This window comes from Hymenobacter crusticola (assembly GCF_002154225.1).
GTDB lineage: Bacteria > Bacteroidota > Bacteroidia > Cytophagales > Hymenobacteraceae > Hymenobacter > Hymenobacter crusticola.
This window is the reverse complement of sequence record NZ_MTSE01000012.1, coordinates 1-115,343: the sequence shown is the minus strand read 5'-3', so window position 1 is coordinate 115,343 and position 115,343 is coordinate 1. Positions and strand designations below refer to the sequence as shown.

Genomic DNA, 115,343 nt, shown 5'->3' with positions numbered 1-115,343 from the left:
TACGAAAACGTGTGGGAGCTGAGCGTGAACCCCGGGCAGGACACCCTCAACCGCACCGAAAAGGTGAGCCAGATAATGCGCCGCTTGCAGAGCACGCCCGGCGTGGTAGCCGTCACGAGCACCAGCTCCAACACGCCTTTCTCGTTCAGTACCATGAACACCACCCAATACACTTATAAGGGGAAAGGTGGTCCGCTGACCGAGCGCTACGATGCCGACGACGACATGGTGAAAGTACTGCGCCCAAAGGTGGTGGCTGGCCGCTGGTTCGACCGCCGCGACGCCGCCGCTACCCGCCCGCCCGTGGTGGTGAACCAGAAATTTGTTGAAAAGCTCTTCGGGCAAGAGTCGCCAGTGGGCAAGGTGCTCGTTACGAGCGACGGCAAAGAGGAATGGCAGATAGTCGGCGTGGTAGAGACCTTCCGTTCGGGCAGCGACTTTGCCAGCAACGACCCCGCCATATTCGACCGCCGCATCTTACAGGATTCGGCCGTGCTCGGTGCTTACGAAATGCCCGTGCTGCTGGTGCGGGTGCAACCCGGCAGCGGTGCCGTGCTGGAGCAGCAAGTGGTGAAGGACATCAAGGACATCTCGAAGGGCTGGATAGCGAAAGTGAACACTCTGCAAGAAAACCGCCACGACAAACTCAAAATCATGCTGACGCCGCTAATAGCCCTCGGAGTGGTGGCGCTATTCCTGATCATCAACGTGGCGCTCGGGCTATTTGGCGTGCTCTGGTACAACATCAACCAGCGCAAGGCCGAAATCGGTTTGCGGCGGGCCATGGGGGCTACTGGGTCGGGTATCAGCGCGCAGTTCTTGGGCGAAATGCTGGTCGTGACGACCCTTGGGGTGCTTGGTGGAGTGCTACTAGCCGCGCAGTTTCCGCTGCTGGGCGCATTCGGCGTCGAAACGCCGGTGTATATAATGGCCATCGTCCTGGCCGCCCTCCTGATTTATACCCTGACGGCGATATGCGCCTTCCAACCTAGCCGTATTGCAGCCGGTATTCAGCCCGCCGTGTCGCTGCGCGAAGAATAAGTGCTCCGCCGGGCAAGTTCTTTCAAAAACGAGCCCGCAGAAGTACCTACTGTGGCACTTTCCTTTGCCGCTGCAAATTCCGTCCTTCGCATACCTTCCTTTCCGCCATGATCCTCATTATCGACGATGATATTGCCGTGCGTACCTCGCTGGGCCTGTTACTGAAGCAAGCTGGCTACGCCACCAAGGCAGTAGCCACGCCCGAAGAAGCGTTGCTTCTTGTGCGCGAAGTAGCGCCGCAACTCGTGCTCATGGATATGAATTACTCGCTCGATACTTCAGGCCAAGATGGTTTGCGGCTGCTCGGGCAGGTGAAGGAAATTTCCCCCAAGGTGCCGGTCATTCTCATCACAGGTTGGGGTTCAATCAGCTTGGCTGTGGAGGGCATGAAGGCTGGGGCGGCCGAGTTCGTGACCAAGCCGTGGAACAACGAAGCTCTGCTCCAAACCATCCGCACCAGCCTGAGCCTGGCCGAAGCTAGCGCCCAAGCGCCCGCAGCGGATGAAGCTAGCCTAGGTCGGCGCCAACTCGATAAGCAGTTCAATTTCAAGAACATCGTGGGGCAGGATGCGCAACTGCTGCACGTGTTGCGCAATGTGGGCCAGGTAGCCGCCACCGATGCCTCGGTGCTCATCGAAGGCGAGTCGGGGACGGGCAAGGAGCTGATTGCGGAGGCCATTCACCAAAACTCGCAGCGCCGCCAGAAGCCTTTTGTGAAGGTAAACCTAGGGGGTATTTCGGCGTCATTGTTTGAGAGTGAAATGTTTGGGCACCGCCGCGGGGCCTTCACCGACGCCAAAGCCGACCGCCAGGGGCGCTTTGAAATGGCCAACGGCGGCACCATCTTCCTCGATGAAATCGGGGAGCTCGACCTCGGTAGTCAGGTGAAGCTGCTGCGCGTGCTGCAAGACCGCACCTACGAAGTGCTCGGCGACTCGCGTAGCCGCTCCCTCGACATCCGCGTGATTTGCGCCACCAACCGCGACCTAGCCCAGGAAGTGCGCGAAGGCCGTTTTCGGGAAGATTTATTTTACCGCATCAACCTCATTACGGTGCGCCTGCCTGGCCTGCGCGAGCGGCCCGACGATATTCCGCTGCTCGCCCAGCACTTCATCAACAACCTGCGCACCACCTACAACCGGCCCGCCCTGAAAGTAAATACCCGCGCCTTGCACTGGTTGCGCGAGCAACAGCTGCCGGGCAACATCCGGGAGCTGAAGAACTTAGTGGAGCGCGCCGTGCTCGTGAGCGGCAAAGATGAGCTAGGCCCCGAAGACTTTCAGGCTCAAGCCCAACGTAGCGTCGCCAAAGCCCCCGAGCCCGGCGAACTGCCCGCCGTCGGCCTCATGACCCTCGACGAGATGGAAGCCCAGATGATCCGCAAAACCGTGGATTTTTATTCGGGCAACCTCTCGCGCGTGGCCAAAGCGCTAGGGTTGAGCCGCGGGGCGCTGTACCGGCGTTTGGAGAAATTTAACATTCCGTACGATGCTGCGCAGTAGCGACGCAAGCTTTTACGTCTCCTGGTTGCTGAGGTTAGGTGCAGACCGAGCCATTCAATTGACCGCCGCAAAATATTGCGTCGCTACACCGTTCTTTACGGCATGACCCTCCGCACCAAGTATATTCTGTTCGTCGTACTCATTCACGCGGCTATTGCGGGGCTAGCTTTTCAGTTTCGGGAGTCCAATATGTGGCTGTTTATGGCCACGGAGGTGTTATTGCTAGGCACGGCGTATGTCAGCGTGCAGCTGTACCGGGGGTTTGTGCGGCCACTGAACCTGATTGCCGCTGGCACCGAAGCCATCCGCGACCGAGATTTTACCATGAAGTTTCTTCCGGTCGGCCAGACCGAGATGGACCAACTCATTGATACTTATAACACCATGATCGACGAGCTGCGGCATGAGCGCGTAACTCAGCAAGAAAAGAGCTTCCTGCTCGAACGCCTCATTGCCGCTTCGCCCGCCGGCATTTTGCTACTCAGCTTCGATGGCAATATTGAGGGCTTGAACCCGGCAGCAGAACAATGTCTGCGCCTAGCTCCGGTCGAACTAGTTGGAAAGAAGCCCGCCGAACTGCCCGGAGAGTGGGGGCGGGCCTTGGGAGCATTGCAGCCGGGGCAACCGCAGCTGGTGCAGCTGTCGGGGTTACAGACCTACCGGGCTAGCTCGTCGCACTTTCTGGATCGGGGCTTCACGCGCTACTTCATCTTGCTCGAAGAACTGACCCAGGAGTTGATTCGGCAGGAAAAGCAGGCGTATGAGAAGCTGATCCGGATGATGTCGCACGAAATCAACAACTCCATCGGCGCCGTCAACTCCATTCTGCAATCGTTCCACTACTACGCCCCGCAGCTCAGCACCGACGACCAACCCGATTTCACGGAGGCCCTGGATGTATCCATCAACCGCAACACGCACCTAGCTAACTTCATTGCCGGCTTCGCCAACCTGGTGCGCCTGCCTGCGCCCACGCCGCGCCCCACCGATGTGCACGAGCTGCTAAAATCCACTTGCCGGCTCTTGCAAGTGCAAAGTGAAAAGCGCAACATCAAGTGGCACTGGGACCTAGCTTCTGGACCGCTGTTCGTGAACCTAGATGCCCAGCAGATGGAGCAAGCCCTGCTCAATATTTGCAAGAACGCTCTCGAAGCCATTGGCCACGACGGCAACCTTTGGGTGAGCACCACGGCCCAGCCCGCAGGCATCGTTATCGAAAACGACGGGCCCGGTATTCCGCCCGAAGTAGCGCCGCGCCTGTTCACGCCTTTTTTCAGCACCAAGCGCGACGGTCAAGGCATTGGCCTGACGCTGATTCGGGATATTCTCCTGCAACACAATTTCCACTTCAGCCTAGAAACGAAACCAACTGGCCGGACGCAGTTTCGGATAGAACTGTAGGCACGCGCCACGGCGCGTTCGTTGTTGCCCGACTCACGCCTGCCGGTCCGACGCCCTAGGCGTCCGACCGGTTGTTGCTAGAACGATAATCGCCCGCCTAGCTTTTGTAGCTGACTGCAGCCGACAACCCGTCGGACCAGCAGGTGTGAGCCGAGCAATGATGCGGGTCCAATGCTTAAGACGTCTGACCAGGTGCAGCCTAGGCTTACGTCCAGCGGCTCAGGAACTGGTTAAAGGGCTCCTTGTATTGGTCGCCGACGGAGATGGTGGCGGAGCCAATCTGCACAGTGTTGCGCGTCACGGCCCGGATCTTATCCAGCGCCACGATAAAAGAGCGGTGAATACGCATGAAGTAGCGAGCGGGGAGCTTGTCTTCCAGCGCTTTCAGGCTCGTGAGCGACAGCAAGGGCTTCGAGCCGTCGGCCAGGTGCACCTTCACGTAGTCCTTTAGGCCTTCGATGTACAGAATCTCTCGGAAGGCAACGCGCACCAGTTGGTACTCTACTTTCAAGAACAAGTACTCTTCCTCGGGCTCTGGCGCGGCCGGCGCGGGCAGGGCAGGGGCGGCGCTAGGCAATTGCAGCACTTCGGCGTACGACTGCGCCTTGGTGGCGGCGCGCAAAAACTCCTCGTAGTTGAAGGGCTTCACCAAATAATCTAGGGCATCAACCTTGTAGCCATCGAGGGCAAACTGGTGAAAGGCCGTAGTGAAAATAATGCGCGGACCTAGGCCCGGCTTGCCTTTATCGAGCACCCGCGCCAGCTCGATGCCCGTGAGGTCAGGCATTTGGATGTCTAGGAAAATCAGGTCGACGGCTTGCTCTTGCAGCCCGCGCAGGGCTTCCACGGCGCTGCTGTAGCGGCCCACCAAGTGCAAAAAGGGCGTTTGCTCAATAAAAGCGCAAACCATCCCTAGGGCTAGCGGCTCATCGTCGACGGCAATACAATTTAAGGTCATAGAAAAGTAATGGAGTAGTAGAGTAGCTGAGTAGGGCGAAAGGCAATAGCTGAAGCTTTGGCTTGGTACTACTGCACCTGCAAGGTGAGAACCACTTGATACTCATGGTCGCTGGTCGACTCGGTGGTGGTTAGATGGTAGCGCTCAGGATAGAGCAGGTCGAGGCGGCGGCGGGTGTTGGTGAGGCCAATACCGCTGCCCATGTCGAAGCTGAGGGCTTTTTTGGGGAAAAGCGTGTTGCGTACTTCCAACGCTAGCTCGGTACCGCACTGCTGCACGCTCACGTGAATCTGGCTAGGTTGGGTGGCACTCACGCCGTGCTTGAAGGCATTTTCTACGAAGGGCAGCAGCAGCATGGGCGCTACGGGCACGTCGCGCAGGGGCTCGGGCTTGTTGAACGTGACGGTGACTTTATCCGTCAGTCGTAGCTGCATTAGGGCCATGTAATCCTGCAAAAACGCAATTTCCTGACTTAGTAACGTGGTGCTAGCTTGGGTTTCGTAGAGCACGTAGCGCATCATGCGCGACAGGGTATGCAGGGCCTGGCGGGCCAGTTCCACGTTGATGGCCGTGAGGGCGTAGATGTTATTAAGCGTGTTGAAGAAGAAGTGCGGATTGATCTGCGCCTTCAAAAACGATAGCTCAGTTGTGGTGCGCTGCTGCTCTAGCTCTTGGCGTAGCTGGGCATCGTGCTGCCATTTCTGCACGACCGTGGTGCTGGTGCTGATGCCGAGCACCAGCAAGGTGATGAGCAAGGTGCCTAGGTCGACAACGCGGGGCGGACGGGGCGGGCCGTTTGGGCGCGTCAGCTTCTGAAACAGCTCCGGCAAGCGCAACCAGTGCTCTAGCTGGTAGCTGAAAAAGCAAACCGCCGCCGTGGCGAGCAGTCCTACGAGAATAAACCAAAGGGTACGCTCGCGAAACAACAACCTAGGTACCCACACCAGCGAGTTCAGGTAAAACAAGCCAATCCAGATAAAAAATAAGCTCGCTTGCTTCACCCAGAATTGGGGCGGCAAGGGGTGCCAGCGGGGCTGCAAAAGAACCAACGCCAACCCCAGCACAATCCAGACCAGCACGTGAGTCAGCGGCGAAACATAGCGCCGCATGGACGAAAAAGCCATTTTGAGGGAAGAAACAGATACGGCACGCAGAATGAGTAAGTAAACTTACGTGCTGCCGCGCATAAGCAACGAGCCGACCGGCCACAAGCCCGATTCCACCGACCAGCGGGAGCATTTTATGGTTAGGCTAAAATCAAGCACGTCAAAAAGCTACGGGAACACGTAAGCAAAATCGTAGGACTCAGGCAGGTACTCCCACCAGCCCGAGCCGACAGTGGCTACAACGGTGGAAAGGCGGCCTCCATCGGCATTCCCGACCGCGCGGTCTACTTCAGCTTAGCGGCCTGCATCCGCGCCGTTGTTTTGCCGTACGTAGCGCATAAATAAATACGCTTCCGCAAGCCTCTGGCTGCAACGGTTACCTGCACTACGCCGTCGTATGGCTCGCAACTTCCAGCACGCATTCATAATTCCCCTTCACGTTAAGCCCACCGTTTTGGCTGGTTAAGTAACCTATGAAAAAGATTTTATCTGTTTTAACATTAGCTAGCTACTCTGCCCTGGCACAAGGGCCGGCGGGCGGGGCCAGTGGCACGCCGCCACAGCCCGCTCAGGCGGTGCTGTCGGGTACGTCGACGGCGGCTGGTAGCGGCAAAATCACGGGTACCGTGGTGGACGCTGCGACCAAGAAGCCGGTGCCGTTTGCTACCGTAGCCCTAATCAATACGGCCACGGGCAAACCCGTCGATGGCGCTTCCTGCGACGATAATGGCAAGTTCAACATCAGTCAAGTAGCCGCTGGCACCTACCAGCTCCAGGTAAGCTTTTTGGGCTACAAAACCGTAGAGCGTGGCCCGGTGGTCGTGACGGAGCGGGGGGGCACGCTGAACCAGGGCACCATCGAGCTAGGTGCTACTACGCAGCAGCTCGGCGAGGTAGTGGTGCAGGGTCAGAAGCAGCTGATTGAAGAGAAAGTAGACCGCCTGATTTACAACGCCGACCAAGACGTGACGGCCAAGGGCGGCGACGCAACCGACATCATGCGGAAAGTGCCACTGCTGGCTGTGGACCTCGATGGCAACGTGACGCTGCGCGGCTCCTCCAACGTGACGGTGCTCATTAATAATAAGCCCAGCACCATCGTGGCTAGCTCGGTGGCTGATGCCCTCAAGCAGATTCCGGCCGACCTGATCCAGACGGTGGAAGTAATTACCTCGCCCTCGGCCAAGTACGATGCCGAAGGCTCCGCGGGTATTATCAACATCGTGACCAAGAAGAACACCCTAGCCGGCAAAACCCTGAACGTGGACGTGGGTGCCGGCAACCGGGGCGCGAGCCTGAACCTGAACGGTAACTACCGCAAGGGCAAAATGGGCTTCAACCTAGGGGGCTTCGGCCGGAGCCAATACAATGTGCGCGGCTCGTTCAGTAACGACCAAACCACGGCAGGCACCACCAACACCAACAGCCTGAACACAATTCAGACGGCGGACACGCGCAACCGAGGCCTGTTTGGCAACTATCAGCTCGGCTGGGACTACGACATCACGGAGAAGTCGTCGTTGACGGCCAACATCCGCTACGGGGTGCGCAACAACATCACGAATCAGGATAACCTGATTACCAAAACGTTTTTGCTGCCTACGAACACGTACCAGAGCGGAAACATCCGCGACGTGCAAACGAAGGACCTCTCGGGCACGGTCGATGCGAACCTGACCTATACCTACACCTACGCGCCACAAAAAGAACTCAGCATTCTGGGCTTGTACAGCCGCAACAACCGCACGAACAACTTCGTGGCCGACCTGCTGACCAACGACATTCTGAGTGGGCAGCGCAACAACAACGAGAGCTACAACCAAGAATCCACGATTCAGATCGACTATTCGACGCCGCTGCAGAAAAATCAGTTGCTGGAATTCGGGGGCAAGGGCATCTTCCGGCAGGTAAATAGCGACTACAATTACTACCAGACCCAGCGCGCCACCGGCATTGAGCAGGTAGATGCTAGCCGCCTCAGCAACTCGCTGAACTACGACCAAAACATCACGGCTGGTTACCTGACTTACACCTACACCAGCAAGACCAAGTACACGCTGAAGGCTGGTGCGCGCTACGAGTACACCTTTATCGACGCCCGCTTCAGCAACAACTCCGAAGGGTCGCTCGGTACCATTCCAAACTATGGCAAGCTGATTCCGAGCGTCAACCTGTCGAAAAGCTTCGAGAAGGGGCAGACCCTCAAGCTTGCGTATAACCGTCGCCTCCAGCGGCCGGGCATTCAGTTCCTCAACCCCAACACCAACTTCGCTAACCCCACCAACATTACGACGGGTAACCCGTACCTAGCACCCGAACTCACCGACAACGTGGAGCTAGGTTTCAGCACCCAGTTGAAGGCGTTCTATATCAACGCCTCGGTGTTTGGGCGGCGCACCAACAACTCCATTACCAGCGTGCGCGACACGTTCAGCGTCCGCTCGAACGACCCCGTGAACCCCGTGTTGCAGCAAGGCATCCGGACAAGCTACCAGAACATCGGCCGCGAGGATAACTACGGGATTAACCTGTTCACCAACGCTACCTTCTTCTCGAAGTGGCAGATTGGGGGCGGCATCGACCTCTACTACGCCGACCTGACCAACAACGTGGCCAACTCCATCTACCGGGCTTCTAACTCGGGTTGGGTAATTTCGGGCCGTTTGAACAGCAGCCTGACGCTCCCGAACGACTGGACCATTCAGGCGTTTGGTGGGGCCCGGGGCCGCCAGGTGCAGCTGCAAGGCTACCAGGGTACGTTTGCATTCTACAACCTAGGTATCCGCAAGCAATTCAACGAGAAGCGCGGTAGCATCGGCCTCTCAGGTGAGAACTTTGCGAACTTCCCCTTCGTGGTGCGCTCCGAGCTCACGTCGCCCATCCTGAGTCAGAAGACGAAAACCAGCTTCTACAACGCGGGCGTGCGCATCAACTTCAGCTACCGCATCGGTAAGATCGGGGTAGATCAGCAGCAACCCCGCCGCCGCCGCCGCTCCATCGAGAACGATGACGTGAAGGGCGACGGCGACAACGGCGGCAGCGAAGGCGGTGGCCAGCAAGCCACGCCAGCGCCTGCCGCACCACAAGGCGGTGCCCGACCAGGCGGCCGACCAGGTGGCCGACCCTAGCCCTTACCACGCCCAAAACGAAAGAAGCCACCTAGCTAGGTGGCTTCTTTCGTTTTCTGTGTAGTCTAACCGCAGCAGTGGTCAGTAAGCTAGGTAGCGACTATTTCTTCGCTAAGTACTTGGTGAGCGGGCACTTCTTGAGCTCGCGCAAGCCTTCCACTACGGCGGTGGCGTTCATTCTAGCGCCGGCCTCGATGGTGTGGGTATGGTCGGTGGTGTTGAAGTACGTGGCTTTCACTTTCTCCTCGCCTTCCTTGTCGTACTTGTCGGCAATGATCTTGTTAAGGTCAATGAAGAAAGCGCCGCCTTGCTTGGCCGCTTCGCCGGCCCACTGGCCGTAGTCGGTGCTAGCGCGGTTCACCTTGCCCGCGGTCCAGCCGTTGCGCGGAATGGGCGAGCAGACCACCGTCGTAGCCCCTTTGCCCTTGGCTTCGCTGATGAATTTGCGCATGTACCAGCCGTAGGAGTGCACCACTTCCTGCTTCTTGGTGATTGGGTTGTACACGTCCTGGCTTTCCTCGCCCACACCTTTGATGGTGCCGCGTGCCCGCGCCGTGTCGGCTAGGGGGCCGTTGTCATTGTGGCCAAATTGCATGATGACGAAGTCGCCGGGCTTAATTTTGGTCAGCACCTTTTCCCAGTGGCCTTGAGTTTGGAAAGTACGGCTGCTGGTTCCTCCGAGGGCATCATTCTCGACATGAATACGCGTCGTGTCGAAGTAGGCGCCGATGTAGTTGCCCCAGCCCCAGAGGCCGCCGTCGCCCTTGCCTTTGCCGTTCTTCACGGTGGAGTCGCCGATTAGGTAAAGGGTCGGTTTGGGAGTAGCCTTAGGAAGTGTGAAGGAGCAGATCAACAGCGTGAGCAACAGCATGCTCACCGCCGTGCCGATCAGGGCAACTAGCTTGGCAGTAGCACTCAGCCGGGGCGTAGTGCCACCTAGCTGTTCATAAGAGGCTAGGGGGAAGGTGGTTTTCTCGGGCATATATTAGTCGGTAGGCTAGCGTTTCGCCAAGTATTTATTGAGCGCAATTTTCTTGTTGGCCTTGATGCCATCCACCACTGAGGCGGCATTGACTTGGGCACCGGCTTCGTTGGTGTGGGTGTGGTCGCCGGGGAAGAACTTCTTCACCTCGTCCGGACCTAGCTTGTCGTACTTGTCGGCCGTGATGCCATTGAGGTCGATGAAGGCCACGCCTTCCTGCTGAGCTACTTCCGCGGCCCACTTGCCGTAGTCGTTGCTGGCGCGCTGCACTTTGCCGTCCTTCCACTCGTTGCGCGGAATCATGGACGCAATGATGGGCGTGGCGCCTTTGGCTTTGGTTTCGCGCACAAACTTGCGCAGGTAGTAGCCGTAGGTATGCACCGTTTCCGGGTGGCCATCGGGCCAGGTGAGTTGCTTGGTTTCCTCACCGGTGCCTTTCAGCACGCCGCGCCGACCAGCCTTAGTCGTATCGGGCGCGCTGCCTTCGTTGTGGCCAAACTGCATGATGACGAAGTCGCCAGGCTTGAGCATAGAATCCACTTTGGTCCAGCGCTTCTCCGAAATAAACGTGCGGGTGCTGCGCCCGGCCATGGCCCGGTTCACGACGGCCAAACGGGTAGTATCGAAGAAACTAGCTATTTTACTACCCCAGCCCATCTGCGGCGCATTGGTGTTGCGCACCGTCGAGTCGCCGATGAGGTAGAGCGTCGGGCGCTTTGGCTTCTGGAAAGCGGCCAGCAAACCCAAGAGCACAAGCAGCGTCACCACTGGGAGGGAAGATCCAAGACGACGCCGGAAAGAAGGTTTTTGCATGGGAGGGGAGGGGAAAGGGCTGGGCACCGCGCTTGCAACGATCGGCAAAACTGCGCCCGTACACGAAAATGAAAGAAGGAAGTATTGTAGCGGAAGGTAGCAGCAAAACGAGGGCTATTGCCTCCTGTAGTCTCCTGCTGAGCGGAAGCTAGTCTCCAGTTGAGCACCAAGAGGCCAAAAGCTAGGCTAGCTCTAGCTCCTAAGGGAATCAAACACAAACACCCCGAGTCAGCGGTTGACTCGGGGTGTTTTACTGTCTGGGTTGTTTGCTTTACTCCTTGATAATCTGGCGAGTTGCTGTACGCTGGCCGTTGGTGGCGCGCAGCAAGTATGTGCCCGAAGCTAGGGTGCTGATATCAATGGTACTGCGCTGGCCGGGCGTGATTTTCAACCCGGTGCGTATGGGGCGACCCATCAAGTCGTAGAGGGTGGCTTCGGCAGCTAAGTCGGCTTCGAGATGGAGCTCGTTGCGGGTTGGGTTGGGGTAAGCGGCAAAGCCGGCGAGTTCTAGCGTTTTAGGTGCCGTGGCCAGTACGCGCTGCCCTTGGGTAAACCACACGCCCCATTTCGCCTCGCTGATGAGCACCGCCGGATTGCCGCTGGGTTCGATCTTGCTGGTTTGCAGGCTCGTTACGGCCACTACCGTGTCGCCATCCATAGTAAGAGCCGTGAAGAGCATCTTATCGTCGTTTTTGCTGAACGACGGCGTACCGGCCACTTCGCTTTCCTCATAAATGGGCTTGATGTCGTTAGTTTCCAGGTTGGCGGCCATCACGTAGAAGGGGTAGGCGCCGCCGTTTTCATCGAGCAGGTCGAAGGCCATGATGTTGCGCGAGTTCTTGGCTAGCACGGGGTTGCCGATGCTGATGCCGTCGGGCAGGTTTTGCACCAGTTTCTCAATGCGGCCGTCGCCCCAGGTGTTCTGAGCATTGTTCCACACCCGCAGGAAGCCAATATCCCAGTAGCTGAGCGCAGTGCCCTGCGCGTTGCGGATGGCGTTGAAGGAGTCGTAGATCAAGTATTCGCCCGAATAGTCCCATTCTAGCGCGTCGGCGTACATGACGCCCGTGGCGCGGCCGCCGGCAGTAGTTGGCAAGTACAGCTTGTAGCGTGCCATCTGGTTGGTTTTCAGATTGAAGACGTAAATCGACGTGTCTTTAGCCATCGTTACGGCAGCTAGCTTCGAGCCGTCTTTTGAAATCACGGCGTTGCTCCAGATGGGCTGATTCTGCACGATTGATTCGGTGGGCGAGTTGCTGAGTTGAAGCGCCCGGATGCGGTGGGTCGCATCCACGAACACGGCCACATTGCCTTGGTCGGTGATGCTCGGTTTTGAAATAGCTTCCGTATTGGAGAGCCGGCTAAAATTAGAGGCTTCTGTGTTGGAAATGAACCACGTACCCTGGGTGCTGGCGTCGGTATCGTAGGAGAGTATGTAATCCTGGCCGGGGTTGATGGGTAGATTGTGGCCAGGCGTTGGTTGGGAAGTGCCGTTCAAGATGCCAACAGCATCGAAGGCGGCGCGGGCGGCGTTTACTTCGGTAGAGCTAGCTCCGTAAAGGTCGGTAGCAGCCTGAATGACCCCTAGGCGCAAGTCGAGAAACTGCGAAGAACGCGTGAGGTAAGTGGTGAGGGTGCGGTACCATACCTGCTCGGCGTGTTCCTTTCCGATGGCGGTGGCAAACTTATAGAAGGCCCAGTTCGGAATGCCGCTGTTGATGTGTACGCCGCCATTGTCTTGCGAGCCGGTGTATAGCTCGCTCATAGTGCGCGGCTGGAAACCCCGGTCGTTGAGGCTGCCACCGCCGTTGTGCGGGTCTGATAACGAGCGCAAAGTCCCGCTCGGAAAGGAGCTGCGCTTCACCACGTCTTCGCCAATATTCCAATCGTCGCGGTCCATCATGGCGCCAAACACGTCGGCGAAGCTCTCGTTGAGGGCGCCGCTTTGGCCTTTGTATTCGAGGTTAGCGGTTTTTTCTACCACGCCGTGGGTCATTTCGTGCCCCGCCACATCAAGGCCGCCGGCGAGGGGTGAGAAACCTACGTTGCCTTCGCCGTAGGAAATAAAGCGCCCGTTCCAGTACGCATTGTCGAGGCCGGTGCCATCATCGTCGGCCACGCGCACCATCGAAATCATCGTGCCGCCCTGGCCATCCAAAGAGTTGCGACTATGCGTGTTGCGGTAATAGCTGTAGGCAATGCCCGCGTTGTAGTGCGCCGAAATAGCCGATTTCTGACCAGCTGCCCAAGTATTATTGGCGCTGTTGACGTGGGTAATGACGGCCTTATCGCCGTAGGTATTGTTGGCGTCGATGGTGAGCAGGCCCCCCACCGGCTCGTCGGGCAGCTTCGATTGCCCTAGGTTGAACATCGCCTGCGAGCCATCTAGCAGGTAAAACTTGCTGCTGTACTCGTAGGTGTGCAGGCTTTGCGTTTTGCCGTTGAGATCAACGCCCGTGGCCGTGCGGGGGCCGTCGGTCGTGCACGACGACTCATATTGTTGCAGCACGGCGCCGGTGCGGGCATCCACAAACGACTCCCAGCGCTGCACGAGCGACGGCCGCGTGGTAACGTGCCAGGCCAGCACTGGCGCGCTGCCCGGCGTCGCGTGGAAGATCACCAACTCCGAGCTAGGTCCCGCGTAATGCAGCAGGCGTTTGGCGTCGGCCGAGAGCGTTTGCACTTTGGTTTTGGTGCGCAACTGGGTTTCGGCTTGGGAGGCAGCAGTAGCGGCGGGCAGCGCTGGCGTTGTGTTGGTGAGCTGACTCGGCGAGCGGAAGTATCGTCCGCTGAGCAAGTTGGCTTGCCCTTGCGCATCCAGGTGGACCACGATTTCGGAGCCGTATACGGGCAAGCCTTTCCACGTTTGGGTTAAGCGTACGTGGGTCTGACCTAGGTTGTCGCGCGAGGCTTCTACCACCCGAAACTCCTGCGCGGGCTGTTGTACCCCCAGCTCCTGCCGCACTTCTTGCAAGAAGGTGAAGCTAGCGGCTTCGGGCGTAGTGGGCTTAGCGGCGCGGCTGCTGGTCTTTGTGTTAGCTTTCAGCATCACCGGCAAGCCCGAATCCTGGGCGCGGGTAGCTTGCACAACACGCGAGGAAGTACCCGTGGCTACGGGGCGCGCTAGTGTCTGGAGGTGCGGCGTGACAGGAAGGGCCTGCGGAGTGCGCGCCGCCGCTGCGCTACCATCAATCACGATTTGCGCGTGGGGGCGTTCTACCGGCGCCGCGTCGCGCTTAGCCGATTTAAACGCTTTGGTTGGAGTTTGCGCTTGGGCAGCGCCGAGTGTGCACGTAGCGGCCACAACAGCCACAAGTTGCCAGGGGCGTAAAGAGGGTTTCACCAGAAAGGAATAGTAAAAAGCGTGGATAAAGGAGCGCCAGGAGTCGTTTGAAAACGACCCAATAGAGCAAGATTCAGAAAGGAAGAGTGGAGGCAGTTAGCGAGCCGGGATGCTGTTGCTAAAGCTAGTGGAAGCGACGATGAGCAACTAGTAGGAAGGCTATACAGCGTAGGGGCAAGTTGCCTACAGCTGGGCCTAGGTGCTTCGCTTCAATGAGTACTAGGTGCCAGAGGAATGCGTAATGCGCTGTTGGTTAGAAGTTAGCATAGCTGGTAAGGGTAGGGAGAAGGTCGGGTTTTCGCTTGCGGCACTAGGCTCGGGGCAGCTAAGCGGCATGCTTGTAGACAAGAGGCCAGAGGGGCTGCGCTACGGTACAAAAGTAGTAGCTAGCTCCCGCACCCCGCAATCACATAATCGGGTGAGGCTGAGCCGGAAAACCCTGGATGGGAGGGTGCGCACAATTGCACTATGGAGCGTAGGCAACTGATCCGCTGCCCCGTTATTACTCGCAGCCATTACCTGCTAAAAAGGCGCAATGCTGCTCGTTTCTGGCCGCTGAGGCCTACGGCTGTAGCTAGGCGGCCTAGAACTTAGGGATACGCTGTTGGAAAGTTAGCGCAAGCAGAAAGCACGAGCAGTCTGGCTACCGAACCTAGGCTAGCCAGTCGTTTTAGAAGTTGCCCGTGGCGCCGCCTCCGCCTGAGTTGCCGCCCCCAAACTGGAAGCCAGGTGCCGGGGGTGGCGCCACCGAGGCTGTCTGGGCAACGATCAACGATTCTAAATTTAGCAGGGGCGGGGTTTCTTCGTCGGCGGCAGCGGTGAGGCCGTGGCGTGGGGTGCGCAAATAGCGAATAGCGCCCGCAGATAGCGTAACGAGCACCACGCCGGCTAGGGTAGCGGCTACTTCGGGCGGCAGCAAAGACCGGTAATAGCGCAGTGTGTAGCAGGAAAACCCAACGGCCAACAGTCCCACCCACAGCCAAATCCGGTCGGGGCGCCGCAAGCCTACCACAAGGTACACCAGCGGAATAACGGCCGTGAGAATATAGAACAGCGGCGCAAAGGGGATCTGGACGGAAGTGAATAAGCCCGCCAGCGTCGCATTGCCTTCGCGCACCACGAGGTAATTGCCACCTAGGTAGAAGGTGGTCAAGGTCGAGGCCTTCAGCCAGCCAAAGCACCGCTTGTAATACAGATAATCGGTGCGGCGCGCGAGCTTGCGCAAGAGAGTATACGCCACGAACGCCGCGCCCATTAGGGCAAACGGGAGCAATAGCCGCCCAATGCTGAATTGCAGCAGTACGTTGGCAATCAGTAGCAAGTAGGTGAAGTAGGCCACCACAGCCACGAGCCAGTCGGCGTAGCGGATGGTGGCGACCAGCAGCACGGCCAGCATCGGCAGGAGCAGGAGCAGCAGAAAGGGGTTTGCCAGGGAAAAGCTGGAGCCAAAAGCATTCGGAAAAGCACTGTCTAGCAGATACCCTAGCAAAAGAGTTACCCAACCTAGCCCCATGTAAAGCAAAGCGTTATCTGACCCCGAATGGTACAAACGGGCGCTTTTGATACTGCCCTCCAGTACCAAAAAGGACGCAGTGGCACCTATCAAGCTCATAAGCTGAATGCCTACGCTGATTTTTAAGTGTTGCTCTAGCACGCTAAAAAACCAAAGGGCCGCAATACCAGTTGCCATCGAGCCTGCGATGACAGTAAAAATGAATTGGCCAATACGCAGAAGCATATGCGGCCGATGGTAGTCAAGAGGATAATCAGCCTCAATGACTTCGCGCTGTTTTGGGGTCAGTAAACCTAGCTTGCTCCACCGAGCAGTAGCGGCGTGCATGGCCTCGGCATAGGCCCAGGCTGGGTTGTAAGCTTTGCCGATCATGATGGGCGCAGAAACTTCTTGATGTTGACAAAGAAGGCCACGATGCCTACCGTGGTCGACATGATGTAGACCATAAAGACGAACTCGCTGAGTGCGCTGCCAAATGAGCTGTTGGTATGTAACCGGTCTATCAACTCAAAAACTAGGTACGTAACAACAGTATAGCCATAAAGCACACCTAGCAGCAAAAACACATAAGAGTAGGTGCGGCGGGCATACCAGATTAGAAAAGCGCTCAGCAGCAGAATAACAACGACAGCCACCGGCGCCGGTAGCCACGCTGGTGCGCTGGAGTAAGAAAATAGCGCCGCCGTAGCCGCAATAAGCGCCAAGTTGCTGCCCAACGACAGGTACGTAAAGGCAAAGTGGCGCTTTCGATTCTGAAACTCAGACCACAGGCCGGCCGCCACGAGCAGCAACCCTAGCTCCACGGCCGCTCCGGTGAGGCGCGGGTCGGCCGTGTAGTGTTGGGTGATAGCCGCCACCGGCGCCACGGCCACGCCCATCCACGAAGCCAGCGCCGTAATGGCCATCGACAGCACGCCGCGGTGGTCGAAGCGGTAAGCAAGCCCGAAGAACAGCACGGCGGGCAGCGCCAGCGCCAAGCCGTAGCGAGTGCCGAAGAACTGGTATTGGGCTTGAAGGTAGCCTTCCAACGTCAGGAACAGCAGGCAGCCTAGCAGCAACGCGTAGTCGGGGAGCAGGCCGGCTGGCTGAGGGTGGCCCCACGTAAACGGTGTCCGTTGTTGCACTGCATAGGCAAAACAAGCCGTCATCAGGAGGCTGATGCCCGCCACGATAACACTGTGACTAAGGTCATCGAGGTGCTGGTAGAGCAACACGCCCAGCCCGCCGCTCAGCAGCACGATACCTAGGTAGAGCAGCGTCCGCAGCTCGTAGTGCAAGGAAAACGGGCGCGCGCGTTCGTAGTCGCCGATGGCATTGGCCTGAGCAGGTGGCAGTAAGCCACGCGCCTGTAAGTCGGCAAGAAGCTGGTCGGATAGCATCGGGAACAGGCGGAAGGTGAACAGGAAAGGTACTAGCAAGGAGCTAGCCAGACGAGTTACGCCTCTCTCGCTACCACGAACAACGCCCCGGCGCTCCTCACGAAACATCGTTCGTTAAGGGGCACCGGGGCGTTTTGGTAAGACCTAGCTTTGGGCGCTTAGCGCAGCTCAGCGGCGTAGTCGGAGGCGGGTAGGCTAGAGGCCGATTTGCCGAAGCTCGCTAGCAACTCGTAGGAGCGGAGCCGGGCCGCGGGCTCGTAGATGTGGGCTACGGCTAGCAGCTCGTTGATCTGGGTAGTGTCCACGAATTGCTGCACCTGCTGTTGCACGCGAGCGGGCCCCCCGATGAAGGAGTAAGCCATCATTTGCCCAACTGCTGCCTGCTCCATGTCGCTCCATACTCCCCGCATACTGTCGATGGGCGGCTGCATGGGTTTGCTGGTGCCCCGGATGATGCCGAGGGCAAGCTGATAGAATGAGGTAGCCAACCGGTCGGCTTCGGCATCGGTGTCGGCCGCGATAACATTGACGCAGGCTGCGGCGTATGGCTCGGCGAGGTATTGCGAGGGCCGGAAGTTGGCGCGATACAAGGTCAGGGCTGCTTGCAACTGGGCCGGGGCGAAGTGGCTGGCAAAGGCAAAAGGCAACCCGAGGTAGCCAGCTAGCTGAGCGCTGTAGGTGCTGGAGCCGAGCAGCCACACCGGAACATCGAGCCCTTCGCCCGGAATAGCACGCACCCGGTTCGTGCTATTTTCGGCGGACAAATACTGAAGTAGCTCCTGTACGTTCTGAGGAAAATCGTCTACGGAGCCCCGCAAGTCGCGCCGCAGGGCGTGGGCGGTGAGCTGGTCGGTGCCGGGCGCGCGACCCAGCCCTAGGTCGATGCGACCGGGGTAGAGCGTAGCCAGGGTGCCAAACTGCTCGGCTATCACCAGCGGTGCGTGGTTGGGCAGCATTACGCCCCCCGAGCCCACCCGAATGGTAGACGTACCGCCCGCAATGTGGCCAATCAGCACCGACGTAGCCGAGCTGGCAATGCTGGCCATGTTGTGGTGCTCGGCTAGCCAGAAGCGTTTGTAGCCCCAGCGCTCGGCGTGTTGGGCTAGGTCTAGGCTGTTGTGAAATGTATCGGCGGCGGTATAACCGCTGCGAATGGCTGCCAAATCCAGAATGGAGATGGATAGCTCGGCGAGATTCTTAGGCATGGTAGACAGTACTGTGGTACTAGTGCTGTAAACCAGCGACCAAGCCGGGTTGTTCTTGCTAATGCCCTGAACAGTCTAGTTTTCAACCCAGATTTCGCGCGCCGTTCGAAATGAAAGAGCGTACTACCCTAGGCCGGCACGCTCGTCTCCATCACTTCGGCTAGCTCCAGCTCTATCTCTTCGAGTGGAGGCAGCGGTGCAAACCGCGACTCGTGGAAATTAGCTTCTGGGAAGCCCGGCGCGACATGTGAGTTGTCGATTTCTGCCAGTGTGATGCCGTAGCCACGGTGCGTATCGTAGATGCCGCGCACGGTGTAGATGGGTCCACGCTTCGGCGTTTGGATGTTTGGGTTCTGGACGAGCAGAAGGGTAAAGTCATCGTTAGTGCAGATTACCTGCTGCCCGATGTGGAATAATGGCGGATTCATTCCACAAAAATAGCTAGCCGGAGGCTTAATCGGCACGTGCTATCCTTGGCTCGAACCCTAGCCACAAATAGGACTACGCACTGCCGATAGTATACGGTTGAGTAACAGCAAGATCGGGGCGACATCGTTTTGGGGTGCACCCTAGGTTATACCAAAAAGATCTGTTCATTCGTATTAGTACGATAAAAAGCTGACCTAAATCAGCGGCGGAGATGACCCAAGACACGTTGGCCCAGGGTGAAATCTCCGTATTTCGATCAGCGGTACACCTAGCCTATTTGTCCTATGAAAACTGTCTTTGTAGTACTCATCGACGTTGTGGCAGACGCCCCGCGAATAGCTGCTTTCGCGGCCCAGCTAGCCAAGCCAGCCGGCGCTGAGCTGGTGCTGCTCCATGTGCACGCCATTCCTCTCTTAGAGCCCACGTATGGCATGCTGATGAGCCCGGCAGAGTACCTAAGCCAGGTGCCAGACCTGACCGAAACCCTCACCCAGCTCGCTCAGCAACTGCCCGTGCCAACTACCGTGGAAAGTTACCAAGGTGCTCTCGCAGAGGCTCTGCACCAGATTCGGGGGCGCTATCAGCCGCGGCTGTTTGTGGTGGGCGTGCAGGAAGAACACGCCTGGCTAGATCGGCTCATGCAAAACCAAACGCTGCCAGTGCTGCGCGCGACGCGTTTGCCGCTGCTGCTGGTCCCTGCGACTGCAACGCCATTGCCCGCCATGCCGCTCAAAGTGTTGCTGGCGGCTGATACAGAGCCCATTCACCTGACGGAAGCGGCTAAAGCCTTGCGTCCTGTGCTAACGAGTTGGAAGGCTACTTTCACCGTGGCGCACGTGAGCGAGCCGGAGGCCGGTATCGACTGCGATATGTCGCAGGCGCTGAAGGTGGTGCGCACCAGCGGGTTGGTGCCCCTCGAAGCCGATCATGGCTACCACGTGCAAGATCCGTCTTGCGCCGCGGGCATCCTGCGGGCCGCTGCTGCCGCCCAAGCTGATGTGCTGCTGCTCATTGCCCGGCCGCGCAGCTTCTTGAGTGCTCTTTTCCACCACAGCGTTACGGCGGAAGTGACGCGGCACAGTACAATTCCGGTGTTGCTGCTACCAGTTGAGGAAGAACCTGCTACGCTACCAGGTACTTCACTCCACCTAGAAAACGAGGCTGGCTAGCTAAAAACACCACAGGCGGCGCTAATGCGCTAGCTTGCCCGCTGCTGGCTAGGTGCCAAAAAAGCCGCTCCGTACACCTAAGGTCGGAGCGGCGTAACGGCCTCGTGGGTAAAAGCTAGGTTAGGCAGGCTGGCATTCGCGGCACACACCTGCTAGCAGATAATCGCGGGTTATGGCTTCAAACTTTGCGGGGAGCGTCACGACCGGAATGGACACCTGGTTTAGGCAGTACACGTGCTGGCAGTTGGTGCACTTGAAGTGAACGTGATTATCAAAGTGGGCGTGCTGGGAGCACTCAATGGAGCACGCCGCGTACTTGGATACGTCCGAGTTTTCGGGAACCCGGTGAATCAGCCCTTTCTCCTCAAACGACTTCAGGGTGCGGTACAGCGTGATACGGTCGACGCCCGGCCCGAGCTCCTGTTCAATATCGTGGCTCGATAAAGCGAAGGGTGTGCGCGAAAGAAGCTCTAGCACAGCGCGGCGCATTGCCGTGTTGCGGAGGCTATGCTGGGCAAGAAGTTGCACGTAACGGTCGGGGGCAGTAGACATAGACAGAGAACTAAGCGAAGAACAACTCGCTACAAAGCGTAAATATACGTTGGGGCCAGCGTCTCATCAACGACAATACTAAACCCATACGTATGCAACATAGTTGTACCAAAATGCAGTTCCCCAGTAGCCTTGTTAGCTTCAGGATAGAAAGCTTGCTGTAATATAGCTGGTTTCAATAGCTCTTAGCGATTCGTCTCATCCTGATATATAAAGAAGTAAACGTGCTAGCTAGATCACAGGATGCTCTGTATTTGAAACATTGATGCATTTACGTAAGTTTACTGTCATGCTGTATTAGCTTTACTACAGCTACCGCCTCCTCGAAGGGCACAGCAATATGCTGGTAGCGCCCACAAGGATACGGCACCAGCGTTTTGCTTTTACATGATTGAATTAGCCGCAAGGCGCACCGCATATTGACATCTTCTCCTAGTTTGGTTTTGGAGAATCCGGGGAAGGCATCCGCTATTAGCAGGTGCTTTCTTCGTTTTCTGGGCAAAGCCGGCAGAAAGGAACCTAGGTCTGTTAGCCCGCACAATCTAGCTAGGGGGAGCCTTTAACGTACTAGGGCTTGGCACCTATGCAAATAGGGAGGCTGCCTAAAAAAGAAAACCGCGTTCCTGAGGCAGAAACGCGGTTTTGTAGCAACGCGACTAATTACATCATCGCTCACAAAGGGATAGTGTTTTCATAGCTAGGAAACGGCAGTAGCAACAATAACGCAAAGTCGTTCTTTCACGGGGAAGGTTGCATTTGTACGTCCTTCATCTGCGCACGAGGAAAAACCAGCTTGCAAGAAGCTGAGGACTAGCTCGCTTTTCGGCTTACGGCCCCGTACGCACTAGCTTAGGCAGCAGCAGGTTACGATTGCGCCATCATTTTCTTTTCCAACTCGGCATGGTTGGCCGCAAACTGCTCGCGCTGGGCGGCGGTGCGCTCGGTGCCGAGGCTAGCAAACTGCTTCTGAATTTCGGCGGCCGGTGAATCGGTGCCGTAAATGGGGCTACCGGGCTGCTGCCGCCACGACTCGTGCAGGCTACCGCCATCCACGGCATCGAAGCCTAACTCATCCACCAATTGCATCACCTTCTGCTTACTCGCGGCGTTGTCGCCGGATACAGGCAGCCCGATGCGGCCGGGTGCACCGGCAGGCTTGCCGGCACTTCCGAGGCTCGTAAACGAGATATTGTTGAAGACTTTAACGACAGGCCGGCCTAGGTGCTGCTGCACCCATTCACTTTCGGTTAGGTCGCCGTCGAACTCCGCCATGTGGCCGTCGCGCAGCAGAGGGTAGTAATTGCTCGTGTCAATTACCACCACATCGTCGCTCACGCCTTCAAACAAGTCGTTGGGCAACTCGGGGATGTTTTTCAGGGGGATGGTTACAATAACGATTTCCCCACTACGGGCGGCTTCGTGGGCCGTAACGGGCGTAGCGCCAGTTTTTTCGGCCACGGCTTGCAGCGTTTCGGGGCCGCGGGAGTTGGCAATGACAACCGTATGACCTAGGGCAGTGAGCCGACCGGCGAGCGTACTGCCAATGTAGCCAGCACCAATTATTCCAATGTTCATCGTGTAAGCAAGTAAGAATTGCTACGTGGCCGCTACGTGCAGCCGCACACAAGAAGACCGCCCGACAAGCAAAATGTTTGCGTCGGTGCCCTAGCGGGCTTGCTCTTACATCTCAGCTTCTTGCAGGAGCGTGTTCCGAATAGGCCGAGCATTTTTCAGCGTCAGCGCAGGTACGCTAATGCGTAGAGGACTGGGCACGAGCTAGCCACCCGCAGCCCCCGGCGCAAGCGTAGTTGACATTTGTCAACGCGCTTTTTTGACAAACATCAAAGGAGCCTGACGAGCAGGGTAAGACCTTTGTATGGTCCACTGAGGCTAAGTAAGTGAGTGCAGTGCTGCCCACGCATCCGCCGCTACCTAGGCCACACTGGGCTCTATCTTGTCACGCGTAGCGCATTTCGCTACCTCATTTACGCAACTCTCTTTTTTCTCTTTTAAGTATGAATACTTCACAAAAATTAGCGGGCAAAGTAGCCCTCGTTACGGGTGGTACTGCGGGCATTGGCCTAGGTGCGGCTTTGCGTTTTGTAGCCGAAGGCGCCTACGTCTTCATCACCGGTCGTCGGCAAGCGGAGCTAGATGCAGCCGTGCAGCAGTTGGGCGCTAACGCCCGCGGCATCCGCAGCGACGTAACCAGCCAGGCTGACCTCGATCAGCTCTTCGCCACCATCCAGGCGGAAAAAGGCCACCTCGATGTGTTGTTCACCAATGCGGGCGGCGGCGAGTTTGCCCCGCTGGGCGGCATCACGGAAGCGCACTTCGACAACACCTTTGACCTGAACGTGAAAGCGACGCTCTTTACGGTGCAGAAGGCACTACCCGTGCTGCGCGACGGCGCCTCCGTTATCCTGATGTCGTCCACGGCAGGCTCGCAAGGGGGCGCCAACTTCAGCGTGTACAGTGCCTCCAAAGCCGCCGTACGCTCGTTTGCTCGCACCTGGACGGCCGACCTGAAAGACCGTAAAATCCGGGTCAACGCCATCAGCCCGGGGCCCATTGATACGCCCGGCTTAAGTGGCTTGGCAGCCGATGAAGCCCAGGCCGAGCAAATCAAGAACTACTTAGCGAGCACCGTGCCGCTGGGCCGCCTAGGTTCACCCGATGAAGTAGGCAAAGCTCTGGTATTCTTAGCCTCCGATGACAGCAGCTTTGTTGCAGGCACCGAGTTATTTGTGGATGGCGGCGCCGCGCAGGTGTAGTAGGTGAAGCGCAAAACAGGTCTATGTACAGAAGCCGGCTCACACGAGCCGGCTTCTTTGCGTAAAAAGAAGGCGCGAAGTCATGCGAGGTCGTGACTATGTGAGTTCGCTAAGTTGGGTTCGATTTCTTCCACCAAAGTTTGTTGTCCACTTCACTTCTCTTTATGGAATAAGCCGATAAGCAGAAGCTAGGTCGCGACTAAAAAGCGCCGGTTCGCCGTACACCGCTGGTGGGCAGACAAGGAAGCAGCGCAATTAGCAACGGCGCAGAAAGCTAGGTATCGTGCGTGTGGTTTGATAATCTCCCGCAGGCTGGGTGGTATGTGGCCACGGTGAAGCAACAACGGCCACGCAGTGGATATTTTTCTACCTCTTATCCACCTAGAAAAGCAGATCAACAGCTAAGAGTGAGGCGCCCTGGTTTGTCACGGCTGACATGAGTAACAAACTCAACGTGATTCCGTGCGCCCGAAAGTACACCCGCAAAAACTTCAGCGCGAGGCGCATGTGTTCTTCCACTGCCTTTACCGATACGTTTAATTCCTGGGCAATAGTCGCGTAGGAGAGGCCTTGCTGCCGACTCATGAGAAAGACTTGCCGGCGTTTGGGCGGAAGTTGCTCTAAGGCAACTTTATACAGATGCTCTAGCTCTTCGTATTCTAGCTCTGTGTTTTGCGGCTCGAGTTCCGTGAGCGTGTCTTCCGTGCATTCTTGGTAGATCCAATAATGCTGCCGCCGCAGCTGATTCAGAATGGTGCGGTACGCCGACGTATATAAATAGCCCTTGGCCGCGGTTAAATCGTTGCCTAGCTCCCGGCGCTGTTCCCAAAATTTCAGAAAGCACTCCTGCACGACTTCTTCAGCTTCCGCTTGTGATTTCAACTGGCTCATGGCCAACCGAAGCAAGCCGGCGGCATGTTGCTTGAAAAGCGTCTTGAAAAATAGGTATTCCTCACCCGAGCGAGCGGAAAAAGCCTCTTCCGAAAAATCCCTTGTAATTTCCAAGATGGTGCAGGTAATGGGAAAACAATGTTTCGTTAAACCTACAGAAATACAGGAATAATAACTAAGCGCCTAATAATTAATCTTTTGATAGGCTTACTAGCAGGAGGAAGCACATGCACGCTGCCACTATAGCAGCTAGCTACCACAAACACAGGTAAGTACAGCGGAAGCAGAAACGGTGTGGAGACGCGTATTCGCGTCTCGTCGTCCGCGCCGGTGCAACGATGTCTTTGTTCAACGGCGACACATAATACGTGTCGCTACCTAGCTAATGCTTTGCTTATAGATCTACTATGAGCGTTATGCTTTCCGCTTATACGACAGAACAGTTGCTAATATTTTTTATTTTATATAAAGTACTGAATGTTAGATAATTATAATATTGTAAAAGCCCGAGTGAAAAATAATTACAACAAAATGGAAGGGTCGACCTAGGGTAGCGTCCAGGTGAAGTGTTGTATGGAGTAGGGAGCTTATTCCACTACCTATGCTTATTCCGGTCGATTTCGAGGCTTATTTACGGTACTCACGGGGGAAATCTTCGCCGGAGGAAGCACGGGCGGTACGTCAATGGCTTGCGCAACCAGCCAACGGCTTGCTCGCTCAGCATTGGATGAGCAAGTTTGTGGAAATGCTGGAGCAGGAAGAGGTCTCAGCCAGTGAGCTGCCCTCTACCGAGCGGCTGGAGAGCAGGCTGTTTCACCAGCTAGGTTTCGAACCGGAACAGCCTAGGTCTCTTGAGCTACCGGAGCCAGAAAGTACGGCGCGGCCCTTGTGGCGTCGGTGGGCCGCCGCGGCTGCCGTGCTCGTACTGGCCGCCGGCGGGGGCTGGCTGTGGCAGCACCAGCAGGGGCAAGCTTCAGGGGCGGCCGAAAAGTATTATGCCACCGCGTATGGCGAAACCAGCACGGTGTATTTGCCCGATGGGTCGGAGGTGAAGCTGAACAGCCATTCGACGCTGCGCTATGCTGATAACCTGCTCGACGGCAAAGCCCGTGAAGTATGGCTCGACGGCGAGGGCTACTTCTCCATCAAGCACTTGCCCGACAGCCGGCGGTTTATTGTGCACACCACGGCGGGTCTGAACGTGGAGGTGCTGGGTACCAAATTCACCGTGTTTCGGCGGCACGCGCAAGCTAGGGTAGTGTTACTTTCAGGCAAGGTGCGGGTGGCCTTTGCCGATAGCAGCAAGCGCAAACCCGTCATTCTGAAACCCGGCGAGCTGCTGGAAACGCGCGATGCCCAACCGCAGAAAGTAGTGCACAAGCCCGTGCACGTGGATACGTACGCGGCGTGGAAAGACGATAAGCTCGTCTTTGATGAAACCCCTGTCGCTGAGGTAGCTACCCGGCTCAGCGATACCTACGGCGTGAAGGTCATTGTGGCAACGCCGGCCCTTAACCAACGCACCGTCACGGGTACGTTTCCCGCTGGGGAGTTGAACACGGTCCTGCAGGTCTTGGAGAAAAGCTTCAAGCTAACGGTGGAGCGCCAACAGAATCAGATAGTCCTTTCCGAATAGATTCTTCAAAATTCCCAACCCCTTTATGAAACCAACTCCTACTCACGCCGCAGGCGGAAGGAGGACGCGCGCCGCTTCGCTGACGGTTTGTGCCCTCTGTTTATGCGCCGCAAACTCTTCTGCTTTAGCACAATACGCTTCCAGTCAGCAGGTGTCGACCAGCGCAGCGCAGCCGGCTTTGGTGCCCCTGAAGAAGGTGCTTGCCCAATGGGAAAAACAGCACGGCAGCACCATCGGCTACGCCAGCGACTTGGTGCGCGACAAGCGCGTATCGCTCCAGGTGGCCCAAGGCAGCTTGGAGGAAAACCTAGCTACGGTCTTGTCGCAGGTGAACCTGCGGTTCGAGAAGCTGAGCGCAAACCGTTATGTGGTAGTACCAGCCTCCACTGTTTCTCGTGCCGCTAACGCAAACGATTCCGGTACTCAGGATATTGCGGTTTCGGGGAAGGTGGTGGATGCGAAAGGGGAAGGCCTGCCCGGCGTTACGGTGGTGGTGAAGGGCTCCACGATTGGTACGGGCACGGGGCCGGATGGCGGCTTTTCGCTCAACGTGCCTGCTAATAGCACGTTGGTTTTCAGCTTTGTGGGCTTCATGCGCAAGGAAGTAACCGTGGCGGCGGCCACCAGCAACCTGACCGTAAACATGGTAGAAGATACCAAGTCGTTGGACGAGGTAGTAGTAGTAGGTTACGGCACCCAGAAGAAAAGCGACCTGACCGGGTCGGTAAGCTCCATTTCTTCCGAGGACTTCAACGTAGGCCCGCAGCTCAGCCCGCAGCAACTGATTCAGGGCAAATTGGCGGGCGTGAACATTTCCCAGAACAGCGGCAAGCCGGGCGCTTCCAACACGATCCGCATCAGAGGGGGTACTTCGCTCACGGGCTCCAATGACCCGCTGTATGTGATTGATGGGGTGCCGATTTCTACCTCCAGCGGCGTTAGCCAGGCCAACATCCGCGGCAACGGCACCGACGTGTTCGACCAGGAGCCCACCAACCCCCTGATGACGCTGAACCCGAACGACATTGAGTCGGTGACAGTGCTGAAGGATGCCTCGGCCACGGCCATCTACGGCTCGCGGGGCGCGAACGGCGTGATTGTGATTACCACCAAAAAAGGCAAGGCCGGCAAAGCCCAGGTGACCTACAACGTGATGGGCGGCGTATCCAAAGTGGCCAACACGCTGGATGTACTCTCCGCCGACCAATACCGGGCGGTAGTGACCGACCTAGGCTTGCCCCTGGATGATAAAGGCGCCAACACCAACTGGCAAGATCAAATCTACCGGACGGCCAAAACCCAGGACCACAGCCTGTCCCTGACGGGTGGCAACGACAAAACGTTATACCGTGCGTCTTTGGGGTACGGCGACCAGCAAGGCATCATGATTGGCTCTAAGCTCACCAGGGCCAATGCCTCCATCAATATCAACCACGCCGCGCTGCAAGACAAGCTGAAGTTTGACCTGATCGTCAACTACGGCCAAACCAAGTCGAATGCGGCGCCAGTGTCGAATACGGTGGGCAGCGAGGCGGGTACCAGCATGAACTACGAAGCGCTGGTGTTCAACCCTACTTATCCGGTATACGACCCCAACGGTGCCTATTACCACGTGGGGCCTTTCCGGATCAACCCCGTGTCTTTCGGGAGTGACGTAACCGACCAACGAACCGCGCGGCGCCTGCTCGGTAACCTTTCCACCACCTACAAAATTCTGGACCCGCTGAGCCTCAACGTGAGCCTAGGGTACACCCGCCAGGAAATCGACCGCAACTCTTTCATTCAGAAATCGAACCCGCTGGGCGAGGGCTTCGGCGGCTACGCCAGCACCCAAAAGCTAGCCGACTACAGCAAGTTGCTGGAAACGGTGCTGCGGTTCAACAAGACTTTTGGCCGTCACTCCTTCGATGCCATTGCGGGCTATTCCTACCAGTATTTCCTGGGTGAAGGCAACCGCACTACGGCCTCTGGGTTCTTGTCGGACTCCTTTAAATGGTATAGCCTACAAGCCGCTAGCACGGTAGGCGGCATCAGCAGCTTCCAGGAAAGCAACACGCTGATTTCCATGTACAGTCGGGTGAACTACGATTTCGACGGGCGGTTCCTGGCTACGGCCACTGTTCGGCGCGACGGGTCCAGCCGATTTGGGTCGGGCAATAAGTGGGGCTGGTTTCCGTCCGGCTCCGTGGCCTGGCGCATTTCGCAGGAGAAGTTCTTCCCCGCCAACCCCGTGTCGGACTTGAAAGCGCGGGTAAGCTACGGCGTGACTGGCAACCAGGAAATTGGCAACCTGAACTCGCTCACGACCCTAGGCGCCAGCACCCGCGGCTACTTGGTGGGCGGCCAGCGCATCACCATTGTGTTGCCCCAGCAATACGCCAACCCTAGCTTGAAGTGGGAGCAAACTGCCCAGGTGGACGTCGGGTTGGACTTTGGCTTGTTCAAAAACCGCATCCACGGCACCTTCGACTACTACCACAAGAAAACCACCGACTTGCTGTTGCGCATTGCCGTGCCCTCGCCCTCCGTGGTGACCACCCAGCTGGCCAACGTGGGAAGCGTGGAGAATAAAGGCATTGAGCTAGAGCTAGGTGCCAACATCATCAGCAAAGGTGACTTCGACTGGAATGCCGACGTGAACTTCAGCCGGAACCGGAACAAGGTGCTTAGCCTCTCCAACGACCTCTACAAAGGTGACAACATCCAGATAGCGCCGCTGCAAGGAGCCGGGCTAGCCGGAATCTACGCGCAGCTCATTACGCCCGGTCAGCCCCTGGGTACTTTCTACGGCCGGAAATTCATCGGGGTGGAGAATGGGGTCGAGCAGTTTGAGCCAGGCAACCAGGTTATTGGCAGCGCCCAGCCAAAGTTCACTTACGGCTTTAGCAACTCCTTCCAGTACAAAGCTTTTAGCCTATCCTTCAACGTCAGGGGTACGGTGGGCAACGATGTGTTCAACCTGACTGCCAACAACATGGCGTATGAAAATAACCTGCCGGGCCGCAATATTCTGGCCGTGGCGCTGAAAGACGGGGTGGGCCGGGAACAGCCCAAGCAGTATTCGTCGCGCTGGATCGAGGACGGCTCGTTCGCCCGCCTCGACAACATCACCTTCGGCTACACCATCAACGTGAAGAACACGCCGCTGTCCAACGCCCGCATCTTCGTGACTGGTCAGAACTTGTTCTTGATTACGGGCTACTCGGGCCTCGACCCTGAAGTGAACGCCGAAGTTTCCGGCACCGGGGTGGCGCCGCTGGGCATCGACTACCTCGCTTATCCGCGGGCAAAAACCGTGAGCCTAGGTGCCAGCGTGTCGTTCTAATTGAGTTGAACCCCCCTTTTGAGCTAAGCAGATGAAAAATAGTATCGCAAAAATATTGGTAGGGGCCGCCGTCGTGCTGGCGGGTTGTACCGACCTCGATGAAGAACAATTCGGCAGCTTGTCGCCGGCTGGCTACTACAAAACAGAAACGGAGGCCTTATCGTCGGTGGTGGGCGTGTACCAGCAGCTGTCGTACGTAGTCGACATCGGCGACCCGTTCCGGATTTCGGAATTTGGGACTGATGAGTTTCTGGTGCCGGGCCGGGCCAGCGGCGGCTGGTTCGACCAAAACAACATCGACATCATGTTGCACCAGGTGAAACCCACGAATGCAACGACGGGCCGCGCCTGGGGCTTTATTTTCCAGGAAATAGGCACGGCCAACGCCGTGATTGAAAGCCTGGAAAGCTCCCCCAACAAGGCGAACTTTCCGGGGGTAATTGCCGAGGCGAGGGCGCTGCGGGCCTATGGCTACTTCTACGCCATGGACCTTTGGGGCAACGTGCCCATTTTCACGCAGGCCCGAGTAGACCCCAAAAACCTGCCCACCAATAACACCCGGGCCGAGGTATTTGCCTTCGTAGAAAAGGAGATGCTCGCGGCTGTGAACGATCTGCCATCCGTCAAAAACGTATCCGCCTCCTATTACCCTAGGCTCACCAAAGAAGCGGTGTACGCGGCCCTCGCCACGCTGTATTTAAATGCCGGCGTGTACACCGGTACGCCCAAGTGGACGGAAACCATTGCCATGACCGACAAGGTAATCAGCTCGGGGGCTTACTTCTTAGAGGCTAACACGGTAGACAACTTCAAAGCCACCAACGAGGTGAATTCCAAGGAAATCATCTTCGCTTTTTCGGTGAATCCGACTCGGAACGCGGGGGCTAATCAGTTTATGCTCTACGCGCAGCCGGCCCTCGACAAGCAGCGCTACAACCTGCCCTTCACGCCGGCCAACGGCTACAGCACCTACCAGGAAGCTCTCGATCGGTACGAAACCGCCGACCGCCGCCGTAGCCTGTTACAGTTCGGCCCGCAAACCTACGCCAACGGCCAACCGCTGGTAGATAGCCGGGGCGTGCAGCTGAATCTGGTGCCGGTGAAGGACTACATCAGCGCCCAAGACAACGAGGGCTACCGGGTGCTGAAATACGTACCCGAGGGCGTGAGCTGGTCGGGCTTCAACGCCGACAACGACCTCGTGCTGCTGCGCTACTCCGACATTCTGCTCATGAAAGCCGAGGCACTGTTCCGCAACGGCAACGTGGGAGCGGCCTTGCCCTTAGTAAACCAAATAAGAACCCGCAGCAACGCCTCCACGCTCACCAGTCTTACTCTGAAAAACATTGAGGATGAGCGGGCTAGGGAGTTTATCTGGGAAGGCCACCGGCGGCGGGATATGATCCGGTTCGGGACGTATTTCACCGGCACCTGGACCTTCAAAACCACCCAAACCCCTACGTGGCGGGGCATCTACCCGATTCCGGCCGAGCAGCTTACCGCCAACCCGAACCTGAAGCAAAACCCCAACTACTAGCAGTGCCGCAAACGGCGAAGAATAAGGAGCGGCAGTGCGCCCTGTTCTTCGCCGTTTGCTTTTTTAAAGCATTTCACTGCTAAGAATGAAGTATTTACCTGACGTATCGGAACAACGATGAAAAGCACGTTCAGCTACAGCTGGCTTTTGTGCCTGCTTGTTTTTGCCTCATTTTCGCTGGTTAAGCCCCCAAACAAGATCAAGGTATACCTCATCGGGGATTCGACGGTGGCGCACTATGAACCAAGCAGATATCCCATGCAAGGATGGGGAATGCCTTTCTCCTACTTTTTCGACTCCACGGTAACCGTAATGAACAAAGCCAGAGGAGGCAGAAGCACCAGAACCTTCTTGTCGGAAGGGCTTTGGCAACCCATTTCTGATAGCCTCAAAGCCGGCGACTACGTTTTCATGCAGTTTGGGCACAATGATGAGGCAAAGGAGCCGCAATATGCTGCCCGCTACACGCCGGTGCCCGACTACCGAAAAAACCTGCTCAAGTTCATAACGGAGACTAAAAGCAAAAAAGCAATTCCGATTTTAATCACTCCCGTGACCAGGATGAAGTTCGACGCGACCGGGAAAGCGCTGGAAACGCACGAAGAATACTCCCAGGCCGTGAAGGAAATTGCCCGGCAAACCAGCACCCCGGTTATTGACTTAGATCGGCTGAGTCTGGAAGTGGTTCAGAAGAGGGGGCCGGAGTACGCCAAGGATTTGTTCAATCAGCTAGAGCCCGGCGAACATCCCAACTACCCCGAGGGCATAAAAGACAACACCCACTTCAGTGAGTTCGGTGCCAGAAAAATGGCCCTGCTTGTTTTGGCCGAAGTGAAGTCCCAAAAGCTTGAACTTGCCACGAGGATCAAACAGCAGCGCCCAAAGTGAAATCATGCTTTGAGCGGGAAGCGAGAAAAGGCTGTAAACAAGTAGAAGTAGATGAGCAAGAATACTTTTTGGACCCTTTGTTTTAGTGCTGCGTTCTATTTCTTAGCCCTCGAATCCTTCGCGCAGAAAGCACCTAGGCTCGACTCGCTTGCCGCCCGAATTGACTTTTCCTACGTTGGGTACCAGGGGCGTAATGCGGTGCCGCCCAAAGTGGCGGCAGTAGTGCGCGTAAAGCCCAGCGGGAAAGACGATACCCAACTGCTCCAAGCTGCCATCGACTATGTAGGCGCCCTCCCGCTACAAAAGGGCGGATTCAGAGGAGCAATTCAGCTAGGGCAAGGGCGCTACCTGGTGGCGGGGCAGCTAAAACTGGCTAAAGCCGGCGTAGTGCTGAGAGGGGCAAACCAGGCGAAGACCGTCATCGTCGCAACTGGCAATAGCCGCCGGGCTTTGATTAGGATAGGGCAAGAGGATGCTGCCGCGGTACTGCCTGAGGTTCGGCAAGTGCGGAACACGGTGCGTACTGGCGGGCGGATGCTGACCCTAGACCAGACAACCGGCTTGCAGGCAGGCGACCAGATCCTCATCGTGCGACCTAGCACCGCCGCCTGGATTGCCGACCTAGGTATGAACAAAGCCGAAGGCATGTTTGCGGCCGTGCGGGGCCTGCGGTGGCCCACCGGCTCACGCGACCTTACCTGGCGCCGCCACATCACGGCCGTAAATCCGCAGACCAACCAGCTTACCCTCGATGCTCCCCTTACCACCGCCCTCGAACCCCAGTATGGTGGCGGCACCGTCCAAAAGGTGAACTCCCAAAACCTAGCCCACAGCATCGGACTGGAAGGCTTTGCCATCGAAAGCAGCTACGATAAAGCCAAGCTGCTAGACGAGGAACATGCTTGGATTGGCATTCAGATAGACCACGTCCAGGACGTTTGGGTGCGCGACATCACGGCCCGGCACTTTGTAAGCTCCGCGGTGAGAGTAGGGCCGCAGGCCCGCCAGGTAAGCGTTCTGCGCTGCCGAAGTGAGCAACCCGTTTCCGAAATTGGAGGCTACCGCCGAATGAGTTTTCTAGTGGAAGGACAGCAGGTGTTGGTAGGCAACTGCACCGCCGACTCCGGGCTCAATGATTTTGCCATTGGCTTCTGTGCCGCCGGGCCCAACGTGTTTCTGAACTGCAAAGCCACCAACGCCCTCGGGGCTAGCGGCTCTTTCGAAAGCTGGGCCTCCGGGGTGCTGTACGAAAACGTAGTAGTAGACAAAGCCGGCCTGCAACTAACCTACGACATGGACCGCACCCAGGCGGGCGGCTGGACGGCGGCCAACTCCCTTCTCTGGAACTGCAAAGCGAGGGTCCTGGAAGCGCAAGGTCCCGCGCACTACCAAAACCAGGTGGTGACGGCTCCCTACTCCTTGTACCAAACGCAGCTAGCAAGCCGATTAGGAAAAAACCGATTAGCAGCGGAAAAAGCTACGGCTTTATACAAGCTGCCAGCCGGCGCCATCCGGGAGTTCACTTTTCAGAATAGTGGCACCGCATCCGCCGCCGCTAGCCCGGCCGTGCATCCGCTTGAGCTGGTGAATGGACGGTTTGTGATAGACGGCAAAGCGGTGTGGAGTGGCACGACCGGCGACCAATTCTGGCGGGGGCAGACTTTTCCGGGCGGGGAGTTGAATTCCGGGGTCAGTCTGACGCGTTACGTGCCCGGCAAGGAAGGCCCCGGCTTGACGGAGATTTTGCCGGACCTCGCTAAAACCCTGCGCCAACAGGACAACCGCTTCTACCAAAGTCTCACCGGCCTGTGGTACGACCGTCGCCGCGACGACCACGCCGTGCTGGCCCGTCCCGACGGAAACGTGTGGGCTCCCTTCTACGAGATGCCCTGGGCCCGCAGCGGACAAGGCAAGGCCTGGGACGGACTCAGCAAATTCGACCTCACCACCTACAACCCTTGGTTTTTCGGCCGCGTCAAGGAGTTCGCCCGCTTGTGCGACGAAAATGGGCTGGTGCTATACTACAGTCTCTACGACACCCACAACCTGCTAGAGTACGTGACGCATTGGGTAGACTACCCCTGGCGGCCGACCAACAACATCAACCAAACCAAGCTGCCCGAGCCGCTGCCGGCCAAGCCGTGGGCGCGGCTGCACCTCGGCAACGAGTTCTATGACCCTAGCAATGCCTCGTTGCGCGACCTGCACCGCGCGTATATAGTTCATACGCTGGATGAGCTAGGAGGCAGCCAGAACATCATCTTCAACCTAGGTTTTCAGTTCTCCGGCCCGCTGGCGTTCCAGCAGTTTTTCTTGCAGACCATCAGCGAATGGGAAAGTAAAAACAACCGTAAGGTGCGGGTGGTCCTGAACACCACCAAGGACATTACCGATGCCATCCTAGCCGATGCCGACCTCGCCAAACAGGTCGATGTGATTGACACCCGCTACTGGCAATACCGCCCCGACGGGCTCTTTTCCAACGGGGATGCCCTGTGGGCGCCGCCGGGCGGGCAAAACAGCTCGTTCCGGGAAATGGTAAGCGAGGCCTTTCTGCAAGCCAGCGACTATCCTTTGCCCACCACGCAAGAGCTGACGTACCGCCAGGTGCGCGAGTACACTGACCGATTTCCCAACAAAGCCGTGGTGTCCATTGCCAACGATATCAGCCCCATTTCGAGCTTTATGGCTGGCGGCGCGCAGGTTATCATGGGTAGCGCCAAGGACAGGGGCAACGGGCATCTTACTTTCGCCTCCTTCGTGCAGCAACACCTAGCACCTAGGTTGATGCACCTGAAGCCGGACAATTCTTTCCTAAAAGACAGCGCCCAGACTTGGTGCCTCACGGAAGCAAGCCATTCAACGGTGCTGCTCTATTCGCTTTCCGGCCCCGAAATAGTCTTTTCTCAGCCCGTTTCAAACGCCACGTACACCGGCATCTGGTACGACCCGCTCACGGAAAGCTTACTGCTGGCTGGCCCGATCAGAAAGCTACAAACGGGGTATGCTATCCAAAAACCGACCCCACGGAATTGGCTACTACTCCTAACCGCCACCCCCGAGTAGGTAACCGGCCCGCCTAGCGTGTGGGCGGCGTCAACCTCATTGATTTTATTGTTTTCGTTGTTTATGTACTCTCCCCGTTTCTTGTTCCGGCTAGCTGGGTTGCTACTGCTCGGCCAGGCGCTGCTGGCAGGCGTTGCGCTGGCGCAGCAGCTTCCGGCCCCGCGCGACACCTCCTTTACGGTGCATAGCGCCTTTCGCTACATCCAGAAAACTTATCCTGAGGCTCGCATTGCCCGGCCCGCTATGCCGGCCACCATCCGGGCGCAAACCAACGTTACGTACTGCACCCTAGGCGTGCGCAACTTGCAGCTGGATATTTTCTACCCCAAGGCCAAAACCAAGAAAGGCTATCCGGCGGTACTGTTCATTCACGGGGGCGGCTGGCGCTCCGGCGACCGGTCGCAGCACGTGCCCATGGCCCAGCAGCTCGCCGCCAAAGGCTACGTGACTGTCACGGCCGAGTACCGCCTTTCTACCGAGGCTCTGTACCCAGCGGCTGTTCACGATTTGAAAGCGGCCATCCGCTGGCTGCGCGCTAATGCCAAGCAGTACCCCATCGACACTACTAAAATTGCGGTTTGGGGCTTTTCGGCTGGCGGGCAGCTCGCGGCGCTCGTCGGGACCACCAATGGCGATAAGCAATTCGAGGGAGACGCTTGTAACACCAGCCATTCCAGCAGCGTGCAGGCCATCGTGGATGTGGATGGGGTGCTGGCCTTTATTCACCCCGAGTCGCGCGAGGGCGACGATAGCAAAAGCCTCTCGGCGGGCACCCAGTGGTTTGGGGCTTCCACCGCGACAAAGCCGGAGCTGTGGCAGCAAGCTTCCAGTCTCAACCACGTAACCGCCCACACGCCGCCTATTCTGTTCATCAACAGCTCTGTTGATTGGATGCACGCCGGCCGGGAAGACATGCTCAAAAAGCTAGATACCTTTCGGATCTACCACGAGGTACACACGCTCCCCAATACGCCGCATACTTTTCCCCTGTTTACGCCGTGGTTTGCAACAACGCTAGACTACACCACGGCCTTTTTAAGCAAGGTTTTCAAGCGGTAGTCTTTAAGAAAATGGCTGAGTTAAGTAAACGAGAGTCGTTAGAACGATGTAGAGACGCGACACTTCGCGTCTTGTCGTTGCTGATGTTGTTTACTTAGGTTGTTCAAGCCCAAATCGTTCAACGCCGAGACGCGAAGTGTCGCGTCTCTACACGGTTCTGACGGCCTTTCTTACTAACTCAAACAACTTCTTAGAAGTCGACCTATCAGTCAATTTATGTCTTCAGTTTCACGCTTACAACGCTGGTTCCGGCTCATGCTTTCTTGCACGGTGTTGGCGCTGCTACCTAGCTTGGCCTGCGCTCAGGCATCGGCTGGGCAGCCCAAAAAGCTAGCCCACCCAACCACGGCCGCGTTAGCCAGCAAGAAAGGCAAAATCGCCATTCCTGGTGCGCAGCTGTACTACGAGGAAACCGGGCGCGGTGCCCCGGTAGTGCTACTGCACGGGCATTCTTTCGACCGGCGCATGTGGGACCCGCAAGTGGTGGAGCTGGCGCGGCACTACCGGGTGATTCGCTACGACATGCGCGGCTACGGGCTGTCGTCGGTGCCCGTGGAAGGCCAGCAGTTCCTGCACGCCGACGACCTGTACCAGTTGCTCCAAGCCCTGCATATTTCCAAAGCCCACTTGGTGGGTGTCTCGCTCGGCGGCTTTGTGGCGGTCGACTTCATGGCCCTGCACCCCGAAAACGTGCTGTCGGTGGTGTCGTGCAGCGGCAGTATTTACCCTAGGCCGGGCCCCGAGGAACCTATTACGGAAGCCGAAATTGCGCGCCGCCGCACCGAAATCGCACAGCTGCAAGCGCGCGGTACCGCCGCTTTCAAAAGCCAGTGGCTGAAGTCGTTGCTGAAATCAAGCGGGCCGGATTCGGTTCGGTCGGCGCCGTTGCTGCGCCAAATGGTGCAGGACTGGTCGATGTGGCAGCCGCTGCACGTGGAGCCTAGGGTGTTGCTCGGCCACTCGCTCGTGCCCCGGCTCCAGGCCCACCCAGTGCAGGTGCCGCTGCTGCTGCTGGCTGGTGCACGTGAATCAGCCGCCCGTCAGCAGGATAATGAAACCCTGAAGAAGCTCGTGCCCGGCGCGCAAGTGGCCGTAGTGCCCAACGCCGGCCACGTCGCCAACCTCGACAATCCGGCCGCCTTTACGCAGGCTGTTTTGCAGTTTCTGGCTACTCTGTAAAAGAGTATTCACCAAGATGCCTTGTTCCCGTTGCTAGCCACAGCGTACAAGTTGACGACGGAATCAGGTCTAGGTCGCCGACATCACCTAGCGGCCTTGTTCGCTTGTTTTGTTCGGCAAGACCAGGGTTGAACGTAACTGATATGAAGTACTAAATAGGCAGGAGAAAGAAGCCGGCTTTTAACTAAAGTGCTGACTTGCGATAGCACCTAGCTTTAGTACGCCCGGTCCGCCTGTCGGAACTTGCGTGGCGATACGCCCATGAGCTTGGTAAACAATCGAGAGAAGTAATAGACATCCTCAAAGCCCAACTCACGGGCAATTTCATTGACGCGCAGGTGGTTCTGCGTCAGCCGCTGGCAGGCTTCCTGCACTTTCAGGAAGTTGAAAAACAGGATGGGCGAACGGCCGGTATGTTTCCGGAATAAGGCCGAATAATGCGATATCGACAAGCCGGCTTGCGTAGCTAGCTCCTGCACGGTAAGGCTTTGGCCAAGGTGCTCGCGCATAAAGTGGATGGACTGGCCAATGCTGTCGGTCGTGAGTGGTGACACGAGTGGGTTGCCGGCAGGCAGTAGCGTCAGCAGAAAGTGCAACAGTCGGGCGCTGGCCTGCACGATGCCCGCCAGGGAAGGAACCAGCGTGAGATACCCAAAAATGGCCTCAAACAACTCAATCCGTTCCTCCGAAGGGACGATGGTAACGGGGGGCTGTAGTTCTTGTTCTTGCAGATGCGCATGCAGCACCCCGGCGTGCGCTCCGGTGAAGTGCAGCCAGTAAATTGTCCAGGGTGTGGCTTCATCGGCCCCGTACTTGTGCGGCACCTGCGCGGGTAAAATGATCCATTGATTCGCCCGCAGGGGCTGTTTGGTTTCTTGCCGGAGCTGGTACCAACCGGTGCCCTGCACGCAGTAGAGCAGAATATATTGGGCGCTGCCTAGGCGCCGGGAGCGTTTGTGCGCCCGCGCAACGGGATAAAAGCCGATATCCGTGACGTACAAGTTTTGACACAGCGGGTGGCTAGCCGCTTCATCGAGGAGCGGTACGGGCAAGCTATAGGCACGCTGCCCTTGGAATCCTTCTTTCATCGCAATAAAAATAGCGAATCAACCGCGCAGTTGAATAGTCCATCTTTTCGGTGAAAAAGCCATTGTTGCCACGTCGAAGGAATCGAATATTTGCTCATACCTACCCACCGCCTACTAGTGCTTCCCGCCTGCCCACTCCCCAAGTTCCTGGTCTTTCTGCTTCTGCTTCTGTGGTCGGGCGTGCCCGCTGCTCGTGCGCAGAAGCTTGCTCTGTCGGTAGATGCCGCCAGCTCTTCGTCACCGCCCGAAAGCGGCTACCTGCGCCTAGGCACCCGCACCGCGCCTAATGGCCATACCCTAGACGTGAATAGTCAGTACCTGTTGCGCGATGAGCAGCCTTGGCTACCGGTGATGGGCGAGTTTCACTTTGCCCGTTTCCCCCGCGCCCGTTGGGAAGAGCAGCTACTAAAAATGAAAGCTGGAGGCGTACAGATTGTGGCAACCTACGTGTTCTGGATTTTCCACGAGGAGGAGCAAGGTGCGTTCGACTTCCGCGGCGACCGGGACCTGCGCGCTTTCGTCGAGCTCTGTGCCAAGCACGGCTTGTACGTGGTGGTCCGTATCGGGCCGTGGAACCATGCGGAGCTGCGCAACGGCGGCTTTCCCGACTGGCTGGTGCAGCAGCTGCCAGCCAGTGCCTTGCGCAGCAACGATCCGGCGTACCTAGCTGCCGTGCGCACCTACTGGCAGCAACTGCGCCAGCAAACGCGAGGATTGCTTTGGAAGGAAGGTGGCCCCATCATCGGCGTTCAGCTTGAAAACGAGTACAACCGCAACAAGGCCGGACAAGGCGCGGTCCATATTGTCGAGCTGAAAAAGCTAGCGTTAGCGCAAGGCTTTGACGTGCCCCTGTACACCGTTACGGGTTGGCAAGGTGCCCGTTATCCCGAGCAGGAGGTGCTGCCCGTGTTCGGCGGCTACCCCGACGAGCCCTGGGGGCGCGGGCCAACCAAAATGCCGCCGGTGGAGGTGTACAACTTTCGCTTTCGCAGCCGGGAAGGCGGCAACCTAGGTATTCAGGGCGGGGAAACAGCCGTGCGCAACACCCCCGAGCAGCTGGCGCATTATCCGTTCCTGGGAGCCGAGTTTGGCGGCGGCGTGCCCGTAATGTACCGGCGCCGGCCGCTACTTACTCCCCACGATGTGGCCGCCATGCTGCCCGTGCAGTTGGGCTCAGGCGTAAATCTGTATGGCTACTACATGTTCCACGGTGGCCGCAACCCGCAAGGTAAGCGCACCTGGCTGCAAGAGTCCACTCGCACAAACAGCTACAACGATTTGCCGCGCATTGGCTACGACTTTCAAGCGCCCTTGGGCGAAACTGGCGCGGAAAGCCCATTATTTGCCCGCCTGAAGCTGGTGCACTACTTCCTCAATGATTTTGGCAGCCTGCTAGCTCCCATGACCCCGCATGCGCCAACCGTGCAGCCTCCTAGCGCCAGTGACTTACGCACGCCGCGCTGGGCTGTGCGCACGCAGGGGCGAAGCGGCTTTCTATTCTTCAACAACTATGTGCGCAACTATGCCATGCCCGTGCAAGAGGGCGTGCAGTTCACGGTGCAGTTGCCGGGCGAAGTGCTCACCTTCCCCCAACAGCCGGTTACGGTGCCCGCGGGCAGCTACTTTATCTGGCCCTTCAACCTCGACCTAGGTGGGGCCCGCCTCAAATACGCCACGGCGCAGCTATTTACGCGGCTGACGGTCAATCAAGAGCCGTACTACGTCTTCTTTGCGCAGCCTGGTATTCCGGCCGAAATGGTCTTTGATGCTGCTACGGTGCAATCTGTTGTGACTCCAAGCGGTGCCGTAGCAGCCAACAACGGGCAGTTTCGTGTGACTGGGGTGGTACCTAGCACGGGGCTCACGCTTACGGTGCAACCACGCACTGGGCCCGCGGTGCGCGTACTGGTGCTGAGTGAGCAACAAGCCCTTCAAACCTGGAAAGCCTCTCTACACGGCACGGAGCACTTGGTGCTGACGCCGCAGGAAATCTACTTCGACCACGACCAGATTCAGTTGCAAAGCGAAGGCAAGCCGGAATTTCAATTTGGTATTTTCCCGGCCCTGCCTCACGCACCGAAAGCCATCGGCGGCGCCCTGAAGCCGGGCACGCCCGATGGCGTATTTTTCACCTACTCGGCGGCGGTGCCGACCCGAACGATCAAGGTAGAAACACACCTGCTGAAGCCTGCCGGAACGGTGCCGCCCATCCGCTTCGGCGGACCTAGCAAAGGCGCCATGGAGCCCAGCGACACAACCTATCAGCAGGCCGCGCAGTGGCGCCTCGCGCTGACGGGTGCCAAGCTGACGGGTTTGGATGACATCATCCTACGGGTCACGTACGCCGGCGACGCTATTCGCCTGAGCGCCGGCGACAAGCTGCTGACCGATGATTTCTACAACGGAGCTCCTTGGCGGATCAGCTACCGCAACCTCGTAGCGGATGGTTTGCGCAAGCCGTTGCAGCTAAGTATTCTGCCCCTGCGCCAAGATGCGCCCATTTACCTAGAGGAGGGGCGTCGGCCCTCGTTCCCGGCCACGGGGCAGGTGAGCGAACTGCGGCAAGTAGAAGCTACGGCGCGCTATCGTCTTGCCGTAGACACCACCCACTAAACTCGCTGGCTTATGCGTCTGCTGTTCCGATTTAGCTTCTTGTTCTGGCTCAGCTTGCTTGCCGAGCCGCTGTGGGCCACCGATGTGCTGCCGCTGGCCGGCGAGTGGCGCTGCCAACTCGACCCGCAGGACGCGGGCATCACTGCGCGCTGGTTTGCCACCCGTTTGGCTGAAACTGTGCGCCTGCCGGGCTCGCTGGCCGAGAATGGCAAGGGAGACCCCATCTCGCTGCAAACCCACTGGACGGCGACCATTTACGATAGCTCCTGGTTTTTCAACCCGCGTTTCGCCAAGTACCGCCAGCCCGATAACTTTAAAATTCCTTTCTGGCTCACACCCGCCGCGTACTACGTGGGACCAGCGTGGTACCAAAAGGTTATTGATCTACCGGCGCAGTGGCGTGGGCGGCGCTTCGTGCTGTTTCTGGAGCGGGCTCACTATGCTACCCGCGTGTGGGTTGATGACACCGAAGTTGGGCAGCAAGTGTCGCTGGTAGCGCCGCACACCTACGAGCTTACCACCGCCTTAGCTGCGCCTGGCCCGCACACACTCACGGTGCGGGTTGACAACCGCCTAGCTACCTTGAATGTGGGGCCTGACTCGCACAGCGTCTCCGACCATATTCAGGGCAACTGGAACGGGCTGATTGGCCGATTGGAGCTGCAAGCTGGGCCGCCTGTGTTTTTGCAAAGCGTGCAGGTGTACCCCGACGTGCAGCGGCGGGTGGCTAGGGTTAGGCTGCGGGTGAAGAATACCACGGCTAAGTCCGTGAAGGGTACCGTGCAGGTAGGCGCGCAGGCCTATAACACGACCAGTGCCCACCAGGTCGCGCCCGCACTGGCGGCATTCGTTGCCAAGCCTGGCGAAACAACCGTTGAGCTTACGCTAGCCATGGGCGACGCCGTGCAGCTGTGGGATGAGTTTCACCCGGCGCTCTACCGGCTCACAGCGGCACTCCGGCCAAAGAACGGCTCAGGCGATGAGCAACAGGTTTCTTTTGGCATGCGCGACATCAAGGCGGTCGGCAACCGGCTGGTGGTCAATGGCCGGCCGGTGTTTCTGCGCGGCGACTTGCATAACGGCGAGTTTCCGCTCACGGGCTATCCTGCCATGGACGTGCCCGCGTGGAAGCGGGTGCTGGCCGTGCTCAAGGACTACGGCTTCAACCACCTTCGCTTTCACTCGTGGTGCCCGCCCGAGGCGGCGTTTGTGGCGGCAGACGAAATGGGCTTTTACTTACAGCCCGAAGGACCTAGCTGGCCCAACCACGGCACCTCACTCGGCGACGGCAAACCCATCGACCAGTTTATCTACGACGAGACAACCCGCATGGCCGAGGCCTATGGTAATCATGCCTCCTACTGCATGTTGTCGGCGGGCAATGAGCCCGCGGGCCGCAACCAAGCCAAGTACCTAGCCGATTTTGTAAAGCATTGGCAGGGACAAGACCCGCGCCGCCTGTACACTGGCGCTTCGGTGGCCATGAGTTGGCCACTGGTGCCCGAAAACGAGTACATGATTAAGTCGGGTGCGCGCGGGCTGCCCTGGAAGAAAGAGCGCCCCAACAGCACGTTTGACTACCGCGCGGCCATTGAGCCATTTAAGGTGCCCTACGTTACGCACGAGATGGGGCAGTGGTGCGTATTTCCGGACTTCAAGGAAATCGACCAGTATACTGGCGTGTACAAAGCCCGCAACCTAGAGCTGTTTCGCGAAGACCTAGCTGACCATGGCATGGCCGACCAAGCAGAAACCTTCCTGATGGCCTCAGGCAAACTGCAGCTGCTGTGCTACAAAAACGAAATCGAGGCTACCCTGCGCACGCCCAATCTGGCTGGGTTTCAGCTGCTAGGCGTGCAGGACTTTCCCGGGCAGGGCACGGCGCTCGTGGGCGTACTAAATCCGTTTTTTCGGGAGAAAGCCTACGTGACGGCTCAGCAGTACCGCCGCTTCTGCCAGCCTACGGTGCCGCTAGCTCGCTTGCCAAAGTTCGTTTTTACCAGCGACGAAACCTTCGAGGCCACCGCCGAGCTCTACCACTACGGCCCCCAAGCCTTGCCACCCACGGCACTCACGTGGACCATCAAAGATGCTAGCGGCGCCTTGGTAGGGCAGGGGAGCTTTGCCGCGACGGCCATACCCACGGGTACCAACACCCCCCTAGGTTCCATTCGCGTGCCGTTAGACCGCGTTAGCAAAGCCACGCAGTTGACGCTGCAAATTGCTGTGCCCGGCACGACGGTAGCTAACGATTGGAACTTTTGGGTGTACCCGGCGCAGTTGCCTAGCCTGCCGACAAAGGATGTTTACTACTGCACACACCTAGATGCCCACGCCCGGCAAGTGCTGGCCAAAGGCGGCCGCGTGCTGCTGAATGCGGCCGGCCAAGTGATAAAAGGCAAGGAGGTCGTGATGAATTTTACGCCCGTCTTCTGGAATACTTCCTGGTTTAAGATGCAGCCGCCCCATGTGACGGGCTTCGTGGTGAACCCCGTGCATCCTGCCTTGGCCGACTTTCCCACGGAGGCGCACAGCGACTTGCAATGGTGGGAAATTGTGAACCAGGCGCAGGTGATGCACCTAGAGGACTTTCCGGCCGGTTTCCGGCCGATTGTGCAGCCCATCGACACGTGGTTTCTCAACCGCCGCTTGGCCCTGGTGTTCGAGGCACGCGTGGGGGCGGGGCGCCTGCTCGTCACCAGCGCCAATCTTTCTCCCACCGACGATGCCCGCCGTCCTGCCGCCCGGCAGCTGTACTATAGCCTGATGCGTTACGCGCAGTCGGCGCAGTTTCAGCCAGGGGCGAGTGTCGCTTTAAATGTGGTGCAAGACCTATTCGAGACTCCTTCCCGCGAGCAATTTCGCACCTACACTAAGAGCACTCCCGACGAGCTGAAGCCGCTACGCAAATAGATGCTAGCATGCCCGCGCCACTTCCCACCTGCTAATTCTAGTTCCCATGGCCGTTTCCTTTAGCTCCGCAGCGGCACCTACTCCGGTCGGAGCAGGCGCTGCGTTCAACACCACCTACATCGTGGGCATTGCGTTTATCTCGGCGCTGGGCGGTTACTTGTTTGGCTTCGACTTCGCCGTGATTTCCGGGGCCTTACCGTTTCTGCGTCCCGCGTTTGGGCTAACTGCTTGGTGGGAGGGCTTTCTGACTGGCTCATTGGCCTTGGGCTGCATGGCAGGGTGCCTGGTGGCGGGCCGACTCGCCGACCGGTATGGGCGCCGCCCCGGCCTGATGCTGGCAGCGGCCTTGTTCGCGGGCTCGTCATTAGGCATGGCCTTCGCCCCAGGGCTAGGTCTGTTTGTGGGGATGCGCTTTGTGGCCGGTATCGGGGTGGGAATGGCGTCGATGCTCAGCCCGCTGTACATCGCCGAAGTGTCGCCGGCCGACGTGCGGGGGCGCAACGTGGCCATCAATCAGCTCACGATTGTGCTAGGTATTCTGGTGACGAATCTGGTCAATTACGCCCTGGCGGATAATGGCCCAGAGGCCTGGCGCTGGATGTTCGGGCTAGGAGCCGTACCGGCGGGGCTGTTTTTGCTCGGGGTGCTCTGGTTGCCGGAAAGCCCACGCTGGCTGGCAACCGTCGGGCAGCTAGAACGCGCCCGCGCGGTGCTCGGCAAGCTCGGCAACGCGCCCTTTGTGGAGGCTACGCTGCACGATCTGGCCGCTTCCCGGCACACAGGCCCCGCCTCAACGCTGCGCGAGGTCTTTGCCCGCCGCGTGCGCCCGGCCGTCGTAGTAGGTGTGGGGCTAGCTGTCTTTCAGCAGCTGTGCGGCATCAATGTGGTGTTCAACTACACCTCCACCATCTTCGCTTCCGTCGGCGCCGACTTGAATCGGCAGCTGCTTGAAACCGTGGGTATTGGCCTGGTGAATCTGCTGTTTACGCTGGTAGCCATGGCGCTAGTAGACCGGCTCGGTCGGCGGCCGCTCATGCTGTTTGGCTCGCTGGGTTTGGCCGTACTCTACCTCGTGCTGGCGGCGCTGTTGCAGCGCCACGCCGCGCCAGGACTGGTGTCGGTGTTTGTGCTGCTGGCCATCGGCACTTATGGCTTGTCACTGGCGCCGGTCACGTGGGTGCTCATCTCCGAAATCTTCCCCAACCAGATTCGCGGTGTGGCTGCTTCAGTAGCTACAGTGGCCTTGTGGGGCGCCTATTTCGTGCTGGTATTCACCTTTCCTATCCTGGCGGAAGCCATTGGTACCTACGGGCCTTTTTACCTGTACGCGGGCATTTGCCTGGTCGGCTTCTTCTTCGTACGGGCCCGTGTAAAAGAAACCAAAGGGCAGACGCTGGAACAACTAGAGCAGCAGTATACGCAGGCCTAGGTAGTACCTCTGGTTGCAGAACCAGCCGTGGGTCCATTGCCAATGCTGCCATCGTTGACGCACGCGCCAAGGCCGAACGATAGCTTCAGCTTTTTCCTTAACAGCCTGCTCTTCTTTATTATTTGACTTACAACGCACGCATTATGGACCACTCACTCGCATCCACCGTCAAGGTGTGGCAGGAAACGGTTACGATTCCAACCTACGGTATTGGAAAGCCCGACAAGAACCCCATGTTCTTCGAGAAGCGCGTGTACCAGGGCAGCAGCGGCGTGGTGTATCCGCACCCCGTGGTCGACAAGATCTACGACGAGAAGACCGATCAGCAGTACATCGGTTTGTTCTTGGAAAACAAGTACTTGAAAATCATGATTTTGCCGGAGCTAGGTGGGCGCGTGCAAATGGCCTACGACAAGCTGAAGCAGCGGCATTTTATTTACTACAATCAAGTTATTAAGCCTGCCCTGGTGGGCCTAACGGGCCCTTGGATTTCGGGGGGCATCGAGTTCAACTGGCCCCAGCACCACCGGCCTAGCACCTTCGAGCCGGTGGACTTTCGATTGGAAGAACACGCCGATGGTAGCAAAACGGTGTGGATCAACGAGCTAGAGCGCATGTTTCGCACCAAGGGCCTGACCGGCTTCACCTTATACCCCGACCGCGCCTACCTAGAAGTTAAGGCCCAGTTGTATAACCGCACGCCGCTGCCCCAGACGTTTCTGTGGTGGGCCAACCCTGCGGTGCGCGTCAACGACGACTACCAGTCGGTCTTTCCGCCCGACGTGAATGCCGTATTCGACCATGGCAAGCGTGACGTGTCGACCTTCCCCATTGCTACGGGCACCTACTACAAGGTCGATTATTCGCCTGGCACCGACATCTCGCGCTACAAGAACATTCCGGTGCCCACGTCCTACATGGCCATCAACTCCGAGTACGACTTTGTGGGGGGGTATGAGCACGATACGCAGGCCGGGCTGCTGCACGTGGCCGACCACCACGTGTCGCCGGGCAAGAAGCAGTGGACTTGGGGCCACAGCGACTTTGGCCGGGCCTGGGACCGAAACCTGACCGACGAGGACGGGCCCTACATCGAATTGATGACGGGTATGTTCACGGATAATCAGCCCGATTTTAGTTGGCTGATGCCCTACGAGGAGAAGTCGTTTACGCAGTACTTCCTGCCTTACCAGGCGCTAGGTATCGTAAAAAACGCTAGCAAGGACGTGCTGGCGGGTGTAGAAATTACTGGTAACGAAGCACTTGTGAAAGCGTACGTCACGTCTGCGCAGCCGGCCCGCCAGATCAGGCTGGCGGTAGGCGGCGAAACGGTGCTCCAGGAAACCCGCGACCTAGCTCCTGAGCAAGTATACGAGCAGCGCGTAGCCGTGGCCGCTGGTACGCTAGAAGCGCAGTTGCTGCTCACCATCTGCGATGCCGACGGCCTGGAGCTGCTACGCTACGAGCCTGCCACGAACAAGCAAAACGAGATGCCCCAACCCGCCAAACCCGCTTTTGAGCCGCAGGATGTGGAGAACAACGAGCAGCTCTTCCTGACGGCCCAGCACTTGGAGCAATACCGCCATGCCACCTACAGCCCCGTGCCGTACTACGAGGAAGCTCTGCGCCGCGACCCGCAGGATGCGCGCAGCAACAATGCCCTCGGTGCCTGGTACTTGCGTCGCGGCCAATTTGCCCGGAGTGAGCCGTATTTCCGCCGCGCCATCGACACCCTCACGCAGCGCAACCCCAATCCGTACGACAGCGAGCCGTACTACAACCTAGGTCTGAGCCTGAAGTATTTGGGCCGGCCCGCGGAAGCCTACAACGCCTTCTTCAAAGCCACTTGGAGCAGCGCCTGGCAAGACAGTGCCTACTTCTCCGTGGCTCAACTCGACGTAAGCCGGGGCCACTATGCGTTGGCGCTCAAGCATATCAGTTGGTCGCTGGACCGCAACGCCCGCAACAGCAAGGCCTACGTAGTGAAAGCCGCGGCCCAGCGCTTACTCAGCCGCCCGGAAGAGGCGCTAGCGACCTGCGCCGAAGCCCTCCGTCGCGACGGGTTTAACCTAGGGGTTCTGTTTGAGCAAGTATTGGCGTATCGGGCTATGCACCAACTAGAATTAGGTGCGCAAAGCCTAGCGCAGCTGCAAGCCCTGGCTCGCGGCGAAGCGAATACCTACATCGAATACGCCCTGGATTATGGCGCCATGAGCCGGTACGCCGAAGGCATTGAGCTGCTGACCTTGGCCGCGCAAGGCGCCGCGCCGGATCCGCTGGTACACTACCACTGGGCGTATCTCTGCCAGCAAGCCGGCGACTCGGTGCAGGCTGTAGCGCACGCCCACCAGGGTGCCCTTACGCCCGCCGCGCTGTACTTTCCTAACCGCTTGGAGGACATGGCCGCGCTTGAGTTTGTGGCGAGCCTGAACCCCGCCGACGCGCACGCGCCTTACTTGCTAGGTAACCTCTGGTACGATAAGCGCCAGTATGACGAGGCCATCGCGCAGTGGGAGCTAGCCGCCGAGCGCGACCCGGCTTTCCCGACCGTGTTCCGCAACCTAGGTATTGCCTACTTCAACAAGCGTGCGGAGCACGAGCGGGCCTTGGCCTGCTTCGAAAAAGCCTTTGCCCTTAACCCAACCGATGCTCGCGTGCTGTTGGAGCTGGACCAGCTCTACAAGCGTCTGAACCGGGAACCTGCCGAGCGGTTGGCCTTCTTAGAGGCGCACTTGCCCCTGGTGGAGTTCCGCGACGATCTGTATTTGGAGCGTGTCGCCCTCTACAACCAGCTGGAGCAGCCAGCCAGGGCTTATGAGCTGCTGATGGCCCGGCAATTTCACCCATGGGAGGGTGGCGAAGGCAAAGTGTCAGGCCAATACTTGCTTAGTTTGGTTGAGCTGGCCAAAGCCGATCTGCAGGCAGGGCGAGCTGCGAATGCAGTGGCTCGCCTAGAGCAAGCGCACGCCCCGAGCTACCCTCATACCCTAGGTGAAGGCAAGCTTTATGGGGCACAGGAAAATGATATTTTCTACTGGTTGGGCTGGGCTTACCAGCAACTCAACCAACCTGAGCAGGCGCAGCAGGCTTGGCAGCGGGCTAGCGCAGGCAACAGTGAGCCCGCTGCGGCCATGTTCTACAACGACCAGCAGCCCGATAAGATCTTGTACCAGGGCCTAGCATGGGGGAAGCTTGGCCATACAGCACAGGCGCAGCACATCTTCCGCAATCTGCTTCACTACGGCGAGCAACACCTCAACGATGCTGTGAAGCTCGACTACTTCGCCGTTTCCCTGCCCGACCTGCTCATCTTCGAGGACGATCTGAGCCAGCGCAATGCACGGCACTGCCGCTACCTTATTGGCTTAGGCCACCTAGGGTTGGGGCAATGGGCCGAGGCCATCCGCAGCTTTACGGCGGTGTTGCAGGCCGATACCATGCACGCTGGCGCCCACATCCATTGTAAGCTGGCGGAAGCCTCTGCTACGCTGATGCCGTCAACTAATGCAGCTAGTTGAGCAACGCTTACAAGGGCCATTAAAACAGCACTTACTGTTTCATCCAACAAAGGCCGTTCTGCGCCCGCCAGGGATTGTGGCGTTGTAGATAAGGTTGAGGCCATGTCGCTGCTACTAGTATGTTCTACCGGTGCACTACACACACGGCGGTAGTGGCTACCTAGGGGTGGCGCGGGCGATTTTGTGCGCCTCGTTTTTGCGGTGCAGCAGGCCCGCAGCCACAGCCGTTTTCGCAACCGCGACGATGCAGAAGCAGGTGCGCGCTGCTGGGCCACCAGGCCACCAGGACGGAAGCAAGCAGCCAGCTGAATGTAGCTGCTGTGCTTTGTAGCCGGTGCACGAGGGGTAAAAGGTACTAAATGCTAAGCTTTTGAAAATGAGTTGTTAAGCTTTGTGCTCATGTTTCTGCAAATCCTCGCAGCGTGGACTTACTCAACATTTGTTGTAAGAATGTGGTGAAATCTGTGCTAGCAGCTTTTCGCGAACAGGTACCTTTAGGAGGTAGCTATAGAGGGCTTTTTGAGGCGCAAGCCCACTTGCAACTAGACAAATTTTGTCTTCCAAAATTGCCTAGTTTATAGGCAAACCAGCTGCTTCCTTTCCAACGGGGTACGTGCCTTACTGGCTACCCAAGAGCTTCGTAGTTACCCGCGCTACCTTGAGCTAGGGAGGCGTTATTCTAGTGCTCAGCAGAAGAAATTGCTTCCATAAAATTCTATTACAAAGACATGAAAATAAAAATCAGCTTTCTGATTCTATCATTATTTATATCGACAGTTTATATAAGTGGCGCACAAAATCCAATTATTCAAACTAAGTACACTGCGGACCCAGCACCATTAGTTTATAAAGACACCGTATTTCTTTATACCAGTCATGATGAAGACGATGCAGAAGGCTTCAAAATGTATAACTGGATGCTGTATACCTCCACGGATATGGTAAATTGGACAGACCACGGGGCTGTCGCTTCTACAAAGAGTTTTAGTTGGTCTCCGCAAAATGGAGCATGGGCTCCGCAGTGTATAGAACGCAATGGTAAGTTCTATTTGTATTGCCCTATCCACGTGAAGGGAATTGGGGTTTTGGTGTCGGATAGCCCGTACGGCCCGTTCACCGACCCATTAGGGAAGCCCTTGATTAAGAACAGTATCGAAGATATTGACCCTACAGTATACATCGACGACGATGGACAAGCCTATTTGTATTGGAGAAACCCCAATATTTATTACGTCAAATTAAATAAGGATATGATTTCTTATTCCGGAGAGATTATGAAATCACCTACTAAACCTGATAATTATCAAGAAGGGCCGTGGTTTTATAAGCGGAATAATAAATATTATTTGGCATACGCTTCAACCTGCTGTCCGGAGGGAATAGGATATGCCATGAGCAATAACCCAACGGGACCCTGGAATTATACCGGAACGATCATGGACCGGGACCCTAGGTCCAACGGAAATCATCCGGGTATTATCGACTACAAAGGAAATTCCTACGTGTTTGGTTTTAATTATGCTATTTCCAAAGCCAAATCGGCTAAGCATACGGAGCGGCGTTCTGTTTGCCTGGCGAAGCTGACGTACAATAGTGATGGTACCATCCAGAAGCTTCCGTTTTGGTCAGAAGCCGGCGTAGACCGCCTAGCGGTAGTAAACCCGTACAAGCGTACCGAGGCCGAAACAATTGCCTGGAGCCAGGGCCTGAAAACCAGTAAAGGCGTGAATGGCATGTACGTAACGGACATAGATAGCGGCGATTATATCAAAGTCAAGGGAGTTGATTTTGAAAAGGGAGCGAAGGAATTTATGGCTTCTGTGGCCAGCACGGCACTCACTCCCGTAATCGAGCTACACCTAGATAGCCCTACGGGTACTTTGCTAGGTTCATTGAAAGGCAAGCGTACCGGAGGGCTTGAAAATTGGGTGGTTCAGTCCTGCAAAGTCAGCAAACAAGGTGGAGTGCACGATGTATACTTTGTCTTCAAAGGCACAGAGAGCAACACGTTTAGATTTGACTGGTGGCAGTTTAATCAATAAGGAGTTACGGTAGTTCAACTAAGTCAGGGTCGTTGGCTAACACAGCTTGCCTTTTACGAGCGGTCGGTGCTGCGTCGTGTACTATTGCATGAGCCTGAGCAGGGGCAGAGTTGTCTATCGGCAGGCCGAGTGAAAGGGTGCAGCTGCGCTGCCCCTGTGCTAGCGCGTGGTTCCTGCAGACGGCTAGACGGCCCGAACGGCGTAGGCTAGGGCCTAGGTGAACACCTGAAAGAAGGCAATTTCGCGCCGAACAGAAAGAAGGTATACCTAGGGAGTAATGGTGCTCTTTCGCTAGTAAAACGGACTTTATTGCTTTGTAAAAAGCTGTGCTGATTTGCGTTGAGCCATCCTACGTCAGGCCGCCCCTAGGGTGAGGAATGTGCGGCACATAAGGGCTACTTGCGAAGCGCAACCTTAGCCCCAACACGACCTTGAGTCGTGGGTGCTCGCCACAGAATTACGCATGGTGCGGGTGGCTGTCACCGAAAGTATTTTTGGCAAAGTCGCGACGCAGCGCGAGGAACACCAAACGGCAACGATGGTGGCCGAAGTAGGCGTCTCCTGTCAGGCTGTGCCGGCCGACGCTAACGCGGGTGGTCAACGAAAGGGCAAGCTGGCCAGCCTGCTATGGGAAGCTAGTACATCCCCTTGCCCTCAGCTACTTAACTAGATCAATTTCCACAGGTGTGCCTTCTTGACGCTAAGCAGGATCGTAAACAGGCTATTTCTAGTGGACCATCTGACTTCACGCGTACCCTTTAGGAAGACACGGCGGCACCTAGGTACAGACAACTTGTAGTAGCTACTGTGGCGGTTGAAACTACTCCGCCAGCGTGGTGTAAGGGGAGAGGTGGTAAGGGCGATCTGCAGGAGGCAAGCTTAATGTGGTACCTTAGGTCATCCATATTGTTTGCTTCCTATGTCTCCTTCCTCCGTCGGCTTTCCGGCCGACCTCGTCGCTAGCCACGAGCTGCTGCACTCCCTGCTCGCGGTTTCGCTGACGGGGATTATTCTGTTTCGCCCGGTGTACGCGGCCGGAGAAAGCGGTGAACTCGTGGACCTCGCTTATGTGCAGCTCAACCCCGCGGCGCAGCGCATGCTCCGCTTGCCCGCTCAACCCGTCGAGACGTTTCGCACCTTGTATCCTAACTCGTTGGATACGGGCATCTTTGCTTTCTATCGCGATACGTTTCTGTCGGACCAGCCTGGGCAATATGAAGTAAACTACTCTTACGACGGGCTCGACAACTTCTTTCTGCTCTCGGCCCAGCGCAGCGGCGAGCTGTTGCTGGTAAGTTTCTCCGACACGGCCGAGCAACAATCTGTGGCGGCGGAGGCTTTGCGCAGGAGTCAAGCCCGCGAGCAAGCCGCCCGTGCCGAGGCCGAAGCGCAGCGCGCAGAGCTGCAGCGTATTTTCGCCCAAGCGCCTATCGCCCTCGCTCGCTTGCGCGGCCCCGCGTTCGTGGTAGAGTTGGCCAATACTCGCATGGGGCAGATTTGGGGTCGCCCCCTCGACCAGATTATAGGGCGCCCGCACTTCGAGGCCTTACCCGACTTAGTAGGTCAGGGCTTTGAAGCCGTGTTTGCGGGCGTGCTGCAAACGGGAGAGCCGTATTATTTCCGGGAGCTGCTCGTCCACATCGAGCAGGCCCACCAGCCTTATCAGGGCTACTTCAACATCAGCTACCAGCCTGCCTACGATGAGCTAGGTCACATTACGGGCCTCATCGCCTCGGCAATTGAAGTAACCGACCAGGTGCGCGCGCGCCAGCAGGTGCAGGCACTCAACGAGGAACTCGCGGCCATCAACGAAGAATTGTATGTCAGCAACGAGGAATACCTAACGGCCAACGCCACGCTCGGCGAGACGCAGCAGCAACTGCGGCAACTCAACCAAGAACTAGAAGAGCGTGTGGCCGAGCGCACGCAGGCCGCCCTTGCTCTGCAAGCCGACATGCTAGCTGCCGCTCAGCGTCAAGTAGCTGAGCGCGAGGCTTTTTATGAAGTGTTTGAGCAAGCCCCCGCCGCCGTGGCGCTGCTCCGTTCCCCGGGGCACCGCTTCGAGTATGTCAACCCCGCCTACCAACAGCTCTTCGCAGGCCGTCCCTTGGTGGGCCTAGACTATGTTACGGCCTTACCCGAGGCGGTGGCGCAAGGCTTTGACAAGTTGCTCGACCAGGTGTACCAGACTGGCGAAACGTTTTTCGGTGACGAGCTGCCGTTTACGCCGACGCCGGCCGTGGGTCAGCTACCGCGTACGATCTATTTCAACTTCACCTTCCAAGCCTACCGCGAGGCCGGCCAAATAGCGGGCATCTCTATTTTTGCCTTCGACGTCACGGAGCAGGTGCTGGCCCGGCAGGAGCGCGAAGCGCAGCAGCGGTTGCTCACAAACGTGTTTGAGCAGGCGCCCATCGGCATCGCCATCCAGTCCGGACCTGACTTCGTGTATGAGTTTCACAACGCCAGCTACCAGTGGATGGTACCTGACCGGCAGTTGGTCGGACGGCGCTTTTTTGACGTGTTTCCCGAAATGGCCGCTACCAACGTGGAAACCCTGCTCCGCCACGTGTACAAAACGGGCGAAACGCAGCAGGAGCAAGAGCTGCTCGTCCCCGTGGCCCGCGCCGACGGCAGTGCCGAGCTGGAGGACCGCTACTTTACCATCGTCTACCAGGCCCGGCGCGACGAGCAGGGCGGTATCAACGGCATTCTGGCGTTTGTGATGGAAGTAACCGAACAGGTACAGGCCCGCCAGCAGGTACAAACCCTAAACGAGGAGCTAGCCGCCATCAACGAAGAACTCACGGCTACCAACGAAGATCTGAACGAGAGCAACACCCAACTCACGCGCACCAACGTGGACCTGGACACGTTCGTGTACACGGCCTCCCACGACCTAAAAGCTCCCATCACCAACATCGAAAGCATTGGCCTAGCTCTGCGCGACACGCTGCCCGCGGCGGTGCAGCAAGACGCGCTAGTAACCCACTTGCTCGGTTTATTTGACACCACGGTGGCCCGCTTCCGTTTCACCATCGGCCAGCTCACCGACATTTCGCGCCTGCAACTAGCCCACGCGGGGCCCGCCGAGCCGGTAGTTCTCGCGGCGGTGGTGGAGAACATTCGCCTCGACCTAGCCCCGGTGCTTGCCGAGGCAGGCACCCAGCTGACGGTCGAGGTAGCCCCCGACCTGGTGGTTTCTTTCTCGCCGGCCAATCTGCGCAGCATCGTCTATAATTTGCTCAGCAACGCCGTGAAATACCGCGCCCTGGACCGTCCCTCTGTGGTGCAGGTGCGGGCGGAGCCAGGGCCCACGGCAGTAGTGTTCACAGTGCAAGATAATGGCCTGGGCATGAGCGTGCTGCAACAGCGCCAGCTCTTCGGCCTGTTTCAGCGCCTGCATACCCACGTGGAGGGCACCGGCGTCGGCCTGTACATCACCAAGCGGCTGCTGGAGAATGGCGGCGGCACCATCGCCGTGGCCAGCCAGCCGAACGTAGGTACCACCTTCACCGTTACCTTTCCTATCTAAGTACTTATCCCCGCTATATGTCTGCCTTAGCAAGTGTGTTGCTGGTCGATGACGACCCCACCACCAATTTTCTCAACAAGCTCTTGCTTCAGCGCATGGGGGTGACCGAGCAGGTACTTATAGCCGAAAATGGCGAGCAGGCCCTGCGTACGCTCGCCCAAACCTGTCATAACACTGATTCGACCTGCCCCCGGCTCATTTTGCTGGATATGAATATGCCCGTGCTCAACGGGCTGGCTTTCCTGGAAGCATACGTGCAAATGCCGCTGGCCCAGCAGTCGGCCATTGTCATTGTGATGCTCACTACCTCCCTGCACCCCATCGACTTGGCCCGGGCGCAGGAGCTACCCATTGCCGGCTTTCTCAACAAGCCCCTGACCAAGGAAAAGGTGACGGATTTGCTGACGCAGCACTTTGCGCGCTAGCCTGTGCTGCTACTCGGCAACAACGGGCGCCCCAAGACCTAGCTTAACAAGCTAGGTCTTGGAAACCTGACCATTACTAGGCCTGCCAAACGCCTAAAGGTGGTCCGAGTTGGGCGTTGGCTAGTCTCTTTCTCACGGGCTTTGTTTTCCTTCCTTATGTCTGCTACCGACCCTAGCGCCTCCCTTGCTCAGCAACTACGCGCGCTGGAAACCGTCCCCGATTCGTACATTGTGGTCTCGCCCGAGCTAGTGATTCTCACGGCTAGCAACGCCTACTTAGCCGACACGCTGAAACGACGCGACGAGTTGGTGGGGCGCTATTTGTTCGACGCTTTTCCTGACAACCCGGCCGCTCCTCAAGCCCATGCCGTGCGCAACTGGCGCACCTCCCTGGAGCACGTTATCGCCACGGGCCAGCCCCACCAGATGGCGCTGCAACACTACGATGTACTCGACCCCGAACGACCAGGGCACTTTGTGGAACGCCACTGGTTGCCGCGCAATACGCCCGTGTTTGATGCCCAGGGCCAGTTGCAGTATATTATTCACAGCTCCGTCAACGTCACGCAGGAGGTGCAGGCGCAGCGGGCCCTGCAACAGTCACAGGGCCGGGAGCAGGAGGCATTGCTCGTAGCCGAGCAGGAACGGCTGCGGCTCAGTCAGCTCGTGTTGCAAGCACCGGCGGCCATGTGCTTGCTGCAGGGGCCCACGCTTGTGTATGAACTCGTTAACCCCAGTTACCAGCAGCTGTTCCCGGATCGGGCGCTGCTTGGTAAGCCGTTGCTAGAAGCAGTACCCGAGTTTCAGGGCAGTGTCGTGTGGGAGCGTCTGCAACAGGTGTACCGCACCGGCAAAACCCACCAGGATCAGGAAATGCCTGTGACTTTGACGCGTATGGCAGATAGCGAGCCGGCACAACGGTACTTCAATCATACGTTTCAGGCGCGCTACAATGCGCAGCAGCAAGTAGACGGCGTGTTCGTGTTTGCCTTTGATGTAAGCGAGCAAGTGCTGGCGCGCCAGCAGGTGCAGGCGCTGAACCAGCAACTCACGCGTGTGAATGCCGACCTCGACAGCTTCGTTTATATGGCCACCCACGACCTGAAGGCGCCCATCAACAACTTGGAAGGGCTCGTGCAAGCGCTAGGGGAAACACTAGCCGACCAGCCCGATACGGCTGCCCGGCCGCTGCTCGGAATGATGGAGGAGGCCGTGACGCGCTTTCAGCGGACCCTAGGGCAACTCAGCGAGGTGCTGCGACTTCACCAGGCTCCGAACCCCGCCAATTCTATAGAGTTGGCCGCTATGGTAGCGGACGTGCGCCAAGATTTGCTGCCCGCCTTGCAGCAAACCGGGGGGCAATTAGCAGTGGATGTCGCCGCCTGCCCCATCGTAGCTATTCCGGCCAAGAGCCTGCGCTCGGTGCTCTACAACCTGATCAGTAATGCCCTGAAATACCACCATCCCGAGCGGCAACCGCTCGTGTGCCTGAGCTGCCAGGACCAGGAAGGGTGGTGGTGCTTGTGTGTACAAGACAATGGCCTAGGCTTGACATCCGACCAGCAGGTCGCCTTGTTTACTTTGTTTCGGCGGTTTCACAATCATGTCGAAGGCTCGGGCCTAGGGCTCTATACCGTCAAGAAAATTGTGGAAAACCTAGGTGGCCGGGTCGAGGTGCAAAGTGAGCTGGGCGTTGGATCCACGTTTCAGGTGTATATACCGAAGCGTGCGCATTGAGCGGCAGCTTGGCCGTGCGCCCGCCGCAACCGTTTCGCCTGGGATAATCACCGTTGAAGCAACCGGGCGGCGCGGCTTGTCTATTACTCTGGTATAATCGGGAGAGCCGGGCGCCTTTTCAGAAGCGCAGAGGCCTCTTGGTAGGTATGAGCAAAGAAGTAAGACACGCTGTTCTAAAGCTAGCTCAAGAAGGTGCACGCGTGCCCGCTGATGAAAGCGGGGCTAGGGCTTGCCCGGCCATTGGTAGCTCAACGAAGCTTGGCACGTCACGTTTCCTAAGGAGCCGGTATAACGATACGGCTGGTTGTTACGCTTCATATTGCCCCAGTTGTTTGTTACGCGCACGTGGCCGGCCCAACCGGCTGGCAGTTTCAGCCCTAGGCCCACCAGCGAGGCAAGTTGAAGCCGCTGGTAGCTGTCCGGCGCAGACTGCGTGAACGCGCGAACCGCGGTAGGGGAGCGGTCGAAGACAGAACGCGTATCTAGGGTTCCTTTTTCGTGTGCTTGCAGCAAGGCGCCCACCTGAGAGCCCAAGTCCAAGTACACCTTCCCTAGGTAGGCTCGCAGCGCCAGCGGCACGCTCACGTACGTGAGCCGAGCCTGATAAGCGACTTGATAGCCTTCCTCAAAATCCTGGATATTCAAGCTAGCTCGCTGTTGGCTGAACTGCACTTCGGGCACTAGCGAAAGGCGCTCACTTATTTTTCGTTCGTAGAAAGCGCCCACCTGGTAGCCGACTTTGCCCCCAGAGTTGAAGGTTTGCGGGTGGCGGCGGGTGGCGGTAGTGAACTGGGTATAGGTGAGGCCTGCCGTTACCCCCACTTGCGCCTGTACGCTCCCGGCTAGGCAAAGGCTACCACCTATGATAAGTAGTGTTGTTTTCATAACCAGAGCGGGTTGAGAAAAGGATTCAGGCTGCTGTAAGGTATTGATTTTTAATTGCTATCCTGTGCTTTAAAACCTAGGCCTATAAACTTTTTCCTGGGGCTCAGACAAGCTAAAAGGTAAGTGCGTTTCTTGCTTTTATTTAACGAGAAGCCTTATCAAAAAGCAACCAACAAAGGGCCCATGCACGACTCGCTGCTGATGACCATCCGCCACTTCATTTCCGTGACCCCAGCTGAGGAAGACCTGATCCGGCAGTTGTTCGTGCCCGAAGCCTTGCCTAAGGGCGGCTTCTTCCTGCGGCCTGGGGAGGTGAGCCGTAAAGTAGCTTTCATACTACAAGGGGTATTTCACAACTTTCAGAACCGCGACGGGCAGGACCTAACCTATTACTTTGGCCGCGAGCAGGAATTCATCGGCGACTACGAGAGCTTCTTGCCGGCCCAGCCGGCCACGCACGGCATCCAGGCTCTAGAAGAGGCTCGCCTGCTGACCATCACCCACGATCATCTGCAGCAGTTTTACCGGGAGGTGGGCCAAGGTGAGCGGTTTGGTCGCCTCATGGCCGAGGCCCTGTTTGTGGACGTGCTGCGCCAGCTCACCTCCTTCTATGAGGAAAGCCCCGAGCAGCGCTACGCCCGCTTTGTGCGCACCTACCCCGACCTACAACAGCGTACTCCGCAGTATTATATTGCCTCCTACGTAGGCGTGAAGCCGCAGTCGCTGAGCCGGATTCGGGGCCGTGCGGTTTCGTAGCACGCGGCGCATTTATGCACTTGGGTGAATGACTCAGAGGCGGGCCCGGCTGCACCTTTGTGTCGTACCAATCATCTCATAAGTTATGCGTCGCACCCTCTCTCGCAGCCTGAGTTTGCTTATTGGCCTAGGCATGATCTTCATCGGCCTGCGCTTCCTGCTAGCCCCGCGCCTGGGGGCCGAAGGCTTCGGTATATTCTTGCCGCCCACAGACACGCAGTATGCCTTTCACTACGCCAAAGGCATCCGGGACGTATTTTCGGGGCTGCTGCTGGCGCTGTTCGCCGGGCTAGGTTACGACCGGCCCCTGGCCTGGGTGCTGTTGCTGGGCGCCCTGATTCCCAGCGTGGACCTAGCCATTGTGCGGGCCCAGCCCACCGCCTCGCTAGCCCTGGAACTGCCGCACCTGATTGCTATTGGCTTGCTGTTGCCCTTGGCGGCCTCCTTATTCACCACGGCCCACCCGGCTTCCCCGGTAGGCGTTCAGCGCCCGGAACAGCTCACCCGGCAACGGTCATGAGCCCGGCTTGGTCTTTTGGGCTGGTCGCCCTGGCCCTGCTCAGCGGCGGCGTTGTGTATGGCGTCGACGTCTTCTTTGCCCTCATCGCTCGCCCGGCCCTGCGGCGGGTCGACGACGCCAGTCTGACGCAGGTGCTAGGCCACCTGCACGCCGTAGCTGATGCCCGGATGCCCCTCTTTGGAGCGACGGCTCTGCTCAGTACGGGGGTACTCTGTTGGGTTGCTGGTGGGTGGGCGACGCTGGCTGGCTGCCTCGCTCTGCTGGCGCTGGCCGGGTTGCTGACGCAGCTGGCGGCGTATGTACTCGTGGCTCAGCCCGTCAACAAGCGCCAAACGGCCGCGGCGCGTCAAAAGCAGACGCCCGCCGATGTCCGTGCCCTGCAAGACCGCTGGGACAGCGTGATTGGCTTGCGGGCTGGGGCGCTCACGGTCGCCATGGCCGCTCTGCTTGGGGTCGCCTGGCAGCTCTTTCAGTAGTCCCGTGGCTGTGCGGTGTAGCAAGGCAGGCTAGGGCCGCGGAGCAAAATCCTGCTCAATTTGCTTTGCTTTAAGCGGCGTAAGAAGAGGCCTTTTCCTAGTTACTTGGTTGGGCTCTTACTGCCTAGCTTATTCTGTAATGCTTCTAGTGCCGCTGCTAAGTAAACCAAAGGGGCATTCCAGTTAATAGCGATTTCGTTGGATGCGTAGGAGCACACGCTATCGGAGTAGGCTAGGGCAGGTAGTGCCGACGGGTAAGCACACTTATCCTGACGGCCTGGGTTAGGGCCACCTACTAGCAAACCTGGTACCGGCTCCACTACGCCGTCGCCTTCTGAGGGGCGGTGGTGCGGGTGCTGCGGCGACTTGGTGCCGCTACCCGTAAGAAAGCAGTAGCCCGTTGCATTGCGTCCTAGCAGATAGTCGAGGTTGGAAAGCGCTGCTTGCAAATACGTTGGGTCGCTGGTGAGGTGGTAGGCCTGGATGAGCGCAATGCCTTGGTTGGCCGCCGTAGCATTGCCACCCCAGCTATAGTCGGCGGCAGCTTTGCCCATCACGGTTTGGTACGCTTGGGCTTTATAGTTCTGTTGCAGCGCATCGGCGGCGGCGCGCAGCCGCGCTTCCAGCTTCGGCATATCCTGGCGGGCGGCCGGTGTCAAGCTAGCTTTGTGGCGAACCAGTGAGTAATAAGCCAGTGTCCGCACTTGATTCCAAGTGGGTAGCGGCACGTGCGCATCCGGAAACAAGGGCACGGCCGAATAGTAGCGGTCTTCTTTCGTGGTGATATACAATTCCGCTGCCGCCCAGATAAACTCATCCTGCACAGCGTCGTCGCCGTAGGCGCCCGTAACGATAGCGGGCTGAAATTGCTTGTTCATCTCGTCCTGTCGGTAGAGCACGGCCGGGTGCGCCCGTGCCCAGTCCCACGCTTGCCGCGACGCCCGCAAGCATGAGTCGGCTAGGCCTGGCAGTGGCCGATCAAACCGCCGCAGCACCCGGCTCGCTTGCGCTAATACGGCCGCAAAGTCGAGCGTAGCGGCGGCGCTCTTCTGTACTACGTAGCGCGGGGCGGTAGCCTGATCGGGTAGTACCATGCCGTCAAACGAAGCGTTGGTTAGCTTGTGGTATACGCCGCCGTCGTTTGGATCTTGCATGGTGAGCATCCACCGCAGATTCCAGAGAACTTCGTCCAGCACATCGGGCAAAGCATTTGGGCTTTCCGGAATACCCGTTTTGAGCTGGGCGCAATAGGCCGGAAATGCTTCGTACAGCGAAAGCAGCGTAGCCACAGTGATACCTGAGTTGACGATGTACTTGTTATAGTCACCGGCATCGTACCAGCCGCGCGGCGAGGACAGCACCGTACCAGCCGGGCGGGTGGCACTGGCGGCTGAGCTATGCACCAGCACCCGCGTATCGGGGTGGCCCAGCGCCCGGCTCCAACGCGTCGCATAGGCCGGCGGCAGCGCCGTGGAGGCCCGTTGGTAATAGTAGCCCTTCAAGGCCGCTTGCGCTACCCCCTCGTGCACGTTAGGTTGAATGCGAAACGGGTAGGAGAAGCCCACCGTGGGAATCCACACCACGAACGTGCCCTGCTGCGTAAGCGTCGTGAAATCCGCTATGCGGGCTTGCTGCTGCGCTAGCTTCGCCTCGCGGGCTTCACTCAGCTGCCCCGTGAAGACGACCGTCGCCCGATCGGGTGTGGTGATGTAGAACGGACCAGCCGCCGCTCCCACCACCACGGCGATCTTGGGCGCGGCGGGATAGAAGCCCACTTGGTTCACGCGAATGCTATCGGTGAGGTGCTGCGCATGTGTTAGCCGTGACAGGAGCAGGGCGCTCAGCAACAGCACGAACCTAGGTAGAGACATTATTTCTAGTCGTTTAGCTTAACCAATAAGCATGATTCACGTGCTGCTTATTTGCGCCCGCATGATACGCAACCTAGCTCAAAAGGCGGGCTAGGTCATCCATTTGCTTGTCGATTATCAAGGTAGCGTAGCAGCAAGTCTTGAGCGGAAAGCACGCCATTCCTTTGCTTCATGATCTCGCCCAAAGCCGAAGGAAGCCTCAGCGTAATAAAGTAAAGCAAGTCCCGTAGGCAAGTCGATGCGTTTCTTGACTAATGTCAAGGAAAACACTTCCTACTAGGCTACACCTTTGCGTGGCCGCCTTAGCCACAAGTGGGCGGTATGGGCTAACCGGAGACAGTTCGCCAAGGTAGATACTTCATAACAAGGCAAGGTTTTTATGCAAATCGGAATCGATAGCTTCGCCGCGGCGCTGCTCGACAACGGCACGGGCCGCACGCCCAGCGGCGCGGAGGCGATGGGGCAACTGCTCGACCGCATCGTGCTGGCCGACCAAGTAGGGCTGGACGTGTTCGGCATCGGCGAGCACCACAAAGCGGAATTTCTGGATTCGGCCCCCGCCGTGATTTTGGCGGCCGCCGCGGCTCGCACCCAGCGCATTCGCCTGACTAGCGCCGTAACGGTGCTCAGCGCGGCCGATCCAGTGCGCGTATTTCAGGAGTTTGCCACCCTCGACTTGATCTCGCAGGGCCGGGCCGAAATGGTGGTGGGGCGAGGCTCGTCTATCGAGGCCTTTCCGCTGTTCGGGTTCGACCTCAATGACTACGACGCCCTGTTCAGGGAAAAGCTAGACTTGCTGCTCGCCATTCGGGGCACCGAGCAGTTGCACTGGAAAGGCAAATTCCGGCCCGCGCTGCGGGGGCAGGGCATTTACCCGCGGCCCATGCAGCCGGTGCTGCCCATTTGGCTAGGGGTCGGTGGCACGCCGCAGTCGTTTGTGCGGGCCGGCACGCTGGGCTTGCCCTTGATGGTGGCCGTTATCGGCGGCGATACGCACCACTTTCGGCCGCTGGTCGACCTCTACCGGGAGGCAGGTCAGCGGGCCGGGCACGCGCCCGAGCAGCTGCAAGTAGGCCTGCACTCGCTGGGCTACGTGGCCGACACGACCGAAGAAGCGGTAGAGGAATTTTATCCGGGCTACGCCCGCACGTTCACCAACCGGTCGCGGGAGCGGGGCGGCCCGCCCATAACCCGGGGGCAATTCGACGCGCAGCTCGGGCCGCTGGGGGCGCTGCTGGTGGGCAACCCCGAGGAAGTGGCCGCCAAGATTATTCGCCACGGAGAGGCCCTAGGGGGCATTTCGCGGGTGACGTTTCAGCTGGACGTCGCCACCCTGCCGCACGCTAAACTGCTGCGTGCCATTGAGCTGCTGGGTACGCGCGTCGCCCCCTTGCTCCGGTCCTGACGCCTAGGCTTTTTCCTTTTCACTTAGTCGCGCTGCTTCGAGCAGGCAACCGCAACCACTTTTATGGCCAGCACCATCACCAAAACCATCAACATTCAGGCGAGCCCCGAGCGGGTGTGGGAGTTTCTTAACAACCTAGCCAACTGGCCGCAGTGGGCCATACATAACGTGTTCAGCGCCACGCCCGGCGAAAACGGGTACTGGAACATGGAAGGCCCGCGGGGTACGCAGCACGTAAAAATGCTGTCCAACCAAGAGTTCGGCATTCTAGATCAGGAGTTTAACGACCCCGTGGAAGGCAACTGGCTGGTGCCGTGCCGGGTAGTAGCCGGCAGCGAAGGCGCCCACTTTATGATGACCTTCACCAAGCCCACCGCCATGCCCGACGAGCCCTTTTATAAAGCCGTGGAGTTGATTGAGCAGGAAATGGGTAAGCTCAAGGAACTGCTGGAGAAAAGCTAGGTCACTTAATTGTTTAGTGGTCTGCAAAACAGGTAAACTGTCATGCTGAGCTTGTCGAAGCCTCTCTCCCGAACGATACGAAGCGGGAGAGAGGCTTCGACAAGCTCAGCATGACATTCTTCTGGAGCAGGGTTACTTATGCAGGAACAAGTCTTTACTCTATCGTCCTCACTCGGCTAGGTATTGGTGCACGAACTTGATGGCCATACTGCCTTCGCCCACGGCCGAAGCTACCCGGGCCATGGCACCCGCGCGGCCGTCACCGGCCGCAAACAAGCCCGGCACGCAGGTTTCGAGCAGGTACGGCTCGCGCGAAAGTTTCCAGGCGGCGGCGTAGCGCGGGTCGGTCACCAAGTCGCGGCCGGTGAGCAGGTAGCCTTTGGGGTCGCAGATGGCTAGCTCACAGATCCATTCGGTGCTAGGCTTGGCGCCAATGAAGATGAACAGCGCCCGCGCCGGCCGCTTCTCCGGCTCCTGCCCGTCGCGCTGCACTACCACGGCTTCGAGCGAGTTGGCGCCACAGGCTTCGCGCAGCTGGGTGCGGGGCAGAATCTCGATGTTCGGCGTCTGCTCGATTTGCGTGATGAGGTAGGCCGACATGCTAGCTGCTAGGTGCTCGCCGCGAATGACGATGAACACCCGCGAGGCGTACGAAGATAAAAACATGGCTGCCTGCCCCGCCGAGTTGCCCCCGCCAATGATGTACACCGGGTGGTTGCTGCAACTGCGCGCCTCGGTGCGAGCGGCCCCGTAGTACACGCCCGCTCCGCTCAGGCGCTCCAGGCCGGGTGCGTCGAGCGTGCGGTAGCTAACCCCGGTGGTTAGCACCACGGCTTTGGTGCGAATAATTGACTGGTCGCGCAGGGTCAACACCTTGTAGCCGTCCTGCACGTGCAGGTTCACCACCTCCTGCGGCGCCATAAACTCGGCCCCGAGGCGGGTAGCCTGCGACCAGGCACGGTGCGCCAGCTCGCTGCCGCTCAGGCCAGTAGGAAAGCCTAGGTAGTTTTCGATGCGCGACGAAGCCCCGGCTTGCCCGCCCGGCGTCTGCCGTTCGATAAGCAAGGTTTTTAAGCCCTCCGAGGCGCCGTACACGGCCGCCGCCAGCCCGGCCGGACCGGCCCCAATAATCACGACGTCGTACAGCTCGTGCTGGGCCGCCACCAGCAAACCTAGGTGCCGGCCTAGGTCGGCTTTGTTGGGGCGGGAAACAACTTGTCCGTCGGGGCAGACCACCACCGGCAGGTCATCGACGGTGAACTTGGTGGTCGCCAGCAGCGTGGCTGCCTCGGCATCCTTCTCGATATCCAGCCACTGGTAGCCCACTAGGTAGCCGCTGAAAAAATCCTTGAGCTCGTGCGAGAGCGGCGACCACTGAAACCCAATCAGCCGCACGCCTGCGAAAGTGGGCCGGTAGGTGGCCTGCCAACTGGCCAGCAAGTCGCGCAACACGGGGTAGAGCAGTTGCTCGGGTGGGTCCCAGGGCTTGAGCAGATAGTAATCGAGTTGGGCAGAATTGATGGCCCGAATAGCGGCGGTGGTATCGGCGTAGGCCGTCAGTAGCGCGCGCTTGGTGTCGGGAAAAAGCGACAGGGCATGCGCGAGTACTTCCACGCCTTCGACCTCTGGCATGCGTTGGTCGGCTAGCACCAGGGCTAGGGGCTCGGAGCGGGTTCGCAGTTCGTTGAGGGTAGTTAAGGCCTCTGGGCCCGAGGCTACGGGCAGAATGCGGTAGTCGCTCCGAAACTCCTGGCGCAGGTCGCGGGTGATGGCCGCGAGTACCTGCGGGTCGTCGTCAACTACCAGGATGGCAGGCTTTTTCATGATTCATGTAAGGGCTAAGAGTTTGTCTTCTGGTAGAGCTGCTGAGTGACCTAGCGAGGGTAGGTAGTGCCCGTGAGTTGCTCGCTTAGGGTCCACAGGCGGTTGGCATTCGCTTCCTCCACCGCGTAGGGCATTACCCCCGTCATCGGGCGGGGGGTAGCGGAGCTGTCGGGGGTGTAGATGGTGGCAATGTTGTTGTCTTCGCAATACACTCCGCCCAGGCCGGCCAGCTGCGGGCTGGTGGCGCACCACACGCTGGTGGATGCGCCTTGGGCCACGGTTTTCAAACCTCGAGCGGGGTCCAGCACGATGTTGCCTGCCTCATCCACGGCGCCCATTTGCCGTAGCTGTTCCGGCGTGACGTGCTTGCTCAGCCCCGTGCCCGCGATACTGCCAGGGTGCAGCGAGAAAGCCCGAATGCCCGCCGCTTGGCCGCGCTGGTCCAGTGCCCGCGCAAAGAGCACATTGGCTGTTTTCGACTGGCCGTAGGCAATCCAGGGGTCGTAGACGTGGCGCTCGAAATTGGGGTCGTCGAACAGAACCGGTGAGAGGCGATGCCCTCGGGAGGACACCGCCACTACCCGCGCCCCCCGCGCTTGCACCAGCGCCGGCCAGAGGCGGCCGGTTAGTTGAAAGTGCCCGAGGTGATTGGTCGCCAACTGCGACTCGTACCCGCGGGCATCGCGCGCAAGGGGGTTGGCCATGATGCCGGCACTCAGCACTAGCAAGTGCAGCGGCCGGCCACTAGCCAAAAACCGGGCGGCCAGGGCATCAATCGAAGTAGGGTCGAGCAAATCCAGCGTTTCCAGCTCGACGCCGGCTAGGTCTTGCACAGCCTGCGCCGCCCGGGCGGGGTCGCGGGCCGGCACGATAACGTGGGCGCCGGCGCTGTGCAAAACCCGCACGGTTTCTAGGCCGAGGCCGGCGTAGCCCCCGGTTACGAGGGCTACCTTGCCCGTGAGGTCTGCCCCCTGGATAACATCAGTGGCAGTGCTAGCAGCGGTAAAGCCTGAGTCTAGGGGTTGCTGCGGGGTCGGCTGATAACCAGCGGCGGAATCTGACATAGAGAAAAGCAGAAATAAGTAGCTGATGAGTAACTCAATTTCAGTTGCTGGCCTCGGCATCTGCTGCGGAAGGGCCAAGGACTCGTATGGCGGCGAGTAGCTCGCTGGCAAGTTTGATGACCAGTAAAATGGGGGTGTTTGTGGGGGTAGAAAAGCTAGCTGATAGGCAGCCAAGCAGTGAATTCTGTCCGCCCCGGCTCAGAGGAAACTTCCAGCCGCCCGCCGTGCTCTTGCACGATGCGCCGGGCAATGTCGAGCCCTAGGCCCGTGCCCTCGCCTAGGGGCTTGGTGGTGTAAAAGGGCTCGAACAAGTGCGCCAGCACCTCGGCGCTGATGCCTGTGCCATTGTCCTGCACGCCGACTACCAGGCAGTTTTCGCACGGCTCGACGCGTACCATCAGTTCTCCGCCCGTGGCGGGCAGTGCATCCAAGGCGTTATCAATCAGATTAGTCCAGACTTGGTTGAGGCTGGCAGCTTGGCCCGTTATCAGCGGCAGGTTGGGGGCGTAGGCGCGGGTGAGGTGCACGTTTTTCTCTCGTAGCGCGTGCGCAAATAGATGGAGCGTACTGTCGAGCCCGGCGGTTACGGCTAGCTTTTCGGGGCCTAGGGCGCGGTCCATGTGCGAGTAGGTTTTCACGTCGCCCACCAGCGTGCTGATGCGCTGGGCGGCCTCGCTGATGTCGCGGGTGAGGCGCGCGGCCGTCAGGTGGCCGCTGAGCCAGGCAAAGGCAGCGGGCCGGGCGCGGGCCGGCAACTGGGCCGCCAGCGGAGCGAGGGCTGCTACACCCAAGCCAGCATCGAGCAAGCCCGCGGCCAGCGCATAGCCATCGGGGCAGCCGTGGTCTTCGAGCCAGGTAGCTAGCTCGTCTTCGCGGTCGGCGGCTTGCAGGGCCGACAAGGGCGGGGGTAGCTCCGTAGGCAGCACGGCCAGCGCCGTGATGGCCGCCACCGTTTCGGCAGACGGACAGCTGGCCAGAAGCTCAATTAATTGGTTCGGAATTACCTGCAAAGCAGTAGTGAGCGAAGCCGCAGCTCGGCTGATGGCCGCGGCCGGGTTGTTCAATTCGTGCGAGAGGCCAGCCGAGAGCTTGCCCAGGGCCCGCAGCTTGTCGTCGCGCTCCTGCGTGCGCACCAGGTCGCGGGCCCGGTCGTTCATGATGCCCACCAGGCGCTGCACCAGCTCGGGGCTTACCTGCTCTAGGGCCGGAAAATGGCGGCTAGGCAGCTCATACAGCACTGTTTCGCCCACGGCTACGCCCTGCGCCGGGAAGAACTGAAGCCGGGAATATGGCAGCAAGCCGCCCACGTCGCCGGGCGCCAGCCGGAACCCGCGGGCGCTGGCATCGCCCGGCAGCTGGGTGTGGGTGCCGCCCCGCACCACGGCCAGCAGCTTGTCGGCGGGGGCACCGGCCAGCACCACGGTTTCGCCGTCGGCGTACTGGTGTAGCTCGCCCGCTTGCCGCAGCCAGGCCAGCACCTCGGGGGGTAGGCCGCGAAAGGCGGTGATGTGGTCGAGGGCAGTAGGGTCGGGAGGCAATAGCTGAGCCATGCGCGTGCGAACGAAACGCCTAAGAATTAGCCTAGTACTCCGCGAACTCCTGGTCAGGGTAGCAATACACCCACCGCTCGCCGCGCTCGGCCGACGACACCACCGGGTGCTGGGTGGCGTGGAAGTGCTTGGTCGCGTGCGTGTTCTTAGACTGGTCGCAGCAGCCCACGTGGCCGCACTCCTGGCACGTGCGCAAGTGCACCCAGGTGTCGCCTAGGGCTACACACTCGGGGCAGACGTGCTGCGGGGCGGTTTTCAGATGCGCCGGGTCGAGCGCAGAGAGGTGAGAACAGAGAGAAGCCATCACAAAAGCATTAAAAGTCAAGTAGTAAAAGGCTCAGGCAAGAGCTGCCAGGCACCCGACAAAGGTGCCAGCATCCCTACCCCCTAGGCATTGACTTTTATCAAGAAAAGCTACTCCTCAAGCTGCTTGAGGACTGCTGGCGCTTTCACCTAGCGATACGGATTGACCCGCCGGGAAACGGCTTTTGCGGTGGTGATTACCAAAGTGTCCCTGTCGAGATGCCCTAACGGTACCCTAGGGGTAGCATCTACAGTTGGCGGCGGATGCGGCTGAGCGTTTCGGCCGTGAGGCCCAGGTAGGAGGCCACCATATGCTGCGGAATGCGCTGAACCAAGCCCGGATACTTTTGCAGGAACTCACGGTACTTCTCCTCGGCCGAATAGCTGATAGCCGAGTGCACCCGACTTTGCGCAGCCATAAAGGTGCGGAGCACCAATGCGTTAACTACCTTATCAAAGGCCGGCACTTCGCGACGCAACTGCTCAAAGTCGTCGTTTTTAAGCACTACCACCGTCGTATCCTCCGTGGCCTCGATGTTGTAGCGCGACGGCTGGCCAGAAAGTAGGCTTTCCTGGTCGGTGGCCCACCAGTTTTCCACGGCAAACCCGATGATGTGCTCCAGACCTTTGGCATCGACGGAGTAGGTGCGCAGGCAGCCACTGGCCACGAAGGCATTGGACTGCCACACGTCGCCGGCTTGGAGCAGGTACTGCCGCTTGCGCAGCGTGCGCACGACGCTCGCCGCTTTTATTTGCTCGATTTCGGCCGGGGTGAAAGACGCTTTACTCTGCAAATACTGCTCAAACACAGCAAAAATGAACGGGGGCTAGGATGGTACCAAGCGCAAAAGAAAAGACTTTTTGCTTGGTATCATCCTAGCCCCCGACCGTGTTTATCAAATAGCAGCCTACCTAGGTGCCACCTAGGGCACACCGTCAAAGAAGATTGCTGCGTGTAGCTAAGGCAGCAGTAGCACCGAGCCCGTGGTGCGCCGGGCTTCCAAGTCCGCGTGGGCTTGGGCGGCTTCGGCTAAGGGGTAGGTCTGCGTCGTCAGCTCCCCAAACCAGCCTTGTTGGAGGGCGGCGTACACTTCTGCAGCGGCTTGCGCTAGCGTGGCTTGAGTGGGTAGGTAGGTGCCCAGCACGGGCGACACCACAGTGAGTTGCCGCTGCGCGAGCACGGCAGGTGCCACCGGTTGAGGCCGTCCCGACGATGAGCCGTAGAGCACGAGGGTGCCGCCGGGCTTTACCACAGGCACGGAGGCGGCAAACGTCGCTTGCCCTACCCCATCATATACGACATCAACGCCTTGCCCGTTGGTAATTTCCAGCACGCGCGCCGCAAAGTCCTCCTCGTCGGTGGCAATGGCATAGTCGAGGTAAGGCTGCACCACAGCTAGCTTCGCGGTCGTTCCTACCGTGCCGATAACCGTGGCCCCCAGCGCCCGGGCCCAGCGCGCCGTTAGCGAGCCCACGCCGCCGCCTGCGGCGTGCACCAGCACTACGCTGTCGGCCTGCACCAGGTAAATGCGGCGGAGCAAGGCCCACGCCATCAAGCCCTTGGTAGTCACGGCCGCTGCCTCGGCCAAGGTGATTTCATCTGGCAGGTGCACCAGGCCGTTGGTGGGCATCAGGCGAACTTCGGCGTAGGCTCCCACCACGAAGTGGTACGCCACCCGGTCGCCTACCCGGAACCCGGTAATGTCCGAGCCGACGGCCTCAATGGTACCGGCCGCTTCGACGCCGGGCACAAAGGGAAAGGAGTTAACCGCGAAGCTGCCGTTGCGGAAGTAGGTATCAACGAAGTTGACGCCGATGGCCGCTTGGCGCACCCGTACCTGCCCCGGCCCGGGCACCCCGACTTTTTCCTGGCCATATACCAGGACCGAAGGCGGCCCGGGCGCTTGCATATACACGACGCCGGTGGGCACGGTTGACAAATATGGTTCCATAGTTAGCTAGTGGAAGAAGCGTAAGACCTGCCTTGTGTGCCGGCTAAGCGCTTTGCCCGCCATCCACATTGATGGTAGCCCCGGTGATGTAGGAGGCTTCGGCGCTGGCTAAGAAGGCCACCGTGGCAGCAATTTCCTCAACCCGCCCGTAGCGGCCTAGCGCCGTGCCGGCAGCTTGCGCCGGGGCAAAATCGCTCGTGGCCGGGTTCATCTCTGTGTCGATGTTGCCGGGCTGTATTACGTTCACCGTGATGCCTTTGGGCCCTAGGTCGCGGGCCCAGCCGCGGGTGTAGGCGGCCACGGCAGCTTTGGTGGCTACGTAGTCGGCAATGCCGGGGAAGGGTGCCCGACTGCCGCCCGTAGACCCAATGGAGATAATGCGCCCACCCTCCTCCATGAAGGGCACGGCGGCCCGCACGGTGGCGGCCACGCCCGCCACGTTCACGGCCAGTTGCCGGTCAAAGGCCGCTAGGTCAGCGCCGGCATCATCGACGGTACCCGTGATGAACAAGCCCGCATTGTTCACCAGCACATCAATGCGCCCGAACTGCGCTACCGTATCGGCCACGGCCGCCCGAATGGCGACCGTATCGCCACTGTCGGCCCGAATAGCCATCGCCCGGCGGCCCGTACTGGCTAGCTCGGTCACCAAGGCTTCGGCTTGGGCAGCGGCGTGGGTGTATGTGAAGGCCACATCGGCCCCTTCCGCAGCCAAGCGGCGCACAATGCCGGCGCCAATACCGCGGCTGCCACCAGTTACAAAAGCGATTTTATCGGTCAAACGATTCATAAAACAAGAGGGTAGTTGCAGCAAGTGTATTATCTGACTTGCTGCGGATTGAGGTTGTGTCGGCCCTGTTTATTCAGGCTGTTTCGACATGACAAAGGTCCCCTTACTCCTCCGCCGCCTTCGTTGACAATTATCAAGAAAACACGTTGATAATTGTCAAGGTCAAAACCTGGCCCGCGCTAGGTGGTGGCGCCTACCCCCAGTAGAAAAAGCAAGTCAGCTAAGCAGGCTGCTGGCCGTGCAGCCAGGAAATGGTAGGCCCTTCATCGATAAACGCCGCAGCCTGATAATAGCGATTATTTGGATGGGCCAGAATGGGCAGCACGATGTCGGTGTAATGCACCAAATGGGACGGGAAAACCAGGTGCGCGCTGTAAATGGGTTCTGATGAGCTGAAGGCCGAGGCCACGAGTGGGCAGAACTCGTCCAGTAGCCAGCGGGCCTGCCGGGCGCAATTGGGCGGGCAGCGCCGCACATCGAGCAGCCAGAAGGGGCAATTGTACTGCCGGGCCTTTTGCAGCAGGTAGTGGTAGCCCGCTTCGAAGTCGGTATCGGTGCGCATCTGTTGTATCCAGCGGGCCACTAGCACGTGCTCCTGCGGCCGGTACGAAACGTCTAAGAAGTGTTGCATAGCAGAGAGTTGAGCAGGGTAGAGCTGTTTAGCTGTGGTACCTTTCGCGAAGGGGGTTACTCGCTGAGCAGCACCGGGGCGCTGCCAGCTGCTTTGGGAGCTACTACTACCCGCTGGTAAGCTTTGCCTACGATGGCTAGGTCCCCATTTTGCACGGCTTGCACGGGGCCTAGGGTCTGGCTCATGGCGCCGCCCTTGGCATCGGTGCGCACCGTGAGCAGGGGGTAGTCGCGGGAGTACGGGGCCTGCGTGGCGCGGCTGAGGTAGACATCGTACTCGGTATCGGGCTGGAGGTGAGCCAGCGAAAAGGATACGAGGTCAACCAGGCCTTCGGAGCGCGTGACCAGGGAGCCTGCGGCGGCCCCAGCTTGCGTGGGCTTTAGTTGGCGCACCATGGCGGGCTGGTCGACGAGCTGCCGACCTAGGTTGCTGCTACCCGTGGCTCCCGCGGGCACGGCATCCGGCACGTAGACCAGTGCCATTGGCGCCTGGCCAATTCTGACTTTACCGATTACTCGGTTGGTGGCCGTGTTGATAGCTACCACGGAGTCCGCATTTTCCAGGTCTAGGTACACGCGGCTGGCATCGCCCGAGGCCCAGAGGCCGTGCGGCAGGGCCCCTACCGGAATGGTGGCTAGCTGCTTAAAACCCGGTTCGCGAGAGTATACTTTCACCACGTTTTCGCCGCCCACCGTCACGTAGGCGACTTTGCCTAGGCCCGTTTCGAGGGTCGTGACGTGGTTGGTGATGGGGCCGGTGTCGAGTACTTTGGTGATGCTAAGCGTCTTCACATCAAGCACCGACACCTTGCCCACGTCTTTGTGTGTGAACCAGACTTGCTGGCCGTCTTTGCTGGCAAAGATGTTGGGCGAAAACGGGCTGACGACCGGAATACGCTTGATGATTTTGTACGTGGCCGCATCGATTACCGCCAACTCGGGCGAGAAGCTAGAGCACACGAATGCCAGCTTGTTGTCGGGGCTGAACGCCACCATGCCCGGCCCATTAGCCACCTGAATGCGGCGGGTTTCACGCATGGTAGCCACGTCAATAACCGAGAGGTAGTCCTCGCCGCGCACGGTCACCCACACCTCTTTGCCGTCGGGCCGGAAGGTAGGCTCGTGCGGGGCGCGCCCCACGTACACGCTACCCTTGATGGTGTTGGTGGCCGGCTCAATGAAGGTGACGTTGTTGGAGCCGATGGATACTACGGCCAGGGTCTTGTGGTTGGGCGCCATGCCTAGGCCGTGCACCAGCGCCTGCCCCCGATAAAGCGGCGTCAGTACGTCGGGCTGGGGCTTGCCTAGAATAATCTGGCCCAGCAGCTTGTTGTCCATTGGGTCAATCACCGAAACAGTATTCGAAATCTGGTCGGCGGTGTACACCCGGTCGCGGTGGCTTACGGTCTGGGCGTAGCTCGGCAGCGCCCCCACCAAGAGCGGCGCTAAAAGCAGGTATTTCATAGGAAAGAGCTAGAAGGAAAAGTCAGTGTTGCGCGGCGGCAGGTGAGGTAGCCGCCGCAGCTCCATGCTTGCGCAGCCAGGCATTCATCTGCTGAATCTCAATTTGTTGCTCCGCGATAATACTCTGAGCTAACCGGCGCAGCTCGGGGTCTTTGCCGTAGAGCAGTTGCAGGCGGGCCATATCCACGGCGCCCTGGTGGTGAGGTACCATCATGGCCGCAAAGCTGGCGTCGATATCAGTGGGCGGCACGCCGCCCATCTGCTTCATGCCAATGTCCATGACTGTCATCACCGAATCCATCTGCTGGTGAAAAGCCGCCGCGGGTGAACTCGGTGCTAAGGCAGCCGGTGTCATATCTGCCATCAAATGCATGGCGTGCGGTGCGCTGCTTTTTGGGGCCGACATGCCGTGGTGGTCGTGCGTCTGGGCATGGGCGGCTAGCAAGGGTGCAGTAGCTAAAAGCGAAAGCAGAAGCAAGTTTCTTGTGGTGAGAGGCATAAGCAAGGAGGGTAAGAGGGGTAGACAATGAGCTATTTGCAGGCGGTACCCCTAGGTGAATAGCACGATAGCTACCTTATCGGCTCCCAATTGATGGAGGTGGTCCAACTACTTCATCGCCCACTTCGGCCGAAGCTCGGGCAAACGCCTCCATGTCGGGTGGCGTAGTAGGGGGTAGGTCCGTCGAGTCGGCCACGGTGCCCGCCGCTTTGATGAGCCGGGCAAAGCCACTAGGCGAAGCTACTACTAGCCCGCGCGCTAGTGCCAGGCCACTTACTACGGCATGCACAGTGCCGCGCGGAATAAAGAAGTTTTCGCCTGGTTTCACCACGACTACCTTGGCTTCAGTGTGCACAGTAAACTCGCCTTCCAGCACAAATAAGTGCTCGGAATACGTGGTGTGGCGGTGCATCGGCGTGGCTACCCCGGGCTGGAAAGTGCCCTCAATGAGGTCGTAGCGGCCTTCGGTGGTTTCATGGTCGGCTAGAATGCGTGTGAGGGTGCCTAATAGCCAGAAAGACTGGTTCATAAGTTGGGGCTGATGGATTGTAGGAAAGAGTGCCGCGAACTGGCGCACTGCGTAGCTGCCCCTTATTCAACAGCCCCTGCCTTTCACCCTCACTCGGGCAAAAAGCAGGGGCTGAGCGAATCGAACGCAACGCGGCATGCCTAGCCGAGGTGCTTCTTGAGTTCGGCCGCGGCGTGCACGAATAGCGACCTGACCGCAGGCACCTCGGCTAGGGCGTTAAGCAGGCCGAAGTCGTGAATCATGCCGTTGTAGCGGATGGTGGTGGCGGGCACGCCGGCTTCGCTGAGCTTGCGGCCGTAGGCTTCGCCCTCGTCGCGCAAAATGTCGTTCTCAGCTACCTGAATCAGGGCGGGCGGTAGGCCAGCCAACTGCTCCGAAGTCGCGTTGAGGGGCGACGTGTAGATTTCCCGGCGCTGGGCGGGGTCAGTGGTGTAGGTGCTCCACATCCACTTCATGAGCGGCGCGGTGAGGAAGCGGTCCTGGCCATACAGCTCGAACGACTCGGTGCTGAAGGCCGCGCTGGTCACGGGCCACATCAGGATTTGTAACTTGATGTGCGGGCCGCCTTTCTCCTTGGCTTGCAGGCACGTCACGGTCGTCATGTTACCGCCTACGCTGTTGCCGACGATAGCTAGGCTCTTACCATCTACGTTGATTTCGGCGCCATTCTCGGCTACCCACTTGGTGGCGGCGTAGATTTCGTTGATGGCCTGTGGATACTGCGCATCGGGGCTGGGCGTGTAGTCCACAAACACGGCTACGTAACCTGATTCTACTACCAGGTCGCGCACCATGCGCTGGTGGGTGGGGAAGTCGCCGAGCACCCAGCCGCCGCCGTGGATGAAGATGAACACGGGTAGCACCGTGTCGGCGGTGCCGGTGGGGCGCACGATATGCAGCGGCACCGTGTAGCCGTCTTGCTCGATGGTGCGTTGCGTGGTTTCCACGCCTGAGAGGTTCACTTTAGCCGAGGCTTGGGCGCCGACCAGCACCTGGCGGGCGTCGGGCACAGGCAGGGTTTCGAGGCCGGGCCCGCCGGTGTTCAGGGCTTTGAGAAACTCGATTACCTGCGGGTCAATGTGTTGGTCGGTGGCAAAAGGAGGAGCTTGCATAGGCTTGTTAAATTGTGGGTTGCGCACGTGGTGGTGCAAGGTGAAAAAGAAATAGTGCGGCAGGCGGCCCGCCGCTACACCGGAAACTGGACTAGGTTAGTGCCAGATAGCGGGCCGGGAAATTGCTGGAAGCGGCCGCCCGTAGCCAGCCCGCCTAGGTCGATGCCGGCAAAGCCCATAGCATCGAGCAGGTGCAGGACTTCCGCCTTAGTCGAGGCATCATCGCCGGAAATAAAGATGACCCGCTTGCCTGCCCCCTCGTGCGGGTCGAGGGCCAAAATGGCCGCGCCCATTGCATTAAAGCCCTTCACTACCCGGGCGCCGGGGGCTTGCTCAGCCACGATTTCGGATGAGGTTTTCGGGCCTAGGTCCAGCGCTGTGAAGTCGGGGAAATGAATGGCGTTGGTCGTGTCCACGACCACCTGGTTTTGCCAGGCGGGCACGTGGGCCAGCACGTCGGCCACGGCATCCCACGGCACCGACAGCAGCACGAGGTCGGCCTGCACGGCTTCTTCGACCGTGCCCGCCCGCACGCCCGGCCCTAGGGTAGCCGCCAGCTCGGTGAGGGCGGCCCCGATTTACTACTAATGACAATCTCAAAGCCGGCTTTGGCCGCGTGGCGCACAAACGCCTGGGCAATATTGCCCGCACCAATGGTTCCTATTTTCATACGTTTCGGTTGAGGTAGAATGTGAGTAAGCAGTTAGGAGCGAATTATTTGCTAAGCATTGGCGGGCCGGTAGCCCGGGGCCACCAGCCGGTACCACTCGGGGTGCTGGTGGAGGTAGCGTGCCACAAAGGGGCACAGCGGAATGAGAGTTAGGTGGCGCTCGTCGGCTTGGCGCAGCACCTTTTCCACGAGGGCGCTGCCTACCCCTTGGCCTTGCAGGGCAGCGGGCACTTCGGTGTGTATCAGGCTGAGGTACTGGTGGTGCAGCTGGTACTGCACCAGCGCCGTAGCGTCCGCCACTTCCAGCTCAAATTGCTGGTCGTAGGTGTTGTCGAGGAGGGGGAGGGCTTGGTATGCGGGGTTCATAGCAGGGTGATGCGGGTGGATAAATCCTGCGGCGACGTGACGACTTCGTAGGTAATCTGCCCGTACTCGCCGGCAAAAAAATCTTCGTAGGCCGTGGCTATTTCCGCGTGGCTGTTCATCACGAAAGGCCCCTGGGCCACCACTGGCTCGGGTATCGGCTCGCCGCCAAACACCAGCACGCTCACCGGCTCGATGCTGGGATTGGTGAAGGTGATGGGGCCGACCTCGGCCCCAAACAGCACCAATTCGCTCTGACCGTGCGGCTCGCCGTTGAGCCGCACTGGCTCGGCCGGCACGAAGGCGGCGTAGTCGAGGTCTACTTTGGTGGCGAGGGTAAAGGTGGCTTTGGGGCTGAGCAGCATGTGATACAGAAACTGCGGGCTGCTGGCAGGCACCGGCGACGCGGCATCGCCCAGCGCCCCAAGCAGCACGCGCAGGCTACCGGCCGCCTCGGGCAGCAGCACTTCGGGCACCGCCGTCGAGTGCAGGGCCAGGTAGTCGGGGGCTTCGGCTTTGTGGCGGGCCGGCAGGTTTAGCCAGAATTGCAGCGCGTGCAGCACGCCGCCTTTGGCCTGAAAATCCAGGCTCAGGTTTTCGTCGTGCAGCACGCCCCGGCCGGCCTTCATCCACTGCGCGCCGCCGGCCGCTACCACGCCGTGGTGGCCGGCGCTGTCGTAGTGCTCAAGGGCGCCGCTCAGCACGTAGGTGAAAGTGGCAATGCCCCGGTGGGGGTGGGCTGTTTCGCCGGTAGGTGCCTTGGGCACCTGGGGCTCGAACCGGGTAGGGTACACGTGGTCCAAAAAAACGAACGGGCCCACGGCGGCTACCATGCGGCTGGGTAGCAGCCGGTTGACGAGCAGTTTGCCCACTCGGGCGTTGGTGCCCCCTACCTGCGCAATGATGGATTTGGCCATGGCGTGCGTGCTAGTTTGCAGGGCCTTCCTTGGGGCGCTGCTGGTGCAAAGGTGGCTAGGTAGGCCAGGGGGTTTCCTTGACTTATATCAAGAAAGCACTGCGGCCGGTTGGGCCTTGGCGGCCAGCAGCTTGGTGCGAATGCGGCTCAGCGTTTCGGGCAAAATGCCGAGGTAGGACGCAATCAGGTGCTGCGAAAAACGGTGCTCGTAGCTAGGGTGCTGCGCCAAAAAGGCGAGGTAGCGCTCCTCAGCCGTGCTGGAAATGGCCGCTTGCAGTCGCTTTTGGGCGGCAATCTCGTGGCGGCGGTCCACGCCCCGCATCAGCTCGGCCCAGGCCGGCACCGTGCGGAGTAGCTCCTGCATCTGCGCGTACGTTATCAGCAGCAAGCTGCTGTCTTCCAGTGCCTCCAGGTAAAAGCGCGACGGCGTGAGCAGCACCCAACTTTCCCGGTCGCCTACCCAGCAGTTTTCGACCCCTAGGCCAAGCACGTGCTCGTTGCCCCGGTCGTCCACACTGTACAGGCGCACCGCACCCATCAGCACGAAGGCAAAGTGCTTACTGACCTCGCCGGCCCGCAGCAAAAACGCCCTTTTCTTCAGCTTTTTCAACCCAAACGCGGCGCAGATACGCGCAAAGTCCGCGTCGGAAACGGGGGTAGTGCTACCAGCGTCGATATAGGTGCGAAAATCTTGCATAGTGCTGTTATTTATTGCGTTAGCAGTCACTGTATAGGCTAGCCTCACGGGGCGCCTCACCCCCGGCCCCTCTCCGAAAAGGAGAGGGGAGCCGAGTGCTAGTAAGCGGCAGCAATTGTTAAAATTCGTCTGGCTCCCCTCTCCTTTTCGGAGAGGGGCCGGGGGTGAGGCGCCCCATAAGCTGACTCCAACTCCACATCAGAATGCCTCAGCCCCCAGGCCTGCCAACTACGGCCGCCGAAACAGGTGGCAGCTTGGCGCGGATGCGGCTCAGGGTTTCGGGCGAAATGCCTAGGTAAGAGGCAATCATGAGCTGCGAAAACCGCTGCACATAAGTAGGATGCTGGGCGATGAAGGCGGCGTAGCGCTCCTCGGCCGAGCACGAAATGGCATCGTGCAGGCGCTTTTGGGTGGCAATTGCGTTGCGCTCGTCCTGGATACGCACCAGCTCGGCCACCAGCGGCACGGTGCGCACGAGTCCCTGCGCCTGCGGGCAGTTGATGAGCAGCAGCTCCGAATCTTCCACGGCATCGATGTAGTAGGGCGAGGGGGTGAGTTGCGACCAGCTTTCCCGGTCGCCTATCCACCTACTTTCTACCCCCAGCACGTGGATGTGCTTGTTGCCACGCGCATCTACCGAGTACAGGCGCAGCGCACCCTGCATCACAAAGGCTTGATATTGACATACTTCGCCCGCTTGCAACAGGTATTGCTTTCTTTGAAGTCTATAAGGCAACAGCTCGGTCATAACCAGGGCAAAATCGGCGTCGGAAATAGTGGAGCGGGTTTGCTGGTCGATGTAGTCGCGGAGAACCTGCATAGCGTGGGCGAAAAAGCAGAAAATCGGTAGTCACCTGGCGGGTTGCCAAATGGGTGCCAAGCGCCCCCTATAGCAGCTTTACTACAATAAAACCACTTGCTAAACAGCTATTTACTACCAGAAAAATGCAATATTTGATAGGGTATGAAAATCTCCAGCGCGTTGGGTTATCCAATATATTGGAGATTTTTTTGGATAAATGTTCTCCGAGCGGCAGCTTTACGGCCTACCCTTCACTGCCTAGGCCCCTGAAGAAGAAACCCTGGGCACCACACATTTTAAACACCCCGGTCGCTTGCCGTCAGCTGCTACCCCTGCCCAAACGCTCATGCGCGCACCCGCCGAATCCGCCGCCCTTGTGCTCATCGTAGAAGATGAGTTCTTGATTGCTAATGACCTAGGCGATATTCTGGAAGCGGCGGGCTACCAGGTGCTCGGGCTGGCCGAGTCGGGTGCCGAGGCGCGGGCCATAGTGGCCGAAGCGCGGCCCAGCGTGGTCTTGCTGGACATCTTTCTGAAAGGTGCGGAAACCGGTATCGAGCTAGCGCACTGGCTAAATCAGCAGCGCATTCCCTTCGTGTTCCTATCGGCCAACCTCACCGACGACGTGTTGGCCGCGGCGAAAGTGACTGAGCCCTACGGCTTCCTCAACAAGCCCTTCCGCGAGCGGGACGTGCTGGCGGCCCTCGAAATTGCCCGCTACCGCCACGCCCACAGCCAGGAAGCCAAACTGCGCCAGCAGCAGCAGACTCAAATGGCCGTGAATGAGGCCATTGCCACGCTGCACGACCGCGAGCAACTGTGCCGCGCCATTGCCACGCAGGTCAACCAGTTCGTGCCCATCAACGTGCTCAACCTGTGCCTGAGCCAGCCCGAAGAGCAGATTTTTTACTGGATGCTGCTGCGCCGCACGCCCCAGGGCACCTTTGAGCGGGTGCGCCTGCCCGAACTCCTAGGCCCCGATACGCCCGCCGAGCGGCTGAGCATGCTCGCGCACCCCACGGCCGTTGAGTTGGGCGAGCGACAAGGCATTTTCAGCGGGGCGGCCTTCGAGACTCTGAGCCAGGAATTCAGCATGGCCCGGGCCATCGGCGAGACCTTCGGCATTCAGTCGATGGCGTTTTTTCCGGTGGTGTTGCAGCAGCGCACCTTCACCAGCCTGCAACTGGGCACCACGGCCGCCGCCGGGTTTACGGCCGATGACTACGCCGCCATCAGCCTCATCATCCCCCAGATAGCGCTGGCCCTAGATAACCTACTGGCCTACGAAGAGTTGGAGAGCCGCCGGCAAGTGAAAGCCACCGAACTATCCGTGGCTAGCGCCTTTCGCAACGGCCGCGACATCGCCGAAATAGCGCCCCAGGTAGCGGCCGCCATCAGCGAGCTACTACCTCTTGATTTGCTTAGTTTCTACCGAGTTGGGCGCGTATTGCGTCACCCCAGCGCCATGGATGCCACCGTCGGCAACCTAGGCGGCCGCTTTCAGCTTCTGCCACTTGAAGTCATTCCCCAGCCCGAAAGCACCGAAGAGGCCGCACGCCTCCTAGACGGGCTGGATTCTTGGTTACAACGCCCCTTGCTCAACGTCGGGGAAGCCGCTGCCCAAGCGCGCGAGCTCAACCCAGTAACGCGCTACTACGGCAACTTGCTCCAGCTCAAGTCCTCTATGTCGGTGCCCATCCGGCTCAAGGACCAGCCTGCCATCGTGCTCATCGTCGCTAGCAAGGCCGCTTACGCGTACACGGCCAAAGACTTACAGCTCCTGCAAGAGCTGGCTGAACAGCTCGCCGTGGCCCTGGACAACCTGCTGGCCTACGAGCGCATCCGCCTGCTGAGCGAGCAGCTAGAGCAGGAGAAAACCTACCTCAGCGAGGAGCTGAAAACCAGCCACAACTTCGAGGAAATCATTGGCACCAGTCCGGCGCTGCTAGCCGTGCTGCGGGGAGTAGGCCAGGTAGCGCCCACCGATGCTACTGTGCTGCTGCTGGGCGAAACCGGCACCGGCAAGGAGTTGATTGCCCGCGCCGTGCACAACCGCTCGCCGCGCAGCGCCCGCACGATGGTGAAAGTAAACTGCGCCGCGCTGCCCCCGCAGCTCATGGAGTCGGAGCTGTTCGGCCACGAAAAAGGCAGCTACACCGGCGCCACCGAGCGGCGCATCGGCAAGTTTGAGCTAGCCCACGGCAGCACTTTGTTTCTGGATGAAATCGGTGAGCTACCCCTGGAGCTGCAAGCCAAGCTGCTGCGCGTGCTCCAGGAAAAAGAGGTTGAGCGCATCGGCGGCAAAGGCCCGCTCCGGGTGAATGTGCGCATCATCGCCGCCACCAACCGAGAACTGGCCGCAGAGGTGGCCGCCGGTCGCTTCCGCGCCGACCTCTACTACCGGCTCAACGTGTTTCCGCTGGAACTACCCCCGCTCCGCACCCGGCCCGACGACCTGCTGCCGCTGGCCACCTATTTTCTGCGCAAGCTCAGCCAGAAGCTCGGCAAGCCCTTCACCAGCATTGCCAACGCCTCTTTGCAGCAAATCCAGCACTACGCCTGGCCGGGCAATATCCGGGAGCTGGAAAACGTGCTGGAGCGCGCCGCCATTTTGTCCGCGCCCCCGACCTTGCAGCTCGCCGCGCCCCTAACGCCCAGCGCACCCGCCCGCCCGGAAGTGAAGCCCATGCAGGACACCATGCGCGACAGCATCCTGACTGCCCTCACCCAAACCAACTACCGCATCAGAGGGCCGCGTGGGGCCGCCGTGCTGCTCGGCGTGAAAGCCACTACGCTGGAAGCCCGCATGAAAAAGCTCGGCATCCCCTCGCGCAAAGAAACTCGCACCGAGTAGCAGTGGCCTAGGCCACTGCTTCGGCATCGGCATAAACGGGCTTCTTGCGGGTGTCAAATTGCAGGTTGATGCACACGCCATCGGCCGTGCTCACCGCCAATTGGCCATCAATCTGGCGGCTCAAGCCTTTGATAATGACCATGCCCAAGCTACGGCTGCGCTTCAAGTCAAAGCCGGGCGGCAAGCCCACCCCGTCGTCGGTGATGGTAAGCTCGTATTGCTGCGACGCCAGGCAAACCAACCCGACCGTGAGCGTGCCGCGCCGCGGCGGCGGGAAGGCGTGCTTGAGCGCATTGGTCACGGCCTCGTTGATAATGAGCCCTAGGGGCGTCGCCAACGTGGTTTCCAGCTCGATGGGCGCCAGTTCCAGCTTCGTTTGCACCGACTGCTGGCGGTCGAAGGACTGCACCAAGTAGGTCACGATTTCGCGGCCGTAGTCAGCCATGTTCACCCGGCCGATGTTGTCGGCTTGGTAGAGTTTCTCATGCAGCAAGGCCATAACTTGCACCCGGTTCTGGCTCTCGCGAATGGCAGCCACCGCCTGCGGGTCGTGTAAGTGGCGCGACTGGGTCGAGAGCAAGCTGCTCACCACTTGCAGGTTGTTCTTCACCCGGTGGTGGATTTCCTTGAGCATCCAATCCTTTTCCACCAGCAGCCCTTGCCGCTCTTCCAGCAACTTGTCTTTCTCACCTAGCACCTGCTCCAGCGCCTCGTTCTTGCGGTTGATTTCCGCCTGCTGCGCTTCCAGGGCGTGTTGCTTCTGCTCTAACAGGCGGGCGCTGCGCTGCTTGAGGCGGTAGCGGTTGTAGCCCAGGCCTAGCACCAACACCAGCAAGGCCGCGCCCCCTAGCACGGCGTTGCGCTGCAACTCGCGCTGCCGAATAGCCAACTGCTGCACCAGATTTTGCTTGGTGAGAAGGGCAATGCTTTGTTCGCGCTTTTCGGTGTCAAATTGAACCTGCAAGGCGGCCATCTGCTTGCTGTTTTTCTCACTGAATATGCTGTCATTGATAGCCTTATAACGCTTGTAGTAGGCAATGGCGGACGGCAGATTCCCCTGGGCCGAATCAACTTTATACAGCAGCAAGCACGCGTGGGCCATGCTGCTACGAGTAAGCACAACTTGGCCCGCCGCCAGGGATTTGGTAAGGTAGGTCCGCGCTTTGGCGTACTGCTTGGTAGCCAGGCAGCAGGCCCCAACGGTCAGGTACGCCCCGTGCAGCACGCGGTAATCAGTGGTGGCCTGCTTGCTAGTCAGGTAGGCTTCCATTTGCCGGCAATAGGCCGAGGCCAAGGCATACTGCTTAGTGCGCAAGTAGCAGCTAATAAGCCCCTGGGCTACCTTCATTCGGGAGAAATCATCCTGTGGTGGATACGCCTTGCTTTTTTCAAGTATGAGCGCCAGGGCCTCCTGCGGCCGGTTTTCAGCTAATAAGACGCGGGCAATGGTAGAAGCCAGACCTAGCGCCGTATCGGTATAGTTATTGGCTTCCGCACTGCGCATAGCCAGCCGATAGTACTGAATTATTTTATCGCGCTGGTCGAATTGCTGGTACACGGCGCCCACCCGCATGTAGTACGTGCACAGCAGCAGGGTATCCTGGCTGCGCTTGGCACTTGCCACGGCCGCCAGCGCGTACTGGAGGGCCTCTTTGTAATTGCCCAGCGCATCGTCGGTAGCAGCTAGCAGGTCGAGGGAAGAATGCTGCTTGCGGTAGCCGGCCGCTCGATACAGGGCTAGGCTGCGCAGCAACTCTTCCCGGGCCCGCGCCGGCTTGCCCTGCATCAAGTAAGCGTCAGCCAGCTCTCGCAGTACCCGGGCTTCCTGCACTTGGTCGTGCACGGCCCCAAATAGCCGGACAGCCTGCTCCAGATACTTAATCCGCTGTGGATGAAGCGCCATAGATTTCTCATATGTTTCACATAGCAGGTACCAGCCGATGGCTTCCCGGCGCCGGTCGTGCCGCTGCTGGCTGCGCGCCAAGGCCTGTAACACAACCTCCCGGCCGCCGGGGTCTTTGCGCAGCAAATACCCTAGTGCGTAATCACTATCTATTTGGCCGCCAACATAGTGTAACGCCTTGCTCAGGGCTTGCGCCTGGTGAATGTACGCCACTATCGAGTCCGGCTTCTGCATGTAATAGTAGCGAGAGGTCAAATCGTTGCTTAACTGCACCAGCAGCTTCACGCGGTTGGTATCGGGCGCGCTGCGCCGTAGCTGGCTGCGCAGGTTGTCAACCTCGGTCTTGCTCAGGATAGGGTAATAAGGCTCCGCCTGGCTGGTAAGGACAAGCCCCAGCAGGAGGAGCGCCAACAGGTATTTCACAGGATGAGAGGCTAGGCGTAAAGACGGCAAACTGCGGGAGCACCAGCATTCTAAGTTACCAGTCTGTGAGCAGTTTCTAGTTGGTTTTTCAGCCGGACAGCCACGACTTGCTTGTCTGGCCTACTCCGTATCGGCAAAAGTACAGAGCGGGGTGGCCCGCCGGTCTTGACTTTTGTCAAGCAAAATTGCGGTGCAGGGCCAAATTCTTCAGGGCAGGCCAGTGGTAATTCTTGATTTTTATCAAGGTTCAGGAAGTAGGCAGGCCTCCACCTTTGTGGCGGTCATCAACTGGGCGGTTAGCCATTCTCAATCAGCTCACCCATTCCGCTACTTTACTACTGCTGCTTTATGCGCCGCTACCTACACTTCCTGTTCGTCCTTGTTCCGCTGGGTGCCACGGCTCAGTCAAAGCCAGTGCCGCCCGCTGCCTTTCTAGTGCAAGGCAGCTTGCCGGCAACAAAGGCCCGCATGGGTTATTTGTACTACAAAAAAGACACGCAATCAATCGTTGATTCTGCCGCTGTGCACAACGGGCGCTTTCAATTCAAGGGGGCAGTGCCGGCGTTGCCCCAGGCCACGCTCGTCTTACCCGCCCCCGGTATCCCGGCCGACCGCTCACCGGAGCGGCTGCCTATTTACCTGGAGAAGGGTACCATTACGGTGGCTGGTACCGACCGAGTTATGTATGCCGCCGCCGAGGGTACACCGCTCAATCACGAAAGCACAAACCTAGCTGCGCAAGTTCAATCCTTTCGGAAGCAGCTCGATGCCTTGTACGCGGCCTACGAAGCCCTACCTGCGGCCGAACGTGCTACTCCCGCGGCCGAAGCCAAGCTAGACCAGGAAGCTAATGCCGTGTATGAAAAGCGTCAGCAAGTGTACGCGGCTTACTTAAAGGCGCATCCAGCTAATCCTTACAGCTTGTATGTGCTGGAGAGCTACGTTGGACCCATGCCCCAGGCTAGCTCCTACGCGGCGCTGTTCGGGGCTTTAGATCCTAGCGTCCGCAGTTCACCTTATGGGAAGGTGATGCAGCAGCGCATCGAGCAGTTGCAGCGCGTAGCCATAGGGGCAGTAGCGCCGGATTTCAGCCAGGCTAACCCCGACGGCAAGCAGCTCAAACTCTCAGCTCTGCGTGGTGAGTACGTGTTAATCGACTTTTGGGCTTCCTGGTGCGCTCCCTGCCGGCAGGAGAATCCCAACTTGGTTAAGCTGTATAATGCCTACAAAGCCAAGGGCTTTACCGTACTCGGAGTATCGCTCGATAATGCCCAGCAGCGGGCGGCGTGGCTGAAAGCAATTGATCAGGACAGCCTGCCGTGGCCGCAAGTAAGCTCTCTGACCAAGCCCAACCCGGTAGCCTTGACCTACGGGGTAAATGCCATTCCCCAAAACTTTCTGCTCGATCCTCAAGGCCGCATTTTGGCCGTTAACCTGCGGGGCGAGGAACTATCGAAGAAACTAGCGGAGCTGTTAGATAAATAAAACCAACTGAAGGCATGAGCCCAGCATTTACTACAGTCGTTGCGTGGCTGTAAGCCAACTACCTGAAAACTTCAAGCTACCGCGCAACGATGGGCTTTTTGATGAACGCTTAACCGCTAAAGCCATCTTGTCAAACAAATACCCGAGCAATTCAGCTTAGCTATTGGTGGCTCTGTTATACTTCCAGCAACTAAAATTCTTGCAGCTATAAGACGCGCTGGTTTGGCGTCCTGCCGCTTCACTGCAGTTGCCGGTGGCAGATCATAGCCTGCATAAAACAAAAGCCCCGACCTAGCCAGGGCTCTTGTTTTAGTAGTGTGAGTAGGCGTAGTACCACTAGGTAGCCAATAGACGCTGCTCGCGTAACGTCCCAGCCTTACCGACCATTCGTGTACGCCGGCAAGAGCGTATCGCGGTAGCTAACCCGAAACGACCCCTCGGTCAACTGCATTCGCTCTTTTTGTTGTGAATACACCGTACTGCGTTGTATGGTCGCGTCGAAGCGCCCCTCAATTACTTTTTGTACAGTATCCAGGCGCGTAATCTGCAGACTGGAGGCACTGAGGTCATCCGTATTAACGTATTGATCACGCACGGTTTTTCCAGCAGCGTAGTGGGTCCATACCGTGGAGAAAAGCCTGACCGAAGGCTTGCGCAGGTTCGTCACCGTAAAACCTAGGTACAGTTCCTGGCGCTGGTTGGCCTCCGCAGCCTTGTTGCTTACCAGATAAAAGGCGTTCCCCGACTTGTAGGTCGTTGTTGTGGCGGGCTCCCAGGCTTTTCCGTCTTGGTTTACGGAAAAGAAGGGTTCTGCTGGCGGCGCTGCTTCCTCTTTGGTGCAAGCGGTTGCACTGGCTAGGACGACGCTAAGAAAGAGAGTGTAGGAGAAAAGACGACGCATCGTAAGAAGTGAAAAGTTCTCCCGTAGGAGACTGCTTCTAAGTAAAAGGTTGCATCAATTGGATTGCCAGGGCACTTACCGACTCGTCGATTGCCATCGGTAGCCCTTCCTACGCATCCTTCGAGCAGCTCTCTCCGGGAAAGCTATCGTTCGTGAATGAGGCTACGTTCCCAAGTTGTTAGGACATATCAGTAAGGCAAATAGGGCACGTGGTACACTACTAAAAACAAGATCTTCTTTACTTCAACGAGTTGACAACCTTCTGTGAGCCAGAAGCCTCTTCCTTGCATCCACTACTATATCAGCCCTATGCTCCGCACCTCTATACTTTTACTCCTAGGCTTACAGGCCACCAGTACCTTACACGCGCAAGACATTCGCTTTGGCGTCAAAGCTGGGCTGAATGTTAGTACCTACCGCGGCGGAGAGGTATCGAATCCACGCTTTCGACTCGGGCCTGCCGCTGGCGCGTTCGTGCGCTTGCCACTGAGCACACGTTTAGACTTACAACCGGAGCTTCTGTGTGAGCAGCGAGGTGCCCGCACCTCCTACACGAGCTACCTTTTGGGAGGGACTACCAGTGCACGGTCGATCTATCGGGAACGAAGCTTGCTGCATTACGTCAGCCTACCAGTTCTGGTGCGCCTAAGCGGGGCGAAATGGTTTGCCGTAGCTGGTCCGCAGCTGAGCTACTTAGTGGCGGCTCGGCGGCGGGGCTCTACCTCCTTTGAATCTAGCAATGGTCTACTGGATCCTGCACTCTTTTTTCGTGAGGGAACTAGCGTACGGGGTACGGATGGCTACTACCGTTGGGAACTAGGTTGCGCGGTAGGGGTGGGCTACCAACCAACAGCCCGCCTAGGCGTTGAGGTGCGCTATGCATCCGGTTTCACGCCGGTACGCCGGCCGCTCGGCGATGATACGACTACTCCAACCAACCGAACCCAGGGGATACACAACAGCAGCCTGCAAGCGCAGGTAAGCTATCAGCTAAGTACTCTATAAACGGAGATATGCGGCTGGCGTGTTATCATTTGTCTTGATGAGCTAACACGCCACCCCAGTGAGTAAGATGAGCAGTATATAGTAGAAGTGCCTAGCAAGAAAACCTACTCTTGTTTTTTGACGGGTAGCCATCTTGTGATTATCTGCTTAACAACCTGTCAACAGTCTGATCATACCCTAGCCGTACCCCTGATAAGTAAAAAGCCCGTTTCTGATTTAGAAACGGGCTTTTATGCAGAGAGGATGGGATTCGAACCCACGATGACCTTTTGGGCCATACACACTTTCCAGGCGTGCTCCTTCGACCACTCGGACACCTCTCTGGGTCGGTAATCTGCGGGCAAAGTAACGGGCATTTTTCCGGAAACGCAAACCGGTAGCCTTGTTACAGTGGGGTAATCTCGCCGCGAAGGTCTTGTACGAGCAATTGAGCAGTTTCGGCGTGGCTTTTTTGCAGGCCTAGCACAAACATGAGCTTTGTGATGGCGGCCTCCGTAGTAATATCGTCGCCGCTGAGTACGCCAGCGGCCGGTAGAGAGGCGCTGGTTTCGTAGCGGCCTTGCTCCACGCGGCCTTCATCGCACTGGCTCACGTTTAGAAGGTGCACGCCGCGGTCGTTAGCTTCCTTTAGAGCGTTCAGAAACCACGGTTGGGTAGAAGCATTGCCCGAGCCAAACGTTTCCAGAACGCAGCCGCGCAGGCCTTCCACGCTCAGGATGCTGTTTACTACTCGCTGGGTGATGCCGGGGAATAGCTTCAAGATGGTGACGTTGTCGTTGAGTTGGGTGTGGATGCGCAAGGACGCCGTGGGCAGAGGACGAATCAGAGCATCATTGTAGGTGAGGCGGATGCCTGCTTGGGCTAGGGGCGGCAGGTTGTCGCTGCGGAAAGCCCCAAAATGCTGACTTTCCACCTTTTTGGTGCGGTTGCCGCGCATCAGCATGGTATTGAAAAACAGGCTGACTTCCGGCACGCGGGCGCTGCCATCGGGGTGGCGGGCTGCGGCAATTTCCAGGGCTGTAATGAAGTTGCGACGGGCATCGGTGCGCACCCGGCCTGCGGGCACCTGGGCCCCGGTGAACACAATGGGCTTGGCTAGGTTTTCGAGCATATAGCTCAAAGCCGAAGCCGAATGCGACATGGTATCGGTGCCGTGCAGCACCACAAAACCGTCGTAGTAAGAGTAAAATTCGCCAATAAGGCCCGCAAGCGTGATCCAGTCGGCCGGGGAAACGTTGGAGGAATCAATGGGCTGCGGCATGCTCAGCACCGACACCCGCATGCGTACATCGCGCAGCTCGGGCATGAGCCGGGTCACTTCGCTGAAGCGCATGGGTGCCAGCAGCCCCTCCTGGTTATAGGCCATACCCACAGTGCCGCCCGTGTAGATGACGAGAATAGACGCAACGGTTTGGTCGGTGGGGGAGGCAGCTGTTTGAATGATAACGATGCGAGGCAAAGGCGAATAGGCTAGAGGTTGAACAGGGCCTTGGCGTTCTGAGCCGTAGCTTCGGCCACAGCTGCTTCGTCGGTGCGAAGTAGCTCAGCCACGCGGCGGTTGATGAGGGGCAAGTAAGCAGGCTCGTTGCGCTTGCCGCGGTAAGGCACGGGAGCTAGGTAGGGGCAGTCGGTTTCGAGCAGCAGGTGCTTGAGGTCGATGCCGGGGAGTACTTTGTCGAGGCCGCCGTTTTTGAAGGTGGCTACCCCGCCGATGCCTAGGTAGAAACCTAGCTTAATGACCCGTTCGGCTTCTTCTTTGGTGCCGGAAAAGCAGTGAAATACACCCCGCAAGCTGCCGTCTTGGGCGGCCTCGATGAGGTCGGCTGACTCTTGGAAGGCTTCGCGGGTGTGCAGGACCAGGGGCAGGTTATGCTTTTTGGCGAGGTCGATTTGCACGCGCAAGGCTTCCTGCTGCTGCGGGAAGAAGGTTTTGTCCCAAAACAGATCGATGCCGCATTCGCCTACAGCGGCAAACTTGCGTCGACCTAGCCACTCTTCTACTAGGTACAGCTCGCGCTCCACGTGCTTGCCTACCGAACACGGGTGTAAACCCATCATGGCAATGCACTGTTCGGGGTGCCGCGCCTCCGTTTCCAGCATGACATCGATGCTGGTGTGGTCGATGTTAGGCATCAGGATGGTGCTCACGCCGGCTTCCAGTGCGCGCTCCAGCATGGCGTCGCGGTCGTCTTTGAACTGTTCGGAGTAAACGTGGGCGTGCGAATCGATTAAGTACATGGCAGGCGAAGGTATCTTACAAATGTTGGGTTTTGAAGGATAACTATTGAATTAGTAGGAAATAGCAAAGAGAAGCCGTCTAAGTTTAGTTTTTCGAGCCCCTGAATCGGTGTAGAGACGCGACACTTCGCGTCATCGAACAACCAGAACGGCGCAGACTAAACAATAGCAGCGACGACTAAGACGCAAATATGCGTCTCTACACTGGTTTGGAAGTCTGAGTTAAATCACTCTTTCACGAATACCGCCGACCTTTCCAGTCGAACGACAGCGGCAGGAGGCGAAACAACGTCAGGCTGACGGTCAGTAGCAAGGTGTATGCTTCGAATATGGGCAGTAGCTCCAGCGGTGGCCAGCGACCCACGCGGCGGAAACACAGGGTAGCCAGGATGCCTTGCTGCACCATTTTGATACCTAGTATGATGGCAACTGCCAGCGGTCCGGCAACCCAGGCCAGCAGGGCTACGGCTAGGTAGAAGCTGCCGTAGAAAGCGAGGCCCATTTTCAGCCACCACGGCAGCTGCTCCACGCCGCGCATCCAGCGGCGGCGCTGGTGGAGCAGGCGCCGAAACGTAGGAATGGGCAGCGACTCGGCCAGCACTTCAGGGCGGAAGATGTTGCGGAAGCTGAAGCCGTGGCGCAGGGTAGCCCGGAACAGTTCGTAGTCTTCGGTGATGGAAGGCGGCAGGCGCTCGTAGCCACCGGTGGCCTCGTAGGCTTCGCGCGTCACGAGCATGTTGTTGCCCATGGCCGTAACGGGCGCCCCCGTATCCGATACCACCTGCACCAAACCGAGCGAGAGCAACCAATCGAGCCCTTGGAGCCGGTGAAACAACCTAGGTCCGTGCACCAGCGTGATGCCCGTTACGGTGCCGACGCCCGGCTGCGCGTGGGCTAGCAACCCCTGAATCCAGGTGCGGGGCACGGCAATATCGGCGTCGGTAATAAAGAAATAGTCGGTGGTGGCTTGGTGAGCTAGGTGGGCTAGCACGTTGCTTTTGCCGTGGGCGGTGCCCAAGACGTCGGTAATGGTAAGACAGCGGAAATGTCCAGCGTAGCCTTGCATAGCGGCCTCTGCCACGGCGCGGGTGGCGTCGGTGGAGGCATCATCACCGAGGAGAACTTCTACTAACTCGGGTGGGTAATCGAGCTGGCGGAGGCTAGCTAGGCAGCGCCCGATGGCGGCTTCCTCGTTGCGGGCGGCAATCAGTATGCTCACGCGGGGTAGGGGTGAGGGCAACTGGGTGCGTTGGCGCCGCCGCTGCTGCACGGCAAAAAGCACAGTACACGCACCCAATACCAAAAACCACAGAATGAAGTAACCCGTCAAGAAAGTCAGCATAGGGCGCTAGAGTGAGGCAAACTGATACCCTAGCCTGGCGTAATGCGCGAGGTAGCGGGGCAACACATAGCGCATGTTGCGGCTCGCCTTCAAGCTGTCGTGAAACACGACGATGGAGCCTGGGCGGGTGTAGTGAAAAGCGGCGCGCAGGCACTCTTCGGGAGCAAAAGTGCGGTCGTAGTCGCAGGTCAGCGTGTCCCACATCACCACCTGATAGCTAGGTTTCAGCTCTCGCACGAGGGGGCGGGTGATGCGGCCGTAGGGCGGCCGCATCAGCGGGCGCACGTCGGGGGCGGGGCGAAGTGCATCCAGGGCTTGCTGGCACTCATCTACTTCGGCCAGGTAACTCGCCCGGCTGCGCGACCAGCCGCTGACGTGGTGAAAGGTGTGGTTGGCAAGGCGATGTCCGGCAGCTAGCACCTGACGAGCTACGGCGGGGTGGCGCACCACATTGTCGCCCACGCAGAAGAACGTGGCTTTGGCTTGGTAGGCGGCCAGCGTTTCGAGCACGAAAGGCGTTTCTTCGGGGATGGGGCCGTCGTCGAAGGTGAGGTACAGCGTCTGGCTGGTGGCGGGCATCGTCCAGAGGCAGTCGGAAAAGAGACGCCGTACCGGGGCCGGCATTCGAAACAAATGCATAGAACGTGAGCTAAACCCAAAAGTAGAAAGGATTAGCCCATGTAGCGCGAAGCTTGCGTTTCGGGCATCGTTAGGTGACCAAAGCTAGGCCGAACGGATGCCGGACCGCTCGGCCGAACGGGGAGAGGCTGGGCGCGGCAAGCAATAGTCCCCTGTAGCGCGAAGCCTGCGCTTCGCGTGTCGTTGAACGGTAATCGTTGGTTGTACTTCCAAGCAAGTCGTTCTGCGACACGCGAAGCGCAGGCTTCGCGCTACAGGGGCTAGGTTATAGCTCAATCATCGTCGTCATCGTCGCGGCGCTTTTGCTCGAACTTCAGGAAGGCTCCCCGACGTGGGGCGGGCACTACGGCATCTTCGCCTTTGATGGCTTTCCACATCACTTCGGTGAGCTCCAGGTCCGGAATGGCGTCCTCGCTGGCTAGGTTGAAGCGCTCCGATTTTTCGGCGCTCTTGTTCCACGCCACGTTGCGCGCATTGAGGTTCACGCGGGCGGCGCGGGCCTGGTAGGGGGCTAGGTTGGGCGTAGTCGTGAAGCAGTCGTACATCGGCAGGGCGGCCGCGTCGTACTGGCTCATGGGCGGCAACCCTAGGATCAGCTCCATCGTGCGCAGGGCGCCGGAGGTGGAGTACATCGTGTGGTTGGCGGCGCCTTTGCGGGTGTAGGGACTAATCACGAAGGCCGGCGTGCGGTGCGCGTCTACGTGGTCGGGGCCGTTCTGGGCGTCGTCTTCCAGCACGAAAATGGCTGACTCCTTCCAGATGGGGCTTTGCGAAATGTGCTCTACCAACTGACCTAGGGCTAGGTCGTTGTCGGCCACGGCGGCGATGGGCGTGTACTTGCCTTTACGTTGCCCGCTGGTGTGGTCGTTGCTGAGGCGGATGGTGCTGAACTGCGGCACGGCGCTTTTAGCCAGCAACGAGTCGAAATCCTGCTTCCAGATGCGCACCCGCTCAATATCCTGAATATCCATGTTGAAGCCGGGCGCTTTGGGGCAGATATGGCCTTCCAACGACTTCAGGTTGGCTTTGCCGTTGTCGGCAAATTCGCCGTAGCTGCGGTAGCTCAGGCCGGCGCGCTGGCAGTAGTCCCAGATGTAGCCGTCGCGTGGGTAGGCAATTTTGCGGGTGCCTTCGTAGTCGTAGGTGCCGCCGCGGCCGCCGTAGCTGATGGGCCAGGTTTTCTCGGTGTAGTCGGTGGCGTAAGCGGCCATGCTCCAGTTATGGCCGTCGGCGCTTACTTCGGCATTCACATAAAAGTTGTCGAGCAGCCCAAACTCACGAGCAAGGGCGTGGTGGTTGGGCGTCACCTTCTCCGGAAACACGCACAGTGTGGAGTCGCCGTTGCCCTCGGGCATGTCGCCGAGCACCTGGTCGTAGGTGCGGTTTTCCTTAATGACGTAGAACACGTACTTGATCGGCGACTTCTCGCCGGCCTTGCTCGGCACGGGGTTGCCGGCCTCGCGCTTGCCGTGGGCCTGCGCCTCACCCGTGAAGGGCGTATTGGCATACACCTGCTTCGAGTAAGTGGTCAGCTGCTCGGGGCTAGGTTGCTTGATGAACGACAAAGTGCCCTTGAACAGGCTGCCGATATACTGCACCTCCTGTTGGCCCGTCACGCCCACGTGGGAGCCGCTGTTATCGGTTTTCTTCACCGGCGACGGCCCAGCCGGGTTGGCCAAGGAAGAAAAGCCTTTGCCATTGGCTACCAATATTTTCGAGCCTAGGGTCTTCACGCTCGTCGGGTACCAGCCGGTCGGGATGAAGCCACGGGCCGCGCTTTTGCCCGGCGTCTTCACGTCGAATACGGCCAGGCAGTTGTTGTCGGCATTGGCGATGTAGAGCGTCTTTTCGTCGGGCGAAAGGGCGAGGCCGTTGGTGGTAGAGCCGGTAAGCTTGGTGGGGTACAAGGCTGTGGCAATCACCTCTAGCACCTTGCGGCTGCGCGTGTCGATAATCGACACCGAGTTGTCGTTGGCATTGGCCACGAATAAGTAGCGGCCGTTCTTGGTTTGGAGCAGCTCGTTGGGGTGGTTTTCGGTGACAATTTCGCCCGCGAGCTGGCCAGTTTGGGTATCGTATAACGCCACCTTATCCCCGCCCCAGAGGGAGATGTACAGCGTCTTTTTGTCGGGCGAAAGCAAGCAACTGTAGGCCTCATGCCCTAGGTTTACCTTCTTGAGGATAGCCTTCGTTTTGAGGTCGAACACGTACAAGGAGTTGTCCTCTTTCGTGACGGTGTAGAGTCGGTTTTGGGCGTCGTCTACCTCAATGCCGGTGGGGCTGATCTTGTCTTTCGGCCAGGTTCTGCCCAGGCGCAACGTGTCGGCTAGGTTCAGCTTGCTCTCAACGATGTTGTAAACGAGAATAACATTGTCGTTGCCGCCCGAAGCGTACAGCTGCTTGCCGTTGGCGCTGAATTTCAGGCCGTACCACGATTTAGCAATTGGCTTCTCATCGAGCAGCTTCTCGGTTTTGGGGTCAATCAGCTGAAGGCTTTGTTTGCCCTGCCCGTTGTTGGTCACGGCCAGCAGCTTGCCGTTCTTGGTGAGCTGCATGTTCAGGGGTAAGTCGCCGAGTTGCAGCGACGTGCCCACCGGACTCAACGACCAGCCATTGGGCAGCAGAATGCGGTCGGCTTTCGGGTTGTTAATAGGCTGCTGGGCTAGGGTCGGCAGTCCGTGCAGCGCGGCGAGCAGCGAAACCCAAAGGGCAGTTTTAGAGGCGGTACGCATGAGGGTAATAGTGTAGAGGCACATACTTGTGTCTCGTCGTTGTTGATGTTACTTACCTAGCTTGCTCAACGCCAAGTCGTTCAAGTAAAAGACACAAGTATGTGTCTTTACGATTGCTATTTAGCGCTGAGCAAATCAGGATAATCGGTGATAACCCCGTCAACCTGCTGCTCGATCAGCTTATTGATTTCGGCGGCTGAGTTTACCGTCCAGGGAATGACTTTCACGCCTTGTTGGTGGCAACTCTGCACTAGGTCGGGTGTAACTAGCTTGTAAGCAGGGCTGTAGATGCTCGGTTTGAAGGTCAGGCGCTTCAAGTTATACTCCAGCCCCTTGATGTTTTCGACCAATAAAGCGGTTTGCACAGCGGGGTACAGACGGTGCACCACCTCCAACGTGCGCGGGTCGAACGACTGAATCGTGACCCGGTCCAGTACCTTCTTGGCCACCAGCACTGGCATAAGCAACTGCACAAACTCCTCCGGAGCGGGGTGAAATAGGTTGTCGCCTTCGGGCGAAACTTTCGTTTCGATGTTGTAGCGCGGCAACGCTAGGTGCTTGCGCCGAGCGTACGCCTCCGCCGAGTCGATAACTTCGGCTAGCAGTGGCTTGTACGTCTTAAGCTTTTGCTGCCGGGGAAATTTTGGGTTGCCGTGGCTGCCCACGTCGTAGCGCCGAACCTCGCGGTAGGGCATGTTGTAGATGCGGTAGCTCTTCTCCTCCGCCTTCGGAATAGCGCTGCCGTCGGGGCGGTACACGAAGTCGGCGTTCAGGAATGGGTCGTGGGAGAGGAGCGGCTGCTTGTCCTGGCTGATGGCAATGTCCATTTCCAGGGTCGTCACCCCGAGGTCCTGGGCTTTGCGCATGGCCGGGATGGTGTTTTCGGGCATCAAGCCGCGGCAGCCCCGGTGGCCTTGCACGTCGAGCGAGCGTTGCGCGGCGGCGCTCATGGAACTCAGAAGCAGTAGGAAGAACAGCGGACGTTGCACGGGTACAGAAGTTAAACGTAAACCCAACCTTCGGACGGCAAGGTCCGAAAGTTGGGTGAGAAGGTGGTGTTAAGATATCATGTAAGCGCTGGAGCCTAGCTCCATAAAAATGCAATTGGAACGGTCATGCTGAGCTTGTCGAAGCATCTCCACCGCTTCGTTCTCCCATCAGGAGGGGTTAGTATTGCAGTAGAGATGCTTCGACAAGCTCAGCATGACCGTTCTTTTACCTGTTGGAATAATCGCTAAGCTGGCATCACGTCGCTGTACACCTGCCCAAACCGGTCGGTCACTTCGATGCGAATTTCCTTGGCGTTTTTGGAAGGCTTGGCGAAGAACAGGTGGTCGGTGAGGGTGGGGTCGACCCACTTGTGCTTGGCGGGGAGCTTCTCGCCGGCTTGGAGCTGCACGGCCATCGGGTCGAGGGCAGTTTGCTGATGCATTTCGCCCTGGCGGGTGCCGTTTTCAAACCAGGTCACTTTCCACTCGGGGTCCCAGTTCCACACGTTCACCACGATGTCGTCGGGGCGCTCAGGTACGGCGCCTTTGGGGTAGGCGCGGAACTGGTGCTTGCGGTCTTTGCCGAATGATTTGTAGTACCACTTCAGCTCAGGGCCGTTCACTTCATACACGCCGTAGCCGCTGGGCGTGCCGTCGGTGCAGATGGGCCCCGTCCACCAGGCGCCGCACACGGCCCCGTGAATGTGCTCGATGGTATTTTCTCCGATTACCTTCTCGCATATGTGGGTATGGCCCGACATGATGTGCGTTTTATAAGGCTTCAGGATGCGGTACAGCTCGGCCCGGTTCGACACCACGCCGCCCAACGATTCTTCCTTGAGCTTGTTGCGCCGCTTGTCGCCGCTATCCACCGGAATGTGCAGGGCCACGACCACCGTGCTGCCGGGCTTCACGTGGGCTAGGTCTTGCTCCAGCCACTGCAACTGCTTCTCCGTGAGGTAGCCAATGTACTTCTTGGGTGGCCCGATGAAGAACACGTCGTCGAGGATGACATAGTGAATCTCACCCCGGTTGAAGGAGTAATAGGTAGGGCCGAAGAGGCTTTTGAACGTTTGGGCCGAGCCGTCGTCGGAGCGGGCGGTGATGTTCATGTCGTGGTTGCCGATGACCTGGTAAAAGGGCAACCCCGTAACTTCCACCGCCTTTTTGTAGTCTTCAAACAACTCAAAATGGTCCCACACCAAGTCGCCGCAGCCGATGGCAAACATATTCTGGTCGTACTGCGTGGCCAGCTCCCTCAGGTCGGGCGCCGATACGGTGATGAGCTGGTTCGTGTCCTTCTTGTCGATCATCTGCGGATCGGCCCACACCGCGAAGGTATGTTTGGTGTCGTCGGTAGCTAGCTTTTGCAGGGCAAAGTCGGCCGTCATGCCCGAGCCGCTGGCCTTCAGCGGTTGGTAAAACTTGGCAATGCCTTTCTCGTGCGGAATGGCGTAGCCGCGCGGCACCGTGATGTACACGAACTCGGCGGTGGCGTTGCTTTCCAGCGTGTACCGGCCGGCTTTGTCGGTCAGCACGATGTTGTAGCCATCCGTGACGGGCACGCCCGCAATGCCGGCGCCCTTCTGGTGCACTTTGCCCTTGATGGTAATAGGCGCGAGGTTGAGCTTGTGCCCGGCCTCGGCTGCCGGCGCTTTCTCCTCGGCAAGCACCGCTGGCGCTAGTGGTAGGCTAGCCGTCAGCCCCAGGGTACCTAGGCTTTGCAAGAACTTTCTTCTGAACATGATACAGTTAGTTTGAAGCGCTTAAAAATTGTGTGTCAGTCAGACGCCGGAGGCACCCGATTGGAAGACGTACACAGCTTAGTTCTCGTAAATGGCAATGTCATCCAGCCCCAAGCGACCGTTCGAAACGGCGGGCGGGTTGCTTGGGCCCAGGCCTAGCTTGTTGATGCGGAAGCGCACCGGCCCGCTGATGTTCATCAGGAAGGTGATGGAGCGCTGCCAATTGCTGGCGTCGGTGATGGTTTGGCCGGATTGCTTCCACGTTTTGCCCTGGTCCTGCGAGTACTCTAGTTTCCAAGAGCTAGACGCATCGGTGTAGTAGGCCCCGTACACCAGCGTGACTTTGGTAGCGCCGTTCGGCACGTCGAACTTCATTTCCACGTACCCCGATTCGGTGAGGTTCTGCTGCATCCGGATGCCTTGGGCGCCGGTGTACCGGTCGCGCCCGGAGGTGTTGCCTAGGATGGATTGATAGAGTTTCCAGGGCCCAGTGCCGAAGGTCACGGTATTGTCGGGCACGGCGGCGGTGTTCATGTTATAGCTGCCTTTGATGGCGGCGGGCACTGCGTCGAAGCTCTCGGGGAACTTGGCGTAGATGGGGCCGCTGGGGTCGAGCGCATCGGCCTCGGTGCGCATCCAGAGCTGCGTGGCGGCTTCAGTGCCCATCGGAATGCCCACGAACGTTGCGCTGGCCGGCACTCGGCGCGTCGCGAAGGTTGCCGCCGCCTCGGTATGCAGCAGTACGCTGTTGTTGGAGCCGTCGGCCAGGGTTTTGTCGCCCTTGTAGGTGTCGCCCGACACGGGCACGGGCGTGATGCTACCCCCGGTGATGCGCACCAGCGTGCCTTCGTACATATCTAGGTTGGTCAGCAGCGTTTGGATGTTCACCTCCTGCGGCTGTACCGTTTTGCCACTGGCTACCTTCTCAACGTTGGCGGCCGAGAGGCCTTCAATGCGCAATGTGCCACTGGTTTTCGAGAGCGTTGTCCCGGCAATATCCACCACCACCGAGTCGCCGGCAGCTAGGTTGGGCGTATCGTTCAGGGGTAGGATGATGCCCCGAATGACCCCGCGACGCTTGTTCTGAATCACGACGGTGTTGGGGCCGCCGGGCACGTTCTGGCCGCTGGGGTTCGAAATAACCACGCCTACTACTTGGTGGGCACCGGCTAGCTTGTTGGCTTCCAGCACCACGTCGCTGCCTTGGTAGAGGCGGCGCACATCTTCCAGCGAGATGATGGGGCTAGGTATGCCGGCCGCATAGTCGGGGTTGTCTTCCAGGCAGCCCGTGAAGGCAAAGGCGCTCGACAAAAGCGCGAACGATGCAAGGATCTTGGTTTTCATGTTGCTTGATTGAGGCTTACCTATTCCTGCCACCACACCTTCGTGTTGATGTTATCGGCGCCCTGGTCGGCCACGGCGGCCTGGTAATTCTGCTGGTTCAGCGACTGCACGTACACGGGGTAGTTCAGGCGGGCGGGCATCTGACGGTCGTTCTTCAGCCCCGGACCTAGGGGCAGCACCGGGTGGCCCGAGCGACGGTATTCAAACCATTGCTGGAAGTCGGTGAAAAAGAGGGCGTAGTACTTTTGTAGGTGAATCTGGTCGAGCTTGGTTTCGGTGTTGCTGCCTGCTTCCCATTTCACGTCGCTGCCGTTGAGGTAGCCCGTGGGCACCGTTAGGTTCCAAAGCAGGATGCCGTTGGTGGCGCCGGCTTCGTAGTAGGTTTTGGCGTCGCCGGATATCCAGCCGCGCACGGCCGCTTCGGCCAAAAGCAACTGCACCTCGGGGTAGTTCAGGATGTTGCCCAGCAGCGGCTCCGTCATGAGGGCCGTGGGGTAGGTTGACTTGCCCGCCGGTACTTTGTTGGGCTCGAAGCCGCTCTGCACCCCTTCGTACTTACCATTGTAGAGGGTGGCCCACTTGCTAATGCGCGGGTCGTTCCACTCGGTCAAGTTGTTCACGAAGAACTCGCTCATGGAGCTCGTGGTGTTGAAATCGGCGGTGCGCCAGGTTTGGAAGGGCGACTGATACGGCGCCGTGCCCGTCCAACGCATAATAGCCGATTCGCTGTTGTTGGCCATAAGCGGGTAGTCGGCCGCGTTGGTGTTTACCATGTCGCGCATCTTGGCCTGCGGCGACATCCCGTTGGCAATGGCGTCGGTTTTGCGCGATACCCGCATCAGTAGTCGCAGGTACAGGGAGTTGCCGAACTTGCGCCATTTCAAGGCGTTGCCCTGGTACAAAGGATCAAGCTGGGCCTGGTCGGCGGTTAGGTTGGTGTTGGTTTTCAGCAGCTCGTTGGCTTCTTCCAGCTTCAGAAAAAGATCCTGGTAGATGTTTTCTTGGCGGTCGAACCTAGGTTGCAGGATGCCTGCCCGCCCCGCGTTGGCATCCGAATAGGGCACGTCGCCGAACGTATCGGTCAGCAGCGACACCGTCCAGACTTCGCAGATACGGGCAATGGCCATGAAGGTGTTGCTCTTGGTGGCCTGGGCGCTGCGGTACATGTCGCGGAAGTCGGTGAGCTGGGTGTACCAGCTGTTCCACATGTAGTCGGCCTCGGCCGTGCGAATGACGTAACGGTGGATTTCGTCGTTTTCTTGGCGCGTCACGTGCACCTGCATCAACTCGTTGGTGATGCGCATGGCGCGGTCCATGTTGCGCTTCACCAGGTCGGTGAGGGCTGGGGCGAGCAGCGTTTCCGGAATGACGTTGGGGTTCTGGTTCGGGTTGACGTTAAGTTCTTCAAACCCATCGGTGCAGGCCGAAACGGCCCCTAAGCTCGTGGTAGCCAGCAGCAACCAAGCGAGTAGTTTTATCTTTTTCATGGTGGTTAGCAGTTGCGTTTTCAGGTAGCGCGGACTTTGTAGTCCGCGTGTGGGTGTAGCGAGCGGTGGCGTGGGGAGTCGTTTGCACGTAGTCACTCGCTACGCTCGTGCACGGACTACAAAGTCCGCGCTACTGCCTGAATCAAATTCCCAGCGTCAGGTTAATGCCCATCGTGCGGGTAGAGGGGAACTGGCCGAGCTCATACCCTAGGTCGATGGTGCCGTCGTTGAGGGTGCCGAATTCGGGGTCGAAGGCGGGCCACTTGGTGATGATGAACAGGTCGCGACCATATACCCCGATGGAGGCTTGCGTGAGCTTGAGCTTTTGGAGCAAGCCGGTGGGCAGGCTGTAGTCGAGGCGCATCTCGCGCAGCTTGATAAAGTCGGTGCGGAAGAGGTTGGCCTCCACGTTGTCGCGGCCGTAGTGGGCGTTGTAGTAGCTCGGAAGGTTCTCGGCCACCACGTCATTGGGGCGGAATGACCCATCTTCGTTGCGAATCACGCCATTGCCGATGATGCCGTTGTAGCGCCCCGGCAGCGTGAGCTTCGACTTGCCTTGCTCCGCCAGTACGGCGTTTGTCATGGAGTAAGCTTTGGCGCCAAATTGGCTGTCGAACAGCACGTTGAGGCGCACCCGCTTGTAGCTGAACTCGTTGCCGATGCTAGCTTTGAACTTCGGCAAGGCATTGCCTAGGTATTTGACTTGGTCACCTAGCACCGGGTTGCCGTTCGCATAGATGATCTGGCCGTCGGGGGCCCGCTCATAGCCGCGGCCGTAGATGGCGCCCATCGTGCCACCGGGCCTAGCTTCCACCGTACCCCGGCCGCCGGGGCCGCGCTGAAGCTGGTACGTCAGCACGCTATCCGCCAACGACACCACCTTGTTGCGGTTGGCGGTGTAGGTGCCGTACATTTTCCAGTTGAAGCCCGTGGGGCGCGCGAGCAGCACGGCATTGGCTTGGATTTCAAGACCTTGGTTGCGTACCAGGCCGGCGTTCAGCACGGCGTACTCGTAGCCCGACGACCGGTCGATGGGCACGTTCAGGATCTGGTCGTAGGTGTTATTGCGGTACACCGAGACGTCGACGCCCACGCGGTTGCGGAAGAAGCGCAGGTCGGCACCTAGCTCCACGCTTTCGGTGCGCCGGGGCCGCAGGCCCTCGTTGGCAATGGCGCTGGGGTTGCTTAGGCCCGATGGGAAGCCGGTGGCTATTGCGTAGGTGTAAGCCGTTTGGTAAGGCGTGGTGGTGCCGCTACCTACCTGCGCCCACGAGGCCCGCAGCTTCGCAAACGACACCACTTCCGGCAGCGGCAGCAGCTCCGACAGAATCGTGCTCAGGCTAGCTGACGGGTAGAAGAAGCCCGTGTTTTTGGTAGAGGTGCTGGTAGCTAGGGTACTGGTCCAGTCCTGGCGAGCGGTCAGGTCGAGGTACAGGAAGTTTTTGTATCCTAGCGTCGCGAGGCCGTAGAGGCTATTCACCGCGTACTCAGCCCGGTAGGGGAGCGCAATGGGTAAGTCGCGGCTGTTGGCAAAGGAGAAAATCTGCGGATACAGTAGGCGTTCGGCGCGCAACTCGTCCTTGTTGTAGCGGTTGCGCAAACGGCTGCCCCCGGCCGAAAACGTGGTTTCAAACGCCCCAAACTTCTGATTGTATTGAAGCAGGAAGTCGTTGTTGATTTCCTGGGAGAAGATGTTCTGGGTGCGGTACATGCCCTCCTTATAGCGCTCCGTATCCTTGGGGCGCTGCTGCGAGCGGGCCTCGTAGGAGTAGTCGATGGCCGAGCGCAGCATCAGGCTTAGGTGCTTCGTAAACTTGTAGTTGATCTGCACATTGCCCGTCAGCTGATTGCGGTTGGCTTTGTTCAGCATCTCGTGGGTAATCAGGTAGGGATTATCGACGAGGCTGCTAAAAGGATAGCGTTGCAACACCCCTTCCGAGCCCGGCAACCAGTAGCTCTTGATCCAGTCCAGGTTGGCATTGGGCACCTGAAACATGGTCCAGTACATGATTGTCTGGTTGTTATAGCCCGTCGACGGCAGGTTGTTGCTGTAGCGGTTTGTGTAGTTTACCTTGGTCGATACCTGGAGCTTGTCGGTAATCTTCTGGCTCGCCGACAGCGCCACGGTGTTGCGGTCGTAGCCCGTGTTCGGGATAATCCAGGTGTTCTTGAGGTTGGTCAGCGACAGGCGCACGGCGGTGCGGTCGGTGCCACCATCAATGGCAATGGTGTTGGTAAACGTCTTGCCGGTTTGGAAGAAGTCTTTGCGGTTGTTTTTGTAGGGCACCCAGGGTGTGCGCTCCGTGCCGGTGGTGTTGGTAGCCGGGTCGTACTGAAAGTAGGATTGGCCCTCAAACTTCGGCCCCCACGCCGAGCTAGTGCTGCGCGTGCTAGGTCCATCGACGGTGTTATTATAGGAGTAATAGTTTTCGCCCGCCGAGCCTTGGCCGTATTCGTACTGGAAATCAGGCCAGCGCGAAATGGTCTCGATGGCGCTATTAGAGTTGAAGGTGATGCCAATACCTTTCTTGCGCGCTTTCCCCGATTTGGTCGTGATAATCACGGCCCCATTGCCGCCCCGCGCGCCGTACAGCGCCGTGGCTGCCGGGCCCTTCAGCACCGACACCGATTCGATGTCTTCGGGGTTGATGTCGTTTAGGCTGGTGCCAAAGTCCACCGGCGACTCGCTTTGCAGGTAGGCCGAGCTGCCGTTGCCGGTGCGCCGGTTGCTGCCCCCGAGCACCACGCCATCCACCACAATCAGGGCCTCATTATCACCGGCCAGCGAGCTTTCACCCCGCAGAATGATCTTGTTGGAGCCGGCTGGTCCGCCACCCGATTTCACTAGGTTTAGGCCGGCCACTTTGCCCGACAAGGCATCCGTCCAGTTGTTGGATTTGGCTTCGGTAAGGGCTTCGTTTTGCAACTGCGTTACGGAGTAACCTAGGGCTTTTTCCTCCCGCTTGATGCCGAGCGCCGTCACAACGACCTCGTCGAGGCTGGTGGCGTCTTCGCGCAGCACCACGTTGTAGGTGCTTTGGTCGCCCACCTTCACCTGCTCCACCTCAAAGCCAATAAAGGAAAATACGAGCGTGCTACCGGGCTCAGCGCTAAGCTGGTAGGCCCCATTGGCGTCGGTGGTGGTGCCCACCGTGCTGTCTTTCACCCGCACCGTAACACCCGGCAGCGCCGTGCCCTTCGCATCGGCCACGCGCCCCTTAATCGGCACGGGCGCCACGCTGGTGGCCACGGCCTTCACCACAATGCGCTTCTGCTGCGGCGTAAACTGCACGTGGGCTTGCTTGGCAATGAGTTGCAGCACAGATTCTAGGTTGCTGTGCGGCGCTTCCACGCTGATCTTACGCCCGAGCACGTCGGCCTGATCTACGTACAGGAAGTGGTAGCCGGTCTGCTGCTCAATGCTGGCAAATACCTCAGCAAGTGGCTGCTGCTTCACAGTGAGTGCGCACGGCACGGCCTCTAGGCCCTGCGCCAGCACAGTTGCCGCAGGCGCTGCCGCGTAGCTAGGTGCTGGGCCCGATACGGCTAAGCCGAGCCCACACACGGCCCCCAGCCAGCTGGTTTTCTTTCGCGGGTACCTCTTTCTTTTCATACGTTTGGGTGTGAACGTTTCTTATATGACACAAGCGTTGAGAACCTCTAGCTAGCCGGCATGGGTGGAATGCCAGTTATCTTACCGGGGGCGGCGTGTTCTGACACGCGGCCTTTCTGTTCAAGAAAAATCACCGTTTTGGGGGCGCTTGCGGCGCCTGTTGGTGCAGGTAAATCACGTGGCCTTCGCGGCGGTAGGTCAGGGAGCCGGCGAGTTGCAGGGCATCGAGCACGGCGGGCAGGGGCTCGTTGTCGAAGGTGGCCCAGAGGCGCACGTCGGCTGTGGCCGAGTCCGTAAACACCAGCTTCACATCGTAAAGCCGTTCGATCTGGCTGGCTGCCTCGGCAAGCTTTTCGTTCTTGAAAATCAGTTTGTTGCGGCGCCAGCCTGTCACTTGTTCCGCGTCAAACTTCTGCCGGTAGATGCGGCCCGTCGCGGGGTTGGCGCGGAGCTGCTGACCGGGCGCGAGCAGGTAGCTGTTCTGCTTATCCATCACCTGCACTTTACCTTCCACCAGCGACACCGTTGTGTATTGCCCCTGGCCGCGCGCACTGACGTTGAACTTCGTGCCGAGCACTTGCGTGGTCAACGGGCCGCTGTGCACCCGAAACGGATGGCGGGCATCCTTGCTCACCTCAAAGAAAGCTTCGCCTTCGAGGTACACGTCGCGGTAAGCGCCGTCGAAGGCGGCCGGGTACCGGAGGCGGCTCTGCGGGGCGAGGGTCACGCGGGAGCCGTCGGCCAGACGGATCGTCTGCTGCTGGCCGGCCGGCGTCTGGCGTAGCGCGTAGGGCGGCGGGCTAGGGGGCGCCGCCAGGTACCATCCAACTCCTGCAACGATTAGCACCAGCAGGGCCAGCGCCGCCAGCCAGTACTTAGGTCGGCGGGCCGGCCGACGAGGCGCGGGGGTAGCGGCGCGCGCGCCTAGCCTAGCTTTCACGTTGCGCAGGGCCGCAGCCGTAGCATCGTTGGCGGCTGGGGCTTTGCTGATTTCCCACACAAGCTTTAGCTGCTCAAACACCCGCTCGTGGTCCGGCGACTCTGCCACCCAAGTAGCGAGCCACTCGTTTTCCTCCGCCGACGTTTGGCGGGCTAGGTAGCGGGTAATGAGCAAATAAAGTTCGTCCTGTTCCAAGGCGGCGGGGCAAAGGCCGATTAGCAGCCTTCTTCCCTAAAGACGCTCGCGGCGCCCGACCTCGTGACAAGGAGAAGCAGTCTTAACAGAAGGGTAATAGCCTTAATAGTAAGGTAATATGCAGCGCTAGGCTACGGCGCAGCCGGCAGCCGCGTAATCGGCATTCGAATGAGCTGTACAAGTACAGCCAACAACCTAGCAGGTCGCAGTGGAGCAGCCAACAAAAAAGCCTTTCGGAGCTACCCGAAAGGCTTTTTACACATGCTGTCTTGCTATTGCCTGTCACTAGTAGGCGTGGCTCAGCAAGAACTTACCTCGCCTTGCTTCAGAGCCATTACGCCGTAGTCGATTCGGCAAAACCCGTAGATACCGTGAGGGCTTGCCACTGCGTCATATCGTTTTGCAGCGCCTTGATTTTCATGTTCGCCATATCATACGCATCCTGACCTAGCAATAGGTGCAGCGGTGGGTTGGCCTCGGCGGCAACCTGAATAATAGCAGCGGCGGCTTTCGCCGGGTCGCCGGGCTGGCTGTCAGCGCGTTGCAGTTGGTCGTGGTAGGCTTCCGACTCCCGCACCTGTGTGTATTCTGGTAGCTGGTGTTCGGCCAACCGCAAGGAACCCGACTTCAGGAAATTGGTGCGGAAGTAACCTGGCTCCACGATGGTTACCTTAATTCCGAACTGAGCTACTTCAGCCGAAAGCGCCTCGGACAGCCCTTCAACCGCAAACTTGGTAGCGCAGTAGATGCCCCACCCGGGGAAAGTGCCAAGCACGCCGGCAATAGACGAGATGTTGAGAATATGACCGCTCTGCTGCTTGCGCAACTGCGGCATCGCCTGGCGAATGACGTTCAGCGTGCCGAACACGTTGACCTCAAAGTTGGCGCGGGCTTCTTCGTCGGTTAGCTCTTCTAGGCTGCCCAACTGCCCGTAGCCCGCGTTGTTGACCACTACATCAAGGCGGCTGAATTGCTGCACGGTGGCCTGAATAGCTTCGCCTACGCTGGTTTCGCTGGTGAGCTCAACGGCTAGCGGTAGAAAATCAGGCGATTCGTGGCCCACTGCCTGGCGCAGCTCCGTCACGTTGCGGGAGGTTGCCGCTACCCGGTGGCCTTGCCGCAGCAATTGCTGAACCAGCTCCAGGCCGAAGCCCTTGGAAGCACCCGTAATAAACCAAACCTGTTGTGTGCCTGCGTTTTGTTGGTCGTTCATGAGGTTGTTTGCTTGACTTTGTTTTGATAGGGCAAAGGTCAAGCAAGCAGCCAGGCAGGGGTTTACCGAATGCAAACCTATACTTACCAAATTCAAACACGCCGAAAAGCGGATGGCGGTAGGCCGGTTTGCTTTTTGAAAAAATACGTGAAATGGGCCGGTTCGTCGAAGCCTAAGCTGTAACCTATTTCGGCAATGTTCCAGTCCATGTGCCGGAGCAGGGCCTTGGCTTCGCTGGCTAGGCGCTCGGCAATGTGGTCGGTGGTGGTTTTGCCGGTGGTGTGGCGGATGCAGCGGTTAAGATGGTTGACGTGCACGGCCAGGCGCTGGGCAAAATCACGCGCAGAACGCAGCGTGAGGCGGCGAGTAATAGAGTCGATGGGAAATTGCTGGTCGAGGAGCTCCATAAACACGGCCGTTAGCCGCGCTTTAGCATCGGGGTGCTGATAGTGTGCCTCGGCCGGCCGCAGCTTAAGAGCATAGTGCATGATTTCGGACACGTACGTGCGCAACAAATCATACTTGAGCGAGTAGTCGGAGTGGGCTTCGGCCAGCATCTTCTCAAACAACGTGCTTAGCTCCGCATCTTGCGCGGTCGTGAGGGCGTAGGCCGGTTTGCCGCCGGGCTGGAACAACGGCAAATCGATGAGGCCAGGGCTGAGTCCGCGGAAGAATGCCTCGCGGAAAATGCAGAAGAAGCCGGTGGTATCGCCCGATAAGGGCTCCCACGTGTAGGGCACCTTAGGATTGAAGAACAGTAGCGTCGGCCCGTTCACCTCCAGGCTTTTGTCGGCGTAGTGGTATACGTTGTGGCCGCGGATGAGCGTCACCTTGTAAAAATCTCGGCGGCTGTATTGAACGGGTGTGCTCGTAGGGGCGAGCACATCTTCCAACCGAAACACGTGCGCCTGTCCCCAATCGGAGAATGAGGCAGCGGGCAGCTCTTTGAAGTGTTGCTGGTAAAACTCGGGCAGACTTTCGGGCTTAGGCATGTAGCCAAGTTATCAAATCAGGCGCTATCGAAACAGCATGTTACCTCACGCACGGCACTTCCCTGGCTAGGAGGCGCCTGGTTGGTGGCAGTAGTGACCGGGGTATCGTTTTGGTTGATTGACCTAGGCCACGGGATAAAACCACGCAACCGCCTAGCTCCCGAATCACGTTGGCCGTGGCTGGGCAGCGTTTTGGCCAGCAACGCACCTAGCTTTTACAAAACGCCGGAAACGTGCAGCGCCGATTTCAGAAAGCGCAAGGCCCTGAACATGTGTGTTTTTACGGAGTTGATGGAAATAGCTAGCAGCGTAGCAATTTCCTCGTAGGTGAGGTTGCCTTCGCGGTGCAGCTGAAACACGGTGCGCGTGCGGTCGGGGAGCTTATCGATAAGGTGGAGCACCTGCTGGTTGAGCTCTTGAAAGCTCAACAAATGGTCGGGCTCCAAGTACGAAAACTCGGGTTGCAGGGCCGATGCCTCGTCTTCGTCGAAGCGCAGGGGCGTGCGCCGTTGCTGACGAAGCCGGTCGTAGACGCGGTGCTTCACGGCGGTGTAGAGGTAGCTCGCCAACGAACCCTGCACCGCCAAGTGCGCCCGGCCAGTCCAGAGGGTGCAAAACACGTCGGCTGTCACGTCTTCGGCGGCGTCGGAGGGGTAGGGCAGCAGGCTCTTGGCGTACCGCACCATTCCGGAATAATGGCGGGTGAAAAGCGCATCAAAAGCCGCCTCATCGCTCAGCGCGAGGGCCTGCAAATAATGGTGATCTGAGGAGCTAATCGCGAACGGCATATCTATCGGCAAAGCTACCGCCTATCGGTATTGGCCTAAGTTATTCTTTTATTATGATTAAAATAGACGATGATAATAATTTCGTAAACTTTCGTAAAGCTTCAATCGATTTCATTTGCCTTTCTTCTGCGTCCGGTTGCTCCCAGGCCGCTTTTGCTGCTGATCGTTAGTTCAGCCCCACTTTTCCCTTCATCGACTCAAACAGCTTGGCCGAGTCGAAGCCTACCCCTTGTTTGAAGACCGTCTCCATCTGGCGCACTTGCTGGATATCTTTTTCCGGGTCGCCGTTGATCAGGATCAAGTCGGCCTGCTTGCCTGCCTCAATGGTGCCGATTTCCTTTTCCCGACCTAGGTAGGTGGCCCCGTTCAGGGTGCTGATCTTGATGGCTTCGACGGGTGTGAAACCGGCTTCTACCAGCAGCTCAATCTGGCGGCGGTTGGCGTAGCCGGCAATGGTGCGGCCCGCGCCGGTGGGGTCGGTGCCGGCCACGAGCAGCCCGCCCGCTTGGTAAAACTGCTTTTCCCAGGCTAGCTCCTTCTTAAACAGGCGCGTGCTGGCAGTGTCCTTCTGCTGATTCTGTTGCCAAGTGGCCTTTTCGCGTTCTTGGAGTTGGGGCACCAACGCTTCCAAACCGCCGCCGAGCACCACTTCCCGGCCCGTGTAGGGTTCGAACACCGGCAGGGTAGAGGTGAGGGCAACCTTCTTGCTGATCAAGTAGCTGATGAGGTTTTTCATCTCGGGGCTATTCACCGGCAGCTTCAGCAGCGCTGTGCGGCCGTTGGGATAGTCGCACACGTCGACGGGCTTACCTTGCTCAAAATCGGAGCTAGCCATGAAGCCGTGCTCCAGGTTGTCGATGCCGAGGTCGGCGGCTTCGCGGTAGGTGATGGAGCAGAGGTGGCCGGTTACTTTCAGGTGGCGGGCGTGGGACTCGCGCACCACGGCGGCTAGGTCGGCGCGGGTGGCGTGCATGTACATTTTGAAAGACGTACAGCCTTTATTAGCCCAAAAGATGGTCGTAGCCGCGGCGTCCTCGGGGCCTTTAATGGTGTTCAGGGCCGGAATGTCCATGCTCGGTTCCTCCATGTAGGGCGCCGTCACATCCATGTCGGGGCCGATGAGCTTGCCTTCCCCGATCATGCGCTTGATAGCTAGGTCGGTTTGGGGCTCGATGCTGCCCGCCGTGCGGATGGTGGTGGCGCCGCCGGCTAGGTACAGCCGCGGGAAGGAGTAGGGCATCTGGGCAATGTTGAAGTAGCTGCCCACCGGCATGGTGTAGTACAGGTGTTCGTGCAGCATCACGAGGCCCGGAATCAGGGTTTTGCCCGCGCAGTTGATCACCTTGGCATCGGCGGGCACCTTCACCTTTTTCGTGGGCCCTACCTGCACAATGCGGCCTTTTTGCAGGAGCACCGTTTGGTGGAGCAGGGCCGGTTTGCCGGTACCGTCTATCACTTTGGCGTCGGTGAGAGCCACGGTGGGCGCATTTACGCTGATAAACTCCTGGACTTGCGCCGTGAACTGTTGGGCTTGGCTCGACATGGGCACGCTCAGGCACAACGCACTACTAAGGGCCAGAAGGCGCGAAATAGAAAAGGACATACGCGGAAAAGATGAGGGAAGAATCAAACCAGCAGTAGTATACAACATCTTCGGCGGAAGCCGGATGCTGCTAGGGCAAATGCTACCTAGGCCAACAAAGACGCAGTAGCGCAAACTCGGCCAGGAACGGGCAGGACAGTTCGTTGCCTTTCTTTTCTGTATATCGCTTCACCACCTAGCGTTGCGGTCAGGCAATTACCTACGCTACCCTATCCTGCTCGTTTATTCCATGAAAAAGCGGTTTGCCTACGTTCTTGCCTTTTTGCTAAGTAGCCTGTGCCGCCCCGTTGCGGCGCAGCAGAACCTAGCTGCGCCCATCGTGCCGGCGGCTACTTACGGTTCCTCCGTGTTTCCGCTCGTGCACCAACGGACGGCCGCTGCGCTCTACGTCGATGCGCCGGATGCGGAGGTGGTGCGCGTAGCGGCGGAAGCGTTGGCCAACGACATTAATCGCATCACGGGCGTGACGCCTGCGTTGCGCGCCGCCACCGAGCCCCTAGCCGAATACCCGGTGTTGATCGGAACCCTAGGTCACTCCCGGTTGATCGATCAGCTCGTGGCGAGCAAGCAGCTCGATCTGAAAAGCCTTCAGGGCCAGTGGGAAACGTTTCGCTTGCAGGTGGTAGAGCAGCCGCTGGGCAAACCAGGCAAAGCCTTGGTGGTTGTCGGCAGCGACCGGCGGGGTACGGCGTACGGGGTGTTTGAACTGGCGCGGCGGCTAGGAGTGTCGCCGTGGTACTGGTGGGCCGACGTGCCGCCCCCGCACCACGACAACCTGTACCTCACGGCCGGCGCCTACCAGAGCGTGCCGCCTTCGGTGAAATACCGGGGCATTTTCCTCAACGACGAAGACTGGGGCTTGCAGCCCTGGGCCGCGCAGAATCTGGACAAGGATATCAAGGACATTGGCCCCAATACCTACGCCCGCCTATTTGAATTGCTGCTGCGCCTGAAGGCCAACCTGATTTGGCCGGCCATGCACCCGAGCACCAAGGCATTCTTTCATTACCCCGGCAACCCCCAAGTGGCCGAACGCTACGCCATACTGGTGGGCACCTCGCACGCCGAGCCCATGCTACGCAACAACGTGGATGAGTGGCAGGAGAAAACGATGGGCCCCTTCGACTACTTCCGCAACAAGCCCGCCGTGTACGACTATTGGAATCAGCGCGCGAAGGAAGCTAGGTCAATGGAGGCCATCTACTCGCTGGGCATGCGCGGCGTGCACGACAGCGGCATGGAAGGGGCCAAAACGCCCAAAGAAGCCGCCCAGATGCTCGGCAACGTGCTAGCCGATCAGCGCCAGATTCTGCGCCGCAATGTGGCCAAAGATGTAACGCGCATTCCGCAGGTATTCACCTTATATAAGGAGGTGCTCGATGTGTACGACCAAGGCCTGAAGCTGCCCGACGACGTGACCCTGGTGTGGCCCGACGACAACTACGGCTACATCAGCCGCCTGAGCAATGCCGAAGAGCAGCGCCGTCCTGGCCGCTCGGGCGTGTACTACCACGCCTCGTACTGGGGGCGCCCCCACGACTACCTGTGGCTCAGCTCGACGCACCCGGCCCTGATTCGGGAGGAGATGATGAAGGCCTATGCCTTGCAAGCCGACGGCCTGTGGGTGATGAATGTGGGCGACTTGAAGCCCCTTGAATACAATACGCAGCTCTTTTTGGATATGGCCTACGATGCAACGCCTTTTGAGCAAAGCAGTTACGTGCCGACGCACTTGCAGAACTGGTCGCAGGAGGCATTTGGTGCGGTGCATGCGGCAGCTATCCGTGACGTGCTGTGGGAATACTCCAACCTAGCTTTTGAGCGCAGGCCCGAGTTTATGGGCTGGAGTCGCACCGAGCCCACCACGCCCACCACCCGCACCGAGTACAACCACTTCTACTACGGCGACGAAGCCCAGCGCCGCCTCGACCGCTACGCGGCCTTGGTCGAGAAAGTGCAGCAGCTGCGCCCCCAAATCAGCCCCGATAAAGCCGATGCTTTCTATGAGTTGGTGTATTATCCTGTAGTAGGAGCGGCCCTTATGAACCAGAAGTTTCTGTACCGCGACAAAAGCGAGCTGTACGCCAAGCAAAACCGCGCCAGCGCCCGCGACTACGCCACCTTGGCCCAGCAAGCCTACCAGCAGATTGAGCAAGAAACCGACTATTTCAACCGCCAGCTAGCCGGGGGCAAGTGGCAGGGCATAATGTCGATGAAGCCGCGCAACTTGCCCGTGTACCAGGCGCCAGCGTTAAAGCCCATTCAGCTAGATACTAGTCAGGTATGGGGTGTCGCACCCGAAGGCTGGGTGAGCCCAGATTCGTCGCTGCTACCCACAAGCAAGCTAGGGTTGGTCCTGCCGACCTTCTACCCGTGGGGGCCGCAGCAGCACTTCATCGATCTGTTTCTTACCCGGCAGCAAGCGGCGACGTGGAAGGTAAAGACCTCCAAGTGGATTAACGTATCGGCCTCGCAAGGGCAACTGCTCCCACTCCTAGGTCGGCGGGAGCAGCGCCTGCAAGTAACTATCGATTGGGCCAAAGCACCCAAGCGCCCTAAAACTCCCGGGCAAATAACCTTCATTGCCGCGGGCCAAAAAATTACCGTGTGGGTTCCCGTAGCCGGCCTTGAACCCGAAGTGAAAAATTATACTGGCTTTGTGGAGAGCAACGGCTACGTATCAATGGGAGCCGGGAATTACACGCGTAAAACAGATAAAGTGGCGAGTCAGTGGGCGAAAGTGCCGAACCTAGGTTCCGTCGGAAGCGCTTTGCAAGCCCAGCCCCTTCAAGCTGCTTCGCTCACTACGCCCGCTAGTGCCCTGGAGCAAGCCGCTGTAGCTGAGTATGACTTCTATGCACTTTCCGCTGCTTCGGCGCCTATCATCACCGTTTTTACCTTGCCTACGCACGAACTCACCAGCCGCACCGGCATGCGCTACGGCGTCGCCCTCGACGACCAGCCCATGCAAATCGTGGACTTCCGCACCATGGGCCGCTCGGAAGAATGGAAGCAAAACGTGCTGCGCAACAATGCCCAACGGCAAATACAAGCCGCTGCTATCACCCCCGGCCGCCACACAATAAGAATCTACCTGCTTGACCCAGGTGTCGTGCTCGACCGCATTACCGTCGACCTAGGTGGGTTACAGCCACACTACAGCGCCATTCCCGAAACAAAGAAGCTCAGCACGCAGGTGCAAGCAGGCAAAACAGCCAAGCTAGGCCGGTAGCCTAACATCTTATTCGCCTAAAAGCCTAAAGTACAGCCCCCCGGCGGCTCCTTGGCTGCACGCCGTTCGCACATCAGCGAATTAGCGGGGCTTCCTGTGCTTTTCAACGACCTACCACCTGACTGGCTCCTGTGTCTTAGCAAGAGGCGGCGCCGTCCTGCCCGTGTAATTGAGCTGCTAAGACACAGGCCTGGCTATAAAGCACTAGGGGGAAGAACCATGTTGCGCTACTAACCTGCCAAAAGTAGCTTACCTCAGCACAGGTTTGCCGAGCAGTGGCAAAATCGGAATTGAAAACAAGATATTATCGAAGTACCCCTAATTGCGAGGGTGTATTTGCTATAAAGAAGCGTTTTTTATAAAAATAAGGTAAAAATAGAAGGTATTATTTGAATTTATACTTGGTTTAAGCGTAGATTGGCTTCAGATTTACAACATACCCCTCCTCACGATGCCGATTACTTTCGTTTAAGGCATTGGCTTCTGCTTATTCCCTGTATTTTTCTATTTAGGTAGCGACGTTCAACATGAAAGAAAGCTTGTCTTTGACGGTTGAAACACCCGTACGTCACGAGAGAAATGTCCAGCATATTTAGGTAGAACTTGATGCACTTATAGTATAGAGTGCACCTGTGGTGCTAGCAGATCCTGCGTCTGATCTGGTAATACCATTTAGCAAGACATTACTGAAACTGCGTAGTAATCGAAATTTTGTATTGTTTAATACAGAACGGATAAACTATGCTTTGTAAAAAATAAAATACGCATACCCATGCCAAGGAGATAAAGATAATTTGTACCCATAGAATGGTACAAATGTGAAGTAGGTCAAGGCAGAAAATACGAGTCCCACAACACGATGTCTTTTATTTTCCACCACATAGATTGCCTACATGCTCATCCTTACAACAACATTGTCGTTGCTTGCCACTAGTATGGGTAGCGCGGATGATTCAACTCGTACAACGCTGCCGTTTAAATTATCGGGGTCTGCAGATGCGTATTACCGCTATAATTTGCAAAACCCACGAGAGGCTTCATTTAATAATTATACTAGCTTTACCAATACGCATAATTCTTTCGAGCTAGGTATGATTTCCGCAAAAGCGGAACATACAATTGGCAAAGTAGGAATGGTGGCTGACCTTGGTTTCGGGCGTCGTGCGGAGGAATTTTCATACAACGATTCAAATACGCGTTTTGCAATTAAGCAGCTGTTTATCACCTATTCACCGTCGGCAAAAGTTAAGTTGACAGCAGGAAGCTGGGCCACGCATATTGGGTATGAATCGGTCGATCCGTACCTGAATCGGAATTACAGTATGAGCTATATGTTCTCGTACGGACCCTTTTTTCATACTGGTGTCAAAGCCGATTTCACCCTCGGTAACAAGACAACCCTTATGGTAGGGGTGGCCAACCCAACTGATTTAAAAAGTGCGAGTGGCTTACCAAAAATGGGTATTGCCCAGCTCGCTACGGGTACGAAAGACGACAAAATAAAAGCGTACTTGAATTATCAAGGAGGTAATCCGAATGATTCATTGCGATTACATCAAGTTGATGCAGTTGTGACGTTTGCAGCATCATCTAAGTTTAGTCTTTCTTATAACGGAACCGTTCAAACGCGGCAAAGTAAAAGCGAAAGCAGCTGGAGTGATACTAATACGTGGTGGGGCTCTGCACTCTACGCAAACGTAGATCCTACTTCGTGGTTTGGCTTGACACTTCGTAGTGAATATGTTGGCGATAAGAAAGCATTAATTGGGTTTAACGGCGGAGTATTTGAAACAACTCTCTCTTCAAATATTCGAGTTGATAATTTGACGATTATTCCTGAGCTGCGATTGGATAGTGGAAATCGAGATCCTAGGTTATTTGTAAATAGGGCTGGAGTAGCTAAAAAATCAACGCAAAGTTTATTGATTGCTGCTGTCTATAAATTTTAACGAGTAGAAGAGAAACTAAAATTGTATTTGTCTTTTGCTGCATACATTATTCCGTACATGTTTAAAAAAGGCAAATGTGTATTTCTTGCTTAAAAATTATTTGCTGAGCGAACAAATCGGTTACTAAATACTCTGGCGATTTGCCTAATATTACTTAGCCACGCAGTAGGTAAATCACTTTTAAATTCAACTTTCAAGTCATCAATTTACTTCGTATGGAAACTTCTCCTCCCAAATCTGCTTCGGGCTCCTTTATGCTCTTGGTGCTACTGGCGCTGAGTGGAGTAGCCGCCTTTGTACCCGTTGACCATCCCGCGGCGGGTGCTACCAGCACGCTCAACGCCGCCGATGTAGCTTGGATGTTGACAGCCACGGCGTTGGTGTTATTGATGACGCCTGGCCTGTCGTTCTTTTACGGCGGCATGGTGCGGCCCAAAAACCTAATTTCGACGATGCTGCAAAGCTTCGTGGCAATGGGCGTAATCACGCTGGTGTTTTACTTTGTGGGCTTCTCGCTGGCTTACGGCGACAGCTGGCACGGCCTGATTGGCAATCCACTCACCTTTGCGTTGCTCCGCAACGTAGGCACTGCGCCCAACCCCGCTTTCTCGGCTGCCATCCCGTTCATTCTTTACTTCGCTTTTCAGCTGAAGTTTGCCATTATCACACCGGCCCTCATCACGGGTTCTTTCGCTGAGCGCGTCAATTTCAAGGGCTACCTAGCCTTTATGGTGCTGTTTTGCCTATTCATCTACTGCCCACTAGCACACTGGACCTGGCATCCCGAAGGCTTTCTGCACAAGTGGGGCGTGCTCGATTTTGCCGGTGGCACAGTGGTGCACATTTCGGCTGGGGTGGCAGCGCTGGCTGGCGCCATCGTGATGGGGCCGCGCCGCATGAAGCAGCAGACTTCCTTCTCGACGCCCAACGTGCCTTTCGTGCTACTCGGCACCGGGTTGCTGTGGTTTGGTTGGTTTGGTTTCAATGCTGGTTCGTCGCTAGGGGCTAACGAGCAGGCCACTCTTGCTTTCGCTAACACCAACCTAGCTTCGGCGGCGGCACTAATCGCGTGGATGTTGGTAGAGGTGGCCCGTGGTGGCAAACCCACAGCCGTGGGTGCATGCATCGGGGCCGTTGTTGGCTTGGTGGCCATCACGCCCGCCGCTGGCTTTGTAAACTACGGCCAGAGCATTCTGATCGGGGTGGTAGCGTCGCTCATCAGCTTTGCTGGGGTGCATTGGAAAAACAGCCGCACCAACATCGACGACACGCTCGATGTGTTTCCTTGCCACGGCCTTGGTGGTATCGTGGGCATGATCCTGACGGGTGTGTTTGCCGATAAAGTAGGCCTCGTGCACGGTTCTGCCACGCTGTTTGGCTACCATCTCCTTGCCCTCGTCATTGTGGTTGGCTACGCCTTCGTGGGCTCCTGGATTCTGTTAAAGATAACCGACATGATCTTCGGGCTGCGCGTGAAAGCCGCCGACGAAGAGCTAGGTCTCGACCTGAGTCAGCACGAAGAGTCGACCTACAACGTGGACGAAGAATACGAAAGCACCCGCAAAGAACTGGTAGCCGAGCGCCACTAAGTAGTATCTGCACCAGGCTGCCTGCTCCGCGGCGCTGGAAAGCTAGGAGAAGTTCAGTAAGGAAGTGAGCTAGCTTTCCAGTGTCTGCCAAACCAATTATTGCGGCCGCCCGCAGTGACGCACACCCCTTTCAATCCTCTTACCTTTTTAGTTCTCGCATGTCCATTTTGCGCTTCAAAGCCCTCGAATTAGTCGATCGGCGCGAACCAGTACCCGTAGTAACAACTAACGAAAGCCGGTCCGCGACCTTCGGTAAAAACGTCTTCAACCTGGAGGCCATGCGGGCTACCATGTCGGGTAGCTATTTGAAAAAGCTGGAAGCATCTATCAAAGAAGGCGCGCCAGTGGAGCGGTCGGTGGCCGACGCGGTGGCCTCGGCCATGAAGACGTGGGCGATGGCTAAAGGCGCCACCCACTACACCCACT

83 protein-coding genes and 1 tRNA gene (1 of these 84 running past the window's edge) are annotated in these 115,343 nt (G+C 58.3%); 33 read left to right on the top strand and 51 right to left on the bottom strand.

Annotated elements, in window-relative coordinates; genetic code table 11:
• The 3 genes from BXP70_RS19570 to BXP70_RS19560 form a co-directional block, all read left to right on the top strand.
• Positions 1–1,041, top strand: partial view of an ABC transporter permease gene (locus BXP70_RS19570; protein ID WP_086595812.1) — the 3' portion only. It extends 153 nt beyond the left edge of the window; the window shows 1,041 of its 1,194 coding nt (coding positions 154–1,194); its start codon lies beyond the left edge, outside the window; the stop codon is at positions 1,039–1,041.
• A gap of 107 nt (positions 1,042–1,148) precedes the next feature.
• The gene (locus tag BXP70_RS19565) at positions 1,149–2,543 is read left to right on the top strand and encodes a sigma-54-dependent transcriptional regulator (RefSeq protein ID WP_086595811.1); all 1,395 of its coding nucleotides are present in this window, start codon (positions 1,149–1,151) and stop codon (positions 2,541–2,543) included.
• A 102-nt stretch (positions 2,544–2,645) separates the two neighbouring features.
• A complete protein-coding gene (locus BXP70_RS19560; protein WP_086595810.1) occupies positions 2,646–3,944 on the top strand; it encodes a sensor histidine kinase in 1,299 nt (432 codons plus the stop codon).
• Positions 3,945–4,149: 205 nt separating this feature from the next.
• On the opposite strand, the gene BXP70_RS19555 is transcribed toward BXP70_RS19560, so the two are convergent.
• Together BXP70_RS19555 and BXP70_RS19550 are read right to left on the bottom strand one after the other, a co-directional pair.
• Positions 4,150–4,902 carry a LytR/AlgR family response regulator transcription factor gene (locus BXP70_RS19555; protein WP_086595809.1) on the bottom strand — a complete coding sequence of 251 codons (753 nt, stop codon included), beginning with the start codon at positions 4,900–4,902 and terminating at the stop codon, positions 4,150–4,152.
• 68 nt (positions 4,903–4,970) lie between these two features.
• Positions 4,971–6,026, bottom strand: a complete 1,056-nt coding sequence (locus BXP70_RS19550) for a sensor histidine kinase (RefSeq protein WP_086595808.1) — start codon at positions 6,024–6,026, stop codon at positions 4,971–4,973.
• Between the two features lie 455 nt (positions 6,027–6,481).
• Here BXP70_RS19550 and BXP70_RS19545 point away from each other — a divergent pair, with 455 nt between their 5' ends.
• Positions 6,482–9,136: a TonB-dependent receptor domain-containing protein gene (locus BXP70_RS19545; RefSeq protein WP_086595807.1), complete on the top strand. Its 2,655-nt coding sequence runs from the start codon at positions 6,482–6,484 to the stop codon at positions 9,134–9,136.
• Positions 9,137–9,236: 100 nt separating this feature from the next.
• Here the strand turns inward: BXP70_RS19545 and BXP70_RS19540 are convergent, their stop codons facing one another.
• From BXP70_RS19540 to BXP70_RS19510, 7 genes are all read right to left on the bottom strand, one after another.
• The gene (locus tag BXP70_RS19540) at positions 9,237–10,118 is read right to left on the bottom strand and encodes a rhamnogalacturonan acetylesterase (RefSeq protein WP_086595806.1); all 882 of its coding nucleotides are present in this window, start codon (positions 10,116–10,118) and stop codon (positions 9,237–9,239) included.
• A 15-nt stretch (positions 10,119–10,133) separates the two neighbouring features.
• On the bottom strand, positions 10,134–10,931 hold the full coding sequence (locus tag BXP70_RS19535) for a rhamnogalacturonan acetylesterase (RefSeq protein WP_086595805.1): 798 nt from the start codon (positions 10,929–10,931) through the stop codon (positions 10,134–10,136).
• 271 nt (positions 10,932–11,202) lie between these two features.
• Positions 11,203–14,274, bottom strand: a complete 3,072-nt coding sequence (locus BXP70_RS19530) for a M4 family metallopeptidase (protein WP_143436587.1) — start codon at positions 14,272–14,274, stop codon at positions 11,203–11,205.
• 670 nt (positions 14,275–14,944) lie between these two features.
• Positions 14,945–16,159, bottom strand: coding sequence for a hypothetical protein (locus tag BXP70_RS19525; RefSeq protein ID WP_086595803.1), 1,215 nt, complete (start codon positions 16,157–16,159; stop codon positions 14,945–14,947).
• Positions 16,156–17,274 (bottom strand): DUF2157 domain-containing protein, encoded by a 1,119-nt coding sequence (locus BXP70_RS19520; protein ID WP_086595802.1) that lies wholly within the window; start codon positions 17,272–17,274, stop codon positions 16,156–16,158. The genes BXP70_RS19525 and BXP70_RS19520 overlap by 4 nt, the downstream gene beginning before the upstream one ends.
• A 50-nt stretch (positions 17,275–17,324) precedes the next feature.
• Positions 17,325–18,371 (bottom strand): LLM class flavin-dependent oxidoreductase, encoded by a 1,047-nt coding sequence (locus BXP70_RS19515; RefSeq protein ID WP_086595801.1) that lies wholly within the window; start codon positions 18,369–18,371, stop codon positions 17,325–17,327.
• A gap of 128 nt (positions 18,372–18,499) precedes the next feature.
• Positions 18,500–18,799 (bottom strand): hypothetical protein, encoded by a 300-nt coding sequence (locus BXP70_RS19510; protein ID WP_086595800.1) that lies wholly within the window; start codon positions 18,797–18,799, stop codon positions 18,500–18,502.
• A gap of 285 nt (positions 18,800–19,084) precedes the next feature.
• Between BXP70_RS19510 and BXP70_RS19505 the strand changes: the two genes are divergently transcribed.
• On the top strand, positions 19,085–19,969 hold the full coding sequence (locus tag BXP70_RS19505) for a universal stress protein (protein WP_086595799.1): 885 nt from the start codon (positions 19,085–19,087) through the stop codon (positions 19,967–19,969).
• A gap of 120 nt (positions 19,970–20,089) precedes the next feature.
• On the opposite strand, the gene BXP70_RS19500 is transcribed toward BXP70_RS19505, so the two are convergent.
• Entirely contained in the window at positions 20,090–20,521 is a 432-nt protein-coding gene (locus BXP70_RS19500) for a Fur family transcriptional regulator (protein ID WP_086595798.1), read from the bottom strand.
• Between the two features lie 864 nt (positions 20,522–21,385).
• Entirely contained in the window at positions 21,386–22,096 is a 711-nt protein-coding gene (locus tag BXP70_RS19495; RefSeq protein WP_086595797.1) for an NADPH-dependent F420 reductase, read from the bottom strand.
• Between the two features lie 440 nt (positions 22,097–22,536).
• On the opposite strand from BXP70_RS19495, the gene BXP70_RS19490 reads away from it, so the two are divergent.
• Positions 22,537–23,295 carry an SDR family oxidoreductase gene (locus tag BXP70_RS19490; RefSeq protein ID WP_086595796.1) on the top strand — a complete coding sequence of 253 codons (759 nt, stop codon included), beginning with the start codon at positions 22,537–22,539 and terminating at the stop codon, positions 23,293–23,295.
• Between the two features lie 381 nt (positions 23,296–23,676).
• Here the strand turns inward: BXP70_RS19490 and BXP70_RS19485 are convergent, their stop codons facing one another.
• Positions 23,677–24,300, bottom strand: coding sequence for an RNA polymerase sigma-70 factor (locus tag BXP70_RS19485; RefSeq protein WP_179197750.1), 624 nt, complete (start codon positions 24,298–24,300; stop codon positions 23,677–23,679).
• Positions 24,301–24,787: 487 nt separating this feature from the next.
• On the opposite strand from BXP70_RS19485, the gene BXP70_RS19480 reads away from it, so the two are divergent.
• From BXP70_RS19480 to BXP70_RS19450, 7 genes are all read left to right on the top strand, one after another.
• Positions 24,788–25,822 carry a FecR family protein gene (locus BXP70_RS19480; protein WP_086595794.1) on the top strand — a complete coding sequence of 345 codons (1,035 nt, stop codon included), beginning with the start codon at positions 24,788–24,790 and terminating at the stop codon, positions 25,820–25,822.
• A 25-nt stretch (positions 25,823–25,847) separates the two neighbouring features.
• A complete protein-coding gene (locus BXP70_RS19475; protein ID WP_086595793.1) occupies positions 25,848–29,147 on the top strand; it encodes a SusC/RagA family TonB-linked outer membrane protein in 3,300 nt (1,099 codons plus the stop codon).
• Between the two features lie 31 nt (positions 29,148–29,178).
• Positions 29,179–30,684 (top strand): RagB/SusD family nutrient uptake outer membrane protein, encoded by a 1,506-nt coding sequence (locus tag BXP70_RS19470; protein WP_086595792.1) that lies wholly within the window; start codon positions 29,179–29,181, stop codon positions 30,682–30,684.
• Positions 30,685–30,801: 117 nt separating this feature from the next.
• On the top strand, positions 30,802–31,572 hold the full coding sequence (locus BXP70_RS19465) for a rhamnogalacturonan acetylesterase (RefSeq protein ID WP_086595791.1): 771 nt from the start codon (positions 30,802–30,804) through the stop codon (positions 31,570–31,572).
• Between the two features lie 51 nt (positions 31,573–31,623).
• Complete coding sequence (locus BXP70_RS19460) at positions 31,624–34,638, top strand: DUF6298 domain-containing protein (protein WP_086595790.1); 3,015 nt, start codon at positions 31,624–31,626, stop codon at positions 34,636–34,638.
• A 63-nt stretch (positions 34,639–34,701) separates the two neighbouring features.
• Positions 34,702–35,697: an alpha/beta hydrolase gene (locus BXP70_RS19455; protein WP_086595855.1), complete on the top strand. Its 996-nt coding sequence runs from the start codon at positions 34,702–34,704 to the stop codon at positions 35,695–35,697.
• 216 nt (positions 35,698–35,913) lie between these two features.
• Positions 35,914–36,876, top strand: coding sequence for an alpha/beta fold hydrolase (locus BXP70_RS19450; RefSeq protein WP_086595789.1), 963 nt, complete (start codon positions 35,914–35,916; stop codon positions 36,874–36,876).
• A 215-nt stretch (positions 36,877–37,091) separates the two neighbouring features.
• Here the strand turns inward: BXP70_RS19450 and BXP70_RS19445 are convergent, their stop codons facing one another.
• A complete protein-coding gene (locus BXP70_RS19445; protein WP_086595788.1) occupies positions 37,092–37,964 on the bottom strand; it encodes an AraC family transcriptional regulator in 873 nt (290 codons plus the stop codon).
• 117 nt (positions 37,965–38,081) lie between these two features.
• On the opposite strand from BXP70_RS19445, the gene BXP70_RS19440 reads away from it, so the two are divergent.
• The 8 genes from BXP70_RS19440 (at position 38,082) to BXP70_RS19400 (ending at position 56,176) form a co-directional block, all read left to right on the top strand.
• Entirely contained in the window at positions 38,082–40,577 is a 2,496-nt protein-coding gene (locus BXP70_RS19440; RefSeq protein WP_143436586.1) for a beta-galactosidase, read from the top strand.
• Positions 40,578–40,589: 12 nt separating this feature from the next.
• Entirely contained in the window at positions 40,590–43,490 is a 2,901-nt protein-coding gene (locus BXP70_RS19435) for an exo-beta-1,4-galactosidase (protein ID WP_086595786.1), read from the top strand.
• Between the two features lie 46 nt (positions 43,491–43,536).
• Positions 43,537–44,919, top strand: a complete 1,383-nt coding sequence (locus BXP70_RS19430; RefSeq protein WP_086595785.1) for a sugar porter family MFS transporter — start codon at positions 43,537–43,539, stop codon at positions 44,917–44,919.
• A 143-nt stretch (positions 44,920–45,062) separates the two neighbouring features.
• A complete protein-coding gene (locus BXP70_RS19425) occupies positions 45,063–48,437 on the top strand; it encodes a DUF5107 domain-containing protein (protein ID WP_086595784.1) in 3,375 nt (1,124 codons plus the stop codon).
• Between the two features lie 728 nt (positions 48,438–49,165).
• Complete coding sequence (locus BXP70_RS19420) at positions 49,166–50,479, top strand: glycoside hydrolase family 43 protein (RefSeq protein WP_086595783.1); 1,314 nt, start codon at positions 49,166–49,168, stop codon at positions 50,477–50,479.
• 919 nt (positions 50,480–51,398) lie between these two features.
• Positions 51,399–54,014: a PAS domain-containing protein gene (locus tag BXP70_RS19410; RefSeq protein ID WP_086595781.1), complete on the top strand. Its 2,616-nt coding sequence runs from the start codon at positions 51,399–51,401 to the stop codon at positions 54,012–54,014.
• A 17-nt stretch (positions 54,015–54,031) separates the two neighbouring features.
• The gene (locus BXP70_RS19405) at positions 54,032–54,439 is read left to right on the top strand and encodes a response regulator (protein ID WP_086595780.1); all 408 of its coding nucleotides are present in this window, start codon (positions 54,032–54,034) and stop codon (positions 54,437–54,439) included.
• A gap of 156 nt (positions 54,440–54,595) precedes the next feature.
• A complete protein-coding gene (locus tag BXP70_RS19400; RefSeq protein ID WP_086595779.1) occupies positions 54,596–56,176 on the top strand; it encodes a sensor histidine kinase in 1,581 nt (526 codons plus the stop codon).
• A gap of 222 nt (positions 56,177–56,398) precedes the next feature.
• On the opposite strand, the gene BXP70_RS19395 is transcribed toward BXP70_RS19400, so the two are convergent.
• A complete protein-coding gene (locus BXP70_RS19395; protein WP_086595778.1) occupies positions 56,399–57,061 on the bottom strand; it encodes a porin family protein in 663 nt (220 codons plus the stop codon).
• Between the two features lie 183 nt (positions 57,062–57,244).
• Here BXP70_RS19395 and BXP70_RS19390 point away from each other — a divergent pair, with 183 nt between their 5' ends.
• The 3 genes from BXP70_RS19390 (at position 57,245) to BXP70_RS19380 (ending at position 58,813) form a co-directional block, all read left to right on the top strand.
• On the top strand, positions 57,245–57,817 hold the full coding sequence (locus tag BXP70_RS19390) for a Crp/Fnr family transcriptional regulator (RefSeq protein WP_086595854.1): 573 nt from the start codon (positions 57,245–57,247) through the stop codon (positions 57,815–57,817).
• 85 nt (positions 57,818–57,902) lie between these two features.
• Entirely contained in the window at positions 57,903–58,337 is a 435-nt protein-coding gene (locus BXP70_RS19385; protein ID WP_086595777.1) for a DUF4267 domain-containing protein, read from the top strand.
• Entirely contained in the window at positions 58,334–58,813 is a 480-nt protein-coding gene (locus BXP70_RS19380; protein ID WP_086595776.1) for a DUF1772 domain-containing protein, read from the top strand. Before BXP70_RS19385 ends, BXP70_RS19380 begins: the two co-directional genes overlap by 4 nt.
• A 101-nt stretch (positions 58,814–58,914) precedes the next feature.
• On the opposite strand, the gene BXP70_RS19375 is transcribed toward BXP70_RS19380, so the two are convergent.
• The gene (locus BXP70_RS19375; RefSeq protein ID WP_086595775.1) at positions 58,915–60,684 is read right to left on the bottom strand and encodes a glycoside hydrolase family 9 protein; all 1,770 of its coding nucleotides are present in this window, start codon (positions 60,682–60,684) and stop codon (positions 58,915–58,917) included.
• Between the two features lie 379 nt (positions 60,685–61,063).
• Between BXP70_RS19375 and BXP70_RS19370 the strand changes: the two genes are divergently transcribed.
• Both BXP70_RS19370 and BXP70_RS19365 read left to right on the top strand, forming a co-directional pair.
• Positions 61,064–62,089 (top strand): LLM class flavin-dependent oxidoreductase, encoded by a 1,026-nt coding sequence (locus BXP70_RS19370; protein WP_086595774.1) that lies wholly within the window; start codon positions 61,064–61,066, stop codon positions 62,087–62,089.
• 63 nt (positions 62,090–62,152) lie between these two features.
• Positions 62,153–62,551: an SRPBCC family protein gene (locus BXP70_RS19365; protein WP_086595773.1), complete on the top strand. Its 399-nt coding sequence runs from the start codon at positions 62,153–62,155 to the stop codon at positions 62,549–62,551.
• A 168-nt stretch (positions 62,552–62,719) separates the two neighbouring features.
• Here BXP70_RS19365 and BXP70_RS19360 read toward each other — a convergent pair whose 3' ends face one another.
• The 18 genes from BXP70_RS19360 to BXP70_RS19280 all read right to left on the bottom strand — a co-directional run bounded on the left by BXP70_RS19360 (position 62,720) and on the right by BXP70_RS19280 (position 77,734).
• Positions 62,720–64,375, bottom strand: a complete 1,656-nt coding sequence (locus BXP70_RS19360) for an FAD-dependent oxidoreductase (protein ID WP_086595772.1) — start codon at positions 64,373–64,375, stop codon at positions 62,720–62,722.
• 50 nt (positions 64,376–64,425) lie between these two features.
• The gene (locus BXP70_RS19355; protein ID WP_086595771.1) at positions 64,426–65,439 is read right to left on the bottom strand and encodes an oxidoreductase; all 1,014 of its coding nucleotides are present in this window, start codon (positions 65,437–65,439) and stop codon (positions 64,426–64,428) included.
• A gap of 155 nt (positions 65,440–65,594) precedes the next feature.
• Positions 65,595–66,989: a sensor histidine kinase gene (locus tag BXP70_RS19350; RefSeq protein WP_086595770.1), complete on the bottom strand. Its 1,395-nt coding sequence runs from the start codon at positions 66,987–66,989 to the stop codon at positions 65,595–65,597.
• Positions 66,990–67,020: 31 nt separating this feature from the next.
• The gene (locus BXP70_RS19345) at positions 67,021–67,293 is read right to left on the bottom strand and encodes a UBP-type zinc finger domain-containing protein (RefSeq protein WP_086595769.1); all 273 of its coding nucleotides are present in this window, start codon (positions 67,291–67,293) and stop codon (positions 67,021–67,023) included.
• A gap of 247 nt (positions 67,294–67,540) precedes the next feature.
• Complete coding sequence (locus tag BXP70_RS19340) at positions 67,541–68,101, bottom strand: Crp/Fnr family transcriptional regulator (protein WP_245849690.1); 561 nt, start codon at positions 68,099–68,101, stop codon at positions 67,541–67,543.
• A gap of 150 nt (positions 68,102–68,251) precedes the next feature.
• The gene (locus BXP70_RS19335; protein WP_086595767.1) at positions 68,252–69,244 is read right to left on the bottom strand and encodes a quinone oxidoreductase family protein; all 993 of its coding nucleotides are present in this window, start codon (positions 69,242–69,244) and stop codon (positions 68,252–68,254) included.
• A 43-nt stretch (positions 69,245–69,287) separates the two neighbouring features.
• Positions 69,288–70,034, bottom strand: a complete 747-nt coding sequence (locus BXP70_RS19330) for an SDR family NAD(P)-dependent oxidoreductase (RefSeq protein WP_086595766.1) — start codon at positions 70,032–70,034, stop codon at positions 69,288–69,290.
• A gap of 220 nt (positions 70,035–70,254) precedes the next feature.
• A complete protein-coding gene (locus BXP70_RS19325; protein ID WP_086595765.1) occupies positions 70,255–70,665 on the bottom strand; it encodes a hypothetical protein in 411 nt (136 codons plus the stop codon).
• 56 nt (positions 70,666–70,721) lie between these two features.
• Complete coding sequence (locus BXP70_RS19320; RefSeq protein WP_086595764.1) at positions 70,722–72,128, bottom strand: YncE family protein; 1,407 nt, start codon at positions 72,126–72,128, stop codon at positions 70,722–70,724.
• A 22-nt stretch (positions 72,129–72,150) separates the two neighbouring features.
• On the bottom strand, positions 72,151–72,627 hold the full coding sequence (locus BXP70_RS19315) for a DUF305 domain-containing protein (RefSeq protein ID WP_218779824.1): 477 nt from the start codon (positions 72,625–72,627) through the stop codon (positions 72,151–72,153).
• Positions 72,628–72,703: 76 nt separating this feature from the next.
• A complete protein-coding gene (locus tag BXP70_RS19310) occupies positions 72,704–73,156 on the bottom strand; it encodes a cupin domain-containing protein (RefSeq protein WP_086595763.1) in 453 nt (150 codons plus the stop codon).
• A 140-nt stretch (positions 73,157–73,296) separates the two neighbouring features.
• A complete protein-coding gene (locus tag BXP70_RS19305; protein WP_086595762.1) occupies positions 73,297–74,268 on the bottom strand; it encodes an alpha/beta hydrolase in 972 nt (323 codons plus the stop codon).
• A 74-nt stretch (positions 74,269–74,342) separates the two neighbouring features.
• A complete protein-coding gene (locus BXP70_RS19300) occupies positions 74,343–74,801 on the bottom strand; it encodes an NADPH-dependent F420 reductase (protein ID WP_218779823.1) in 459 nt (152 codons plus the stop codon).
• A gap of 8 nt (positions 74,802–74,809) precedes the next feature.
• Positions 74,810–74,938: an NAD(P)-binding domain-containing protein gene (locus BXP70_RS30810; RefSeq protein WP_218779821.1), complete on the bottom strand. Its 129-nt coding sequence runs from the start codon at positions 74,936–74,938 to the stop codon at positions 74,810–74,812.
• Between the two features lie 51 nt (positions 74,939–74,989).
• Positions 74,990–75,304, bottom strand: a complete 315-nt coding sequence (locus tag BXP70_RS19295) for a GNAT family N-acetyltransferase (RefSeq protein WP_086595761.1) — start codon at positions 75,302–75,304, stop codon at positions 74,990–74,992.
• Complete coding sequence (locus BXP70_RS19290) at positions 75,301–76,218, bottom strand: pirin family protein (RefSeq protein ID WP_086595760.1); 918 nt, start codon at positions 76,216–76,218, stop codon at positions 75,301–75,303. Before BXP70_RS19290 ends, BXP70_RS19295 begins: the two co-directional genes overlap by 4 nt.
• 87 nt (positions 76,219–76,305) lie before the next feature.
• Entirely contained in the window at positions 76,306–76,914 is a 609-nt protein-coding gene (locus tag BXP70_RS19285; protein ID WP_086595759.1) for a Crp/Fnr family transcriptional regulator, read from the bottom strand.
• A 208-nt stretch (positions 76,915–77,122) separates the two neighbouring features.
• Positions 77,123–77,734 (bottom strand): Crp/Fnr family transcriptional regulator, encoded by a 612-nt coding sequence (locus tag BXP70_RS19280; RefSeq protein ID WP_086595758.1) that lies wholly within the window; start codon positions 77,732–77,734, stop codon positions 77,123–77,125.
• Positions 77,735–78,062: 328 nt separating this feature from the next.
• On the opposite strand from BXP70_RS19280, the gene BXP70_RS19275 reads away from it, so the two are divergent.
• Positions 78,063–80,570: a sigma 54-interacting transcriptional regulator gene (locus tag BXP70_RS19275; protein WP_086595757.1), complete on the top strand. Its 2,508-nt coding sequence runs from the start codon at positions 78,063–78,065 to the stop codon at positions 80,568–80,570.
• A 7-nt stretch (positions 80,571–80,577) separates the two neighbouring features.
• On the opposite strand, the gene BXP70_RS19270 is transcribed toward BXP70_RS19275, so the two are convergent.
• Positions 80,578–82,896 (bottom strand): histidine kinase dimerization/phosphoacceptor domain -containing protein, encoded by a 2,319-nt coding sequence (locus BXP70_RS19270; protein WP_086595756.1) that lies wholly within the window; start codon positions 82,894–82,896, stop codon positions 80,578–80,580.
• Positions 82,897–83,244: 348 nt separating this feature from the next.
• Here BXP70_RS19270 and BXP70_RS19265 point away from each other — a divergent pair, with 348 nt between their 5' ends.
• A complete protein-coding gene (locus tag BXP70_RS19265; protein ID WP_086595755.1) occupies positions 83,245–84,381 on the top strand; it encodes a redoxin domain-containing protein in 1,137 nt (378 codons plus the stop codon).
• 376 nt (positions 84,382–84,757) lie between these two features.
• On the opposite strand, the gene BXP70_RS19260 is transcribed toward BXP70_RS19265, so the two are convergent.
• Positions 84,758–85,282, bottom strand: a complete 525-nt coding sequence (locus BXP70_RS19260; protein WP_086595754.1) for a hypothetical protein — start codon at positions 85,280–85,282, stop codon at positions 84,758–84,760.
• Between the two features lie 309 nt (positions 85,283–85,591).
• Here BXP70_RS19260 and BXP70_RS19255 point away from each other — a divergent pair, with 309 nt between their 5' ends.
• Complete coding sequence (locus tag BXP70_RS19255) at positions 85,592–86,287, top strand: porin family protein (protein ID WP_086595753.1); 696 nt, start codon at positions 85,592–85,594, stop codon at positions 86,285–86,287.
• Positions 86,288–86,522: 235 nt separating this feature from the next.
• Here BXP70_RS19255 and BXP70_RS19250 read toward each other — a convergent pair.
• The 16 genes from BXP70_RS19250 to BXP70_RS19175 all read right to left on the bottom strand — a co-directional run bounded on the left by BXP70_RS19250 (position 86,523) and on the right by BXP70_RS19175 (position 108,147).
• A tRNA-Ser gene (locus BXP70_RS19250) sits at positions 86,523–86,610 on the bottom strand.
• A 62-nt stretch (positions 86,611–86,672) separates the two neighbouring features.
• A complete protein-coding gene (locus tag BXP70_RS19245; RefSeq protein ID WP_245849689.1) occupies positions 86,673–87,746 on the bottom strand; it encodes an asparaginase in 1,074 nt (357 codons plus the stop codon).
• 11 nt (positions 87,747–87,757) lie between these two features.
• Positions 87,758–88,525 carry a TatD family hydrolase gene (locus BXP70_RS19240; protein WP_086595752.1) on the bottom strand — a complete coding sequence of 256 codons (768 nt, stop codon included), beginning with the start codon at positions 88,523–88,525 and terminating at the stop codon, positions 87,758–87,760.
• Between the two features lie 235 nt (positions 88,526–88,760).
• Positions 88,761–89,867, bottom strand: a complete 1,107-nt coding sequence (locus BXP70_RS19235) for a glycosyltransferase (protein WP_086595751.1) — start codon at positions 89,865–89,867, stop codon at positions 88,761–88,763.
• A 6-nt stretch (positions 89,868–89,873) separates the two neighbouring features.
• Positions 89,874–90,506 carry a polysaccharide deacetylase family protein gene (locus BXP70_RS19230; protein WP_245849688.1) on the bottom strand — a complete coding sequence of 211 codons (633 nt, stop codon included), beginning with the start codon at positions 90,504–90,506 and terminating at the stop codon, positions 89,874–89,876.
• A 272-nt stretch (positions 90,507–90,778) separates the two neighbouring features.
• Positions 90,779–93,238, bottom strand: coding sequence for a bifunctional YncE family protein/alkaline phosphatase family protein (locus BXP70_RS19225; RefSeq protein ID WP_218779820.1), 2,460 nt, complete (start codon positions 93,236–93,238; stop codon positions 90,779–90,781).
• 116 nt (positions 93,239–93,354) lie between these two features.
• Complete coding sequence (locus BXP70_RS19220; RefSeq protein WP_245849687.1) at positions 93,355–94,227, bottom strand: glycerophosphodiester phosphodiesterase family protein; 873 nt, start codon at positions 94,225–94,227, stop codon at positions 93,355–93,357.
• Positions 94,228–94,472: 245 nt separating this feature from the next.
• Entirely contained in the window at positions 94,473–95,972 is a 1,500-nt protein-coding gene (locus BXP70_RS19215) for a calcineurin-like phosphoesterase C-terminal domain-containing protein (RefSeq protein WP_086595747.1), read from the bottom strand.
• A gap of 78 nt (positions 95,973–96,050) precedes the next feature.
• On the bottom strand, positions 96,051–97,316 hold the full coding sequence (locus tag BXP70_RS19210; RefSeq protein ID WP_086595746.1) for a DUF5689 domain-containing protein: 1,266 nt from the start codon (positions 97,314–97,316) through the stop codon (positions 96,051–96,053).
• A gap of 20 nt (positions 97,317–97,336) precedes the next feature.
• Positions 97,337–98,803 (bottom strand): SusD/RagB family nutrient-binding outer membrane lipoprotein, encoded by a 1,467-nt coding sequence (locus BXP70_RS19205; protein WP_086595745.1) that lies wholly within the window; start codon positions 98,801–98,803, stop codon positions 97,337–97,339.
• Positions 98,804–98,945: 142 nt separating this feature from the next.
• Positions 98,946–102,416 carry a SusC/RagA family TonB-linked outer membrane protein gene (locus tag BXP70_RS19200; RefSeq protein ID WP_086595744.1) on the bottom strand — a complete coding sequence of 1,157 codons (3,471 nt, stop codon included), beginning with the start codon at positions 102,414–102,416 and terminating at the stop codon, positions 98,946–98,948.
• A gap of 130 nt (positions 102,417–102,546) precedes the next feature.
• Positions 102,547–103,551, bottom strand: a complete 1,005-nt coding sequence (locus BXP70_RS19195; protein ID WP_086595743.1) for a FecR family protein — start codon at positions 103,549–103,551, stop codon at positions 102,547–102,549.
• Between the two features lie 334 nt (positions 103,552–103,885).
• Complete coding sequence (locus BXP70_RS19190) at positions 103,886–104,764, bottom strand: oxidoreductase (protein WP_086595851.1); 879 nt, start codon at positions 104,762–104,764, stop codon at positions 103,886–103,888.
• A gap of 92 nt (positions 104,765–104,856) precedes the next feature.
• The gene (locus BXP70_RS19185) at positions 104,857–105,756 is read right to left on the bottom strand and encodes a helix-turn-helix domain-containing protein (RefSeq protein ID WP_086595742.1); all 900 of its coding nucleotides are present in this window, start codon (positions 105,754–105,756) and stop codon (positions 104,857–104,859) included.
• 215 nt (positions 105,757–105,971) lie between these two features.
• Positions 105,972–106,544, bottom strand: coding sequence for an RNA polymerase sigma-70 factor (locus BXP70_RS19180; protein ID WP_086595741.1), 573 nt, complete (start codon positions 106,542–106,544; stop codon positions 105,972–105,974).
• Positions 106,545–106,710: 166 nt separating this feature from the next.
• Complete coding sequence (locus BXP70_RS19175; protein ID WP_179197749.1) at positions 106,711–108,147, bottom strand: amidohydrolase family protein; 1,437 nt, start codon at positions 108,145–108,147, stop codon at positions 106,711–106,713.
• 229 nt (positions 108,148–108,376) lie between these two features.
• Between BXP70_RS19175 and BXP70_RS19170 the strand changes: the two genes are divergently transcribed.
• From BXP70_RS19170 to BXP70_RS19155, 4 genes are all read left to right on the top strand, one after another.
• Positions 108,377–111,379, top strand: coding sequence for a glycosyl hydrolase 115 family protein (locus BXP70_RS19170; RefSeq protein ID WP_143436585.1), 3,003 nt, complete (start codon positions 108,377–108,379; stop codon positions 111,377–111,379).
• Positions 111,380–112,272: 893 nt separating this feature from the next.
• A complete protein-coding gene (locus tag BXP70_RS19165) occupies positions 112,273–113,328 on the top strand; it encodes an outer membrane beta-barrel protein (protein ID WP_086595738.1) in 1,056 nt (351 codons plus the stop codon).
• Between the two features lie 215 nt (positions 113,329–113,543).
• Positions 113,544–114,917 (top strand): ammonium transporter, encoded by a 1,374-nt coding sequence (locus BXP70_RS19160; protein ID WP_245849686.1) that lies wholly within the window; start codon positions 113,544–113,546, stop codon positions 114,915–114,917.
• A 158-nt stretch (positions 114,918–115,075) separates the two neighbouring features.
• A partial coding sequence (locus tag BXP70_RS19155) for a glutamine synthetase III (RefSeq protein ID WP_143436584.1) occupies positions 115,076–115,343 on the top strand: 268 nt, incomplete at its 3' end.

Excerpts from the sequence above, each read along its gene's own strand:
- BXP70_RS19565 (WP_086595811.1), top strand. The coding sequence starts at position 1,149 with ATGATCCTCATTATCGACGATGATATTGCCGTGCGTACCTCGCTGGGC.
- BXP70_RS19560 (WP_086595810.1), top strand. The coding sequence starts at position 2,646 with ATGACCCTCCGCACCAAGTATATTCTGTTCGTCGTACTCATTCACGCG.
- BXP70_RS19555 (WP_086595809.1), bottom strand. The coding sequence starts at position 4,902 with ATGACCTTAAATTGTATTGCCGTCGACGATGAGCCGCTAGCCCTAGGG.
- BXP70_RS19550 (WP_086595808.1), bottom strand. The coding sequence starts at position 6,026 with ATGGCTTTTTCGTCCATGCGGCGCTATGTTTCGCCGCTGACTCACGTG.
- BXP70_RS19545 (WP_086595807.1), top strand. The coding sequence starts at position 6,482 with ATGAAAAAGATTTTATCTGTTTTAACATTAGCTAGCTACTCTGCCCTG.
- BXP70_RS19540 (WP_086595806.1), bottom strand. The coding sequence starts at position 10,118 with ATGCCCGAGAAAACCACCTTCCCCCTAGCCTCTTATGAACAGCTAGGT.
- BXP70_RS19535 (WP_086595805.1), bottom strand. The coding sequence starts at position 10,931 with ATGCAAAAACCTTCTTTCCGGCGTCGTCTTGGATCTTCCCTCCCAGTG.
- BXP70_RS19525 (WP_086595803.1), bottom strand. The coding sequence starts at position 16,159 with ATGATCGGCAAAGCTTACAACCCAGCCTGGGCCTATGCCGAGGCCATG.
- BXP70_RS19520 (WP_086595802.1), bottom strand. The coding sequence starts at position 17,274 with ATGTTTCGTGAGGAGCGCCGGGGCGTTGTTCGTGGTAGCGAGAGAGGC.
- BXP70_RS19515 (WP_086595801.1), bottom strand. The coding sequence starts at position 18,371 with ATGCCTAAGAATCTCGCCGAGCTATCCATCTCCATTCTGGATTTGGCA.
- BXP70_RS19510 (WP_086595800.1), bottom strand. The coding sequence starts at position 18,799 with ATGAATCCGCCATTATTCCACATCGGGCAGCAGGTAATCTGCACTAAC.
- BXP70_RS19505 (WP_086595799.1), top strand. The coding sequence starts at position 19,085 with ATGAAAACTGTCTTTGTAGTACTCATCGACGTTGTGGCAGACGCCCCG.
- BXP70_RS19500 (WP_086595798.1), bottom strand. The coding sequence starts at position 20,521 with ATGTCTACTGCCCCCGACCGTTACGTGCAACTTCTTGCCCAGCATAGC.
- BXP70_RS19495 (WP_086595797.1), bottom strand. The coding sequence starts at position 22,096 with ATGAACATTGGAATAATTGGTGCTGGCTACATTGGCAGTACGCTCGCC.
- BXP70_RS19490 (WP_086595796.1), top strand. The coding sequence starts at position 22,537 with ATGAATACTTCACAAAAATTAGCGGGCAAAGTAGCCCTCGTTACGGGT.
- BXP70_RS19480 (WP_086595794.1), top strand. The coding sequence starts at position 24,788 with ATGCTTATTCCGGTCGATTTCGAGGCTTATTTACGGTACTCACGGGGG.
- BXP70_RS19475 (WP_086595793.1), top strand. The coding sequence starts at position 25,848 with ATGAAACCAACTCCTACTCACGCCGCAGGCGGAAGGAGGACGCGCGCC.
- BXP70_RS19470 (WP_086595792.1), top strand. The coding sequence starts at position 29,179 with ATGAAAAATAGTATCGCAAAAATATTGGTAGGGGCCGCCGTCGTGCTG.
- BXP70_RS19465 (WP_086595791.1), top strand. The coding sequence starts at position 30,802 with ATGAAAAGCACGTTCAGCTACAGCTGGCTTTTGTGCCTGCTTGTTTTT.
- BXP70_RS19460 (WP_086595790.1), top strand. The coding sequence starts at position 31,624 with ATGAGCAAGAATACTTTTTGGACCCTTTGTTTTAGTGCTGCGTTCTAT.
- BXP70_RS19455 (WP_086595855.1), top strand. The coding sequence starts at position 34,702 with ATGTACTCTCCCCGTTTCTTGTTCCGGCTAGCTGGGTTGCTACTGCTC.
- BXP70_RS19450 (WP_086595789.1), top strand. The coding sequence starts at position 35,914 with ATGTCTTCAGTTTCACGCTTACAACGCTGGTTCCGGCTCATGCTTTCT.
- BXP70_RS19445 (WP_086595788.1), bottom strand. The coding sequence starts at position 37,964 with ATGAAAGAAGGATTCCAAGGGCAGCGTGCCTATAGCTTGCCCGTACCG.
- BXP70_RS19435 (WP_086595786.1), top strand. The coding sequence starts at position 40,590 with ATGCGTCTGCTGTTCCGATTTAGCTTCTTGTTCTGGCTCAGCTTGCTT.
- BXP70_RS19430 (WP_086595785.1), top strand. The coding sequence starts at position 43,537 with ATGGCCGTTTCCTTTAGCTCCGCAGCGGCACCTACTCCGGTCGGAGCA.
- BXP70_RS19425 (WP_086595784.1), top strand. The coding sequence starts at position 45,063 with ATGGACCACTCACTCGCATCCACCGTCAAGGTGTGGCAGGAAACGGTT.
- BXP70_RS19420 (WP_086595783.1), top strand. The coding sequence starts at position 49,166 with ATGAAAATAAAAATCAGCTTTCTGATTCTATCATTATTTATATCGACA.
- BXP70_RS19410 (WP_086595781.1), top strand. The coding sequence starts at position 51,399 with ATGTCTCCTTCCTCCGTCGGCTTTCCGGCCGACCTCGTCGCTAGCCAC.
- BXP70_RS19405 (WP_086595780.1), top strand. The coding sequence starts at position 54,032 with ATGTCTGCCTTAGCAAGTGTGTTGCTGGTCGATGACGACCCCACCACC.
- BXP70_RS19400 (WP_086595779.1), top strand. The coding sequence starts at position 54,596 with ATGTCTGCTACCGACCCTAGCGCCTCCCTTGCTCAGCAACTACGCGCG.
- BXP70_RS19395 (WP_086595778.1), bottom strand. The coding sequence starts at position 57,061 with ATGAAAACAACACTACTTATCATAGGTGGTAGCCTTTGCCTAGCCGGG.
- BXP70_RS19390 (WP_086595854.1), top strand. The coding sequence starts at position 57,245 with ATGCACGACTCGCTGCTGATGACCATCCGCCACTTCATTTCCGTGACC.
- BXP70_RS19385 (WP_086595777.1), top strand. The coding sequence starts at position 57,903 with ATGCGTCGCACCCTCTCTCGCAGCCTGAGTTTGCTTATTGGCCTAGGC.
- BXP70_RS19380 (WP_086595776.1), top strand. The coding sequence starts at position 58,334 with ATGAGCCCGGCTTGGTCTTTTGGGCTGGTCGCCCTGGCCCTGCTCAGC.
- BXP70_RS19375 (WP_086595775.1), bottom strand. The coding sequence starts at position 60,684 with ATGTCTCTACCTAGGTTCGTGCTGTTGCTGAGCGCCCTGCTCCTGTCA.
- BXP70_RS19370 (WP_086595774.1), top strand. The coding sequence starts at position 61,064 with ATGCAAATCGGAATCGATAGCTTCGCCGCGGCGCTGCTCGACAACGGC.
- BXP70_RS19365 (WP_086595773.1), top strand. The coding sequence starts at position 62,153 with ATGGCCAGCACCATCACCAAAACCATCAACATTCAGGCGAGCCCCGAG.
- BXP70_RS19360 (WP_086595772.1), bottom strand. The coding sequence starts at position 64,375 with ATGAAAAAGCCTGCCATCCTGGTAGTTGACGACGACCCGCAGGTACTC.
- BXP70_RS19355 (WP_086595771.1), bottom strand. The coding sequence starts at position 65,439 with ATGTCAGATTCCGCCGCTGGTTATCAGCCGACCCCGCAGCAACCCCTA.
- BXP70_RS19350 (WP_086595770.1), bottom strand. The coding sequence starts at position 66,989 with ATGGCTCAGCTATTGCCTCCCGACCCTACTGCCCTCGACCACATCACC.
- BXP70_RS19345 (WP_086595769.1), bottom strand. The coding sequence starts at position 67,293 with ATGGCTTCTCTCTGTTCTCACCTCTCTGCGCTCGACCCGGCGCATCTG.
- BXP70_RS19335 (WP_086595767.1), bottom strand. The coding sequence starts at position 69,244 with ATGGAACCATATTTGTCAACCGTGCCCACCGGCGTCGTGTATATGCAA.
- BXP70_RS19330 (WP_086595766.1), bottom strand. The coding sequence starts at position 70,034 with ATGAATCGTTTGACCGATAAAATCGCTTTTGTAACTGGTGGCAGCCGC.
- BXP70_RS19325 (WP_086595765.1), bottom strand. The coding sequence starts at position 70,665 with ATGCAACACTTCTTAGACGTTTCGTACCGGCCGCAGGAGCACGTGCTA.
- BXP70_RS19320 (WP_086595764.1), bottom strand. The coding sequence starts at position 72,128 with ATGAAATACCTGCTTTTAGCGCCGCTCTTGGTGGGGGCGCTGCCGAGC.
- BXP70_RS19315 (WP_218779824.1), bottom strand. The coding sequence starts at position 72,627 with ATGCCTCTCACCACAAGAAACTTGCTTCTGCTTTCGCTTTTAGCTACT.
- BXP70_RS19310 (WP_086595763.1), bottom strand. The coding sequence starts at position 73,156 with ATGAACCAGTCTTTCTGGCTATTAGGCACCCTCACACGCATTCTAGCC.
- BXP70_RS19305 (WP_086595762.1), bottom strand. The coding sequence starts at position 74,268 with ATGCAAGCTCCTCCTTTTGCCACCGACCAACACATTGACCCGCAGGTA.
- BXP70_RS30810 (WP_218779821.1), bottom strand. The coding sequence starts at position 74,938 with ATGAAAATAGGAACCATTGGTGCGGGCAATATTGCCCAGGCGTTTGTG.
- BXP70_RS19295 (WP_086595761.1), bottom strand. The coding sequence starts at position 75,304 with ATGAACCCCGCATACCAAGCCCTCCCCCTCCTCGACAACACCTACGAC.
- BXP70_RS19290 (WP_086595760.1), bottom strand. The coding sequence starts at position 76,218 with ATGGCCAAATCCATCATTGCGCAGGTAGGGGGCACCAACGCCCGAGTG.
- BXP70_RS19285 (WP_086595759.1), bottom strand. The coding sequence starts at position 76,914 with ATGCAAGATTTTCGCACCTATATCGACGCTGGTAGCACTACCCCCGTT.
- BXP70_RS19280 (WP_086595758.1), bottom strand. The coding sequence starts at position 77,734 with ATGCAGGTTCTCCGCGACTACATCGACCAGCAAACCCGCTCCACTATT.
- BXP70_RS19275 (WP_086595757.1), top strand. The coding sequence starts at position 78,063 with ATGCGCGCACCCGCCGAATCCGCCGCCCTTGTGCTCATCGTAGAAGAT.
- BXP70_RS19265 (WP_086595755.1), top strand. The coding sequence starts at position 83,245 with ATGCGCCGCTACCTACACTTCCTGTTCGTCCTTGTTCCGCTGGGTGCC.
- BXP70_RS19260 (WP_086595754.1), bottom strand. The coding sequence starts at position 85,282 with ATGCGTCGTCTTTTCTCCTACACTCTCTTTCTTAGCGTCGTCCTAGCC.
- BXP70_RS19255 (WP_086595753.1), top strand. The coding sequence starts at position 85,592 with ATGCTCCGCACCTCTATACTTTTACTCCTAGGCTTACAGGCCACCAGT.
- BXP70_RS19240 (WP_086595752.1), bottom strand. The coding sequence starts at position 88,525 with ATGTACTTAATCGATTCGCACGCCCACGTTTACTCCGAACAGTTCAAA.
- BXP70_RS19235 (WP_086595751.1), bottom strand. The coding sequence starts at position 89,867 with ATGCTGACTTTCTTGACGGGTTACTTCATTCTGTGGTTTTTGGTATTG.
- BXP70_RS19230 (WP_245849688.1), bottom strand. The coding sequence starts at position 90,506 with ATGCATTTGTTTCGAATGCCGGCCCCGGTACGGCGTCTCTTTTCCGAC.
- BXP70_RS19225 (WP_218779820.1), bottom strand. The coding sequence starts at position 93,238 with ATGCGTACCGCCTCTAAAACTGCCCTTTGGGTTTCGCTGCTCGCCGCG.
- BXP70_RS19215 (WP_086595747.1), bottom strand. The coding sequence starts at position 95,972 with ATGTTCAGAAGAAAGTTCTTGCAAAGCCTAGGTACCCTGGGGCTGACG.
- BXP70_RS19210 (WP_086595746.1), bottom strand. The coding sequence starts at position 97,316 with ATGAAAACCAAGATCCTTGCATCGTTCGCGCTTTTGTCGAGCGCCTTT.
- BXP70_RS19205 (WP_086595745.1), bottom strand. The coding sequence starts at position 98,803 with ATGAAAAAGATAAAACTACTCGCTTGGTTGCTGCTGGCTACCACGAGC.
- BXP70_RS19200 (WP_086595744.1), bottom strand. The coding sequence starts at position 102,416 with ATGAAAAGAAAGAGGTACCCGCGAAAGAAAACCAGCTGGCTGGGGGCC.
- BXP70_RS19190 (WP_086595851.1), bottom strand. The coding sequence starts at position 104,764 with ATGAACGACCAACAAAACGCAGGCACACAACAGGTTTGGTTTATTACG.
- BXP70_RS19185 (WP_086595742.1), bottom strand. The coding sequence starts at position 105,756 with ATGCCTAAGCCCGAAAGTCTGCCCGAGTTTTACCAGCAACACTTCAAA.
- BXP70_RS19180 (WP_086595741.1), bottom strand. The coding sequence starts at position 106,544 with ATGCCGTTCGCGATTAGCTCCTCAGATCACCATTATTTGCAGGCCCTC.
- BXP70_RS19175 (WP_179197749.1), bottom strand. The coding sequence starts at position 108,147 with ATGTCCTTTTCTATTTCGCGCCTTCTGGCCCTTAGTAGTGCGTTGTGC.
- BXP70_RS19170 (WP_143436585.1), top strand. The coding sequence starts at position 108,377 with ATGAAAAAGCGGTTTGCCTACGTTCTTGCCTTTTTGCTAAGTAGCCTG.
- BXP70_RS19165 (WP_086595738.1), top strand. The coding sequence starts at position 112,273 with ATGCTCATCCTTACAACAACATTGTCGTTGCTTGCCACTAGTATGGGT.
- BXP70_RS19160 (WP_245849686.1), top strand. The coding sequence starts at position 113,544 with ATGGAAACTTCTCCTCCCAAATCTGCTTCGGGCTCCTTTATGCTCTTG.